The organism is Vogesella mureinivorans (assembly GCF_007644035.1).
GTDB lineage: Bacteria > Pseudomonadota > Gammaproteobacteria > Burkholderiales > Chromobacteriaceae > Vogesella > Vogesella mureinivorans.
In genome coordinates this window covers 57672-173014 of sequence record NZ_VMTV02000471.1, presented here as the reverse complement: position 1 = coordinate 173014, position 115343 = coordinate 57672, and the positions used below count along the sequence as shown (strand labels likewise).

The 115343-nt window shown below is 57.5% G+C and carries 100 protein-coding genes, 8 tRNA genes and 2 riboswitches (2 of these 110 cut by a window edge); of the genes, 61 read left to right on the top strand and 47 right to left on the bottom strand.

Going from position 1 to position 115343, the window contains the following annotated elements:
• The 5 genes from FLQ44_RS13170 to tgt form a co-directional block, all read right to left on the bottom strand.
• Positions 1 to 529: the 5' portion of a DedA family protein gene (locus tag FLQ44_RS13170; RefSeq protein ID WP_206208875.1), read on the bottom strand. The gene continues 110 nt to the left of window position 1, outside the view; 529 of the gene's 639 nt are visible here — the first part of the coding sequence; the start codon lies at positions 527 to 529; the stop codon falls past the left edge of the window.
• A gap of 126 nt (positions 530 to 655) precedes the next feature.
• The gene (secF, locus tag FLQ44_RS13165) at positions 656 to 1591 is read right to left on the bottom strand and encodes a protein translocase subunit SecF (RefSeq protein ID WP_147694749.1); all 936 of its coding nucleotides are present in this window, start codon (positions 1589 to 1591) and stop codon (positions 656 to 658) included.
• A gap of 11 nt (positions 1592 to 1602) precedes the next feature.
• Complete coding sequence (secD, locus tag FLQ44_RS13160) at positions 1603 to 3450, bottom strand: protein translocase subunit SecD (RefSeq protein ID WP_147694748.1); 1848 nt, start codon at positions 3448 to 3450, stop codon at positions 1603 to 1605.
• A 43-nt stretch (positions 3451 to 3493) separates the two neighbouring features.
• Positions 3494 to 3811, bottom strand: coding sequence for a preprotein translocase subunit YajC (gene yajC / locus FLQ44_RS13155; RefSeq protein ID WP_147694747.1), 318 nt, complete (start codon positions 3809 to 3811; stop codon positions 3494 to 3496).
• 146 nt (positions 3812 to 3957) lie between these two features.
• Positions 3958 to 5073 (bottom strand): tRNA guanosine(34) transglycosylase Tgt, encoded by a 1116-nt coding sequence (tgt, locus tag FLQ44_RS13150; protein WP_147684510.1) that lies wholly within the window; start codon positions 5071 to 5073, stop codon positions 3958 to 3960.
• A gap of 124 nt (positions 5074 to 5197) precedes the next feature.
• On the opposite strand from tgt, the gene FLQ44_RS13145 reads away from it, so the two are divergent.
• From FLQ44_RS13145 to FLQ44_RS13100, 10 genes are all read left to right on the top strand, one after another.
• Positions 5198 to 5274, top strand: a tRNA-Val gene (locus FLQ44_RS13145).
• A gap of 189 nt (positions 5275 to 5463) precedes the next feature.
• Positions 5464 to 7365, top strand: coding sequence for a threonine--tRNA ligase (thrS, locus tag FLQ44_RS13140; protein WP_147694746.1), 1902 nt, complete (start codon positions 5464 to 5466; stop codon positions 7363 to 7365).
• A gap of 16 nt (positions 7366 to 7381) precedes the next feature.
• Complete coding sequence (gene infC, locus FLQ44_RS13135) at positions 7382 to 7921, top strand: translation initiation factor IF-3 (protein ID WP_439144929.1); 540 nt, start codon at positions 7382 to 7384, stop codon at positions 7919 to 7921.
• Positions 7922 to 8073: 152 nt separating this feature from the next.
• Positions 8074 to 8271 (top strand): 50S ribosomal protein L35, encoded by a 198-nt coding sequence (gene rpmI / locus FLQ44_RS13130; RefSeq protein ID WP_017507004.1) that lies wholly within the window; start codon positions 8074 to 8076, stop codon positions 8269 to 8271.
• Positions 8272 to 8284: 13 nt separating this feature from the next.
• On the top strand, positions 8285 to 8641 hold the full coding sequence (gene rplT / locus FLQ44_RS13125) for a 50S ribosomal protein L20 (RefSeq protein WP_017507005.1): 357 nt from the start codon (positions 8285 to 8287) through the stop codon (positions 8639 to 8641).
• 120 nt (positions 8642 to 8761) lie between these two features.
• On the top strand, positions 8762 to 9748 hold the full coding sequence (gene pheS / locus FLQ44_RS13120) for a phenylalanine--tRNA ligase subunit alpha (protein ID WP_147694744.1): 987 nt from the start codon (positions 8762 to 8764) through the stop codon (positions 9746 to 9748).
• 18 nt (positions 9749 to 9766) lie between these two features.
• A complete protein-coding gene (gene pheT, locus FLQ44_RS13115; protein WP_147694743.1) occupies positions 9767 to 12127 on the top strand; it encodes a phenylalanine--tRNA ligase subunit beta in 2361 nt (786 codons plus the stop codon).
• A gap of 65 nt (positions 12128 to 12192) precedes the next feature.
• A complete protein-coding gene (locus FLQ44_RS13110; RefSeq protein ID WP_017507008.1) occupies positions 12193 to 12495 on the top strand; it encodes an integration host factor subunit alpha in 303 nt (100 codons plus the stop codon).
• The gene (locus tag FLQ44_RS13105; RefSeq protein ID WP_147684291.1) at positions 12476 to 12829 is read left to right on the top strand and encodes a MerR family transcriptional regulator; all 354 of its coding nucleotides are present in this window, start codon (positions 12476 to 12478) and stop codon (positions 12827 to 12829) included. The genes FLQ44_RS13110 and FLQ44_RS13105 overlap by 20 nt, the downstream gene beginning before the upstream one ends.
• 30 nt (positions 12830 to 12859) lie before the next feature.
• A tRNA-Pro gene (locus tag FLQ44_RS13100) sits at positions 12860 to 12936 on the top strand.
• Between the two features lie 53 nt (positions 12937 to 12989).
• Here FLQ44_RS13100 and FLQ44_RS13095 read toward each other — a convergent pair.
• On the bottom strand, positions 12990 to 13883 hold the full coding sequence (locus tag FLQ44_RS13095) for a LysR substrate-binding domain-containing protein (protein ID WP_147694742.1): 894 nt from the start codon (positions 13881 to 13883) through the stop codon (positions 12990 to 12992).
• 120 nt (positions 13884 to 14003) lie between these two features.
• On the opposite strand from FLQ44_RS13095, the gene yfcF reads away from it, so the two are divergent.
• Together yfcF and FLQ44_RS13085 are read left to right on the top strand one after the other, a co-directional pair.
• Complete coding sequence (yfcF, locus tag FLQ44_RS13090) at positions 14004 to 14633, top strand: glutathione transferase (RefSeq protein WP_147694741.1); 630 nt, start codon at positions 14004 to 14006, stop codon at positions 14631 to 14633.
• Complete coding sequence (locus tag FLQ44_RS13085) at positions 14633 to 15244, top strand: LysE family translocator (RefSeq protein WP_147694740.1); 612 nt, start codon at positions 14633 to 14635, stop codon at positions 15242 to 15244. Before yfcF ends, FLQ44_RS13085 begins: the two co-directional genes overlap by 1 nt.
• A 90-nt stretch (positions 15245 to 15334) precedes the next feature.
• Here FLQ44_RS13085 and FLQ44_RS13080 read toward each other — a convergent pair whose 3' ends face one another.
• Positions 15335 to 15541: a hypothetical protein gene (locus tag FLQ44_RS13080; protein WP_147694739.1), complete on the bottom strand. Its 207-nt coding sequence runs from the start codon at positions 15539 to 15541 to the stop codon at positions 15335 to 15337.
• A 120-nt stretch (positions 15542 to 15661) separates the two neighbouring features.
• Here FLQ44_RS13080 and FLQ44_RS13075 point away from each other — a divergent pair, with 120 nt between their 5' ends.
• The 4 genes from FLQ44_RS13075 (at position 15662) to FLQ44_RS13060 (ending at position 19677) form a co-directional block, all read left to right on the top strand.
• Complete coding sequence (locus tag FLQ44_RS13075; protein ID WP_147694738.1) at positions 15662 to 16063, top strand: DUF1289 domain-containing protein; 402 nt, start codon at positions 15662 to 15664, stop codon at positions 16061 to 16063.
• A gap of 80 nt (positions 16064 to 16143) precedes the next feature.
• A complete protein-coding gene (locus FLQ44_RS13070) occupies positions 16144 to 16740 on the top strand; it encodes a class I SAM-dependent methyltransferase (RefSeq protein ID WP_170252973.1) in 597 nt (198 codons plus the stop codon).
• A gap of 118 nt (positions 16741 to 16858) precedes the next feature.
• Complete coding sequence (locus tag FLQ44_RS13065) at positions 16859 to 18655, top strand: methyl-accepting chemotaxis protein (protein ID WP_147694736.1); 1797 nt, start codon at positions 16859 to 16861, stop codon at positions 18653 to 18655.
• Between the two features lie 269 nt (positions 18656 to 18924).
• Complete coding sequence (locus tag FLQ44_RS13060) at positions 18925 to 19677, top strand: substrate-binding periplasmic protein (protein ID WP_170252972.1); 753 nt, start codon at positions 18925 to 18927, stop codon at positions 19675 to 19677.
• Here FLQ44_RS13060 and FLQ44_RS13055 read toward each other — a convergent pair.
• Entirely contained in the window at positions 19674 to 20930 is a 1257-nt protein-coding gene (locus FLQ44_RS13055) for a TIGR03862 family flavoprotein (protein ID WP_147694734.1), read from the bottom strand. The two genes, FLQ44_RS13060 and FLQ44_RS13055, sit on opposite strands and share 4 nt — an antisense overlap.
• Positions 20931 to 21113: 183 nt before the next feature.
• On the opposite strand from FLQ44_RS13055, the gene FLQ44_RS13050 reads away from it, so the two are divergent.
• Both FLQ44_RS13050 and FLQ44_RS13045 read left to right on the top strand, forming a co-directional pair.
• Positions 21114 to 21587 carry an NUDIX domain-containing protein gene (locus FLQ44_RS13050; protein WP_026107622.1) on the top strand — a complete coding sequence of 158 codons (474 nt, stop codon included), beginning with the start codon at positions 21114 to 21116 and terminating at the stop codon, positions 21585 to 21587.
• Between the two features lie 2 nt (positions 21588 to 21589).
• A complete protein-coding gene (locus tag FLQ44_RS13045; protein ID WP_147694733.1) occupies positions 21590 to 21928 on the top strand; it encodes a thioredoxin domain-containing protein in 339 nt (112 codons plus the stop codon).
• Between the two features lie 66 nt (positions 21929 to 21994).
• On the opposite strand, the gene FLQ44_RS13040 is transcribed toward FLQ44_RS13045, so the two are convergent.
• The 3 genes from FLQ44_RS13040 to folD all read right to left on the bottom strand — a co-directional run bounded on the left by FLQ44_RS13040 (position 21995) and on the right by folD (position 24388).
• Positions 21995 to 22576 (bottom strand): hypothetical protein, encoded by a 582-nt coding sequence (locus tag FLQ44_RS13040; protein WP_147694732.1) that lies wholly within the window; start codon positions 22574 to 22576, stop codon positions 21995 to 21997.
• Positions 22577 to 22579: 3 nt separating this feature from the next.
• Positions 22580 to 23440, bottom strand: a complete 861-nt coding sequence (gene purU / locus FLQ44_RS13035) for a formyltetrahydrofolate deformylase (RefSeq protein WP_147694731.1) — start codon at positions 23438 to 23440, stop codon at positions 22580 to 22582.
• A gap of 96 nt (positions 23441 to 23536) precedes the next feature.
• Positions 23537 to 24388: a bifunctional methylenetetrahydrofolate dehydrogenase/methenyltetrahydrofolate cyclohydrolase FolD gene (gene folD, locus FLQ44_RS13030; protein ID WP_026107623.1), complete on the bottom strand. Its 852-nt coding sequence runs from the start codon at positions 24386 to 24388 to the stop codon at positions 23537 to 23539.
• Between the two features lie 231 nt (positions 24389 to 24619).
• On the opposite strand from folD, the gene FLQ44_RS13025 reads away from it, so the two are divergent.
• The 5 genes from FLQ44_RS13025 (at position 24620) to FLQ44_RS13005 (ending at position 25907) form a co-directional block, all read left to right on the top strand.
• Positions 24620 to 24696, top strand: a tRNA-Pro gene (locus FLQ44_RS13025).
• A gap of 17 nt (positions 24697 to 24713) precedes the next feature.
• A tRNA-Arg gene (locus FLQ44_RS13020) sits at positions 24714 to 24790 on the top strand.
• 35 nt (positions 24791 to 24825) lie between these two features.
• Positions 24826 to 24901: transfer RNA gene (locus FLQ44_RS13015), tRNA-His, on the top strand.
• 44 nt (positions 24902 to 24945) lie between these two features.
• Positions 24946 to 25021, top strand: a tRNA-His gene (locus FLQ44_RS13010).
• 214 nt (positions 25022 to 25235) lie between these two features.
• Positions 25236 to 25907 carry a GntR family transcriptional regulator gene (locus tag FLQ44_RS13005; RefSeq protein ID WP_017507024.1) on the top strand — a complete coding sequence of 224 codons (672 nt, stop codon included), beginning with the start codon at positions 25236 to 25238 and terminating at the stop codon, positions 25905 to 25907.
• Between the two features lie 62 nt (positions 25908 to 25969).
• Here FLQ44_RS13005 and FLQ44_RS13000 read toward each other — a convergent pair whose 3' ends face one another.
• Entirely contained in the window at positions 25970 to 27133 is a 1164-nt protein-coding gene (locus FLQ44_RS13000; RefSeq protein WP_240801273.1) for an ABC transporter substrate-binding protein, read from the bottom strand.
• Between the two features lie 80 nt (positions 27134 to 27213).
• On the opposite strand from FLQ44_RS13000, the gene FLQ44_RS12995 reads away from it, so the two are divergent.
• Both FLQ44_RS12995 and FLQ44_RS12990 read left to right on the top strand, forming a co-directional pair.
• Positions 27214 to 29853 (top strand): PAS domain S-box protein, encoded by a 2640-nt coding sequence (locus FLQ44_RS12995; protein WP_147694730.1) that lies wholly within the window; start codon positions 27214 to 27216, stop codon positions 29851 to 29853.
• On the top strand, positions 29850 to 30485 hold the full coding sequence (locus tag FLQ44_RS12990) for a response regulator transcription factor (protein WP_147694729.1): 636 nt from the start codon (positions 29850 to 29852) through the stop codon (positions 30483 to 30485). The genes FLQ44_RS12995 and FLQ44_RS12990 overlap by 4 nt, the downstream gene beginning before the upstream one ends.
• Before the next feature lie 144 nt (positions 30486 to 30629).
• Here the strand turns inward: FLQ44_RS12990 and FLQ44_RS12985 are convergent, their stop codons facing one another.
• The 3 genes from FLQ44_RS12985 to FLQ44_RS12975 are packed head-to-tail and all read right to left on the bottom strand — an operon-like array spanning position 30630 to position 33271.
• Positions 30630 to 31220 (bottom strand): IMPACT family protein, encoded by a 591-nt coding sequence (locus FLQ44_RS12985; protein ID WP_147694728.1) that lies wholly within the window; start codon positions 31218 to 31220, stop codon positions 30630 to 30632.
• A 53-nt stretch (positions 31221 to 31273) separates the two neighbouring features.
• Entirely contained in the window at positions 31274 to 32950 is a 1677-nt protein-coding gene (locus FLQ44_RS12980) for a SpoIIE family protein phosphatase (protein ID WP_147694727.1), read from the bottom strand.
• Between the two features lie 12 nt (positions 32951 to 32962).
• Positions 32963 to 33271, bottom strand: coding sequence for an STAS domain-containing protein (locus tag FLQ44_RS12975; protein WP_170252971.1), 309 nt, complete (start codon positions 33269 to 33271; stop codon positions 32963 to 32965).
• A gap of 237 nt (positions 33272 to 33508) precedes the next feature.
• Between FLQ44_RS12975 and FLQ44_RS12970 the strand changes: the two genes are divergently transcribed.
• Both FLQ44_RS12970 and FLQ44_RS12965 read left to right on the top strand, forming a co-directional pair.
• Complete coding sequence (locus FLQ44_RS12970) at positions 33509 to 34687, top strand: methyl-accepting chemotaxis protein (protein ID WP_147694725.1); 1179 nt, start codon at positions 33509 to 33511, stop codon at positions 34685 to 34687.
• 9 nt (positions 34688 to 34696) lie between these two features.
• Complete coding sequence (locus FLQ44_RS12965; protein ID WP_206208868.1) at positions 34697 to 35050, top strand: Hpt domain-containing protein; 354 nt, start codon at positions 34697 to 34699, stop codon at positions 35048 to 35050.
• On the opposite strand, the gene FLQ44_RS12960 is transcribed toward FLQ44_RS12965, so the two are convergent.
• The 10 genes from FLQ44_RS12960 to FLQ44_RS12915 all read right to left on the bottom strand — a co-directional run bounded on the left by FLQ44_RS12960 (position 35035) and on the right by FLQ44_RS12915 (position 46127).
• A complete protein-coding gene (locus FLQ44_RS12960) occupies positions 35035 to 37818 on the bottom strand; it encodes a response regulator (RefSeq protein ID WP_147694724.1) in 2784 nt (927 codons plus the stop codon). The genes FLQ44_RS12965 and FLQ44_RS12960 overlap by 16 nt on opposite strands.
• A gap of 89 nt (positions 37819 to 37907) precedes the next feature.
• On the bottom strand, positions 37908 to 38699 hold the full coding sequence (locus FLQ44_RS12955; RefSeq protein ID WP_147694723.1) for a uracil-DNA glycosylase: 792 nt from the start codon (positions 38697 to 38699) through the stop codon (positions 37908 to 37910).
• Positions 38696 to 39142, bottom strand: a complete 447-nt coding sequence (gene rimI, locus FLQ44_RS12950; RefSeq protein WP_147694722.1) for a ribosomal protein S18-alanine N-acetyltransferase — start codon at positions 39140 to 39142, stop codon at positions 38696 to 38698. The genes FLQ44_RS12955 and rimI overlap by 4 nt, the downstream gene beginning before the upstream one ends.
• Positions 39135 to 39773 carry a tRNA (adenosine(37)-N6)-threonylcarbamoyltransferase complex dimerization subunit type 1 TsaB gene (gene tsaB, locus FLQ44_RS12945; protein WP_147694721.1) on the bottom strand — a complete coding sequence of 213 codons (639 nt, stop codon included), beginning with the start codon at positions 39771 to 39773 and terminating at the stop codon, positions 39135 to 39137. Before tsaB ends, rimI begins: the two co-directional genes overlap by 8 nt.
• Positions 39774 to 39782: 9 nt before the next feature.
• Positions 39783 to 41000: an EAL and HDOD domain-containing protein gene (locus tag FLQ44_RS12940; RefSeq protein ID WP_147694720.1), complete on the bottom strand. Its 1218-nt coding sequence runs from the start codon at positions 40998 to 41000 to the stop codon at positions 39783 to 39785.
• 10 nt (positions 41001 to 41010) lie between these two features.
• The gene (locus tag FLQ44_RS12935) at positions 41011 to 42945 is read right to left on the bottom strand and encodes a chemotaxis protein CheA (protein WP_147694719.1); all 1935 of its coding nucleotides are present in this window, start codon (positions 42943 to 42945) and stop codon (positions 41011 to 41013) included.
• A gap of 48 nt (positions 42946 to 42993) precedes the next feature.
• Positions 42994 to 43740, bottom strand: coding sequence for a protein phosphatase CheZ (gene cheZ, locus FLQ44_RS12930; RefSeq protein WP_147694718.1), 747 nt, complete (start codon positions 43738 to 43740; stop codon positions 42994 to 42996).
• A 41-nt stretch (positions 43741 to 43781) separates the two neighbouring features.
• Positions 43782 to 44171, bottom strand: coding sequence for a chemotaxis response regulator CheY (gene cheY, locus FLQ44_RS12925; protein ID WP_147682375.1), 390 nt, complete (start codon positions 44169 to 44171; stop codon positions 43782 to 43784).
• Between the two features lie 41 nt (positions 44172 to 44212).
• Entirely contained in the window at positions 44213 to 45148 is a 936-nt protein-coding gene (locus FLQ44_RS12920) for a chemotaxis protein (protein WP_147682374.1), read from the bottom strand.
• A 37-nt stretch (positions 45149 to 45185) separates the two neighbouring features.
• Positions 45186 to 46127, bottom strand: coding sequence for a chemotaxis protein (locus tag FLQ44_RS12915; protein ID WP_147694717.1), 942 nt, complete (start codon positions 46125 to 46127; stop codon positions 45186 to 45188).
• Here FLQ44_RS12915 and FLQ44_RS12910 point away from each other — a divergent pair.
• From FLQ44_RS12910 to cheD, 9 genes are all read left to right on the top strand, one after another.
• Positions 46078 to 47472: a sensor histidine kinase gene (locus FLQ44_RS12910; RefSeq protein ID WP_240801280.1), complete on the top strand. Its 1395-nt coding sequence runs from the start codon at positions 46078 to 46080 to the stop codon at positions 47470 to 47472. The genes FLQ44_RS12915 and FLQ44_RS12910 overlap by 50 nt on opposite strands.
• A 10-nt stretch (positions 47473 to 47482) precedes the next feature.
• On the top strand, positions 47483 to 47788 hold the full coding sequence (locus tag FLQ44_RS12905; protein WP_147694715.1) for an STAS domain-containing protein: 306 nt from the start codon (positions 47483 to 47485) through the stop codon (positions 47786 to 47788).
• A 238-nt stretch (positions 47789 to 48026) separates the two neighbouring features.
• Positions 48027 to 48371: a response regulator gene (locus FLQ44_RS12900; RefSeq protein WP_240801272.1), complete on the top strand. Its 345-nt coding sequence runs from the start codon at positions 48027 to 48029 to the stop codon at positions 48369 to 48371.
• 30 nt (positions 48372 to 48401) lie between these two features.
• Complete coding sequence (locus FLQ44_RS12895; protein ID WP_147694714.1) at positions 48402 to 50618, top strand: chemotaxis protein CheW; 2217 nt, start codon at positions 48402 to 48404, stop codon at positions 50616 to 50618.
• A gap of 12 nt (positions 50619 to 50630) precedes the next feature.
• Positions 50631 to 51140, top strand: coding sequence for a chemotaxis protein CheW (locus FLQ44_RS12890; protein WP_147694713.1), 510 nt, complete (start codon positions 50631 to 50633; stop codon positions 51138 to 51140).
• Between the two features lie 15 nt (positions 51141 to 51155).
• Entirely contained in the window at positions 51156 to 53900 is a 2745-nt protein-coding gene (locus tag FLQ44_RS24695; RefSeq protein ID WP_147694712.1) for a methyl-accepting chemotaxis protein, read from the top strand.
• Positions 53885 to 54754 (top strand): CheR family methyltransferase, encoded by an 870-nt coding sequence (locus FLQ44_RS12880; protein WP_240801271.1) that lies wholly within the window; start codon positions 53885 to 53887, stop codon positions 54752 to 54754. The genes FLQ44_RS24695 and FLQ44_RS12880 overlap by 16 nt, the downstream gene beginning before the upstream one ends.
• Positions 54751 to 55824, top strand: a complete 1074-nt coding sequence (locus tag FLQ44_RS12875) for a protein-glutamate methylesterase/protein-glutamine glutaminase (protein ID WP_147694711.1) — start codon at positions 54751 to 54753, stop codon at positions 55822 to 55824. The genes FLQ44_RS12880 and FLQ44_RS12875 overlap by 4 nt, the downstream gene beginning before the upstream one ends.
• The gene (gene cheD, locus FLQ44_RS12870; RefSeq protein WP_147694710.1) at positions 55824 to 56426 is read left to right on the top strand and encodes a chemoreceptor glutamine deamidase CheD; all 603 of its coding nucleotides are present in this window, start codon (positions 55824 to 55826) and stop codon (positions 56424 to 56426) included. Before FLQ44_RS12875 ends, cheD begins: the two co-directional genes overlap by 1 nt.
• A gap of 55 nt (positions 56427 to 56481) precedes the next feature.
• Here the strand turns inward: cheD and fdxA are convergent, their stop codons facing one another.
• Complete coding sequence (gene fdxA, locus FLQ44_RS12865) at positions 56482 to 56805, bottom strand: ferredoxin FdxA (RefSeq protein WP_147694709.1); 324 nt, start codon at positions 56803 to 56805, stop codon at positions 56482 to 56484.
• Positions 56806 to 56866: 61 nt separating this feature from the next.
• Between fdxA and gluQRS the strand changes: the two genes are divergently transcribed.
• Together gluQRS and FLQ44_RS12855 are read left to right on the top strand one after the other, a co-directional pair.
• Entirely contained in the window at positions 56867 to 57775 is a 909-nt protein-coding gene (gene gluQRS, locus FLQ44_RS12860; RefSeq protein WP_147694708.1) for a tRNA glutamyl-Q(34) synthetase GluQRS, read from the top strand.
• Between the two features lie 239 nt (positions 57776 to 58014).
• On the top strand, positions 58015 to 59337 hold the full coding sequence (locus FLQ44_RS12855) for an amino acid permease (protein WP_147694707.1): 1323 nt from the start codon (positions 58015 to 58017) through the stop codon (positions 59335 to 59337).
• Positions 59338 to 59489: 152 nt separating this feature from the next.
• On the opposite strand, the gene FLQ44_RS12850 is transcribed toward FLQ44_RS12855, so the two are convergent.
• Together FLQ44_RS12850 and FLQ44_RS12845 are read right to left on the bottom strand one after the other, a co-directional pair.
• Positions 59490 to 59828, bottom strand: a complete 339-nt coding sequence (locus FLQ44_RS12850; protein WP_147694706.1) for a hypothetical protein — start codon at positions 59826 to 59828, stop codon at positions 59490 to 59492.
• 90 nt (positions 59829 to 59918) lie between these two features.
• Positions 59919 to 60482, bottom strand: coding sequence for a DUF4339 domain-containing protein (locus FLQ44_RS12845; RefSeq protein ID WP_147694705.1), 564 nt, complete (start codon positions 60480 to 60482; stop codon positions 59919 to 59921).
• 422 nt (positions 60483 to 60904) lie between these two features.
• Positions 60905 to 61005, top strand: a riboswitch (glycine riboswitch).
• A 7-nt stretch (positions 61006 to 61012) separates the two neighbouring features.
• Positions 61013 to 61109, top strand: a riboswitch (glycine riboswitch).
• A 32-nt stretch (positions 61110 to 61141) separates the two neighbouring features.
• Here FLQ44_RS12845 and gcvT point away from each other — a divergent pair.
• The 3 genes from gcvT (at position 61142) to gcvP (ending at position 65752) form a co-directional block, all read left to right on the top strand.
• The gene (gcvT, locus tag FLQ44_RS12840) at positions 61142 to 62227 is read left to right on the top strand and encodes a glycine cleavage system aminomethyltransferase GcvT (protein WP_147694704.1); all 1086 of its coding nucleotides are present in this window, start codon (positions 61142 to 61144) and stop codon (positions 62225 to 62227) included.
• Between the two features lie 75 nt (positions 62228 to 62302).
• Positions 62303 to 62689, top strand: coding sequence for a glycine cleavage system protein GcvH (gene gcvH, locus FLQ44_RS12835; protein WP_147694703.1), 387 nt, complete (start codon positions 62303 to 62305; stop codon positions 62687 to 62689).
• A gap of 207 nt (positions 62690 to 62896) precedes the next feature.
• On the top strand, positions 62897 to 65752 hold the full coding sequence (gcvP, locus tag FLQ44_RS12830) for an aminomethyl-transferring glycine dehydrogenase (RefSeq protein WP_147694702.1): 2856 nt from the start codon (positions 62897 to 62899) through the stop codon (positions 65750 to 65752).
• Between the two features lie 115 nt (positions 65753 to 65867).
• Here the strand turns inward: gcvP and FLQ44_RS12825 are convergent, their stop codons facing one another.
• Positions 65868 to 67493, bottom strand: coding sequence for a methyl-accepting chemotaxis protein (locus FLQ44_RS12825; RefSeq protein ID WP_170252969.1), 1626 nt, complete (start codon positions 67491 to 67493; stop codon positions 65868 to 65870).
• A gap of 182 nt (positions 67494 to 67675) precedes the next feature.
• Between FLQ44_RS12825 and FLQ44_RS12820 the strand changes: the two genes are divergently transcribed.
• Positions 67676 to 68977: a hemolysin family protein gene (locus tag FLQ44_RS12820; RefSeq protein WP_147694700.1), complete on the top strand. Its 1302-nt coding sequence runs from the start codon at positions 67676 to 67678 to the stop codon at positions 68975 to 68977.
• A 131-nt stretch (positions 68978 to 69108) separates the two neighbouring features.
• Here FLQ44_RS12820 and FLQ44_RS12815 read toward each other — a convergent pair whose 3' ends face one another.
• Complete coding sequence (locus FLQ44_RS12815; protein WP_170252968.1) at positions 69109 to 71724, bottom strand: putative bifunctional diguanylate cyclase/phosphodiesterase; 2616 nt, start codon at positions 71722 to 71724, stop codon at positions 69109 to 69111.
• Between the two features lie 190 nt (positions 71725 to 71914).
• Between FLQ44_RS12815 and FLQ44_RS12810 the strand changes: the two genes are divergently transcribed.
• On the top strand, positions 71915 to 73198 hold the full coding sequence (locus FLQ44_RS12810) for an O-acetylhomoserine aminocarboxypropyltransferase/cysteine synthase family protein (protein WP_147694698.1): 1284 nt from the start codon (positions 71915 to 71917) through the stop codon (positions 73196 to 73198).
• A gap of 154 nt (positions 73199 to 73352) precedes the next feature.
• A complete protein-coding gene (locus tag FLQ44_RS12805) occupies positions 73353 to 74132 on the top strand; it encodes a CPBP family intramembrane glutamic endopeptidase (RefSeq protein ID WP_206208867.1) in 780 nt (259 codons plus the stop codon).
• Positions 74133 to 74221: 89 nt separating this feature from the next.
• Here the strand turns inward: FLQ44_RS12805 and FLQ44_RS12800 are convergent, their stop codons facing one another.
• The 3 genes from FLQ44_RS12800 to apbC form a co-directional block, all read right to left on the bottom strand.
• The gene (locus tag FLQ44_RS12800) at positions 74222 to 74446 is read right to left on the bottom strand and encodes a hypothetical protein (protein WP_147694696.1); all 225 of its coding nucleotides are present in this window, start codon (positions 74444 to 74446) and stop codon (positions 74222 to 74224) included.
• A 199-nt stretch (positions 74447 to 74645) separates the two neighbouring features.
• The gene (murI, locus tag FLQ44_RS12795; protein WP_147694695.1) at positions 74646 to 75434 is read right to left on the bottom strand and encodes a glutamate racemase; all 789 of its coding nucleotides are present in this window, start codon (positions 75432 to 75434) and stop codon (positions 74646 to 74648) included.
• 9 nt (positions 75435 to 75443) lie between these two features.
• The gene (gene apbC / locus FLQ44_RS12790; protein ID WP_240801269.1) at positions 75444 to 76526 is read right to left on the bottom strand and encodes an iron-sulfur cluster carrier protein ApbC; all 1083 of its coding nucleotides are present in this window, start codon (positions 76524 to 76526) and stop codon (positions 75444 to 75446) included.
• 304 nt (positions 76527 to 76830) lie between these two features.
• Between apbC and FLQ44_RS12785 the strand changes: the two genes are divergently transcribed.
• The 5 genes from FLQ44_RS12785 (at position 76831) to FLQ44_RS12765 (ending at position 81058) form a co-directional block, all read left to right on the top strand.
• On the top strand, positions 76831 to 78078 hold the full coding sequence (locus FLQ44_RS12785) for an MFS transporter (RefSeq protein ID WP_147694693.1): 1248 nt from the start codon (positions 76831 to 76833) through the stop codon (positions 78076 to 78078).
• 168 nt (positions 78079 to 78246) lie between these two features.
• Complete coding sequence (metG, locus tag FLQ44_RS12780) at positions 78247 to 80307, top strand: methionine--tRNA ligase (RefSeq protein ID WP_147694692.1); 2061 nt, start codon at positions 78247 to 78249, stop codon at positions 80305 to 80307.
• 220 nt (positions 80308 to 80527) lie between these two features.
• Positions 80528 to 80713 carry a hypothetical protein gene (locus FLQ44_RS12775; RefSeq protein ID WP_147682350.1) on the top strand — a complete coding sequence of 62 codons (186 nt, stop codon included), beginning with the start codon at positions 80528 to 80530 and terminating at the stop codon, positions 80711 to 80713.
• A gap of 60 nt (positions 80714 to 80773) precedes the next feature.
• Positions 80774 to 80850, top strand: a tRNA-Met gene (locus FLQ44_RS12770).
• A 131-nt stretch (positions 80851 to 80981) separates the two neighbouring features.
• Positions 80982 to 81058: transfer RNA gene (locus FLQ44_RS12765), tRNA-Met, on the top strand.
• Positions 81059 to 81428: 370 nt separating this feature from the next.
• Here FLQ44_RS12765 and FLQ44_RS24955 read toward each other — a convergent pair.
• Positions 81429 to 81638: a helix-turn-helix domain-containing protein gene (locus FLQ44_RS24955; protein ID WP_369126609.1), complete on the bottom strand. Its 210-nt coding sequence runs from the start codon at positions 81636 to 81638 to the stop codon at positions 81429 to 81431.
• A 398-nt stretch (positions 81639 to 82036) separates the two neighbouring features.
• Between FLQ44_RS24955 and FLQ44_RS12750 the strand changes: the two genes are divergently transcribed.
• From FLQ44_RS12750 to FLQ44_RS12730, 5 genes are all read left to right on the top strand, one after another.
• Positions 82037 to 83248, top strand: coding sequence for an Arm DNA-binding domain-containing protein (locus tag FLQ44_RS12750; RefSeq protein ID WP_147694689.1), 1212 nt, complete (start codon positions 82037 to 82039; stop codon positions 83246 to 83248).
• Positions 83235 to 83540: a hypothetical protein gene (locus FLQ44_RS12745; protein WP_147694688.1), complete on the top strand. Its 306-nt coding sequence runs from the start codon at positions 83235 to 83237 to the stop codon at positions 83538 to 83540. The genes FLQ44_RS12750 and FLQ44_RS12745 overlap by 14 nt, the downstream gene beginning before the upstream one ends.
• 194 nt (positions 83541 to 83734) lie before the next feature.
• On the top strand, positions 83735 to 83923 hold the full coding sequence (locus FLQ44_RS12740; RefSeq protein ID WP_147694687.1) for a hypothetical protein: 189 nt from the start codon (positions 83735 to 83737) through the stop codon (positions 83921 to 83923).
• Positions 83924 to 84178: 255 nt separating this feature from the next.
• Positions 84179 to 85435, top strand: a complete 1257-nt coding sequence (locus FLQ44_RS12735) for a Fic family protein (protein ID WP_147694686.1) — start codon at positions 84179 to 84181, stop codon at positions 85433 to 85435.
• Between the two features lie 23 nt (positions 85436 to 85458).
• Positions 85459 to 85791, top strand: a complete 333-nt coding sequence (locus tag FLQ44_RS12730; protein WP_147694685.1) for a helix-turn-helix domain-containing protein — start codon at positions 85459 to 85461, stop codon at positions 85789 to 85791.
• 221 nt (positions 85792 to 86012) lie between these two features.
• On the opposite strand, the gene FLQ44_RS12725 is transcribed toward FLQ44_RS12730, so the two are convergent.
• The 3 genes from FLQ44_RS12725 to FLQ44_RS12715 all read right to left on the bottom strand — a co-directional run bounded on the left by FLQ44_RS12725 (position 86013) and on the right by FLQ44_RS12715 (position 90401).
• Complete coding sequence (locus tag FLQ44_RS12725; RefSeq protein ID WP_147694684.1) at positions 86013 to 87341, bottom strand: anti-phage deoxyguanosine triphosphatase; 1329 nt, start codon at positions 87339 to 87341, stop codon at positions 86013 to 86015.
• 174 nt (positions 87342 to 87515) lie between these two features.
• Complete coding sequence (locus tag FLQ44_RS12720) at positions 87516 to 89159, bottom strand: hypothetical protein (protein WP_206208866.1); 1644 nt, start codon at positions 89157 to 89159, stop codon at positions 87516 to 87518.
• Positions 89160 to 89255: 96 nt separating this feature from the next.
• Positions 89256 to 90401, bottom strand: a complete 1146-nt coding sequence (locus tag FLQ44_RS12715; protein ID WP_170252967.1) for a dsDNA nuclease domain-containing protein — start codon at positions 90399 to 90401, stop codon at positions 89256 to 89258.
• 1380 nt (positions 90402 to 91781) lie between these two features.
• On the opposite strand from FLQ44_RS12715, the gene FLQ44_RS24600 reads away from it, so the two are divergent.
• The 3 genes from FLQ44_RS24600 (at position 91782) to FLQ44_RS12690 (ending at position 96457) form a co-directional block, all read left to right on the top strand.
• Positions 91782 to 91871, top strand: coding sequence for a DUF4917 family protein (locus FLQ44_RS24600; protein WP_206208865.1), 90 nt, complete (start codon positions 91782 to 91784; stop codon positions 91869 to 91871).
• A 479-nt stretch (positions 91872 to 92350) separates the two neighbouring features.
• A complete protein-coding gene (locus tag FLQ44_RS12695; protein WP_147694681.1) occupies positions 92351 to 93880 on the top strand; it encodes a hypothetical protein in 1530 nt (509 codons plus the stop codon).
• A 9-nt stretch (positions 93881 to 93889) separates the two neighbouring features.
• On the top strand, positions 93890 to 96457 hold the full coding sequence (locus tag FLQ44_RS12690) for an AAA family ATPase (RefSeq protein WP_147694680.1): 2568 nt from the start codon (positions 93890 to 93892) through the stop codon (positions 96455 to 96457).
• Between the two features lie 32 nt (positions 96458 to 96489).
• Here FLQ44_RS12690 and FLQ44_RS12685 read toward each other — a convergent pair whose 3' ends face one another.
• The 7 genes from FLQ44_RS12685 to FLQ44_RS12655 form a co-directional block, all read right to left on the bottom strand.
• Entirely contained in the window at positions 96490 to 97389 is a 900-nt protein-coding gene (locus FLQ44_RS12685; RefSeq protein ID WP_147694679.1) for a helix-turn-helix transcriptional regulator, read from the bottom strand.
• Between the two features lie 232 nt (positions 97390 to 97621).
• Positions 97622 to 98722, bottom strand: a complete 1101-nt coding sequence (locus tag FLQ44_RS12680) for an IS3 family transposase (protein ID WP_147694678.1) — start codon at positions 98720 to 98722, stop codon at positions 97622 to 97624.
• Positions 98723 to 98906: 184 nt separating this feature from the next.
• Positions 98907 to 99980 (bottom strand): topoisomerase, encoded by a 1074-nt coding sequence (locus FLQ44_RS12675; RefSeq protein ID WP_147694677.1) that lies wholly within the window; start codon positions 99978 to 99980, stop codon positions 98907 to 98909.
• A 219-nt stretch (positions 99981 to 100199) separates the two neighbouring features.
• A complete protein-coding gene (locus FLQ44_RS12670) occupies positions 100200 to 100670 on the bottom strand; it encodes a hypothetical protein (protein ID WP_147694676.1) in 471 nt (156 codons plus the stop codon).
• A gap of 404 nt (positions 100671 to 101074) precedes the next feature.
• Positions 101075 to 101230 carry a DUF4113 domain-containing protein gene (locus tag FLQ44_RS24595; protein ID WP_276607856.1) on the bottom strand — a complete coding sequence of 52 codons (156 nt, stop codon included), beginning with the start codon at positions 101228 to 101230 and terminating at the stop codon, positions 101075 to 101077.
• Complete coding sequence (locus FLQ44_RS12660) at positions 101194 to 102270, bottom strand: tyrosine-type recombinase/integrase (RefSeq protein WP_206208864.1); 1077 nt, start codon at positions 102268 to 102270, stop codon at positions 101194 to 101196. Before FLQ44_RS12660 ends, FLQ44_RS24595 begins: the two co-directional genes overlap by 37 nt.
• A 78-nt stretch (positions 102271 to 102348) precedes the next feature.
• Positions 102349 to 102642 (bottom strand): hypothetical protein, encoded by a 294-nt coding sequence (locus FLQ44_RS12655; protein WP_147694675.1) that lies wholly within the window; start codon positions 102640 to 102642, stop codon positions 102349 to 102351.
• A gap of 523 nt (positions 102643 to 103165) precedes the next feature.
• Here FLQ44_RS12655 and FLQ44_RS12650 point away from each other — a divergent pair.
• Both FLQ44_RS12650 and FLQ44_RS12645 read left to right on the top strand, forming a co-directional pair.
• Positions 103166 to 105070, top strand: a complete 1905-nt coding sequence (locus tag FLQ44_RS12650; protein WP_147694674.1) for an ATP-dependent nuclease — start codon at positions 103166 to 103168, stop codon at positions 105068 to 105070.
• Entirely contained in the window at positions 105067 to 106764 is a 1698-nt protein-coding gene (locus tag FLQ44_RS12645) for a UvrD-helicase domain-containing protein (protein WP_147694673.1), read from the top strand. The genes FLQ44_RS12650 and FLQ44_RS12645 overlap by 4 nt, the downstream gene beginning before the upstream one ends.
• Positions 106765 to 106953: 189 nt before the next feature.
• On the opposite strand, the gene FLQ44_RS12640 is transcribed toward FLQ44_RS12645, so the two are convergent.
• From FLQ44_RS12640 to FLQ44_RS12630, 3 genes are read right to left on the bottom strand one after another with little or no spacing between them, the layout of a single operon-like run.
• Entirely contained in the window at positions 106954 to 110079 is a 3126-nt protein-coding gene (locus FLQ44_RS12640; RefSeq protein ID WP_147694672.1) for a tyrosine-type recombinase/integrase, read from the bottom strand.
• 21 nt (positions 110080 to 110100) lie between these two features.
• Complete coding sequence (locus FLQ44_RS12635; protein WP_147694671.1) at positions 110101 to 112650, bottom strand: hypothetical protein; 2550 nt, start codon at positions 112648 to 112650, stop codon at positions 110101 to 110103.
• A 12-nt stretch (positions 112651 to 112662) separates the two neighbouring features.
• Positions 112663 to 113220 carry a hypothetical protein gene (locus tag FLQ44_RS12630; protein WP_147694670.1) on the bottom strand — a complete coding sequence of 186 codons (558 nt, stop codon included), beginning with the start codon at positions 113218 to 113220 and terminating at the stop codon, positions 112663 to 112665.
• Between the two features lie 852 nt (positions 113221 to 114072).
• On the opposite strand from FLQ44_RS12630, the gene FLQ44_RS12625 reads away from it, so the two are divergent.
• Together FLQ44_RS12625 and FLQ44_RS12620 are read left to right on the top strand one after the other, a co-directional pair.
• Positions 114073 to 115005, top strand: a complete 933-nt coding sequence (locus FLQ44_RS12625; protein ID WP_147694669.1) for an IS5 family transposase — start codon at positions 114073 to 114075, stop codon at positions 115003 to 115005.
• Between the two features lie 173 nt (positions 115006 to 115178).
• On the top strand, positions 115179 to 115343 hold the 5' portion of the coding sequence (locus tag FLQ44_RS12620) for an AAA domain-containing protein (RefSeq protein WP_147694668.1). It continues 4737 nt past the right edge of the window; the window shows 165 of its 4902 coding nt (coding positions 1–165); its start codon is at positions 115179 to 115181; its stop codon lies off the right edge, out of view.

The following is a 115343-nucleotide window of genomic DNA, read 5'->3' as shown; positions in this document are numbered from 1 at the left end:
GCAGGTTGCCAAAGAAGAAGCCGGCATAGGTAAAGCCGATCACCCACAGCAGCGCGCCGATCACGTTGTAGCTCAGGAACTGGCGGTATTCCATGCGGCCGATACCGGCCACAAACGGCGCAAAGGTGCGCACGATGGGTACAAAGCGGGCAAAGATGATGGTTTTGCCGCCGTGTTTTTCGTAAAAAGCGTGCGTTTTGTCCAGGTAAGACTGCTTGAGCAGGCGCGGAAAGCGCGCAAACAGTGTCATGCCGGCGTGGCGGCCAATGGTGTAATTGACGCCATCGCCCAGAATGGCGGCCACGATCAGCAGGGCCACCAGCAGGTGGACGTTCATCTGGCCCATGGCAGCCAGGGCACCTGCCACGAACAGCAGCGAGTCGCCGGGTAGAAAAGGTGTTACCACCAGGCCGGTTTCGCAGAACACGATCAGGAACAGGATGAAATAAATCCATGGCCCATAGTTGGCCGCCAGGGTGGCCAGATGGGTATCGATGTGCAGGATGAAGTCGATCAGGAAAGTAATCAGTTCCATGGTCTTGTTTCGCAGTGGCTGGCAGGGCAGGGCTGTGATGGCAACCCGGCTTTGTCAGGCACCGTAACAAGGTTGGCCGCATAGTGCGGCCAACCTTTTATTGCGTTGTGCAGCAGGGCTTTACACCACCGCTTCTTCTTTCGGCTTCACGATTTTCACCATATGCTCGCGCTTGGTGCCCAGCGCCAGCGCCAGCGGGCTGGCGACCAGTACCGACGAGTAAATACCGAACACGATGCCGATGGTCAGCGCCATGGCAAAGCCGTGCAGTGCCGGGCCGCCGAACAGCAGCATGGACAGCACCATGGTTTCGGTCGAGCCGTGGGTGATGAAGGTACGGCTCATGGTAGCGGTAATGGCGTTGTCGATCACCGCTGCGGTGCTCTTGCCACGCATGGCCGGGCGGCGGAAGTTTTCACGGATACGGTCGAATACCACCACCGATTCGTTCACCGAGTAGCCCAGTACCGCCAGCACGCCGGCCAGCACGGTCAGGCTGAACTCCCACTGGAACAGCGCAAAGCAGCCCAGGATGATCACCACGTCGTGCATGTTGGCAATAATGGCCGACAGCGCCAGGCGCCATTCAAAGCGGATGGCCAGGTAGATCACGATACCCACGCACACCAGCAGGATGGCGGTGAGGCCGCTACTGACCAGCTCTTCACCTACGCTGGGGCCGACAAACTCCACCTTGCGCAGCTGCACGCTGGCATCGCCAGCTTTCAGCAGGCCCATTACCTGCTCGGACAGCTTGGCCGAGCTGGTACCTGCCTTGCTAGGCAGGCGGATCAGCACGTCGCGGCTGGTGCCCAGGCTTTGTACCTGTACCTCGCCGACCTTCAGGGTTTCCACGCGGTGGCGGATATCCCCTAGGTTGGCCGCTTGCTGGTACTGCACTTCCATGACGGTACCGCCGGTGAACTCCACCGACAGGTTCAGGCCCTTGGTAAACAGGAACACCACGGCCAAGATAAACGTCACCAGCGAAATGGTGGTGGTGAGCTTGCCGTAGCTCATGAACGGGATATCCCGTTTGATGCGGAAAAACTCCATCTCTCAGATCCTTATTTGTTGTCCGGCTTCCATACCTGGCCGATGGAGATCGACGTCAGGCGACGGCGGCGGCCGTACCACAGGTTAACCACGGCACGCGATACCAGTACCGCAGAGAACATGGAGGTCATGATGCCCAGGCAGTGCACCACGGCAAAGCCGCGTACCGGGCCGGAGCCGAAGATCAGCAGCGCCAGGCCGGCGATCAGCGTGGTGACGTTCGAATCCAGAATGGTGGCCCAGGCGTGGCCATAGCCTGCCTGAATGGCCGACTGCGGCGGCACGCCGTTACGCAGCTCTTCGCGGATACGCTCGTTGATCAGCACGTTGGCGTCGATGGCCATACCCAGTGTCAGCGCGATCGCGGCAATACCCGGCAGGGTCAGCGTGGCCTGCAGCATGGACAGCAGTGCCACCAGCATGAACAGGTTGGCCGCCAGCGAAATCACCGAGATCACCCCGAATACACCGTAGTAGATCGCCATGAACACGGCGATGGCAGCAAAGCCCCACAGGGTGGAGTGGAAGCCTTTTTCGATGTTTTCCTTACCCAGGCTCGGGCCGATGGTGCGTTCTTCGATGATGTTCATCGGTGCCGCCAGCGAGCCGGCGCGCAGCAGCAGGGCCACGTCGTTGGCTTCGGCCGGGTTCATGCTGCCGGAGATCTGTACGCGGCCACCGCCGATTTCACTGCGGATCACCGGTGCCGTTACCACTTCGCTGCGGTTTTTCTCTACCAGCACCATGGCCATGCGCTTGCCGATGCTTTCGGCTGTCAGCGTGCGGAAGATTTCGGCGCCGGTGCTGTCCAGGCCGATATCGACCGAGGCGCCACCGTTCTGGTCAAAGCCTGGCTGGGCGGAGTTGATGTTGTCGCCGGTGAGCTCGACATCTTTTTTCAGCAGGATCTTGCCGGTGCCGCGCGAGGTCACTTCGTCCAGCAGCTCGTAGCCGGCCGGGGTATTGCCAGCCAGGGCTTCGGCCACTTTGCCCGGGTCGTCTTCCACCATGCGTACTTGCAGCGTGGCGGTACGGCCCAGAATGTCCTTGGCTTTGGCGGTGTCCTGCACGCCTGGCAGCTGCACCACAATGCGGCTAGGGCCGGCTTGCTGGATCACCGGCTCGGCCACGCCTAGCTCGTTCACCCGGTTGTGCAGGGTGGTGATGTTCTGCTTCACGGCATCGCTCTGGATGCGGGTGATTTCTTCCGGCTTCAGTTTCAGCGTCAGGCGGAAGTTGGTGTCATCGCTATCAAAGCTGACCGAAGGCAGGGTGCGCGCCAGCTTGTCGGCGGCGGCTTTCAGCGTGTCGGCATCACGCAGCTGTACTTCTAGTGTGGTATCGCCCTGGCGCTTGATCGTGCCGTAGCGGATCTTGGCAGCCTTCAGCTCGCGGCGTACATCGCCGGCGTAGCGTTCCATGGTTTTTTCCACGGCGGCTTGCATGTCCACTTCCAGCAGGAAGTGCACGCCACCACGCAAGTCCAGGCCCAGGAACATCGGGTTGGCGTGCAGGCGGGTCAGCCATTCGGGCGAGGCGGGTAGCAGGTTCAGGGCAATGATGTAGGTGTCACCCAGCGCCTGCTGGATGGCATCGCGTGCCTTGATTTGGGTGTCCGGGTCCTTGAAGCGCACTTTCAGGCTGGTGCCGTCCAGGAAGATGCCTTGCGGGGCAATGCCTTGCTGCTTCAGGGTGGTTTCGATGCGGGCCATCAGCGCGGTGTCTACCGGGGTGGACTGGCGCGTGCTGGAAATCTGGACCGCTGGCGTTTCGCCAAAGAAATTGGGCAGGGTGTAGATCGTGGCGGTGATCAGCACCAGCGCAATCAGTAGGTATTTCCAGATCGGGAAGCGGTTCATGGAAGGCTTGACAGGAAAAGGGCCGCCAGGGCGGCCCGGGGGGTTACAGGGACTTGAGCGTGCCTTTTTCCAGCTTGGCACCGACGGCACCGCGCTGTACGTTGATTTCCACGCCGGTGGCGATTTCCACGGTCAGGTACTGGTCACCGCATTTTGTTACGCGGCCGATAATGCCACCCTGGGTCACGACTTCGTCGCCTTTCACGATTTCGGACAGCATCTTCTGGTGTTCTTTCATTTTCTTTTGCTGCGGGCGAACCAGCAGGAACCAGAACAGGATGAAGATCACGACCATCGGCAGGAACTGCATGAAGTCAAACGCTGCGCTGCCGGTGTTGGCGAAAGCCTGGGGGATAAACATTCGGGACTCCCTATTTATCGAGTTGCGAGTGGGTTGATGATTGTGGCAAGTGGGGCATTGTAGCCACGGCCGGGCTACTTTCCAACCGTGCTAAAGGTTGGCCGCAAACAGCCTATGACTGCGGCCAACCCGGTCGGTTCTCCAGCTTAGTTCACGCCACGTGCGCGGCGTTCGTGGAAGCTGGCTTTCCAGTCTTCGAAACGGTCGGCGTCGATGGCGTCGCGCATCTCCTGCATCAGCACCTGGTAGTAATGCAGGTTGTGGATGGTATTAAGGCGTGCGCCCAGGATTTCGCCGGTGCGGTGCAGGTGGTGCAGGTAGGCACGGCTGAAGTGGCGGCAGGCGTAGCATTCGCATTGCTCGTCCAGCGGCTTCTTGTCGTCCTTGTAGCGTGCGTTCTTGATCTTGATGTCGCCCCACTGGGTAAAGATCCAGCCATTGCGCGCGTTACGGGTAGGCATCACGCAGTCGAACATGTCGATACCGTTGGCCACGCCGTGCACCAGGTCTTCCGGTGTGCCCACACCCATCAGGTAGTGCGGCTTTTCGGCCGGCAGCATGTCTTTCAGCTCGGTCAGCATGCGGTACATCTCGGGCTTGGGCTCGCCCACCGACAGGCCGCCAATGGCGATGCCATCAAAGCCGATATTCATCAGGCCTTCCAGCGACTCTTGGCGCAGGTCGCGGTACAGGTTGCCTTGTACGATGCCGAACAGCGCGTTAGGGTTGTTCAGGTCGTCGAAGGCGCGGCGCGAGCGCTCGGCCCAGCGCAGGCTCATGCGCATGGATTTGGCGGCAGTGGCGTGGTCTACCTGGCCTGGTGTGCATTCGTCGAAAATCATCACGATGTCCGAGTTCAGCACTTTCTGGATTTCCATGGATTTTTCCGGCGACAGGAACAGCTTGTCGCCGTTGACCGGGCTCTGGAAGGTAACGCCTTCTTCGGTAATCTTGTTCAGCGCGCCCAGGCTGAAAACCTGAAAGCCGCCGGAGTCGGTAAGAATGGGTTTGTCCCAGCCAATGAACTCGTGCAGGCCGCCAAACTTTTCAATGATGTCCAGGCCCGGGCGCAGCCACAGGTGGAAGGTATTGCCCAGAATGATCTGGGCTTTGATGTCCAGCAGCTCGTGCGGGCTCATGGCCTTCACCGAGCCGTAGGTACCTACGGGCTGGAATACCGGCGTTTCTACCGTACCGTGGTTGAGCTCCAGCGTGCCGCGGCGTGCGCCGCCCGAGGTTTTGTGCAGGGTAAACTTCAGCATGTGCTTGATATCATTCATCTGAATCTGAAAATTAGCCCGCCAGTATACACCCCGCTGCCAGCGATTGCCCGCTGTTTGCTTGCCAGCGCGGGCTTTAGCCGCTAATATCTTTATTCCTGACAACAGGCACGTAGCTCAGTTGGTTAGAGCACCACCTTGACATGGTGGGGGTCGTTGGTTCGAATCCGATCGTGCCTACCAGAATATCTGTATTGGAGTATCACCATGTTCAAACGAACTACCACCACCCGTACCTCGAGATAATTCCGAGCCAGTACGGGGGCCTTTTACACAGTAAAGGGATACTCCATGCAAACGAAAAAGTGCGGCTCGAGCCGCACTTTTTTTTTGGTTTTCGTCTGTCCACCTTCTGATTAAGCTGGAGTTGCTATGCCTGACATTCGCCTGCCCGACGGTTCCATCCGTTCCTTCGACCAGCCGGTAACGGTGTACGAAGTGGCTGCGTCCATCGGTACCGGTCTTGCGCGTGCGGCGCTGGCTGGTCGCGTGGACGGCCAACTGGTTGATACCTCCTACCGTATGGCGGCCAACGCTGATCTGGCCATCATTACCGAGAAAGACGCGGACGGCCTGTCCATCATCCGCCACTCCACCGCCCACTTGCTGGCTTATGCGGTAAAAGAGCTGTTCCCGGAAGCCCAGGTCACCATCGGCCCGGAAATCGAAAACGGCTTCTACTACGATTTTGCCTATAAGCGCCCGTTTACCCCGGAAGATCTGGTGGCCATCGAGAAAAAGATGCAGGAGCTGGCCAAGAAAGACATTCCGGTAGAGCGCTACGAGCTGTCGCGTGACGACGCCGTGGCTTACTTCAAGGGTATCGGCGAGGACTACAAGGCCGAGATCATTGCGTCCATTCCGGCCGATCAGGTACTGAGCCTGTATCGTGAAGGCGAGTTCACCGACCTGTGCCGTGGCCCGCACGTGCCGTCTACCGGCAAGCTGAAAGTATTCAAGCTGATGAAGGTAGCCGGTGCCTACTGGCGCGGCGACAGCAATAACGAAATGCTGCAGCGTATCTACGGCACGGCCTGGACCAAGAAAGAAGACCTGGAACAGTACCTGCACATGCTGGAAGAGGCGGAAAAGCGCGACCACCGCAAGCTGGGCAAGCAGCTGGACCTGTTCCACCTGCAGGACGAAGCGCCGGGCATGGTGTTCTGGCACCCCAAAGGCTGGGCGCTGTGGCAGAGCATCGAACAGTACATGCGTAAAACGTTGGCCGCAGCCGGCTATCAGGAAATCCGCACCCCGATGGTGATGGACCGCGTGATGTGGGAAAAATCCGGACACTGGGAAAACTACCGCGAAGGCATGTTCACCACCGAGTCGGAAAAGCGCGACTACGCCGTGAAGCCGATGAACTGCCCGGGCCACGTGCAGGTGTTCAACAGCGGCCTGCGTTCTTACCGCGACCTGCCGATGCGCCTGGCCGAGTTTGGCGCCTGCCACCGCAACGAGCCGTCCGGCGCGCTGCACGGCATCATGCGCGTACGCGGCTTTGTACAGGACGATGCGCACATTTTCTGTACCGAAGACCAGATCATCAGCGAAGCCAAGGCTTTCAACGAACTGACCATGTCGGTGTACCAGCGCTTCGGTTTTGACAAGGTGTCGGTCAAGCTGTCGCTGCGCCCGGAAAAATACGCCGGCGATCTGGAAACCTGGAACCGCGCCGAGGAAGGCCTGCGCGAAGCGCTGCGCGCCTGCGGTATCGAGTGGGAAGAGCTGCCAGGCGAGGGCGCGTTCTATGGCCCGAAAATCGAATACCACATCAAGGATGCGCTGGGTCGCTCCTGGCAGTGTGGTACCCTGCAGCTCGATTATGTGCTGCCAGAGCGCCTGGACGCCGAATACGTGTCCGACGACAACAGCCGCAAACGTCCGGTGATGCTGCATCGTGCGGTGCTGGGTTCGCTGGAGCGCTTTATCGGCATCCTGATCGAAAACCATGCTGGCGCCTTCCCGCTGTGGTTGGCACCGGTGCAGATGGTGGTGATGAATATCACCGGTTCGCAGGCCGAATACGCCACGAATGTTGCCGCGACATTGCGTAAACATGGCTACCGCGTTGATCTTGACTTGAGAAACGAAAAGATCGGCTATAAAATCCGCGAGCACAGCCTGCAAAAGCTTCCGTATCAGATCGTTATCGGCGATAAAGAAATGGAAGGCGGGCTGGTTGCCGTGCGCGCCCGGGGCGAAGACCTGGGCCAGATGCCACTCGACGCGTTCATCCAGCAGCTAGATGCTGCCATGGCGCAGGTGTAACGCACGGATACGATGAATTTCTTTAGGAGTAATTGCTATAGCTCAGGAACGTGAACCACGGATCAACGGTGAAATTACCGGCCGTGAAATCCGCTTGGTAGGTGAAGAAGGCGAACAACTCGGTATCGTGACCGTGCGTGATGCACTGGCGATGGCCGAAGAGCGCGAAGTTGATCTGGTCGAGATTTCCCCGACAGCCCAGCCGCCTGTGTGCAAACTGATGGACTACGGTAAGTTCAAATACCAGCAGTCCAAAAAGAAGCATGAAGCCAAGCTGAAGCAGAAACAGATCCAGGTTAAGGAAATCAAGTTCCGCCCTGGTACGGACGATGGCGACTACAACGTCAAGCTGCGTAGCCTGATCCGCTTCCTGACTGAAGGCGACAAGGCCAAGATCACGCTGCGTTTCCGCGGTCGTGAAATGGCTCACCAGGATATCGGCCTGGCACTGCTCAAGCGTGTCGAGGCGGATCTGGCAGAAGTAGGGACTGTCGAGCAGTTCCCGAAACTGGAAGGTCGCCAGATGGTAATGATGATTGCCCCGAAAAAGAAATAATCGGTTATAATCATCGACTTCAACACGGCAGGTTCGCCTGCCGTGTTGATTTTGTAAGCCGGAAACGGCTTGCACCAAAAGCGTGACGCAGTGGTTTCAAGTGCCGGTGGCCACCCTGTGTCTAATCTAATGAAATTCAGCAGGAGATTTCCATGCCGAAGATGAAAACCAAATCGAGCGCGAAAAAGCGTCTCAAAGTGCTGGGCAATGGTGGCGTTAAACGCTCCATGGCTTTCAAACGTCACATCCTGACCAAGAAAACCACCAAGAGCAAACGTCAACTGCGTGGTACCACTATGGTTCACGCTACCAACATGGCGTCTGTACGCGCCATGATGCCTTACGCTTAAGGAGACCTGAAGAATGCCACGCGTAAAACGCGGTGTAACCGCACGTGCTCGTCACAAGAAAATCCTCGCCCTGGCGAAAGGCTATCGCGGCCGTCGCAAGAACGTCTATCGCATCGCCAAACAGGCGGTGATGAAAGCCGGTCAATATGCATACCGCGACCGTCGTCAGAAAAAGCGTCAGTTCCGTCAACTGTGGATTGCCCGTATCAACGCAGCTGCTCGTGAAAACGGCCTGCCATACAGCAAATTCATGAACGGCCTGAAGAAAGCGCTGATCGAAATCGACCGTAAGGTTCTGGCCGATCTGGCCGTGTTCGATAAGCCGGCATTTGCGCTGATCGTTGAAAAAGCGAAAGCCGCCCTCGCTTAATCGCAGGACACTAAAAAGGGAGGCTTATGCCTCCCTTTTTTTTCGGTTTACTCCCCATGAAGAATGCTGATTCGAGCGGCTGCGTTCCGGTCAGTTTTCTTACGCATACTGGTGCGACCCATGAGCAATGTTGACGTGATTCTCAAGGAAGGTCTGGCAGCACTCGATGCTGTTACCGATCTCGTTGAACTGGAACAGGTCAAGGCCCGCTTTCTAGGTAAAAGTGGTGCGCTGACCGAGCTTCTGAAACAGCTGGGCAAACTGTCGCCTGACGAGCGCAAGACCGCCGGCGCCACCATCAACGCCGCCAAGCAGGCTTTTGAAGCCCGCCACAACGAAGTGCGCGATGGTTTTAACGCCGCCAAACTGGCGGCACAGTTGGCCGCAGAGTCGCTGGATGTCACCCTGCCAGGCCGTGGCGCCACGCCGGCAGGCCTGCACCCGGTTACCCTCACGCTGGAACGCATTACCAGCCTGTTTGCCACCATGGGTTTTGAAGTGGCCGATGGCCCGGAAATCGAAACCGATTTCCACAACTTCCAGGCGCTGAACATCCCGGAAAACCACCCCGCACGTGCCATGCAGGACACCTTCTATGTAGAAGGTGGCGACGTACTGCGCACGCATACCAGCCCGATCCAGGTGCGCTACATGCTGGACCACCAGCCGCCCATCAAGATCGTGGCGCCTGGCCGTGTGTACCGTGTGGACTCCGACGCCACCCACTCGCCGATGTTCCATCAGATGGAAGGCCTGTGGATCGACCAGAACGTGAGCTTTGCCGACCTGAAAGCCACCATTACCGAGTTTCTGCGCCGCTTCTTCGAGCGTGACGACATGCAGGTGCGCTTCCGCCCCTCGTTCTTCCCGTTTACCGAGACATCGGCCGAGATCGACGTGCTGGACGAACAAGGCCGCTGGCTGGAAGTGGGCGGTAGTGGCATGGTGCACCCCAATGTGCTGCGCAATGTCGGTATCGACCCGGAAAAATACACCGGCTTTGCCTTCGGTATCGGCCTGGACCGCTTTGCCATGCTGCGCTATGGCGTGAACGACCTGCGTTTGTTCTTCGAGAACGATCTGACGTTCCTGAAACAATTCAACTGATCGCGACGGAGAGACCTCATGCAATTTTCCGAACAATGGCTGCGCAGCCGCGTCAACCCGTCGCTGAGCACCGATGAGCTGTCCTACCTGCTGACCATGGCAGGCCTGGAAGTAGAAGACGTGACCGCCGCCGCCCCGGCCTTTACCGGTGTGGTAGTGGGCGAAGTAAAAGAATGTGAAAAGCACGAAAACGCCGACCGCTTGCGCGTGACCAAGGTCGACGTGGGCACCGGCGAGCTGGTGCAGATCGTGTGCGGCGCGCCGAACGTGGCCGTGGGCGTTAAGGTGCCATGCGCCTTGCCAGGCGCCATCCTGCCGGGCGATTTCAAGATCAAGCCCACCAAGATGCGTGGCGTGGAATCCGGCGGCATGCTGTGCTCCGGTAAAGAGCTGGGCGTACCGGACGAAGTAGACGGCCTGATGCTGCTGCCGGCCGATGCGCCGGTAGGCCAGACTATCCGCGACTACCTGGGCCTGGACGATAGCCTGTTCACGCTGAAAATCACGCCGAACCGTGCTGATTGCCTGTCTATTCGCGGTATTGCTCGCGAAGTCGCCGCGCTGACCGGCAGCCCGCTGGCCGCCTGGGATATCGCCGCCGTTGCGCCGCAAACCGACAGCAAACTGGCCGTCGCCATTGCCGACAACGCACCGTGTGGCCGCTATGTTGGCCGCGTGGTGAAAAACGTGAACGCCGCAGCGCCGACGCCAGACTGGATGAAGCGCCGTCTGGAGCGTTCCGGCCTGCGTTCCATTTCCGCTATCGTGGACATCACCAACTACATCCTGCTGGAGCAGGGCCAGCCGATGCACGCCTTTGATCTGGGCAAGATCAATGGTGGCATCACCGTGCGCATGGCCGCTGCCGGCGAAAAGCTGGTGTGCCTCAATGAAAAAGAAGTGGCGCTGACACCCGACCTGATGGTGATTGCCGACGACCAGCAGCCGCTGGCCATCGCCGGCATCATGGGTGGCCTGGACAGTGGCGTGACCACCGCCAGCCGCGACATCTTCCTGGAAAGCGCCTTCTTCCAGCCCGAAGCCATCGCCGGCAAGGCGCGTGCCCTGGGCTTTGGTTCCGACTCCAGCTACCGCTACGAACGCGGCGTGGATTTTGCCCTGCAGACCGAAGCCATCGAGCGCGCTACCGCGCTGGTGCAGGAAATCTGCGGTGGCGAAGCCGGCCCGCTGACCGAAACCGTGGGCCAGCTGCCGCAGCGTAGCAGCGTAACGGTGCGTACCGCCCGCGTGGCCCGTGTACTGGGCGTGGCGCTGGCGGCCGAGCAGATTGCCGCCATCTTTACCCGCCTGGGCCTGGCTTTCGAGCAGAACGACGCAGGTTTTGTGGTGTCTGCACCGAGCTTCCGTTTCGATATCGAGATCGAAGAAGACCTGATCGAAGAAATTGCCCGCGTGTACGGCTACGACAATATTCCGGCCGATGCACCGGTGGCCGCACAAACCATGCTGCCGCAGCCGGAAGGCCTGCGCGTACGCAGCGAAGTGCGCCGCCTGCTGGCTGGCCGCGATTTCCAGGAAATCGTTAGCTACGCGTTTGTGGAAGAAAAATGGGAGCGCGACTTTGCCGGTAACGCCAACCCGGTACGCCTGATCAACCCGATTGCCAGCCAGATGAGCGTAATGCGCTCCAGTCTGATTGGCGGCCTGGTGGATACCTTGGCGGCCAACCTGAACCGCAAACACAGCCGTGTGCGCGTATTCGAGATCGCCCGCGTGTTCCACAAGCAGGCCGACGGCAGCGTACAGCAGCCCGAAGTGGTGGCTGGCCTGGCACACGGCGGCCGCGTGGAAGAGCAATGGGGCAGCAAGGCAGAGCGTGTCGATTTTTATGACATCAAGGCCGATGTAGAAGCCCTGCTGTACCCGCGTGTGGCGGAATACCGCAAGGCCGCGCACCCGGCCTTCCACCCGGGCCGCTGCGCCGAGGTGCTGCTTGGTGGCGCCGTGGTCGGCGTGCTGGGCGAGCTACACCCGCAGTGGGTACAAGCCTATGGCCTGACCAATGCGCCGGTACTGTTCGAGCTGGCAGTCGAGGCGGTAGAGCAGGTTGGCCGCGTACAGCTGGCCGCGGTCAGTAAGTTCCAGCCGGTACGCCGTGACCTGGCGCTGGTGGTGGCCGAGGACGTGAACGCCGCCGCCATCCAGCTGGCCATGAAAGCCGCCGCCAGCGCCTTTGTGCGCGAGCTGGCGCTGTTTGACGTGTACCGCGGCAAGGGCGTGGACGAGGGCAAGAAGAGCCTGGCGTTCCGCATCGTGCTGCAAGCGGCCGACCGTACCTTGGTCGATGACGAAGTCGAGCAGGCCGTGGCCGCCATGTTGGCCGCTGCCGAGGCTGCCGGTGCCGCGTTGCGCGCCTGATTTATCCCTGTTGGCCACCCGCAGGGCGGGTGGCGTTTTATCTGATGTTGTAGTGAGGAATTGTCATGACTTTGACCAAAGCCGAGTTGGCCGATCTGCTGTTTGACAAGGTGGGCCTGAACAAGCGCGAAGCCAAGGACATGGTGGAGTCTTTTTTTGAAGAGATCCGCGCCACCCTGGAAACCGGTACCAGCGTCAAGCTATCCGGTTTCGGTAATTTCCAGCTGCGCGACAAGCCGCAGCGCCCCGGCCGTAACCCGAAAACCGGGGAAGAGATTCCCATCACCGCCCGACGCGTGGTAACTTTCCATGCAAGTCAGAAACTCAAGGGAATGGTTGAACAACATCATGCCGACAAACAAGGCTGAGCTGCCGGCGATTCCGGCCAAGCGCTATTTCACCATCGGTGAGGTCAGCGAGCTGACAGGTGTAAAACAGCACGTGCTGCGTTACTGGGAGCAGGAGTTTTCCGAGCTGCGTAACGTCAAGCGCCGTGGTAACCGCCGCTATTACCAGCATGGTGAAGTACTGCTGGTGCGCAAGATACGCGACCTGCTGTACGACGATGGTTTTACCCTGCAGGGCGCACGCCAGCGCTTGCAAGGCGGCAGTGCCGAGCAGGCACCGCTGACTGCCCAGCAAGTACGCAAAGAGCTGCAATCGATTGTAGACTGGCTGGATATTTCGCTTGGCAAAGAGTGAAAATGACTCTATAATTTTCACCTCTTTAGTCGGGGCGTAGCGCAGCCTGGTAGCGCACCTGCATGGGGTGCAGGGGGTCGGAAGTTCGAATCTTCTCGCCCCGACCAAAGAACCAATTCAGCAAAAAAGCCATCCGCAGCGCGGGTGGCTTTTTTGTTTTCTAGCCCGCCGGCAGGCCTTGCCGGTAGGCGGCGATTTCGCCGTGCAGCCAGTGGCGAAAGTCGGCCTGCTTCTGGCTGAGCTGCGGGTGCTGTGGCCAGACCAGCCAGAGTGCCGACGGGTGCGGCACGGTGAGCGGGCTAAGCTGGCACAGCCGCCCATCCGCCAGGTGGCGTGCTACCAGGCTGTGGCGCATCAGCGCCAAGCCTTCCCCTTGCAGGACGGCGGCCAACAGCAGGTTGCTGTCGTTGATCCACAGCGCACCCGGTGGCGGCTCGGCCACCTGCGCCTGTTGGCACCAGCCATGCCATGATTCCACGGTATGCACGATAGGGCTGGCGACGATGTCTTCGGCGCTGGCGGGCAACTGACCGTGGCGGAAATGCGGTGCGGCTACCACGACCAGATGGTCCTGCATCAGCGCCTCCTGTTGCAGCCCTTGCCAGCCACCGCGCCCCATGCGTATGCCCATATCGATCTGGCCGTACGCCAGTGGCTGGATATCCAGGCTGGCGTGCAGGGTGAGGCTGTATTGCGGGTAGCGTTGCCGAAAGCCGGGCAGGCGCGGCAGCAGCCACTGCTGGGCAAAAGACGGCAGTACCGCCAGCACCAGTTGCTGTTGTGGTGTTTGCTGCTGCAGCTGGCGGGTGGCGTCGGCCAGCTCGGCTAGCGTTACCCGTACCTTCAGCGCATAGGTGCGCCCGGCCTCGCTCAGCTGCAGCTTGCGGCCAACCTTGCTGAATAGCGGTGTGGCCAGCTGGCTTTCCAGCAATTTCAGCTGCTGGCTGACGGCAGAGTGGGTAATACACAGCTCGGTGGCGGCACGGCTGACACTGCCCAGGCGTGCCACGGCTTCGAAGCTGCGTAGTGCGGAAAGCGGCGGGAGGGTATTCATGTAAGCCATACTAACGGAACTGGCCAGAAATGATCGATTTTCACGGCCACTTGCGTCATTTAGACTGCTTTGGTGCTGGTTTGCTTAGTCTTTCTTACAAAACTGTTTGCCGGAGGTCCGATGAGTAACCTGGAACTGTACGTTGATAGCCGCTTTCTTAGCCCCTACGCCCTGTCTGCCTTCGTGGTCTTGCAGGAGAAAGGGCTGCCGTTTGCGTGGCATGGTGTCGATCTGGATGGCGGTGCCAACCTGCTGCCCGATTACGCGGCCGCATCGCTCACCGCCCGCGTACCTTTGCTGGTGGAGGGGGACTTCCGGTTATCGGAATCCTCGGCCATTGCCGAATACCTGGAGGCGCGTTACCCGGCGCCGGCGGTGTATCCGCAAGACCCGCAGCAGCGTGCCCGCGCCCGCCAGCTGCAAGCCTGGCTGCGCAGTGACCTGCTGCCGCTACGCCAGCAGCGCACGACCGAGGTAGTGTTCCTGCAGCCGTCCCCCGAGCCGCTGGATGCCGCAGGCCAGCAAGCGGCGGCCAAGCTGATTCGTGTGGCAGAGGCCTGCCTGGCACCGGGTGCGGCCAACCTGTTTGGCGACTGGTGCATTGCCGATACCGACCTGGCGCTGATGCTGCTGCGCCTGGTCAATAATGGCGACCCGGTGCCGCCGGCGCTGGCCGACTATGCACGCCAGCAGTGGCAGCGCCCGTCGGTGCAAGCCTGGCTAGCGCAGCAGCATCAGGCTACGAACTGATGGACTGGGGCGCGCTGGCCGCACTGGGTGGCGTGTTGCTGCTGGGGGCGATGAGCCCCGGCCCCAGCTTCTGGTTGGTGGTGCAGCTGGCGCTGGGGCAGCCACGCAGGGTGGCGGTGGGGGCGGCCTTGGGTATGGGCGTGGGGGCCGTCTGTTTTGCCATGTTGGCCGCATCGGGCTGGCAGCGCCAGATCGCACCGGAATGGCTGCAAGCTGTGCGCTTGGCCGGCGCAGCCTTCCTGTGCTGGCTGGGCTATCGCATGTGGCGTGGCGCGGGTGTGGCGGTGCCGGCTAGTGCTCGCACTGCGGGCGTATTGACGCTGTGGCAGGGCGTGCTGGCGGGGTGCCTGGCCCAGTTATCCAACCCCAAGACGCTGCTGGTGTATGCCGCAGTCTTTGCCGCGCTCTTGCCCGCGGCGCTGCCGCTGTCTGCGTATTGGCCGGTCGTGCTGCTGGTTTGGCTGGTGGAAGCAGGCTGGTATGCCCTGGTAGCGTGCGCGTTTTCTTCTGCCAGGGTGCGGCAGAGGTATCTGCGCCAGCAGGCTATCATCGACCGCTTGGCTGCCTTGGCCATGTTGTGCCTGGGGCTGTGGCTGGCGTTCACGGCCTAAGCGGCGTAGGGTTTCGGGCTGGTGCGCCCTGGCTGCTTTCTGCTATGTTGCCGACGGCAGCTTTTTTGCGTTCAGGTTCAGGATTCGGGCTCAGGCGCCGTCCAGGTAGTCGTAGCCTGGCCAGTCCAGCTGGTAGGCAGTGCGGTTCTTGGCGACCAGAATGCGCTTGAGCATGCCGGTGCTGTGCAGGTACTGCAGCTGCTCGCGGATGTGTGCGATGCGCCCGGGGGAAGCTTGCCCCAGGGTGCTCACGATGCGGTTTTCTTCCAGGCTGCCGGGGGCACGGCTGCGCAGCATTCTGAGGATGCTGTAGATCAGTGATTCATCTCGTTGCATGTGTTGGCGTGTGTATTATTAGTTACATTTATTTATCAATCATATGGCGTTATCCGTCAAGAAACATGAATTTATTATTACATGTCATCGTTAAACCAGCAGCCTGATACGCCTTGCGTTGGCATTTGTTCTACCGCCATCGGCGACGATGTCTGCCGCGGCTGTGCGCGCACCTTTGACGAGATCAGTTTTTGGGGCGAGCTGAGCCAGGCCGAGAAAGACCACTGCTGGGCTTGCCTGTCGGTGCGCAAGGTATGGTTGGCCGTGGTGCGCCCGCTACACGGCCATCTGGAGGTGCTGTCACAGGCGGGCAGCGAATCCGCCAGGTTTACCCTGCGCGAGGGCGGTGTGCTGCTGCTGGGCCAGCCTTATGTGGATGGCGGGCGGCGCTGGCTGCCTTTGACCTATGGCGAGCGCGAGCTGGCGCTGGAGGTGTCGCTGGATAGTTGGTCGCAGCAGCTATCTGCTTGGCTTGCGCAGTAACAAGCCTTATGTGACAGATTTATATTGAGGCATCGGTTTATCGAATGCTATGTTCATGGCAGTCAATGATGGAGTACAGCATGGCACAAGACAGCAGCAAGGCCGATTTCTGGGAAACGCGCTATCAGAAAGACGTGACCCCGTGGGACAGTGCCGGCTTGCCTGCCGGCTTTGTCGAGCATGCCAGCGCCTTGCTGGCTAGTGGCCATGTGCGCCGTGTGTTGATACCCGGCTGTGGTAGTGCCTACGAGCTGCAGCAGCTGGCAGGGCAGGGCTGCGATGCGCTGGCATTCGATTTCAGCCCTGCTGCCGTAGCGCGTGCCCGTGCGGCGTGCCCGGCGCTGACATCCCGTATCATCGAGGCCGATTTTTTTGGCGATGCCATTGCGGGTGCCTGGGACTGGGTATACGAGCGGGCGTTCCTCTGTGCCTTGCCACCGGCGCTAGCCGACCGCTACGCGCAGCGCATGGCCGAGCTGATACCCGCTGGCGGTGTGCTGGCGGGCTACTTCTTCTTGCGCGATCAGGCCAAAGGCCCGCCGTTTGGTACCTCGTTGTTCAATTTGCAGCAGTCTCTTGGGCCCTACTTTATGCTGCAAAAGCAGGTGCCGATCGCGGGTTCATTGCCGGTATTTCACCCGGATGAGCATTGGCTGGAGTGGGTAAGGTTGCCATAGGCTTGACTACTATCAACAGCTACTGAATAGTCAGTACAATAATTTATAGATAACATGTATAGATTAGTGGTGTCGCAAGCTATAAAGCCTAAATAAAAACGCAAGAGGAGAGCATGTGATGGAGTGGTTCTGGAAGACATATTTCCTGATAGAGAAAACCTTCTGGAATTCTCTTACCAAAAAGCTTTGCAGCTTCTTCTTCATCAGCTTGTTCCAGCTGGTGCTTATTGCCTATGTCTATAATTCTCTTGAGGAAATCCGCAGCCTGGTGAGCACGCAGCAGCTGGGGCCGGATAGCCTGCAGCAGATACACGCCTTGCTCGACCGTACCATTTACTGGTCGGTGGCAATCTGGGCGGTGTCGCTGGTGTTTATTGCCTTCATGGTGTGGTACCTGCGCTATCTCATCGTGCGCCCGCTGAAGATGATCATTTCGATTTTTCGCGAAATTGGCGCCGGCGAGGGCGATTTGTCGCGCGAGATTCCTACCATCACCTACGACGAAATCCGCGATTTGTCGCTGTCTTACAACGATTTTCTGCAGAAAATGCGCGAAATCATCAGCAATGTCCGCACCATGACCATGCGCATTGCCATGGATTCGGCCCGCACCCGCAAGCACATTAGCGCCTCGGTAGCCCATGCCACACAGCAGGCCGCTCTGGCAGGGCAGGTAAGCGATGCCAGTGACCGCTCTACCCAGGGCGTTATCCAGGTGTCGGCGGATACACAGCAGATTTCCGCCACCACCCTGCATAACCTGGACGTGGCCAAGGCGTCCTACGCCGAGCTGCAGGACGCCGCGCAAAAGATTGGTGGTGTGAGTCAGCGGGTGAATACCTTTAACGGCACGGTGGACGAGCTGAACAGCCGTTCTGCCAGCATCAAGACCATCGCCGACCTGATCAAGGATGTGTCCGAACAAACCAACCTGCTGGCCTTGAACGCCGCTATCGAGGCGGCGCGCGCGGGCGAGGCTGGCCGCGGTTTTGCCGTGGTGGCCGATGAGGTACGCAAGCTGGCCGAGCGCGTGAAAGTGGCCACCGACGAAATCAGCGGCAATATCGACGGCATGCTGAGCCTGGTACAAAACACCAAAGACGAAACCGCCGTGATCACGCGTGATACCGCGCAGGCACGCGAGGTAGTAGACCGCTCTTCACACCACTTTGGCCGCATGATGGGTGATTTCGAAAGCACCGCCAGCCGCATGGGGCAGATCGCCACCACCATGGGGGAGTTTGCCAGCTCGAACCAGCAGATTGCGGCCAACGTTGGCGAGATCAGTACCTTGAGCGACTCGGTTTCCACTAGCCTGAAGCAGTCCGAGCAGGATTCTGTCACCCTGTCGCGTGCGGCGGAGGAAGTGCAGGAGCTGGTGGCGCGCTTTGTATTGGGCGAAGGCATTCTGGATGACACCATCAGCCAGGCGCGCCATGCCTGTGGCGAGCTGGTAGCACTGCTGGAGAAGGCGCAGCAGGACGGCTGTGATATTTTCGACCAGCGTTATCAGCCAATCGCGGGCACCAGCCCAGCCAAGTATCACACCCAGTACGACACCAAGCTGGAGCTGCCGCTGCAGAAAGTGTACGACCGTGTGGTGCAGAATGTGACCGGCGGGCGCTTCTGTCTGTTGGTGGATAACAATGGCTACGCGCCCACGCATAACAGTTTTTATTCCAAGCCGCAGACAGGCGACCCGCAGCTGGATCTGGTCGGTAGCCGCGACAAACGCATTTTCAACGACCCTACCGGCTTGAAGTCGGCGCGCAGCAAGCAGCCTTTCCTGCTACAGACCTATATGCGTGATACGGGGGAAATTCTGTCCGAGATTGCTCTGCCGGTGATGATTGGCGGCAGGCATTGGGGCGCCATCCGGGTTGGCTTTGACCCTGGCTCTTTGTTTCAGACATAGCTCACAGCCGTGTTGTCATGCACGGCTAACGTTGCTTGGTTTCCAAAATCGCTGCGGCCAACCTTGTCGGGTTGGCCGTTTTTTTGCCAATGATTTTATTGATATGGCAAATACTGTGCACACTGCATATTGCGGTGCACAGTATTGAAGTGTGTAATGCAAACAATAGATCTGGCTTATCTGTTCGCAACCGCACCTGCGCAGGCTGCCGGTGGCGAGCTTCCTGGATCCGGCACCACCGTGTGCCTGCAAAGCAGAAAAGGGCAGGTATGTTGTTGCATAGACTGATCATCACGGCTTTGCTCTTGCCGGCAGCTGCCCATGCTGCTGTGGTGAAAGTGTGTGCCGAGGCCTGGCCGCCATTCTTGTACCGTGACGATGCCGGCCGCGTAGCCGGCATGGCGGCTAGCTGGATAGAGCAAGCAGCCAACAAGCAGCACTTGCGCGTGCAATACCAGTTTTTGTCATTGCAAGCCTGCCGCAAGCTGGCGGCGTCTGGTGGGGCGGATGCGCTGGCTTTTACGCCGAATAAAGAACAGCTGGAAGGCTGGTTGCTGACAAAGCGGCCCATGGTGTTCTGGGTTTTGAGTGCCATGGTGCCTTATCACTCGCCGCATAAGGCATTCACCGGCCTGAGCCAGTTTTCGGGTCTACGCGTAGGGTGGGGGCAGCATTATCGCTACCCGGACCGGTTGGCTTTACAGCGAGACTGGTCCCGGGTGGAGGCTTACGACGCCGACGGGCTGTTTACCCTGCTGATGCGCAATAAAATCGATGTGGTGTTTGATGATGAACGCTACGTTGCGTCCAGCTTGCCGCTGCAAAGCCGCCGGCAGATGCGAGTGCTACGCCCGGTGGCCGCCAGTATGCAGCAGCCGGTGGCCGTGCGCCCTGGCTTGGCCAACTTCGCGCAGGCGCTGGATAAGGAGGCGCTGCGCTGGCAGCGTAGCGGTCAGCTAGACCGCTTTTATCGTCAACAGTACGGCTCGTCGCTGGCGGCCATCCAGGCGGTAGGCGATTAGGGCTTGTTGCTACTTAGCCATTGCAAGGCGCCTGTTGCAGCCGCGCGGCCGCTGGCAAAGCAGGCGGTTAGCAAGTAGCCGCCCGTTGGTGCTTCCCAGTCCAGCATTTCTCCCGCGCAGAATACCCCAGGCAGGGCTTTGAGCATGCCGTGTTCGTCCATGGCCTCGAACCGTACCCCGCCTGCCGTGCTGATGGCTTCGTCGATGGGGCGTGCTGCGTGCAGGGTAAGCGGTAATGCCTTGATGGCTTGGGCCAGGCTAGCCATATCGTTAAAGCTGTCTTTATCCAGCAGCTCGCGCAGCAGCCCGGCTTTCACGCCATCCAGGGCGCATTGTTTGCGCAGGTGGTTGGCCAGCGAGGCGGCACCACGGCCGCGTTGCAGCTCGGCCAGCAAGCGCGCCGGGCTGCGGTCTGGCAGCAGGTCCAGCGTGATGGTGGCCTGGCCATCGCGTGCAATGGCGTCGCGGATGGCCGCGCTGTAGGCGTAGATCAGGTTGCCTTCGACCCCGGTGGCGGTGATGACAAACTCGCCGCGTCGCTGGCTAGGTTGGCCGCAGGCATCGGCAAAATGCACAGTCACCCCTTTTAGCGCATGGCCGGCAAACTTACTGGCAAAGTGTTCGCTCCACGGGCGCTCGAAGCCGCAGTTCGACGGTGCCAGTGGTAGCGTGTCCACCCCTTTTTCACTGAGCAAGGGCAGCCAGCGGCCATCCGAGCCCAGCTTGGCCCAGCTACCGCCGCCCAGTGCCAGGATGACCGCATCGGCCGCTTGCAGCACCTCGCCATCCGGTGTGCCAAAGCGCAAGCGGCCATCGGGCAGCCAGCCTTGCCAGCGGTGGCGCACATGCAGCTGCATGCCCGCCTCGCGCAGGCGCGCCAGCCAGGCACGCAACAGCGGGGCGGCTTTCATTTCACGCGGGAATACCTTGCCCGAGCTACCCACAAAGGTGTCGATACCCAGGCCGTGTACCCAGCTACGCAGCGCGTCGGCATTGAACGCGTCCAGCATGGGGGCCAGCTGCGCTTCGCGCGGGCCGTAGCGGCGGTAAAAGTCGGCTTGTGGTTCGCTGTGGGTAATATTCATGCCGCCTACGCCGGCCAGCAGGAATTTGCGCCCAGGCGAGGGCATGGCGTCAAACACCTCTACCTGCACGCCTGCCGCCAGTAGCGTTTCGGCAGCCATCAGGCCGGCCGGGCCACCGCCAATCACGGCGATGCGGTGCTGCTGGGGTGGGGAAACGGGTGAGGTCATGGCGTAATCCATCTTGTTTTAGGCTGGGCGCGCGATTGTTACCGAAAGCGGCGTAAAAACCAACTGTTGGCCGCACTTTGATGCGCACGGTATTTGCCGCGTGCCAAGTGCTTGATTAAAATGAGCCTGCATTATTTTATGGTTTGTTCTGTTCTTTCATCTATTGGGTTGTACCTGCATATTATGAGTTTCACGCGTGAAAACCGTTTTGAATCCCGCCTGTCCCCTACCTTGCCCCGCCGTGCCACGGCGATTATCGAGCTGCCCGATGGCGTGTTGATGACGGCTTCTGCCGGTGGGCGTTTCAGCTTGCCTGGCGGCGTATCGCAGCGTGGCGAGCTGCGTTCGCAGGCGCTACTGCGCCAGGTGCGCGACCAGACTGGCTTGCGCATCAATTCCATGTTGTACCTGTACGACCACATTACCCAGCACAACGCCCACAAGGTTTACCTGTGCATTGCCCAGGGCCAGCCGCGCATGCAGGAGGGCGGGGCGCGCATGACGCTGATTACCTCGCCCGACAGCGAGATGGATGTGCATGTGGAATCCCGCGCCATCCTGCGCCGCTACGCCAAGCTGCGTGGCGAGGAAGGCCCGAAGAGCGATGCCGTGCGCGCCATTTTGCAGCTGGCGCGCTATATCGCCAAAATGGACTAGCCATGCCCTGGCAAGCACTGGACGAGTTCGGTTTTGATGCCAGCCTGGCCGCCGCCCCGGGTGTGAGCCTGGTGATGTTCGGCCAACCGCATTGTGGTGCCTGCCGTGGCTGGCAGGCGCAGCTGCCCGGGTGGCTGGCAGAGCAGGGTGTGCAGCTGTGGTATGCCGACGTCGCCCGCGCGCAGGCTTTGGCGCACCGCTTCGAGCTGTTTCAGCTGCCTGCTTTTGCGCTTTATCGTGATGGCCAGTTTCATGCCATGTGGCAGAGTGCTTTCAGTGCGCAGGCAGTGCGGCAAGCGCTGGCCGCAGCGTTGGCCGCCAGCCCGCAAGAAGAGCCCTGAGCCGGGCCTGCCAAAACAAAACGCTGCCCACGGGCAGCGTTTTGTTTTGTGGGTAGGTGAACGGACTCAAGGGGCGTTATCGTCTGCCTTCAGCGTGGCAGATTGCATCAGCTCGGGCGGGAACACTTCCACGCCCATGCTGGCCGCTACCGTCACCATATTCACCATCAGGATGATGGCAATAGGCGAAAACAGCAGGGTGCCGCCCAGTACGCGCAGCACGCTGGCGCCGGTGGTCAGCGCTTGTGCCTTCACCACGATATACAGCGCCACCGCGCCCAGTACCAGCGATAGCCCCTGCGCTACGTCGTCTGGTAGCCAGCTCACTAGCGGGTCCAGCAGCTTGATCAGGCTGGCCGCTGCAATCAGCCCTATCAAGGGGAATTCGATATGGCAGCCTGCTCGCCGTAGCCACCAGCGCATGAAGGTGGCGTACAGCGAGGTTTCCATCAGCGTATACAGCGTAAAGAACAGCGTCAGTGCCAGCGGGTCGCCACTAGCGCCATCGGCATGGGCGGCCGCCGCCGACATGATGCCCAGTGCGGCAAATACTGCCATGAGCTGGCCCAGCGGGTACTGGTATTGTTCCAGGCGGCCAACGCGCAGGCGCAGCAGGTCGATGGCGTCGTGGATCAGGGGCAGGTTCATGGTTTAGTCAAAAATCACGGTCTTGTTGTTGTAGGCCAGGATGCGGTTTTCCAGGTGCCAGCGTACGGCGCGTGACAGGACGATGCGTTCCAGGTCGCGGCCTTTCTGGATCAGGTCTTCCACGTCGTCGCGGTGCGAGATGCGTGTCACTTCCTGCTCGATGATCGGGCCGTCGTCCAGGATTTCGGTCACATAGTGGCTGGTGGCGCCAATCAGCTTCACGCCACGGGCAAAGGCGCGGTGGTAGGGCTTGGCGCCGTCAAAGGCCGGCAGGAAGCTGTGGTGGATGTTGATGACGCGGTGCGGGTAGCGCTCGACAAACTTTTGCGACAGCACCTGCATATAGCGCGCCAGCACGATCAGGTCCACATCGGCTTCTTCCAGCAGTGCCCACTGGCGAGCTTCGGCTTCGGCCTTGTTGTCTTTGGTGACGGCAATCACGTGGTAGGGGATGCCGTGGAATTCGGCCAGGCGGCGGCAATCTTCGTGGTTGGAGATAATCACCGGGATATCGCAGTCCAGCTCGCCGATGCTGTAGCGGTGCAGCAGGTCGACCAGGCAGTGTTCGTACTTGGACACAAAAATCGCCATGCGCGGCTTGCGTACCGACAGCGACACCTGCCATTGCATATTGTGCTTTTCAGCGATGGGGGCAAAGGCGGCGGCAAAGCTGTCCATCGGCAGGCTGAAACCGTTCAGGTCCCACTGTACGCGCATCAGGAACAGGTTTTCTACCGGGTCCTGGTGCTGGTCGGCGTGCAGGATGTTGGCGTTATAGGTCAGCAGGAAATTGGCAATGGCTGCAACCAAGCCGTGGCTGTCCGGGCAGCTGATCAGCAGGGTGGCAGAGTGGCGGTTACTCATGGTTTGACTCTTTGTCTGTAGGTTTTGTCTTGAAGGCAGATAAAAAACGCCGCCGGCTGCAGCGGCAGACGGCGGCGTGCGTGTACGGTGTCTGCGTCAGGCGTTGAGATTGGCCGAATCCAGCGTGTTCTGCAACAGGGTGGCAATGGTCATCGGGCCTACACCGCCGGGTACCGGGGTGATGTAGCTGGCCACTTCGCGTGCGGCGTCAAATTCTACGTCGCCACAAATCTTGCCGCTGTCCAGGCGGTTGATACCCACATCGATCACTACCGCACCCGGTTTCAGCCAGGCAGCTTTCACGAAGTTGGGAATGCCCACGGCCGCCACCACGATGTCGGCGCGGCCAACTTCACCGGCCAGGTCGGCGGTAGCGCTGTGGCACACGGTAACGGTGGCGCGGGCCAGCAGCATTTCCAGCGCTTGCGGGCGGCCAACGATATTGGATGCGCCCACAATCACCACATTCTTGCCTTTCGGGTCGATGTTGTACTCTTCCAGCAGCGTCATCACGCCGCGCGGGGTGCACGGGCGCAGCTGCGGCATCTTGATGGCCAGGCGGCCCATATTGTAGGGGTGGAAGCCGTCTACGTCTTTTTTGGGGTTGATGCGCTCGATCACCAGCTGCGGGTCGATCTGCTTGGGCAGCGGCAGCTGTACCAGAATGCCGTCTACGCTGTCGTCGGCGTTCAGCTGGTCGATGATGGCCAGCAGTTCTTCCTGGCTGGTGCTACCTGGCAGCTCGTAAGACAGCGAGCGCACGCCCGCCTTTTCGCAGGAGCGCTTCTTGTTGTTCACGTAAATGCCGGAAGCCGGGTCGTCGCCGACCAGAATCACTGCCAGGGCCGGGGCGCGTTTGCCGGCGGCCAGGCGGGCGTCTACGCCCACGCGTACGCGGTTGATCAGGGTTTCGGCAACGGCCTTGCCGTCGATGAGTTGTGCCGCCATGCTGCTATCCACCATTAAGGTTAGAAGTGAACGAAAGCGGGATTTTCTCATTTTTTGGGGTATCTGCTCAATCGCTTCAAGGGCTTGTGATGCATTCTTTTTTGCATTGCAGCAGCCGGGGCTGTCGTGTTTTACCGGCACCTGCATGGGGTGGGGCGCAGGTACATGCAATTTTTTAGCATCGGGTGTTGACAGCAATAAAACAGCCCTGTATATTTCGCCTCCTGTCGTCGGGGCGTAGCGCAGTCTGGTAGCGCATCTGCTTTGGGAGCAGAGGGTCGTGAGTTCGAATCCCACCGCCCCGACCACAGCCACACCCGATAGAGCGCCCGTAGCTCAACCGGATAGAGCACCGGCCTTCTAAGCCGGGGGTTACGGGTTCGATTCCTGTCGGGCGCGCCAGTGGCGATGTGGTAGTAAGAAATGCAGTATCTGTGGTGGATGTAGCTCAGTTGGTAGAGTCCAGGATTGTGATTCCTGTTGTCGTGGGTTCGAGCCCCATCATCCACCCCAAAATTCGGTTTGCCGCATTCATGCGTCAGACACACCGCTCAGTGGTGGATGTAGCTCAGTCGGTAGAGTCCAGGATTGTGATTCCTGTTGTCGTGGGTTCGAGCCCCATCATCCACCCCAGAATAAACCCGGCCCGTGTGGCCGGGTTTTTCTTTGCCTTCGTGATTGGCAAGTTTTGTCTGGCAGGCTTTTATCGCGCATCAACGCCGCGTTTGTGCCGTTTTGCTATGCACTTCTGCTAATTCGATGTCCCTTTTCTGTAATCTCTTGTCGCACGCGTATTTAACCGTATAATCGAATACATTTGCATGTATCCGATAGCCAGAGCGTGACCATGACCACTATGCAGCCCATCAAGCGACAAACCCTTACCAGCGCCGTGACCGAGTCTTTGCGTCAGCGCATTCTTTCGGGCGAGTTTGCCGACGGACAGCAGCTGCGTCAGGAGGCACTCTCAAATGAATATGGCGTTAGCCGCGTGCCGGTGCGTGAAGCGCTGCGCCAGCTGGAGGCCGAAGGCCTGATCCAGATCATCGACCACAAAGGCGCGCTGGTGTCCAAGCTGTCGCTGGATGACGTGCTGGAGCTGCTGGAAATCCGCGCCATGCTGGAAAGCGAAGTGCTGCGCGCCGCCATTCCCTGTCAGGTGGCTGCCGACCACGATGCAGCCGAAGCCACGCTGAACGAATTCGAACAGGCGCTGGCCACCAACGATATCCGCCACTGGGGCGAGCTGAACTCGCGCTTTCACCTGGCGCTGTACCGTGCCGCCAAACGGCCCAATACCATGGCGCTGATCGAGCAGCTGCATAACAAAACCGACCGCTATACCCGCATGCAGATTCTGTTTACCCGTACCATGGAGCGCGCCCACGAAGAGCACAGCAAGCTGCTGGACTTGTGCCGCAAGGGCGCGGCGGATGAGGCGGCCGAGTTTCTGCGCTTTCATATCCTGTCTGCCGGCCACGCACTGGAATCCTACCTGCTCACGCAGGAGCGCCGCTGAGCTGCGGCCAACCGGGCAATAAAAAAGCACCGCACTGGCGGTGCTTTTTTATTGCCCGCGCGTCAGGGCTGGCGCTGGCGATCTTCCGGGTAGGCGTACATCACATGCTGTTGCCGCACCTCGCCAATCACCGGTACGTCCAGCTCGATCGCCTCGTGGTCTGTACTGGAAAACGGTTTGCGATAGGTGGTAATCAGGCCGGCAACCGGCTGTTTCAGGTTTTCCAGCGCTTGGTGAATGGCCGGGCCATCGGTATGGCCAGCCTGCCGGATGGCTGCGGCCAACAGCAGCATGCTGTCGTAGCCCTGGGCGGCAGAAGGGGGCGACGGGATGCGCAGGCCGCCGTTCGCCTTCAGGTAGCGGTTGATGAACTGCAGGCGCAGCGGGGTGTTGCCGTCCTGAATAAAGGTTTGCACCATGCGCGCCCCTATGGCATTGGGCCCGGCATTATCGATGAAGTTGGACATAGACAGCGTCCAGCTGCCAATGATGGGAACGCGCCACTCCATCTGCGCCAGCGTATTGGCGATTTGCGCCAGCTCGGGCCCGATGGTGTAGGTCAGAATGCACTGCGCGCCGGCTGCTCGGGCCTGTTTCAGGTAAACGCTCATGTCCAGCTCGCCATTATTGAACTGGTTGACGCTGACGGGCTTCATGCCTTTTTGTGCCAGGGCTTTCAGTAAGTCCTGTTTACCCAGCCGGCCATAGTTGCTGTTGTCGCTCAGTACCGCCACACGGCTAAAACCACGGCGTAGCGCTTCGCGCACGATCAGCGGCGCCTGCAGGCTGTCGGATGCCGCCACGCGGAATACATAGTTGGCCGCATGGCGCGGCGGGGTGAATTGCTGGGTAATGATGCGGGCCGTGGCGACGGCGGTGATGGCGGGGATGCGCGCCTGCTGATAGCGTATTTGCGAGGCCAGCGCCACGCCGCTATTGGCAAAGCCTACGCTGGCTACCACGCGCTGTTTGTCTATCAGCTCGCTGGCAATGCGCAGCCCCAGCTCCGGGCGGCCACGGTCGTCACGCTCTATCAGCAGTATTGGCCGCCCCAGCAGGCCACCTTGGCGGTTGATGTCTTCTGCCGCCAGGCGTATGCCGTTGCGCATGGAGAGGCCCATGGGGGATGAGCCGCCGCTGAACGGGCCGGACAGGCCGATGCGGATAGGCTCCGCCGCGTGGGCACTGGCCAGCGTCAACAGGCAAAGGCTTAACAGACGGCGCACGGGCTGCTCCTGATGGCATTATCGCTAGGGGGCGCTTATTATCGCATTCCATCGACCCCTGCGGCCAACCCGTCTTGCCCATGCGCACTTCCCGCTTCTATACCTCGCTGCGGCGCAGCCCGGTTTACCGGCTGATGCCCAACAGTACCATCGTGCTGTTTTTCCTCACCATGGCGGTGATGCTGTGGACGCTGGACGCGCGCGAGAGCGAGCAGCAGCGTACCGACCTGGCCAAGGACACGCTGTGGGCCGAGCAGACCATGCGCTTGCGCATGGATGGCCACCAGGCCGAGCTGGCCCAAATCGCGCGCGATATCGGCCGCGAAGAGCTGGATGAAGAGAGCTTTCTGGTGCAGGCCTCGCAGTTTCTGGGCAATACGCCAGAGATGGCGGCCGTGGTGCTGGCCGATGCCAGCTATATCGTGCGCTGGGTGGCACCGTATGAGGAATCCGGCCTGTCGGCCGGTGCCGGTATTTCCGGGCAGCGTGTCAGCGCCTATCTGGCGGCGCGCAACGACGGCCACCCGCGTTTTAGCGAGCCCTACCAGAGCGAGGGCGGCGACTGGCGCTTTGACCTGATGGTGCCGGTATACCGCGACACGCAGTTTCGCGGCATGGTGATCGGCATTTATCAGGCGGGGGCGTTTGTACGGCGCGTGCCGCCGTCCTGGTTTGCCGAAAAATACCATCTGGCACTGCAATCCGGCCGCCTGACGCTGGCGCGTAATGCGCAGAGCCAGCCGCCGCTGGGGGTAACGCAAAGCATTCGCCTGGGCGGCACATCGCTGGCGCTGGTGGCCCGCCCGGTGCGTGGCGATGTCAATAAAAACCGCTTGATCCAGCTTGGGCTGATTACCGGTTTGTCCGTGCTGACCCTGCTGTCACTGTTTAGCCTGTCACGGCATATCCGCCGCCGTATCGAAGCCGAGCGCGAGCGCGACAGGGTGTACAAGCTGTCCAGCGAGTGGCTGGGGGTGATGCGAGAAGATACTACCCTGCTGCACATCAACCCGGCGTTTTTGCAGGGCTTGGGCTATAGCGCCGAGCAGCTGCAGGGCACCTCGTTTTTGAATTATGTCGACCCGCAGCAGCGCGAGCCCACCCGCCAGCTGATTCGCCAGCTGCTGGAAGCCGGCAGCGTAGACCGCTACGTGGAAACGCGCATGTTCAGCCGCGATGGCCGCGTGTTGTCGCTGGCCTGGGCCATGAGCCCGCTGCTGGATGCCGGCGTGCTGTATTTGTCCGGCCGTGACATTACCGCCGAAAAGCAGGCCGAGCAGGCGCTGCGCCACGAGTATATGTTCCGCAAGGCCATGGAAGACTCGCTGGTCGTCGGCATCCGTGCCATCGATCTGGATGGCCGGATCAGCTATGTGAACCCGGCGTTTTGCCGCATTACCGGCTTTAGCGAAGACGAGCTGATTGGCCTGCGCCCACCGTACCCGTACTGGTCGCCCGATGTGGCGCAGCTGAACTACGATGCGCTGCGCCAGACGCTGTCGGGCGATAACAGCCACCAGCTGTTCGAGTCGGTAATGCAGCGTAAGAATGGTGAAAAATTCTACGGCCAGATGCTGATTTCGCCGCTGATCGACGCCGACGGCGTGCATACCGGCTGGATGGCAGCCCTCACCGATATGACCGACAAGCGCGAGGCGCAGCAGCAGCTGGAGGCGGCCAACGAGCGCTTTATTGCGGTGATCGAGGGCCTGGATGCTGCGGTGGCCGTGGTGCGGCCCGACACCCAGCAGCTGCTGTTCTGCAATAAACGCTACCGCCAATGGTTGGCCGCAGCCAGCGAGGAGCACGAGTACGAATACTGCGACCTGCGCCTGCGCCAGATGCTGCAGCACGCCAATACCGACCAGGAGCTATGGCTGGACGACCCGGGGCGCTGGTTCCTGCTGCGTAGCCGCCCGGTGCGCTGGGTGGATGGCCATAATGTGCAGATGCTGATCCTGACCGATATCACCGAGCAGCACGACGCCGAGCAGCGCTACGCCGAGCAGATGCAGAAGCTGCAGGCCACCTCGCGCCTGATTACCATGGGCGAAATGGCGTCCACGCTGGCGCACGAGCTGAACCAGCCGCTGTCTGCCATTGCCAACTACCAGGCCGGCTGTGTCGAGCGGCTGCGCCAGGGCAAGGCCACGCCGGAATCGCTTATCCCCGTGATGGAAAAAATCACGGCCCAGGCCGAGCGCGCCGGCAAGATCGTGCGCCGCGTGCGCGAGTTCGTGAAGCAAAGCGAGCCGGTACGCAAAGAGGCCGAGGTGGGCGACATTATCGAGGCGGCGCTGGCGATTGCTGAAATAGAAGCGCGGCGGCTGGGCAGCACCATCAATGTGCATCTTGCGGCCAACTTGCCGTCGGTGCACGTGGACCCCATCCTGATCGAGCAGGTGTTGCTAAACCTGGTAAAGAACGGCATGGAAGCCATGCAGCAGCTACCGGCCGACGAGCGCGAGCTGGAAATCAGCGTGCAGCGCCAGCACAGCAAGCGTATCGAGGTGGCCATTGTGGACCGCGGCCATGGCGTGCCGGACGCGCTGAAGTCGCAGCTGTTCGATGCCTTCTTTACCACCAAGCGCGACGGCATGGGCATGGGCTTGAATATCTGCCGCTCGATTGTGGAGTTTCATCAGGGTCAACTCTCAGTGGAAGATCATCCGTTGGGTGGTACTATTTTCCGTTTCACATTGCCGGTGTTTGAGCCATGACCGTAGCCAAGAACATACGCATCCATATCGTGGACGACGACGAGGCCTTTCGCGATTCCTTGCTGTGGCTACTGGAAAGCCACGATTACAGTATTGATTGCCACGATAGCGCCGAAGGCTTTCTGCACAGCTACCGCCCGGCTCAGGGTACGGGCTGCCTGATTCTGGATATCCGCATGCCGGGCATGAGCGGGCTGGAGCTCTATGACGAGCTGCAGGCGCGCGGCAATACCTGGCCGGTGATCTTTATTACCGGCCACGGCGACGTGCCCATGGCGGTGCAGGCAGTCAAGCGGGGCGCGCATGATTTCCTGGAAAAACCGTTCAATCAGGAAGCCCTGCTGGCAGCGGTAGACAGTGCGCTGGCCAGTGCGGCCAACCAGGCACAAAGCGCGCAGGAGGCCGGCCAGTGCGAGGCGCGCCTGGCTACGCTGACCACGCGCGAGCGCGAGGTGCTGGAGCGGGTGATTGAAGGCAAGATGAACAAGATCATTGCCGACGACCTGGGCATCAGCATCAAAACGGTGGAGGCGCACCGTGGCAAGATGATGGACAAAATGGGGGTACGCTCGATTGCCGATCTGGTGCAGACGGTGGTGGCTTATCGCCAGCAAAAAGGGCGCGGCATCTAGGTTTTCCCCAATAGTGGGGCGCGGCCGCTTGCCGCACAATGCTCCGGCATCCCCTTGATGCGTTGCGTTTTGTCGCTATACCGGCCCGTGGGCGGGTAAGGACATTTGAAGTTCACCCGCCTGCTGGCGGGTTTTTTTTGGCCGCTACGGGCGGTCTTGCCAGACCAGCTGGCCATGGCAGGCTTCGTTCAGATCGTGCTGCAGCGCGTCTGCGGCCTGCGCCGGCAGGCTGAATTGCAGGGTGACGTTGGCCGCATGCTGTACCGCCAGCAGCGTGGCATCGTGCTTTTGCAGCAGGCGCCGAGCCGTACCTTCCAGCGCATAGGGCAGGCTGCAACCTAAGGTCAGCATGGCGACTTGTTCTTCGCGCGCGCAGTGTGACAGTGCCTGGGCCACGGCGTCGGTATACGCCCGTACCAGCCCGCCGGCCCCCAGTTTTACCCCGCCGTAGTAGCGCACCACCGTGGCCAGTACGCCTTCCAGCTGCTGGTGTCGTAGCACATCCAGCATGGGGCGGCCTGCCGTGCCGGAGGGTTCACCGTCATCGTTGGCCGCAGAGTGCCCACCTGCCAGCATTGCCCAGCACACGTGTGCCGCACCGGGGTGGGCAGCTTTGAGCTCGGCCACCCGCTGCAGGGCGGCGGCGCGGCTGGGTACCGCCTCGACGCAGGCAATAAAGCGGCTTTTCTTGATATCCAGCTCGGCATGGCCAGGCTGTGGCAGGGTAAACGGCATGGTGTGGGGTGGGGTAGGAGGGCTATCGGGGCGGCATGATAACAAGCCGCGCCCTAGCGTAGTACGTATTCCACTTCTACGCGGCTACCGTTTTCCAGATAGCGCACGCTGCGGCACAGCCGGTTTACCAGTGTGATGCCGCGGCCGTGCAGGGCGGTGTTGTCTGGCTCGCTGTGCAGGAAACGCGCGGCATCAAACCCCTGGCCACTGTCGTGAATGCAGAGTTTCAGGATGGGGAAGTCTTCGCCGGTAACGTGCGACATGGCCACTTGTATCCAGCCGTGCTGTAGCCCGAACAGCTTGCCTGCGCGCTTCATCAGGTAGCTGGTGAAGCCGGTGCTGGAATGCTTTTCGCTGGAATCCAGCGCCAGTACGCCGTGGTCCAGCGCATTGTTGAACAGCTCGGTAACGATGAGCAGCAGGTCGCTGAGCTGGGCTTCGGATAGCCCGATCTGGTTGAGCCAGCCTAGCAAGGTGGCCATGCCCAGCTCCTCGCGCAGCTCTTTGGGGCCAAAGTCCAGGCGCAGCTCCCAGTTGCTTAGCTGGGTAAACACGGTGCCTTGTGCTGCCGGGGTGGCCGGGCCGATGCTGGCGGTGCAGGGGGCCAGTACCAGCGAGATGTCGTCGGCGTTTTCATGGCCGCCCAGGTGCGCCAGCACCCGTTCGCGCAGCGGGGCAAGGGCGGGCTGGCCAGGCGGGCTGGCCAGCATGCTGCACAGGGCTTCCAGTGACAGGGTGTCGTCCTGGGTGCCTTTGGCTTCGGTCAGGCCGTCAGAGCAGATCATCAGCCGGCCTGGCTCGGACCAGCGGTAGACATCCACGCTGGCATCAAAGTCCATATTGCGCAAAATGCCCAGTGGCGGGTTGCTGGACTGGAACTGTTTTTCGATCTGGCCTTGCTCGTTCACAAAAGCAGCAAACGGGATGCCACCATTCCACACGGTAACGGTTTTTTCCTGCGGGTTGATGGCGGCCAGGGTGGCGGCGACAAAGCGGCCAACCGGCAGGTGCTGCTTGAGTTTTTTATTGATCTCGCGCGCGATGGCATTAATGCCGAAGCCTTTTTGCGTCATGGCGTAAAACACCGTGGCAGCGGGCAAGCAGGCGATGGCAGCCGATAATCCGTGGCCGGTACTGTCGGCCAGCATGATGTGCAAGGTATCGGTCGGGGAGCGTGCGGCGGTAATGATGTCGCCGCTAAACTGTACGGCAGGCTGTATCCATTGTTCTATGCCGGTCTGGCTGCGGTCGCCGTACAGGTTGTGCAGCACGTGCTCGGCCAGCTGCTGTTCCATTTCATTGCTGTGGTAGTAGGCTTCCAGGCGCTGCGCATCGTGGCTGATACGCTGCTGCATGTCGGCTATGCGCGACATCACGCGGATCTTGGCGGTGAGCAGCTTGATGTCTACCGGCTTGGTCAGGTAATCGTCGCCGCCGGCACCCAGGCCGGCCAGCATGTCTTCCTGTTCGATCTTGCCGGTCAGGAAAATAATGGGAATCCAGCGCTTGTTGAAACGCTCGCGAATGCGGCGGGTGGCTTCCAGGCCATCCATCTGCGGCATGATGACATCCATCAGGATCAGGTCGGGCAGCATGGTTTCGCAGCAGGCCAGCGCCTGGGCGCCGTCTTCAGCGGTAACAACATGGTGACCCAGTGCCTGAATCAGGCGGCTGACTACCAGGCGGTTGACATGACTGTCATCGACTACCAGCACGTTCAGGGTTTGCATTGCGGCTGGCTTTCAGTCTATTTCAAAAAACTTGTCGAACTTGGCGATGGCGAAAATCTGGCGAACCACAGGTTTGGCGTTACTGATCAGCAGGCGCTGAATATGGCGTTCTTCTACCTGGTCGCGCAATACCAGCAACATGCCCAGTGCCGAGCTATCCAGATGGTCTACTTCCATCAGGTTGATTTCTACCGATTTTACCCCCGGCTGCGCCAGCACGGCTTTGCAGGCATCACGGAATGCGCCATGCTGAGCAAAATTGAAGTGCCCGTGCACCTGGATGGTGGCTTCTTGCTCCCGGATATGAAACGTGACAGACATGGTTGGCCTTTGCTTGGTTGGTCGTGGCGGCTGGCAAGGGTAAGGGGTATGCGGTATGGTTATTGTATGCATTCGCCCGTGTATTAACCAGCCTTATCGTTACAACGTGCTGCCTCTTGCTACGGGCTCGGTGAGGCATACAATGTTATCTATACAATAAGCTGCGTTGCGCAGGGTGCATGGTCTAATACTAGAGAGGATCATCGCGCTGTGTGGCAAATAATTCGAGGGGAGACTATGTCTCACAAAAAGCAGGCCTTTTTGCTGGGCCTTGCCCTGTTTGCCGTATTGATATGGCACATATCGGCGGCTTTGCTGGCACAGCAAGGGTGGTTGGCCGCATTACTGCATAGCGGGTTTACTTGCCTGTTGCTGTTGGTTGTCGGCGTGTGCATGCGGTCGGGGCAGGCGCAGCAGCGTGACGAACGGGCAGGGGAGCAGGGGGCTGCGTGGCAAGAGACCGAGCCGCTGTGGCAGCAGCTACAGCAAGCGTATGTCGAGCAGTGCCAGCAGCTGGATGGGCAGCTACAGGAAGCCAACCGCTTGCTGCAAGATGCCATCGGGGGGCTGCTGGATAGCTTCAGCAGCATTACGCGCCATGCCAAGGCGCAGCAGGATATCGCCATCAGCATGATTGGTGCCGGGGAGGGCGGTAATAACCAGCATACCGCCAGTTTCGAGCGCTTTGCCCATGACACCAATGCCACGCTGGAAATCTTTGTGGAAAATACCTTGCGTACCAGCCAGGTGAGCATTGTGCAGGTCAACCACATGACCGAGATCGATGAAAAAATCCGCAGTGTGCATGCCTTTCTGGCGGATATCGACGGTATTTCCAAGCAGACCAATATGCTGGCACTGAATGCCGCCATCGAGGCGGCACGGGCGGGGGAGGCCGGGCGCGGGTTTGCCGTGGTGGCTGACGAAGTCCGTGCGCTGTCACTGCGTACGCATGATTTTAACGAGCAGATCAGCCAGACCATTTTATCGGTGCAGAAAATGGTGGAGGAGGCGCATGCCAGTATTGCGGACCTGGCGTCGCATGATATGAGCTATGTGCTGGAGGCCAAAATGCGTGTGCAACACACGATGGGCCAGATCAACGAGCTAAGCCAGGGGATGGCGGGGGCGGTTACCCAGCTTAACGGCATTGCCGGGCAGGTGGAGCACAGTACCAATGTGGCTATTACCTCCTTGCAGTTCCAGGACCGCCTGAGCCAGCTGCTGGGCCGTGCCGGGCAGTGCGTGTCTACGCTGCAAGCTTTGCAGCAGCTGGCGCCGCAGCTACTGTCGGCATCGGGTAGTGGCGAGACTTTGGCCGCAACGCGCGAGCAATGCCGGCTGCAATTGCAAGCCCTGCGCCAGCCGCCGCCGGCCGAGCAGCCTGCCAGGCATCATGATATCGAATTGTTTTAGGGTGTTTGTGTGAGTACGTTGCCTGATCTGGACTACCACGCCGCGCTGGCCAATATGGCGGGCATGGTAGAGCTTTACTGCGAGGCGCTTGCGGCTTTTTTGCAAGAAGCGCCGCTGCTGATGCAGCAATACCGCGAGCACTGGCTGGCGGGCGACTGGCCGGTGGCGCGGCGCGCGGCGCATTCACTCAAGAGCTCCGCTGCCGTCATGGGTGCGCTGGCTTTATCGCAAGCGGCCAGGTATCTGGAGCAACTTGCTACCGCAGAGGACGGCAGCCAGCCCGTGCTGGAGGCGGCATGGCTGGCGTGCATGCAGGCCTGGCAGCGTTTCACCCAGGCGGTTGCGGTTTATTTGCCGGCCTGAGTGGCGGCGATGTGCCGCAGCAGCATGTCGCGCAGGTCGGCTATGGCGAAGGGTTTGCCGATATGGTCGTTCATGCCGGCTGCCAGGCAGTTGGCGCGGTCGTCGTGCATGGCATTGGCCGTCATGGCAATAATCGGTAGCTGTGTTTCACCCAGGGTTTGCCGGATTTCCCGCGTGGCAGTCAGCCCATCCATCACCGGCATTTGCAGGTCCATCAGTACCGCATCGTAGCGCGGGTTCATGTTGGCTACGGCATGCACGGCCAGCTCACCGTTTTCTGCAATATCAATCTCGGCCCCTTCTTTGCTGAGCAAGCCCTTGGCTACCAGCCGGTTGGTGGCATTGTCTTCCACCAGCAGCAGCCGCAGCCCGGCTAAGGGGGCGATCTGTGGCTGTGCGTGATGGGTGGCCGGCGCCGTATCGTCGGGGGTGGCCAGCTGTGCGAACTGCAGCTGATCGACGGTTTCTTTCAGCATGCTCTGGGTGAGCGGCTTCACCAGAAAGCCGGCCAGCAAGCTGCGTTCGCGGTCTGATTTTGCGGCCAACATATCTCGCCCGTGGGCAGTGACCATCACCATTTTTACCTGGCTGTCGTAGCGGCGCAGCTCGCGGCAGCTGGCCCAGCCGTCCAGGCCCGGCATTTGCCAGTCAATCAATACCAGCTGGTACGGTAGCGGTTTGCCTGCCAGGCTGGCCAGCATGCTCACCAGTTGTTCGCCACTTTCCAGGCAGCTGGCGTGCCAGCCTAGCTGGGCCACCATGGCGGCGGTGGCTTCGCGGGCGACGGGGTTGTCGTCCACGATCAGTACTGACAGGGCTTTGCCGGCGGGGATGACGGGCTGCTCGTTCAGGGTGGGGGGCACGGCCAGGGTAAGCTCAAAGCTGAAGCAACTGCCTTTGCCGGTCTGGCTGTCTACGCTGATATCGCCACCCATGAGTTGTACCATGCGCTGGCTGATGGCCAGCCCTAGCCCTGTGCCGCCAAAACGGCGGGTGGTGGAGGTTTCGGCCTGGCTAAAGCTGTGGAACAGCTTGCCCAGCTGCTCGCTGCTGATGCCGATACCGGTGTCGTGCACGCTGAACAGCAGGGTGGCGCTTTCCCGGGTGCGGGCTTGCAGCGTGATACGGACCAGCACTTCGCCGGCCTCGGTAAACTTGATGGCATTGCCGGCCAGGTTGAGCAGTACCTGCTGCAGCCGCATGGCATCGCCGGTAAGCCAGGGGGGAATTTTGGCATCCACATTGAAAATCAGCTCGAGCGGCTTGTTCAGGCTGGTGACCGACAGGATGACCGACAAGTTGTGCATGAGCTGGTCCAGGCGGAAGGGCTGCAGGTCCAGGGTCATTTTGCCGGCTTCTACCTTGGAAAAATCCAGGATGTCATTCAGTAAGCCCAGCAGCGAGCGTGCGGCGGCTTCGGTCTTGTCCACATAGTCTTGCTGCTCTACGGCCAACGGTGTGTGTTGCAACAGCTGCAGCAGGCCCAGTATGGCGTTCATCGGGGTGCGGATTTCGTGGCTCATATTGGCCAGAAAGCGGCTCTTGGCCTGGCTGGCTTGTTCGGCCTGATGCTTGGCTTCTTGCAGCGATGCTTCGTGTACCTTGCTGGCGGTGATATCACGGCGAATGGAGACGTAGCGTTCTATTTCGCCCTGGGTAGTCATGAAGGGGGCGATGATGCTGTCTACCCAGTACAGGCTGCCGTCTTTGTGGCGGTTGCATACGTCGCCACGCCAAGGTTGGCCGCGTGCCAGCGTTTGCCACATGTGCTGCCAGAAGGCCGGCTCGTGCACACCGGCATTCAGTAGCTTGTGGTCCTGGTTCAGTAGCTCGGGCAGGGTGTAGCCGCTGATGTCGGTAAATGCCTGGTTGGCACTGATGATATGGCCGCCTGGGTCGGCAATGGACACAATAAAGTGCTGCTGGATGATGTCGTGTACGGTTTGGGTTTCCAGCAGCGCATTGTGCAGGTCGTCCTGGATGGCCTCTTGCAGGGTGATATCACTTTCAATCGCCATGAAACCTTCCAGGCGCTGGTGTTCGTCGTGCAGTGGCTGGATCTCCAAGGCTACCCAGTAGTCGCGGCCAGATTTGTCCCGGTTCAGCAGTTTGCCTTGATAGGGCTGCTCTTGTGCCAGCGCCTGGCGGATGCGGGCAATGGCGGCCTGGTCGCTATCTGGCGATTGCAGCAGTGTGCCGGGCCGTTGCCCCAGCACTTCTTCCAGGGTGTAGCCGGTTAGCCGGGTAAACCCCTCGTTTACCCAGGTAATACGCCTGTCGGTATCGGTAATCACAATGGCGTTGGTGGTATGCCGGGCTACCTTGGCGAGCAGGGCCAGGTCTTTGGTCATGCTGGCTGCCAGCTGCTCGGCCCGCTGTTTGTTATGCAGTAGCAGCCAGCTGGCCAAGCCTGCCAGCACGCTCATGATAAAGCCGGCGATGGCAACGATGGCGAGTGTGTCACGGTTGATGCTGGCAGCGGCAAGCAGCAGACCAAACAGCGTGACGCCAATACTGATGGCCTGGATGTGTGGCGCATGCGGGGCGGTGGGGCTGGCGGGCTGCTGGCGCAGGCGAGTGTCTATACGCCATATCAGCAGCGGGCTGGCTAGCAGGGTAAGCAGCAGGCCATCGAGCAGGGTAGCGGGTATCTGGCCCAGCACTGCGGGTAGCGCTGGCTGCAGCAGCATGGTTGCCAGCTTGGCAATGCTGATGATCAGCAGCACTTCCATCAGCACCAGCAGATAGAAGGTGGTTTTCTTCTGCATGGTAGCAGGCCCCGCTAGCAGTATGGATATATCGATATACTAGCGTATGCCAAGTCGGTGTTGCACGGTGCCGGCAGTATTTTGCTGGTTTAGCTGGCTAGCTGGCATTTGACCTGGTGCCAGTCTTGCCAGGCTTTGGCTTTTTCGCCCGGGCTGCGCAGCAGGTAGGCCGGGTGGAAGGTCACCAGTAAAGGGCGGCCATGTGCATGGTGTAGCTGCTTGCGCAGGGTGCTGATCGGTGCCTGGCTGTTGAGCAGGGTGTGGGCGGCAAAGCGGCCGAGTGCCACAATCAGGTCGGGCTGTATGGTATCGATTTGCCACTGCAGATAGCTAGCGCAGCTGGCGATTTCGGCCGGGGCCGGGTTGCGGTTACCCGGTGGGCGGCATTTCACCACATTGCAGATATAAACATCTTCCGTGCTGTGGATACCGGCTGCGGCCAACATGTTTTCCAGCAGCTGGCCGGCTTTGCCGACAAAGGGCAGCCCTTGGCGGTCTTCCTGTTCGCCGGGGGCCTCGCCAATAATCAGCAGGCGTGCCGTGGGGTTGCCACGGCCAACCACGACATTGTGCCGCGTCTTGGCTAGCTCGCAGCGCTGGCAGGCCGCCACGTGCGCATGCAGGCTATCCCAGTCTTGTATCGGCAGGGCATCCGGCAGTTTGGCCGGCCGGGTGGCTTCTTTTATTTCAAACGGTATTTCAACCGGGGCAGGGGTGGCCATGGCGGCTGGGCTTGGTGGCGTGGCTACCGTGACGATGGCTGCCGTTTCTGCTATAGGGGCGGCCAGGTTTGCAGGGCTGTCGTGTATATCGGGTTCGCCACGGGGCCGCCATAGCGGGCTAAGGCCCATTTCCTGCAGGACAAATGCACTGCGGCTCATAGGGTAGCTTTCATCAGGATGGCGTCTTCGCGGCTGCCATCGGCGTGGCGGTAGTAAGCTTTACGCGTGCTGTACTGGATAAAGCCGGCACGCTGATAAAGCTGCACGGCAATACGGTTGCTGGCGCGTACTTCCAGAAACAGACAGCTGGCGCCGTGTTGCCTGGCCTGCTGCTGTATGTAGCGCAGTAGTTGGCCGCCCAGGCCTTGCCCTTGGTGGCTGGCGTGGATAAAGAAGTTCTGCACATGCGCTTCGTCCAGCACCTGCATCAGCACCGCGGCACCTAGCAGTACATTATCCTCCTGCATGAGCCAGACGGTGTCGTGCTCGCTCTCCAGTGAGCCGGCATACAGGGTGCTGCTCCACGCGTGGGGCGTGCTGTCTGCCTCGGCACGGGCTAGCCGGTGGGCATCTGCCGGCTGGGCGCGGGTAAAGTCAGCCACGTTTCTGCTCGCGTTGCTCGCTGGCGGTCAGGGCAATCTTGTTACGCACGTAGAGTAGCTCTGCACTCATGCTGGCCGGGTAGCGGGCAGGGTTTTCGCGGTACAGGGCGATATAGTCACTGGCTTGTGGCACCACATGGCAGGCAGGCAGGTCGTGCGGGGGGAGCAGGTTGACGGCATCTCCTGCAACAGCAGTGATGCCATCCAGCTGCACTTGTTCTGCTTTTACCACGCTGATTTCGCCATGGCACTGGCCATGCAGGTAGTGCGCAGCATAGACCTCGCCCATACGGGCATCGATGACGGCCAGGCCGCTACCTTGTGGCAAGCTGCGCGCGATGGCGTCTAGTGTGGGTATGCCGATGACCGGCAGGCCGGCGGCCGTTGCCAAACCCATGGCGATGCCGGCGGCAATGCGCAGGCCGGTAAAGGCCCCTGGCCCTTGGCCGAACAGGATGGCATCCAGCTGTGCCAGGCTGACGCCGTTATCGCTTAACAGCTGGTGGATGGCTGCCAATGCATGGTCGGAATGGCCTTGTTTGACGCTATGGTGCTGGCTGTGTATGCCCTGCGGCGTGGCGAGTGCTACTGACAGGTTCTGGTTCGAGCAATCGATGGCAAGTAAATTCATCAGGGTAAGTCAAAGTCCGAGTTCTTCTACCCAGGCCAGGGCAGAGGTGTGAAGCTGGTTCAGCTGGTCCGGTGATAAGGATAGCTGGTAGGCCAGGTTAGGCAGGGATGGGTCACCTACCTCCAGTGCCATGGTCAGGCGGAATAGCAGGCTCAGGCCGCCAGTCTGGTCGGCCAGCACCTGGTGGATTTCTGCCGGCAGGCTGATGTGCTCCAGAATGGTGGGCATGGGCATGTCAAAAATCACATCCAGCAGCGAGAACATGCCGGCGATAAAGGCATTATCGCAGTGTTCGGTCGTAAAACCGGTTTCTTGCGCCAGTATTTCCATCAGGCGTGCGCGGATCACGGCGGTTTTTTGCAGTGCCGGTGCCAGGTGGTTGCTTTCGTTGCTGGTTACCAGCAGCAGGGTTAGCCAGCGGTATAGCTTCTGGTAGCCCAGCACGGTCACAGCATGGCTAAACGAGCTGATGGTGGTGTTCAGGCCAGCGGCAGCAGAGTTGACATAGCGCAGCAGTTTGAACGACAGGGCCACGTCGGTTTTCAGTACGGCTTCGATCTCGCGCACGGGCGCGTCGGCGCGTAGCAAGTTCAGCAGCTTCAGCGTATTGCTAAACGACGGGTGGATGACTTTGGCCGACAGGGTTTCCGGCCGCGCAAAATAATAGCCCTGGTAACCATCCATGCCCAGATCCCGGCACAGGTGGTAGTGCTGGTAAGACTCGATGCGTTCGCCAATGCGAATAACCGGGTAGCTGCGCAGCCGTGCAGCCTGCGTCTGGAACTGGTGCTGTGTCTGGCTTTGTACGTCCAGCTTCACATAGTTGGCCAGCTCCAGCAGGGCGGCAGACGGGGCATCAAAGGAAAAGTCGTCCAGTGCTATGCCAAAACCCAGCGAGCGCAGGTAGCGTACGCGTGATACCACCTCGTTGGTGGGCTGAATGTTGGCCGCCAGGTCCAGTACCACGCGGCGTGGGGGCAGCAGCTCCAGAAAATCACTGGTCAGCATGGCTTCGCCCACATTGATGAAGGCCAGCTTGTTACCGATCAGCCAGTTGGTACCCATATTGTTCAGGGCGTTTACCAGCACCTGGGTGTCTGCTTCCAGAGGGGCATGAGGGGTTGCGCTAGCGGCATCGTCGGCACGACGAAAAAGCAGCTCATAACCTATGAGCTGCTGATTCCTGTTCAGTACAGGCTGACGTCCCAGAAAGGCGGATGTCGACATGGTAATTTTCTTAGTAAGAGAAGTTGTCTGCGTTTCTCAGCATGATGCTGCCGTTGGCAGAGGAGTCCATCTGGCCTGCCAGCAGGTCTTCCATGTCCAGAACCAGTACCACAGAGCCATCACCAGACAGGGTGGCACCCGCCACGCCTTTCGGGCGGATATTCTGCAGTGGCTTGATCACCACATCGTCGCGGCCAACAAATGAATCGACCGCCAGGATGAACGACTTCTCCGCAGACTGCATCAATACGCCGAAGTTCGGCTTTTGTGTAGGCTGCCAGTTCAGCAGGCCGGACAGGGTTTTCAGCGGCAGGATTTCGTCGCGCACCACGATAGTGGGGCGGCCGGATACTTCCTGAATGGCAGTGGTGTCGATCGGAATGATCTCGCGCACCATGGCCAGCGGTACCGCAAAAGGCTGGTTGCAGGCACGAACAACCAGTACCGGCAGAATCGCCAGGGTCAGCGGCAGCGAAATGCTGATGCGTGTACCTTCACCCTGGATGGAGTTGATGTCGATGCGGCCGTTCAGCTTCTGGATGTTGGTACGTACCACATCCATGCCCACACCGCGGCCGGATACGCTGGAAATCTGGTCTTTGGTAGAGAAGCCCGGCAGGAAAATCAGCTGCAGGCATTGCTTCTCGTCCAAGGCGTTGGCCGTTTCCGCATCGATCAGGCCCTTGGCAATAGCCTTGCGGCGCAGTACCTCAGGGTTCATGCCCTTGCCGTCATCGGTAATCTCGATAACGATATGGTCGCCCACCTGCTCCGCCGTCAGCTCGATCAGCGACTGCGGCTTTTTGCCCATGGCAATACGTTCTTCGGCCGACTCCACACCGTGGTCAACCGCATTACGCACCAAGTGCACCAGTGGGTCGTTCAGATCCTCGATCATGGTCTTGTCGAGTTCTGTTTCTTCACCGGTAATCACCAGCTCGACTTCTTTACCCAGTTGGCGGGCCAGGTCTCGTGCCAGGCGCGGGTACTTCTGGAACAGGCGGCCGATAGGCTGCATGCGCGTTTTCATTACCGCGTTTTGCAGGTCGCTTACCAGCAAGTCCAGCTGACTGATGGCTTCGTCCAGCGAGCGCAGCGTATTGGTCTCCATATTGCCCTGGAGAATCTCGGTACGCAGCGTGGTGAGGCGGTTTTTGGTGAGGCCGATTTCACCCGACAGGTTCAGCACTTGATCCAGACGAACGGTGTCGATGCGGATGGTGTTTTCCTGGCCGGAAATCGGGCCGCCAGTAGACGGTGCCGGTTTGTTTTGCGGCTTGGGCGCAGCAGGTACCACAGCGGCAGGAACATGGGCTGCCGGGATCAGCTCAGCCGGGGCGCTTTCCACCACCATGGTGGCGGCAGCGGCCATATCCACCGGGGCGGCGGCTGGTGCATTGACGGCAGCAACATGCTGCTCTGTGCCGGTCACAGCCTGATGCAGCGCTTCCCAGTTAGGTTCATTGCTGTTTGCTGCCGGTGTTGGCGCTGGAGCTTGAACCTGTACCACCGGCGCAGCTGGCGCGGCGGCAGGTGCTTTCACGGCGGCCAGATTGCCGGCGAGTGCAGCATCCAGTGCGGCCAACATGGCTGGGTCCGGGTTTGGCGGAGGCAGGCCTTGGGACAGTACGGTGAACATGTCACGTACCGCGCCGGTGGCATCCAGAATCACGTCCATCAGCTCGGAGGATAGGCCCAGCTCGGAGTTGCGCAGCTTGTCGAACAGGTTTTCTGTCCGGTGGCAGATCGTCACCATTGGTGCGACATTCAGGAAGCCCGCACCACCCTTGATGGTATGGAAACCGCGGAAGATATCATTGAGCAAGGCGCGGTCATTCGGCCTTTTTTCAAGTTCTACCAGCTTGTTATCCACATCGGAGAGTAGCTCGGTCGACTCGAGTAAGAAATCCTGCAGAAGTTCTTCCATTCCGGCGAAGTCGCTCATTTTTGCTTCCTTTGTATGTCGACTTAATGCGTGTTCTTGGAGTATGACCTAGAAACCAAGACTATCCAGCAAATCATCTACCTGTTGCTGGTTGGTTACTACATCGGTGCGGCCATCGGGGTTGACTACCGGGCCATTCAGCAATTCTGTGTTCAGCTCCAGCTTGCGCTCGGCAGGCAGGTACTCTATCAGCACGGTCAGCAGCTCGGACTCCAGCGTTTTGACCATTTCCATGACTTTTTTGATGACCTGGCCGGTCAAGTCCTGGAAGTCTTGCGCCATCACGATTTCCAGCAACTGGTTGCTGGTAGCGTCGGTTTGTTTCGGTACCAGTGCCAGGTAAGCCCGGGTGTCCTGTGCGAGGGTTTTGAATTCCTCGGTGGATAGCTTGTTGGCGTAGAGTAGTTCCCAGCGCTGGTTCAGCTGGTCTGCGCGTGCTTGCAGGTCGTCCTGAATAGGCTTGGCAATGTCGGTGGCGTTCAGTACGCGCTCTGCCGCATTGGCGGTCAGGGTGGCAATGTAGCCCAGACGATCTTTTGCATCCGGAATGGCATCCGCTACACGCTCCAGCGATTTGTCGTAGCCAAGCTCGCGCAGGGTGTCGTGCAGTTTGCGAGTCATCTGGCCGATCTGCGCATACATGCCCATGACTTGCTCTTGTGACATTTCGGCTGGTGCACCTGCAGCAGGTGCACTGGCTACCGCATCATCACTGCGTTGCTGGGTAGCTGCAATGCTGTCAAAAAGTGCTTCCAGTTCTGGAGAGTCGCCACTTTCAAGAAGGTGATCAGACACGATTACTCCTCCTCAACCGCTCTATGTTCGCGATGTAGATGTTATTTGTTTAGGTTCTGGAAGATTTTGTTCATCTTTTCTTCCAGAGTGGCGGCAGTAAACGGTTTGACGATATAGCCGCTAGCGCCTGCAGTGGCTGCCTCAATGATGTTTTCGCGCTTGGCTTCTGCGGTAATCATCAGGAAGGGCAGGTGTTTCAGTTGCGCATCGGCACGAACGGCACGCAGCAGCTCGATGCCCGTCATGTTGGGCATGTTCCAGTCGGATACGATGAAATCGAAATGCTGTGTTTTCAGCTTGTGTAGCGCAACCTGGCCATCTTCGGCTTCATCCACGTTGGTGAAGCCGAGTTCTTTCAACAGGTTGCGTACGATACGTCTCATGGTGGAGAAGTCGTCCACCACGAGGAAACGGAGGTTTTTATCTGCCATTGGCGTTGTCCTGACCAAGTATTGGTGTTTAACCCGCTATTTTAGCGTTGCAGGAACGGAATTAAAGTATCTGCGAGGATTGCGGGGTCAAATTTTGCAACATAGGCATCTACGCCGACGCTGGTGCCCATGGCGCGGTTGGCGTTGGACGATAGTGAAGAGTGCATGACAACCGGGATGCCGTTAAAGCGATGGTCGGATTTGATCAGCTTGGTCAGTACATAACCGTCCATCTCGGGCATTTCAGCGTCTACCAGAATCAGTTTCAGCGTGTCGTGCAGGTTTTCGTTGTCAGACCAGTTACGGTTGGCCAGCACCTGCAGCTTGTCCCAGGCTTCTTTGCCGTTGTTTGCCTGATGGTATTTCAGGCCCATTTTGTCCAGTACGCTGCTGATTTCCTTACGGGCAACAACCGAGTCATCCACAAAGAAAACGTACTGGTCTTGTTCCAGTGCAGCGGTCGGAATATCTGGCACACGGGTTTCGCCCACCACGCTAGCCAGAATCTGTTCTACGTCCAGAATGGATACCAGCTTGCCGTCTTCCAGCTCGGTCACTGCCGTGATCAGCGTTTGCTGCGTGGTGCTCATCACGTTTTCCGGCGCGCGTACCTTGTCCCAGTCTACGCGGATGATGCGGTCAACCGAGTCCACCAGGAAGGCCTGGGTGCTCTTGTTGAACTCGGTCACGATCATGGTGCCGTAGGTGGTGGTGTCGGTTTCACAGCCGATAAACTTGGCCAGCGAGATGACCGGAATGATGTTGCCGCGCAGCGACAGCACACCTTCCACGCCGAATGGCATGTTAGGGGTGCGGGTAATGAACGGGGTTTGCGATACTTCGCGCACCTTGAACACGTTGATGCCGAACGTTTCCCGTGTTCCCAGCGAGAACAGCAGGATTTCCATTTTGTTTGACCCCGCCAGCTTGGTGCGGGCGTCGACACTGGCCAGAAGGGATGCGTCAGATGCTGCCATGGCTATTCCTTGTTTTTCCAGAGATTATTCAGGTAGCTCAGATTTTCAGCATCTCGCGAATTTTCATCGAGAGCTTCTGCGGTTCAAACTTGGATACATAGGCGTCTACGCCTACCGATTCGCCCAGTTTCTGGTTGGACTGGCCCGACAGCGACGAGTGCATCAGTACCGGGATACCGGCAAAGCGCGGGTCGGACTTGATCATCTTGGTCAGCATGTAGCCGTCCATTTCCGGCATTTCCACGTCGGTCAGTACCAGGTGCACGATGTCGCAGAGTTTGCGGCCTGCCAGGTCTGCCTGGCTGGCCATGCGCTGCAGGTCGTCCCAGGCGCGCATGCCATTGATGGAGTAGGCGTATTTGACTTGCATGGCCTGGAAGGTGCGCTCGATCTGCTTGCGTGCTACGGCAGAATCGTCGGCAAAGTACACCATGCGCTCTTCTTTTAGTGGCTCGATATTCACAAACTGATGTTCGTCGCCGTACATGGCGGTTTCGGCCAGTACTTTTTCCACGTCCATCATCATCACCAGGGTGCCCGCATCCAGCTCGGTTACCGCTGTTACCAAGCCGCCCATGCGGTTGGTAATCATGTCTGGCGGTACGCGCATGGCGGCCCAGTCCAGGCGCAGGATGGTGTCTACCGCTTCTACCAGGAAGCCCTGAGTGTGGCCGTTGTATTCGGTCACGATCATGATTTCAGGGCGTTTGTCCGAAATGATGCCGGCGTACTTGGCCAGGTCAATGACAGGGACCAGGCTGCCGCGCAGACTTACCATGCCTTCCACCGAGGCCGGCATTTCCGGTGCCGAGGTAATCTCCGGCGTGCGCATCACTTCCCGAACCTTGAACACGTTAATGCCAAAGGTCTCCTTGCGGCCTGTGCGCTGGTCTACGCCTAGGGAGAAGAGAAGGATCTCCAGTTTGTTAGTGCCGGCCAGCTTGGTGCGGGCATCAATTTTTTTAAGTAGTTCAGACACGGAAACCTCCGGAGGTTGGCTGTCGTTCAACGTGGTCACTGACAATACTATTCATACGCTGTCCGCGGAAAAAGGCCAGGGTAAGTTTGCTTGCCCCTGTACATCGGCAAGATGCCGCGGATGTCACTTGTCCATTATCATACTGTTCAAGCATGTTTTACAAATGGATGTGTCGCAATTGCATGGGGTTTTACGAATGAAAGCAGACGAAGGTCAACTTCGCAGTGCGCTGGAGCACTTCAATAGTGTGACGGATGACCTGATTCAAGCCTATCAGTTGCTGGAGGCCCAGGTGGCCGAGCTCAACGTAAAACTGCAGCTGGCCAATGATGAGCTGGTCGCCAAGTCTGCGGCCAACGAGCAATTGGCCGCACGCCTGTCCACCTTGCTGCAAGTCATGCCGGCCGGGGTGGTGGAGCTGGATGATGCCGGGCATGTAGTGGCGATGAATGCTGCGGTTCATGGCTGGCTGCCGGATGTGCAATGCGGCCAACCCTGGCAGCTGAGCGACCACTTTCACGAGAGCGAGCGCGATGGTGTGTATGTGCGCCGCGAAGATGCCATGCGGTTTTTTACGGTGGTGGCCTGCCCACTCCCCGGCGCGGGGTCGTTTTTGTTGCTGGTGGATGTCAGCAATCTTCACCAGCTGCACCAGCAGCTGGCACAGCAGGAGCGGCTGGCGGTAATGGGCCGCATGGCAGCCTCGCTGGCACATCAGATCCGTACGCCGCTGGCCACCGCCTTGTTGTATGCGGCCAACTTGCAGCGCGATGATTTGCCGGTAGAGGGCCGCAGCCGCTTTGCCGGCAAGGTCATGAACCGCCTGCAGGCGCTGGAGGTACTGGTACAGGATATGCTGCGCTTCGTGCGCGTTGGCCCGGTACGGGATGGGGCCGAATCCATACAGCTATCATCGGTGCTGTCCGAGGTAGAAGCCATTGTGCAAGCCCAGCTTGCCAGCAAGCAGCTACAGTGGCAGCCAAAAGTCGGGGCTGATGCCGTGGTGTCCGGTGGGCGTTCAGACCTGCTGGGCGCCCTGGTGAATTTGCTGGAAAACGCCTGCGAACATGCGCCAGCAGGTTCTGCGGTGGGGCTGGAGGCTGAACTGCAGGGTAATTTTTACGTCATTCGGGTAATTGATCAGGGCGCTGGCGTGCCCGAGCAGGTAGAATCCCAAATCTTTGACCCTTTCTTTACCACAAGAGCAAATGGTACCGGTCTTGGCCTTGCCATTGTCAAGCGCGTGGTCGAGGATATGAAAGGGTCAATTACGTACAAGCGTGATGACCGGGGCACGGTTTTTGAACTGCGGCTACCGGTTGTGCAATCAATACAAACAACTTGATGAGGAATGTATGAAGCCCATCGTAAAGGTAGAAGGCAAGACCGGGATTATCTTGCTGATTGGCCAGTTTGATTTCAATGTTCACAAAGACTTTCGTGCCGCCAGCCAGGAGCTGCTGGAAAATCCGGAAGTAAGCAGCATTGATGTCAACTTCGAGCAGGTGCCCTATCTGGATAGCTCTGCATTGGGCATGCTGCTATTACTCAAAGAGCGTGCCGGTGCTGCCGGCAAAGACCTGGCGCTGGTGAACTGCAAAGACACCGTGCGCCAAGTGCTGGAGATTGCCTGCTTTACCAAGCTGTTCACCATTCGTTGACCCTGGCTAGCCCGCTTTTGCCTGCGTCGCAGGTTTAGTAGCAAACAGCGTGCTATTGTCAGACAGCTTGCGAAGAAATCTGTTGAATGCGCTTGGTTTCATGCATGACATTGACTAAAGTGGCGTGCATGGGCTAATACGTATAGAAACATGGTGGCTTTGCAGGCTTTTTCGTTTAAATTGTGTGCATACTTAATCTAGATGGATTGCTGAGTCTATGGCTAAAAGAATTCTAACGGTGGACGACTCCGCCTCGATTCGCCAAATGGTCGCCTTTACCCTGAAAAGCGCCGGCTACGAAGTTGTCGAGGCTTCTGATGGCAATGCCGGGCTTTCCAAGGCGCAAGCAGGGCAGGTTGATCTGGTGCTCACCGACCAGAACATGCCTGGCATGGACGGCCTGACGCTCATCCGCTCGCTGCGCCGCCTGCCTAACTACGCTTCTGTTCCCATTCTGATGCTGACGACCGAGTCCAGCGACCAAATGAAGGCCCAAGGCCGTGCCGCCGGTGCCACCGGCTGGCTGGTCAAGCCCTTCGACCCCCAGAAGCTGGTAGACGTTGTACGCCGCCTTGTTGGCTAACCATCAGAAAATCACTTTCAGGGGGCGTCCATGACTTTTGACATGTCGCAGTTTCATCAGGTGTTCTTCGATGAGACTGCTGAGCACTTAGTCAATATGGAATCGCTTCTACTGGCGATCAACGTACAGCAGCCAGAGTCCGAAGACCTCAATGCCATCTTCCGTGCAGCCCACTCCATAAAAGGCGGCGCGGCCACATTCGGGTTTAGCGACCTGGCCGAGCTCACCCACGTGCTGGAAAACCTGCTCGACAAAGTGCGCAAGAACGAGCTGCCGCTGAGCCGTGACATTGTTGACGCCTCCTTGCTGTCCGGTGACCTGCTCAAGGAAATGCTGGCATTTCACCGTGGTGACGAGCCGGTAGACGAAGCGCGCATTGCCGTACTCAAGCAAAAGCTGGAGCAGTTGTCGGTCCCCGGTGCGGTTGCTGTGCCATCACCGCAGGTGGCCCAGCCGGCTGCGGCTGTGCCTGGCCGTTTGCATATTGAAATCTACCCCCCCGTTGCCATGGCGGTTGATGAGCTATGGCAGCGTTTGGCTGCTCTGGGTAGTCTGCAGATCATGCAGGCGCTGGACGAACAAGCCGACCCGGTGATCCCCGCCCTGGCTTTGCTGAGCACAGAATCGCCTTGCGATGATGTGGTGGAAATGCTCGCTTTTCTGCTGCCACCCGAGTCATTCAAGGTGGTGGACGATGTCACGCTGGAAGATGACGGCGTGGGCTTCTTCTCGCTGCCTGTCATGGCACCCAGTGGTGATATTGCGTTTGAAGAAGACGGTTTCGGCCTGTTTGCCCCCTTGCCAGCCAGCACGGCCAGTCATAACGCTGACATTGCTTTTGAAGAGGACGGCTTTGGCTTGTTTGCCCCGTTGCCGGTAGCGCCAGCCAGCGGTAAGCCCGATGTCGCTTTCGAAGAAGACGGTTTTGGCCTGTTCGAGCCATTGGCCACTGCGCCGGCTGTTGCCCCGGCGCCGAGCGCACCCATGCCTGTTAAAGAGGTGGTACGGCCAGAGGTGCGAGCCGCTACCGCCGTGGCGCCGGGCGCGGGTGAGAACTCCATTCGTGTCAGTACCGACAAAGTTGACCTGCTGCTTAACCTGGTGGGTGAGCTGGTCATTACCCAGTCCATGCTGATGCAGTATGGCTCGGCGCTGGATTCGGTAGAGCATGAAAACCTGCTGAACAGTATCTCGCTGCTGCAACGCAATTCGCGCGAGCTGCAAGAAGCCGTGATGTCTATCCGCATGATGCCGATAGCGTTTGTATTCAACCGCTTCCCGCGTGTGGTACGAGACCTGGCTGGCAAGCTGGACAAGCAAGTCGAGCTGAAAATGGTGGGTGAAAACACCGAGCTGGATAAAGGCTTTATCGAGAAGCTGTCCGACCCGCTGACCCACCTGGTGCGTAATAGCCTGGACCACGGCATCGAGTCGCCCGAGCAGCGCCGTGCCAAGGGCAAGAAAGAAACCGGCCTGCTGACCCTGCGAGCCTTTCACGAAGGCGGCAGCATCGTGATCGAAGTCACCGACGACGGCGCAGGCCTGCGCCGCGACAAGATCTTGTCCAAGGCACGTGAAAGTGGCCTGCCGGTATCCGACACCATGAGCGACACCGAGGTGTGGGCGCTGATTTTCGAGCCGGGTTTTTCTACCGCCGCCGAGGTCACCGACGTATCCGGCCGCGGCGTAGGCATGGACGTGGTGCGCAAGAATATTGTGGCCATGGGCGGGCGTATCGATATCAGCAGCATGGTGGACATTGGTACCACCATGACTATCCGCCTGCCGCTTACCCTGGCCATCATGGACGGCATGTCCATCAAGATTGCTGACGAAACCTATGTTTTGCCGCTGAACTACATTCTGGAGTCGCTGCAGCCCAAGCCCAGCGAGATCAAGACCATCGCCGGGCGTGGCCAGGTGGTGAGTGTGCGCGGCGAGTATCTGCCTATTATCAGCGTAGCGGAGTACTTCACTATCGATGCCCCGCCTACGCAGCCGGACAAGTCCATTCTGATCATTGTGGAATCCAGCAGCCAGAAAGTAGCACTGATGGTGGACGAGCTGCTGGGGCAGCAACAGTTTGTGGTGAAAAACCTGGAGGCCAACTACCGCAAGGTAGAAGGGCTGTCCGGTGCCACCATCATGGGGGATGGCCGCGTCGCGCTGATTCTGGACGTGGCGGCGATTGTCCGCATGAATTTACAAAAGGCGCACGGTGAGTTACTCACGGCGCAGCTTCATTAACAGGTGCTAGTAATGGGTGTGGCCACCATGGACGCTAACAATAGCAGTGATACCGACAAAGCCCGGCGTGAATACCTGGTGTTTGCGCTGGGTAAGGAAGAGTACGGTATTGATATTCTGAAGGTACAGGAAATCCGCGGCTATGACGCGGTGACACGCCTGGCCAAATCACCCAGTTTTATCAAAGGCGTGATCAATCTGCGCGGGCACATCGTGCCCATTGTGGATATGCGTATCAAGTTTGATGTAGGCAACGTTATCTATAATGACTTCACTGTGGTCATTATCCTGAACGTGCTCAACCGCACCGTCGGCATGGTGGTGGATGGTGTGTCGGATGTGATCGAGCTGTCCGGTGATGATATTCGCCCGGCGCCGGAGTTTGGTGCGGTGATGAATACCAACTACATCCAGGGCCTGGGTGTGGTAGGGGAGCGCATGATCATCATGGTGGATATCGAGAAGCTGATGAGCAGTGACGAGATGGCGTTGATGGATGCGGCTGTTGCGGCCAACGTTTAACACAGGGGAAAAGGCATGAAAGTCAAACAGTTACTGGTTATCGGGTTCGGCGTGCTGCTGGCCCTGATTGCCGCATCGTCTATCCTGTCGGTACTTCGGCTGCAGACCATTATCGATAGTGGTGCGGAAATTACCGAGAACCACATGCCGCGTGCCAACGCGGTGAACAAGATCGTGGACAACGTCAACGGTACGGCGCGTGGCGTGCGTACCGCGCTGCTGGCTGATGACCCGCAAATTGCCGCATCGCAAGTGAAAGAGCTGGATGACCAGCTTAAAAACATTGATGCAGCCATGGAGGTGTTGAAACAGCGCCCGCCCGAAGAACAGTCGGTTGCTTTGCAGGCCAGCCTGATGAAAGCAGACCAGGAATACCGTGCCAAGCTGCGTCAGTTTACTGTCCTGTTCAATGCCGGCCAGCTGCCCGAAGCTAAGGTTTTCCTGTTCACCCAGCTGCGTGATGTACAAAAAAACTATCTGACCGCGGTTGAAGCACTGGTCGCTTACGAAGAAGGCATGGCACAAGAGCACGGCGTCAGCCTGCAGCAGGATGCCAATGCCTCTTTGCTCATCACAAAGGGCTTTTTGATTGCCTCGCTGGTCATCGGCCTGCTGGCGGCCTACCTGATTGGCCGTTCGCTGTTCCGCGTGATCGGTGGCGAGCCCTCTGATGCCACCAAACTCATGCAAGAGCTGGCCAGCGGCGAGGTAAGCAGTACCTTGCAGGTAAACGATAAAGACACCAGCAGCCTGTTCTACTACATCAAGCAGGCTGCTGATAAAGCCATCGAGAACATCCGTATCCGCAACGCACTGGACGCTGCTGCTACCAATGTGATGATTGCCAATGCCGATAATATTGTGGTGTACGCCAACCGTGCCGTAGGCGACATGCTGCAAAACGCCGAAGCCGACATCAAGAAAGAACTGCCAGGTTTTAGCGCCCGCGACGTGGTAGGCAGCAATATCGACGGTTTCCACAAACGCCCCGAGCACCAGCGCACCATGCTGGCTAGCATGCGTTCGCCCCATAAAGCCACCATCCAGGTAGGCGTGCGTACCTTTGTGTTGCTGGTAACGCCTATCCTGAACAAGCAGGGCACCGCCTTGGGTACGGTGGTGGAGTGGCAAGACATTACCGAGCAACTGAAGCGCGAAGCCGTAGAGCAGCAAAAACGCGAAGCAGACCTGCGCCTGCTGGAAGAAAACACCCGTATCCGCAAGGCGCTGGACAATGTGTCGTCCAACGTGATGATTGCCGACAACGACCGCAACATCATCTACCTGAACCGAAGCGTGCTGGACATGCTGCAAGTGGCCGAGCACGACATCAAGCGTGTACTGCCAAACTTTGACGCCCGCCGTCTGCAGGGTGCCAATATGGATGTCTTCCACCGTAACCCTGCGCACCAGCGCGGCCTGCTGGAAGCCCTGAAAACCACCCATACCAGCCAGATCGGCGTGGGCGGCCGTACCTTCCGCCTGATTGCCAACCCGGTGTTCAGTGATAGTGGTGAGCGCATTGGTTCGGTCGTGGAGTGGTCGGACCGTACCGAAGAAGTACGCGTGGAAAAAGAAGTGTCCGAAGTGGTGGGCGCTGCGGCCAACGGTGACTTTAGCCAGCGTATCCCGCTGGATGGCAAAACCGGCTTCTTTGCCACTTTGTCCAGCCAGGTCAACCAGCTGCTGGACGTGTCCAGCCGTGGCCTGAGCGATATTGCCCAGGTGTTGTCCGGCCTGGCTGCCGGCGACCTGACCCGCACGATAGAAGCCGAGTACGAAGGCATGTTCGGCCAGCTGCGCAACGATACCAACCTGACCGTAGCGCGCCTGAAAGACATTGTTGGCAACATCAAGGAAGCCACCGATGCCATCAACACCGCCGCACAGGAAATCTCTGCCGGTAACGTGAACCTGTCCAGCCGCACCGAGCAGCAAGCCGCCAGCCTGGAGGAAACCGCCTCCAGCATGGAAGAAATCACCAGCACCGTGAAGCAGAACGCCGAGAACTCGCGCAAGGCCAATAGCCTGGCCGTGGGTGCCTCCGACATTGCCTCGCGTGGTGGTGTGGTAGTGGGCAAAGTGGTTTCCACCATGAACGAGATCAACGAGAGTGCCACCAAGATCGTGGACATCATCAGCGTGATCGACGGCATTGCCTTCCAGACCAATATCCTGGCGCTGAACGCGGCGGTAGAAGCCGCCCGTGCCGGCGAACAGGGCCGTGGCTTTGCCGTGGTGGCCAGCGAGGTGCGCAACCTGGCACAGCGCTCGGCTGCTGCCGCCAAGGAAATCAAGGGCCTGATTGGCGACTCGGTAGAAAAAGTGGAATCGGGCACCCGTCTGGTAGACGAAGCGGGCCGCACCATGGAAGAAATCGTATCGTCCATCCGCCGCGTGACCGACATCATGAGCGAAATCTCGGCGGCCTCCATCGAGCAGAGTTCGGGTATCGAGCAAGTGAACCTGGCCGTGAGCCAGATGGACGAAAACACGCAGAAAAACGCCGCCCTGGTGGAAGAGGCCGCAGCCGCAGCCGAATCGCTGGAAGAGCAGGCGTCCAATCTGCGCGATGCCGTGGCCATCTTCAAGCTGGACCAGCTCGGCGCAGCAGCCAGCCTGCGCAAACCGGAGCGCAAGCCGCAAGCCAGCGTGCTGGTGCACCAGCCGGCAGCGCCGGTGCGCAAGGCCCTGCCTGCCATGAACCACCAGGCGGTGCGCCCGGCGGCCACGGATGAAGGCGAGTGGGAGGAGTTCTGAGCACAGCCAGCGATAAGGAAAGCATCTTTGCGCGGGATCTTCATTTTTCCGATGAAGATTTCCGCATCATCCGCGAGCTGCTTTACGACAAAACCGGTATTGCCCTGAGTGCGGTAAAGAACCATATGGCGTACGCCAGGCTGGCCAAGCATGTGCGCCGGCTGGGCGTGGCCAACTTTACCGACTATCTGGCTCTGTTGCGCTCGCCGGAAGGGGCGCATGAGTGGGAGCATTTCATCAATGCGCTTACCACCAACCTGACATCGTTTTTCCGCGAGCAACACCACTTCGATATCCTGCGCCAGCACGCCCAGCAGCACGCCGACCGTGGCGACGCCTACCGCGTGTGGAGCTCGGCCTCGTCTACCGGTGAAGAACCCTATTCGATCGCCATGACACTGGACCCGGCGGTAAGGTCGGGTAACTATCATATTGTCGCGTCAGATATCGATACCAATGTCTTGAAAAAGGCTGCCGGCGGGGTGTACGCTCTGGACAGGATCGCCAAGCTGAGTGACCAGCAGCTCAAGCAGTTCTTTCTGCGCGGGCGCGGCCAGAACGAAGGCATGGTCAAGATCAAGTCTGGCTTGATGCGCAATATGGAGTTTCGCCAGATCAACCTGGTAGACCGCAGCTGGCCGCAGCTGGGCATGTTTGATGTCATCTTCTGCCGCAATGTGCTGATCTATTTCGACAAGCCCACGCAAGCCGGGATCCTGGAGCACTTTGCCCAGTACCTGAAACCGCACGGCCTGTTATTGCTGGGGCATTCCGAGAATATCCAGCATATCACTGATACCTTTTCGCCCTGCGGCAAGACTGCTTACCGCCTGGCGGGTGGAAAAACACCATGAGCACGGAGCGCAAGATACGCGTGGTAGTGGTTGATGATTCGGCGCTGATACGCGAGCTGCTAGGCAAGATCATCAATGAACAAAGCGATATGGAAGTGGTGGCCTTTGCCCCCGACCCGGTTGCCGCGCGTGAACGTATCCGTGAAACCAACCCGGATGTGATTACCCTGGATGTGGAAATGCCCAAGATGGACGGCCTGGAGTTCCTGCGCCGCCTGATGAGCCTGCGGCCAACCCCTGTGCTGATGATTTCCTCCCTCACCGCCAGTGGCTCGGAAACCGCCTTGCGGGCGCTGGAGCTGGGCGCGGTGGACTGTATTGCCAAGCCGCAGCTGGATATCAGCCGCGGCATGCTGGATTACGCCGAGAAGATTTGCGAAAAAATCCGCATGGCCGCCGGGGCGCATGTGCGCCTGCCGCCGCGCTTTATCCAGCGCGATAGCCAGCCGGCCGCGCCGCGCACGCCAACCGCTATCCTGCGCCGCGATGCCATCATTGTGGTGGGGGCATCCACCGGCGGTACCGAGGCCCTGCGCGAGTTTTTGTCGGCGCTGCCGGCCGATGCACCGCCCGTGCTGGTGGTGCAGCATATGCCGGAAAACTTCACCCTGTCGTTTGCGCGCCGGCTGGACCAGAGCTGTGCCATGTCGGTGTGCGAAGCCACCGACGGCCAGCCGATACTGCCTGGCCATGTGTATATCGCACCCGGGCATTCGCACCTTAGCCTGCGTAAGGTGGCCAGCGGTTTCGTCACCGAGCTGGGGCAGGGCGAGCCGGTAAACCGCCACCGCCCGTCGGTAGATGTGCTGTTTGATTCTGCGGCCAACCTGCTGGGCAAACGTGCCGTGGGCGTGATTCTGACCGGTATGGGGCGCGATGGCGCGGCAGGCATGCTGCGCATGCGCGAAGCCGGGGCGTTCAATATTGGCCAGGATCAGGCGTCTTGCGTGGTGTACGGCATGCCGCGTGCCGCGTTTGAAGCCGGTGCGGTACACGAAGTGGCCCCGCTGGACCGGGTGGCCGAGCGCGTGCTGGCCTACCTGGCTGGCAAAACCATGCGGGAGGCCTGATGACGATTGCCGGTACCGCACATCATCGATATTTCGATAAAAACTTCAACCGCGCTGCGGCCAAGCTGCTGCCAGGCGAATACGAAGCCTCCGGCGACGGGCTGCTGCTGGTCACCGTGTTGGGCTCCTGTGTGTCTGCCTGCCTGCGCGACCGCAAAACCGGCATCGCCGGCATGAACCATTTCATGCTGCCAGACCAGGGCAGCAGCAATAGCGACCGCCTGATGCCGGCGCGCTTTGGCACCCACGCCATGGAGCTGTTGATCAACGACATGCTCAAACTGGGCGCCAACCGCAGCACGCTGGAAGCCAAGGTGTTTGGCGGCGGCAACGTGATTGCCGGCATGACCACGGTGAATATCGGCCAGCGTAACGCCGGCTTTGTGCGCGCCTTTCTGGCGCAGGAAAACATCCCTATCGTGGCCGAAGACCTGGGGCTGGATGTGGCGCGCAAGATCTACTTTTTTACCGATACCGGCAAGGTGATGGTGAAAAAGATCAACCCGCAGCAAACCCTGGTGCAGGAAGAAGAAAGCTACCGCCGCCGTATCGACCGCGATACCGAGCAAAAGCATGGTGGCGATATCGACCTGTTCATCTAGCCGTTGTGTCTGGCAGCACAAGCAAAAGGTTGGCCGCGGCCAACCTTTTTTGCGTCTAGCGTTCCAGTAGCGGCAGCTTGCCCGTTTGCGTCGCCCAGTGTTCGTGGTCGGCCAGCGGGGGCTGCTGCGTGGTGATCACCGGCCACTGCGCCGCCAGCTCGGCGTTCAGCGCCAGCATGTGCGCCTGATCTGCCGGCAGGTCGGTATCGGTGGTAATGGCATCAATCGGGCACTCGGCAATGCACAGCGTGCAATCGATGCACTCGTCCGGGTCGATGGCCAGAAAGTTTGGCCCCTCGTGAAAGCAGTCCACCGGGCACACGGTTACGCAGTCGGTGTATTTGCATTTGATACAGGCTTCGGTTACAACGTGCGTCACGATCATCTCCTGCTGGCCGGGCATAGCGCCCATCTAGTCATTGTTGCCCTGTTTGCCCGCCATGTCTGCCTCTACTTTGCCTACCGCCCCCGCTTACCGTGGCCGTTTTGCCCCCAGCCCTACCGGCCTGTTGCATGCCGGCTCGCTGACCACGGCCGTGGGCAGCTATCTGGAAGCCTGGCGCCAGGGCGGCCAGTGGTGGCTGCGCATGGAAGACCTGGACCCGCCACGCGAAATGCCCGGCGCCGCCAGCGCCATCCTGCACACGCTGGAAGCCTTCGGCTTTGAGTGGCAGGGCGAGCTGGCCTGGCAGCACGACCGTTACGACTTATACCGTGCGGCACTGGATCAACTGATCGACGCAGGCTACGCCTACGGCTGCGCCTGCACGCGCAAGGAGATTGCCGAGCAGGGCCAGCGCGGCGTGGATGGCACGGTCTACCCCGGTATCTGCCGCCACGGCGTGGCTGCTGGGCGGCAGGCACGCGCCTGGCGCCTGCGCGTGCCCGACGCCGAGCTGGCGTTTACCGACCGCCTGCAGGGGCGCTACGCCCAGCAGCTGCAGCGCGATATCGGCGACGTGGTGCTGCTGCGGGCTGACGGCTTCTGGGCCTACCAGCTGGCGGTGGTGGTGGACGACATGGCGCAGGGGATGACCGACATCGTGCGCGGTGCCGATCTGCTGGTGTCTACCCCGCGCCAGCTGTGGCTGCGCCAGTGTCTGGGCGGTGCGGCGGTAACGCATTGCCACCTGCCGGTCATGGTGAATGCGGCGGGCGAGAAGCTATCCAAGCAAACGCTGGCCCCGGCGATTGATGCGGCCAACGTGGCGCAGCAGCTGCGCGATGCGCTGGCGCGGCTGGGCCACCCGGTGCCGCCATACGTACAGACACGCGACGAGATATGGCAGTGGGCGCGACAAAACTGGCACCTGGCGCGGGTGCCGGCCGGGCCTATCGTCCTGGCATAGCCAAAAAACGCTATAATTTTGTGCACAGCAGCAGGGCCTCCTCGTCGAGGCCCTGTTTGTTTTGTGATGCCGTGCAGCCAGCCTGCACGGTATAGCCACGCCCCGAGACAGGGGCGGGCCTGTGGACACCAGCAAAACCCAAGAACAATCAGGACTTTCCATGCAATACCTTATTCCCCGTGCGGCCTGGCCGTGCGCAGCTATTCCCCCCGTTTACCCCGCTTGCCAGGGAGGCCGCCATGACTAAGGCCGCACCGGGCAAGCTCGGCTTCTGGATGTGTACCGCCCTGGTGGTGGGCAATATGATCGGCTCCGGCGTGTTTTTGCTGCCGGCTTCGCTGGCGCAGTATGGCGGCTCGTCGCTGATCGGCTGGACCATTACCTCGCTGGGCGCCATCTGCCTGGCGCTGGTGTTTGCCAAGCTGGCTACCCTGCTGCCGCACAAGGCAGGCGGCCCGTATGCCTATATTCACGAAGGCTTTGGCGACTTTGCCGGTTTCCTGATTGCCTGGGGTTACTGGATTGCCCTGTGGGCCGGTAATGCGGCACTGACCGTGGCCGGTGTCAGCTACCTGGGGGTGTTCTTCCCCGTGCTGAACCAGAGCAACCTGGCCGCCGGTGCCACCGCCATCGGCCTGATCTGGCTGGTAACGTGGATCAACAGCCGCGGCCCGCAAAGCTCCGGCCGTGTGGCGATTGTTACCACGCTGATCAAGCTGCTGCCGCTGGCTGGCGTCACCATTGCCGGCCTGCTGTACCTGAACCCCGACTTTGTGCAGTTCAACCCGCAGCACAAGCCGCTGGGCGAGGCCATCCCCGCTACCATGGCGCTGACGCTGTGGGCGTTTCTGGGGCTGGAGTCGGCCTCGGTACCGGCTGGGGATGTGGACCAGCCAGAGCGCACCATCCCGCGTGCCACCGTACTGGGCACGCTGATTGCCGCCGGTCTGTACATCCTTAGTACCATTGCGCTGCAGGGCCTGATGCCAGCCAGCCAGTTGGCCGCATCCAGCGCACCGTTTGCCGACGCCGCTCGCCAGCTGTGGGGCAACTGGGCCTACTACGCGGTAGGGCTGGGTGCCGTGGTGTCGTGCTTTGGCGCACTGAACGGCTGGTGCCTGATGCAGGGGCATATCCCGGCCGCTGCCGCCCGCGATAAGCTGTTTCCGCGCTTTTTCGTGCGCGAAAACAAAGCCGGTGTGCCCATCGTTGGCCTGGTGCTGTCTACCATGCTGGTCACCATTTTGCTGGCCAGCAAGTACGCAGGTGGCGACAGTGGCGTGCAGATTTTCGAATTTGTCATCCTGCTGGCCACGGCCACCACGTTGCTGCCTTACGCCTTCTGCGCCATGGCGCTGCTGGCGGTGATGCTGAAGCGCCACCAGCAGTTCAGCCGCCGTGACTGGTACGCGCCGCTGGCGTTCTCTTTTGGCGGCTTCATCTTTGCCATGTGGACCATCTATGGCTCCGGTGCCGAGGTGGTGATGTGGGGCATCCTGCTGCTGCTGGCCGGCCTGCCGGTCTACCTGTGGCAGCTGCGCGAGCGCCTGGTGAAAGGCTAAGCACGGCGCTGCAGGGTAGCTTGCGGCCACTATGATGCAAGGCCCAGCGTGGTTAACACGCTGGGCCTTGTTATTTACTATCTATAATTACTTAATATACTAGCCGGATATTGATTTTATAATGGCTATTAGATTAATTATATTTGATAATTCTATATGGTGTCGGTTGTTGGTGACGAAATATCAAGGATGGAAGCTGCCTCTCTGTTTAGCTCTGGAGTGTCATTGAGTTGGTAGCCTTTTTCAATCAATTTTCGAGTGTAATATTTATTATACATGAATGCCCAAATGATGCCGATGAAAAATGCACCTATGCCTGCGGTGACAAGTGCGATAATGATAGAAATGATGAAGCCGCCAATGAAGGTAATAAAATCGCCACGAAATAGTGCAGGGAAAAAACCGAAGAAGAAGGTTGTCCATGAAAACCCTATGTAGCCCGTTTTTGTCAAGCCTGTGTGTGGGTTTTTTAGTTTGATTGCTTTAGCCATTATAAGCTCCGTGGAAAGTTGGAATGTGTCTTTGAGGATATGTTTATAAAATAATTGAAAATCAATGTGGTTGATTTTTTATCTAGTACTTTAGCCTAGGCATATGAGAATAAAGCAAACAATCCACGTAATGAAATATGCCAAACTCTGTTTTGTTGCTTGCGCTCGCTGGTATAGGTATACAGGGACAAGCCAAACCCATCCTTTGAATTTTTCTGTGTTGTGGCCTGCATTTTTTAGATGCTTTTCGTCTGCGAGGGATAATATAATGTTCAGCGCTAGTGTAATGAACCAGTATTTCCCATTGGCCATTGCTATTTCAGCAGCAAATTGATTTTCACTGTAAATGACCCCTGCGACAAACCATTCAATAAAATATCCAATCAGTGGAGCGAATGCCAATATCCAAACGATAGTGTTGCTTATGTGTTCTCCTGAAAGTGGTGGCGGCGTAGTACTATCGAGATGAGTTCGAAGATCAGTATTTTCAATTTTCTTCCAGTCAGGGAAACCTTGTTTCCATACTGGAGTGCCCCGATATACTGTGGATGATTTTATGAATGAAATCATCTCACTTTCGGTGACGGGGCCCTTCCGCTGGCCATTTTCTTCGTAGTACCAACAGCCTTCTGCTGCTGCCTGTGCATCGTTCATTTGAAGTCTCCACTATCTTATCGGGCTGTACGCGTGAATTCATGCATGCAAGTTGTCATTTGGCATATTGATTGTCATTTTGCACATTTTTTATCTAAAAGCAATAGTTGATATGGATTTTTTCAAGCGATTGCCACTGTTCCACCTCGAAGGTTTGAGTCTTGTCAAATCCAGAACCTCAGGCTGCAAGTTGTGATTCTTATTGTTTAATGCAAATCTAACGATGTGCTTCCTCAGAGTGTTGTTTGTTGAGTTTTCGGTCTGGAAACCAATCTGAAGATGCTATTGGATGGCGTTTCCAGTGGTGTGGTGGTTTTGCATCCAATCTTGAGCTTGGTATCTATTGCGAAAGTCACATCTTTGTACTTTGCCGTTTCAAGCCAAATCCAGCTTGCCAAGCCACGCCGTGGCAACGATAATGCGCGCATTCCGCAGGAGAGAGCGGTTTGCCCACCGGGCAGAACCGCCGCCGAAGGCGCAAGTGCACCCGCAATCGCTCAGGCAAAAGGACTGCAAGAATCGGGGTTTTCCCCGCAGAATCTGGAGAGCGGCGCACAAGATGCGTCCACCGAAGGGGCTAACGGCGCAATGCCGGAAAATCTCAGGTGCAGGGACAGAGGGGTGTGAGGCAGGGATAATCTCACTCCTAAGGACTTGCAATGACGGCCCCGAAACGTACCCCCCTATTTGATGCCCACGTGGCTTCCGGCGCGAAAATGGTTGATTTCGCTGGCTGGGAAATGCCTATTCACTATGGCTCCCAGCTGAAAGAGCACGAGATCGTGCGCAGCGACGCCGGCATGTTCGACGTATCCCACATGACCGTGGTGGACATCACCGGTAGCGACGCCAAGGCCTGGCTGCAAAAGCTGATTGCCAACGATGTAGCCAAGCTGGGTTTCGAGGGCAAGGCACTGTACTCCGGCATGCTGAACGAACAAGGCGGTGTGGTAGACGATCTGATCGTATACCTCACCGCTTTTGGTTATCGCATGGTGGTGAACGCCGGCACCACCGACAAAGACCTGGCCTGGATGGCCAAGCAGTCCGCCGGTTTCGACGTGACCCTGCAAGTACGCCGCGACCTGGCCATGCTGGCCGTGCAAGGCCCCACCGCCATCGACAAAGTCTGCAGCGTAAAGCCGGCGCTGGCCGACGCCATCCGCGCGCTGAAAGTCTTCCAGGGCCTGCCGTCCGGCGAATGGTTCTTTGCCCGCACCGGCTACACCGGTGAAGACGGCCTGGAAATCATGATCCCCGCTACCGAAGCCATTACCTTCTTTAACGAGCTGAAAGACGCCGGTGTCGCGCCTATCGGCCTGGGCGCCCGCGACACGCTGCGCCTGGAAGCCGGCATGAACCTGTACGGCCACGATATGGACGACGGCGTTTCCCCGCTGGAAGCCGGCATGGGCTGGACTATTGCCATGACCGAAGGCCGCGACTTTATCGGCCGCAGCGCACTGGAAGCCCAGAAAGCCGCTGGCGTGGCCATGAAGCAGGTAGGCCTGGTGCTGGAAGGCCGCGGCGTGCTGCGCGAAGGCCAGAAAGTGGTGGTAGACGGCATCGGCGAAGGCATCATCACCAGCGGTACCTTCTCGCCCACCCTCAAGCATTCCATCGCCATCGCCCGCGTACCGGCTGCCACTGCGGCTACCGCCCAGGTAGACCTGCGCGGCACGCTGACCGACGTGCGTGTGGTGAAAATGCCGTTCGTACGTAACGGCAAGAAAGTTTTTGAATAAGCTGGTGTATAACGACGGGGCGAGCAAGAGCCTGCCCTGCTACACCATCACGACACATTTTTCTGGAGAGAAACGATGAGCAACATTCCTGCCGAACTGAAATACGTATCCAGCCACGAATGGCTGCGCCTGGAAGCCGACGGCTCCGTGACCGTGGGTATTACCGAGCACGCGCAAGAGCTGCTGGGTGACATCGTATTTGTCGAGCTGCCTGCCGTAGGCGCCAACCTGGCTGCCGAAGAGCAAGCCGGCGTAGTGGAATCGGTAAAAGCCGCTTCCGACGTGTACGCCCCGATCGCAGGCGAAATCCTGGCAGTAAACGCCGAACTGGAAGCCAACCCGGAGCTGGCCAACAGCGAGCCGTACGCCGCAGGCTGGTTCTTCAAGATCAAGCCGGCCAACGCCGCTGATCTGGATGGCCTGCTGGACGCCGCTGCCTACGCAGCCGAAATCGGCGCCTGATAAAACGGCCCTGCCATCGCAAGATGGTGGGGCATTTTTTTTGCCACGAATTTTTTGCCACGAAACCCACGAAACAACACGAACGCTTCCATTGCTGACGTGTACTAGGCAAGCCATGACTTTGCCTGGATCATTTTTGTGTCTTTTGTGGTTTTCGTGGCCAAGCAGTAAGCCATTCGTGGCCGATATACAGACGGAATCGCAGACATGTCTCTCTCGCAACTCTTCAATCATCAAGAATTCATCGCCCGCCACATCGGCCCGTGCGATGCCGAACAACAGCAGATGCTGGCCGAAATCGGCGCCAGCTCGCTGGAAGACCTGGTGGCACAAACCGTGCCGGCCGGTATCCGCTTTAACCGTGCGCTGGATCTGCCTGCAGCACAGCGCGAAGTAGACGCCCTGGCCGACCTGAAAGCCGTGGCCAGCAAGAACGTGATCAACAAGTCGTTTATCGGCATGGGTTACTACCCGGTGATTACCCCCGGCGTGATCCTGCGTAACGTGCTGGAAAACCCGGGCTGGTACACCGCCTACACCCCGTACCAGGCCGAAATCGCCCAGGGCCGCCTGGAAGCGCTGCTGAACTACCAGCAAATGGTGATCGACCTCACCGGCTTGGACATTGCCAACGCCTCGCTGCTGGACGAAGCCACCGCCGCCGCCGAAGGCATGGCGCTGGCTCGCCGTGCTTCCAAGGTAAAAGGCGACCGTTTCTTTGTGGATAGCCGCGTGCTGCCGCAAACCCTGGACGTGCTGAAAACCCGTGCCGAGTACTTCGGTTTCGAGCTGGTACTGGGCCACCCGGAAGAAGCCGGCAATGGCGACTACTTTGGCGCGCTGTTCCAGTACCCGGGCGAAGCCGGCGACGTGCTGGATCTGACCCCGTACATTGCTGCCGTCAAAGCCAAAGGTGGCGTGGCCATCGTGGCGGCCGACGTGATGGCGCTGGTGGCGTTGAAGTCGCCAGCCGAGATGGGCGCCGACGTAGCACTGGGTAACACCCAGCGCTTTGGCGTGCCGATGGGCTTTGGCGGCCCGCACGCTGCCTACTTTGCCTTCCGCGACGACATGAAGCGCTCGGCCCCTGGCCGCATCATTGGCGTGTCCATCGATGCCAAAGGCAAGACCGCGCTACGCATGGCGCTGCAAACCCGCGAACAGCACATCCGCCGCGAAAAAGCCAACTCCAACATCTGCACCAGCCAGGTACTGCTGGCCAATATGGCCGGCATGTACGCCGTGTACCACGGCCCGGCCGGCGTGAAGCGCATTGCCCAGCGTATCCACCGCCTGGCTGCCATCTTCGCCCACGCGGTGAAAGCGGCGGGCGGCAAGCTGAAATTCGAACAGTTCTACGACACCGTACAGGTCGAGCTGGGTGCCGATGCGGCCAACGTGTACGCCGCTGCGCTGGCTGCCGGCATCAACGTGCGCGACGCGGGTAACGGCGTACTGGGTGTGGCCTTCCACGAAGCCGCTACCGAAGCCGACCTGGCCCAGCTGATTGAAATCTTCACTGGCAAGGCTGCCGACATTGCCGCGCTGGACGCTGCCGCTGCCGACGCGATCCCGGCCAGCCTGAAGCGCGAATCCGCCATCCTCAGCCACCCGGTGTTCAACGAGCACCACAGCGAGCACGAGATGCTGCGCTACCTGAAGAAGCTGGAAAACCGCGACCTGGCCATGAACCACAGCATGATCAGCCTGGGCAGTTGCACCATGAAGCTGAACGCCACCAGCGAGATGATTCCGGTGACCTGGCCAGAGTTTGCCAACATGCACCCGTTCGCCCCGCGCGAGCAGGCCGCCGGCTACCTGGAAATGATAGCCGGCCTGCAACAGCAGCTGCTGGCCATTACCGGCTTTGACGCCATCTCCATGCAGCCTAACTCCGGCGCGCAGGGCGAGTACGCCGGCCTGCTGGCTATCCGCCGCTACCACACCAGCCGTGGCGACGCGCACCGCACCATCTGCCTGATTCCGCAATCGGCGCACGGTACCAACCCGGCTACCGCGCAGATGCTGGGCATGCAAGTGGTGGTGGTGAAAACCGACGACAACGGCAACGTGGACATGGCCGACATGCAGGCCAAGGCCGAGCAGCATGCGGCCAACCTGGGCGCGCTGATGATTACCTACCCGTCCACCCACGGCGTGTTCGAAGAGTCCATCAAGGAAATCTGCGAACTGGTGCACGCCAACGGCGGCCAGGTGTACATGGACGGTGCCAACATGAACGCGCAGGTGGGCCTGACCCGCCCGGCCGACATTGGCGCCGACGTGCTGCACATGAACCTGCACAAAACCTTCTGCATTCCGCACGGCGGTGGCGGCCCGGGCATGGGCCCGATCGGCATGAAAGCGCACCTGGCGCCGTTCATGGCCAACCACGTGGTAGCCGAAGTACCGGGTGCGGTAGCGGGCCAGAGCGCGGTTTCCGCTGCGCCGTTCGGCTCGGCATCCATCCTGCCGATCTCCTACATGTATATCCGCATGATGGGGGCCGAGGGCGCCAAGCGTTCTACCGAGATCGCGCTGCTGAACGCCAACTACCTGAAAGACAAGCTGGCAGCCCATTACCCGGTGCTGTACACCGGCAAGAATGGCCGTGTAGCGCACGAGTGCATCATCGACCTGCGCCCGCTGAAGGCTGCCTCCGGCGTGACCGAGGTAGACGTGGCCAAGCGTCTGATGGACTACGGCTTCCACGCCCCGACCATGAGCTTCCCGGTAGCGGGTACGCTGATGATCGAGCCGACCGAGTCCGAGTCCAAGGCCGAGCTGGACCGTTTCATTGCCGCCATGGTGTCTATCCGCCAGGAAATCGACGCGGTACAGAACGGTGTATGGCCAAAAGACAACAACCCGCTGTGCCACGCACCGCACAGCAAGGCCGATATCGCCGGCGAGTGGACCCGCCCGTACACCCGCGAGCAGGCGTTCTTCCCGCTGCCGTACGTGCTGGAAAACAAGTTCTGGCCTAGCGTGAACCGTATCGACGACGTATACGGCGACCGCAACCTGGTGTGCAGCTGCCCGTCTATCGACAACTACGAGTAAGCGCCACCGTGCGGCCAACCTGCCAGGTTGGCCGCAGGCAAAGCAAAACCCCGCCAGCGCAAGCCGGCGGGGTTTTTATTTGTGTCTTGGCGTATGCCCGTCAGGGCAGGGCAGCCTAGCCGCTAAAGCTGGCCAGGGTTTTATTGAGGCTTTGCGCCAGCTGCTGCAGGCGGCGGGTTTCTGTTTCTACTTCCAGTGCGCTGCCCAAGGTGCGTTTGGCCATCTCGGATACCCGGTCGGCATTGCCGGCTATGTCCTGGCTGGCGCTGGCTTGCTCTTGCAGCTCCTGGTGAATCTGCCCCATGGTGCTGACGCTCAAGCGGGTACGTTCTTCAATCAGCTCGATGGCATTACCGGCTTTTTGTGCGTCTTCCGAGCTCTGCGCTACCTGGCGTATGCCACCTTCCATGGCGTGAACCGCTTGCTGCGCTGACGTCTGTATGCCCGACACCATGGTCTGGATTTCTTTGGTAGCCGTGCTGGTGCGCTCAGCCAGGTTACGCACTTCGTCTGCTACCACGGCAAAACCGCGGCCGCTTTCGCCGGCACGGGCCGCCTCGATGGCGGCATTCAGCGCCAGCAGGTTGGTTTGCTCGGCAATGCCACTGATGGCCTCTACCACCTGGCCAATCTGCATAGCGCTGCTTTCCAGCGAGTGAATCACGTTGGAAACATGCTGTACCGATTCTGTTGCGGCCAGGATGGCGTTGGCCGACTGCGTGACTGTCTGGCTGCTGTTGCGTGCCTGCTCGCCCGCCGCCTGGCTGCATTCCAGCGCGCTGCGTGTGCTCTGGCTAACGTTGGCCACGCTATGGCTCATCTGGCTGATGGCGCTGCTGATGTGCTCGGCCGAGCTGCTTTGTGCTTCGGCATCACTGCGCACCCGCGACGTTAGCTCGCCGATGCTGCCGCTGGTACTTTCCAGCGAGCCGGCGACGTCTTGCAGCTGGGCTACCAGCTTTTGCTGGGACTTCAGCATGCGGTTGAAGGCTTGTATCGATACCGCCAGCTCCAGCCCGGCATGGTCATCTACACGCAGGCTCAGGTTGCCGGTTTTGATCACCTGGTTGGCGGTATTGGTGAGCGCCCGCAGGGGGCGCAGCAGCAGCCGGCTGAGTACCGCTGCGTAGGCCGCCAGCAGCAGGGCAGCAACCAGCGCCAGCGTGCCGCTGATGATGGACTGCTTGCTGATGCCGGCATCTACCGTGTGTTGTGCGCTGTCGGAAGACTGCTCGATGGCATCGGTCACTTTTTCCATGCCGCCTTCCAGCGCGTCAAAGTCCTGTTCGAAAGCGGGCAGGGTAGCCAGTGCTTTGTCCGGCTGGCTTTCCAGGCTGCCGATGATGACGCTGGCCGACTGCAGATAGCGCTCTACTTGCGGTATCACTTCACCATACAGTGCTGTCAGCTGGGCGTTGCCGCTGGCGCGCTGGGTGTTATCGGCCATCAATTCGCGAAAATGTTTGGCATGCTCGGCCAGGTCTGCCGCAATACCCTTGAGCTTGTCCTTTTCACCCAGCTTGTCGCGGTACAGCGCCGACAGCACGTCCGAGCGCACCGCGTCGTGCATCATGTCGGCTTCGGTTTGCTGGCGGATCATTTTCTGGGTATTCAGCAAGTCGTTTACTTCGCTGGCGATGATGCGGGAGCCTAGCAAACCGCTCGTACCCAGCGCCACGCAAAAAAGAATGGCGATACTCACCATCAGGATGAGGTGGGTGCGCAACGATATGTGCTTCATGGTATTTCCTTGAAAATGGTGCGGTATCGACCCAGCGTTTTTATTTATAGTGCTTGGGATATGGCTTGCCAATGATTGATGCATCATTTTCATGGCATACAGACAGGTGGGGCGGGAGTGGCGAAAAAACTGGCAGCATGTAGAATGGTGACGTCTTCTTTATATGGTGTTCACCCTGTCCAATGGACGTGCTTATATTAGTTGTACTTTTCCTCCTTAATGGCATCTTTGCCATGACCGAAATCGCTATCGTCTCCTCGCGCAAGGTTCGCTTGCAGCAGTGGGCAGACGAAGGCAACCGTGGCGCCGCTGCCGCGCTCAAGCTGGCAGAAGAGCCTACCCGCTTCCTGTCTACCATCCAGATCGGCATTACCCTGATCGGCATTCTGTCCGGTGCCTTTGGTGAAGCCGCCATTGCCGACCGGCTGCAAGCGTATCTGGAAACCAACCCGCTACTGGCCGAGTTTGCCCGCCCCATTGCGCTTATCGTCACGGTGATGCTGATTACCTATTTCTCGCTGATCATCGGCGAGCTGGTACCCAAGCGCGTGGGTATGCAAAACCCCGAGGTGCTGGCGTCCGTGCTGGCGCGCCCCATGCTGCTGCTGGCCCGCGTGACCTCGCCGGTGGTACGCCTGCTGAGCCTGTCTACCGAGGCAGTGCTGCGTGTGCTGGGGGTAAAAAAGAACAAAGACCCGTCCATTACCGAAGAAGAAATCAAGGTACTGATGGAGCAGGGTGCCGACGAAGGTATCTTCGACCGCGCCGAGCAGGAGCTGGTGGAAAACATCTTCAGCCTGGACGAAAAGAAGGTGGTCTCCATCATGACGCCGCGCAAGGACATCATTGCGCTGGATGTAGAAGACCCGCTGGAAGAAAACCTCAAGATCATTCGTGGCAGCGTATTTACCCGCTACCCGGTGGTAAAAGGCGGTTTCGAGAACGTACTGGGCATGGTGCAGGCCAAAGACCTGCTGCACCGCCTGCTGGACGACAAGTCGGTAAAACTGGCCGAGTCGGTGCGCCCGCCGCTGTACGTGCCGGAAGCCATCAGCCCGATGCAGCTTTTGGAGCAGTTCAAGCGCACGCGTAACCATACTGCGCTGGTGGTGGACGAATACGGCGAAATCGAAGGCCTGGTCACCATTAACGACGTGATGGAAGCCATTGTGGGCGACCTGCCGACCGAGGCCGGTGACGGCGACGACGAAATCGTGCAGCGCGAAGACGGCAGCTGGCTGGTGGACGGCATGATGTCGCTGGAAGACTTCAAAGAGCACTTCGAGCTGGACAGCATCGAGGGTGAAGAGTCGGGTAATTTCCAGACCCTGGGCGGCTTTGTCATGTTCATGCTGGGCCGCGTACCCACCGCCGCCGACAAGGTGGTGTGGAACGGTTTCAGCTTTGAGGTGATGGATATGGACCGCACCCGGGTAGACAAGGTGCTGGTGATCGCCCCGCCGCCGGCGCCTGTAGCAGACTAGCCCCCGGCCAAGGCACTGGCTCGCCAGTACTGCCACATCCGGAACCCCCTGCCGCTTACCCGGCAGGGGGTTTTGTTTTCAGGCCTGCTCGGTGGCGTAGCGCTGGCGGTGCGCTAGGGGTTGGCCGCAGCTTAGCCCGCAGGCGTCATGCTGGCAGGGCCTAGCTGCTGGAAGGCCAGAAAGTCTTGCTGGCCCATGGGCCTGGCCAGGTAATAGCCCTGCACATAGTGGCAACCATGCGCTTGCAGGAACGCCAGCTGTTCGGCGGTTTCCACGCCTTCTGCCACGGTCTGGATGCCGATGGTCCGTGCCAGCGACAGAATCGCTTTCACCACGGCCTGGTTGCGCGGGCTGTTGAACAGGCTCCAGATAAAGCGCTGGTCGATTTTGACCTTGTCTACCGGCAGCTCCACCAGATAGTTCAGCGAGGAGTAGCCGGCGCCAAAGTCATCAATGGCAATGCGAAAGCCCGCCTGGCGCAGCCGGGTCAGCGTGACCGAAATGGCCTCCAGGTTCTGGATCAGCGACGATTCGGTCAGCTCCAGCTCGATGGCAGACGCGGGTATGCCATGCTGTGATACCGCTTGCACCAGCCGCTCGGGCAGGTTGCTCATGGCCAGCTGGCGTGCCGACAGGTTAATGCTGATGCTCTGCGGCTGGCCTTGTTCTACGCTGAGCGCGACAAAGCGGCAGGCGGCCTCCAGTACGAAATCCCCTATGCCTTCTATCAGGCCGTGCTGTTCGGCAAACGGGATAAACACCCCCGGCGAGGCCTGGCTGCCACCACCAGGCCAGCGCAATAGCGCCTCGCCATAGCTGCCCAGCCCCGCTGCCAGCGGCACGACGGGCTGGTAGTGCAGCACAAACTGCTGCGCTTCGATGGCGTGGCGCAGCTGGGTGAACAGCTCCATCTCGTCACGCAGCCGAGCCTCGATGGCAGGCTCGAAAAAACAATAGCGGTTACGCCCCAGCGCCTTGGCCTGATACATGGCGGCGTCGGCATTTTTCATCAGGTGTTCGGTGCTTTCGCCATCGCCGGGGAACATGGCAATGCCGATGCTGGCGCCCACCTCGGCGTCGCGTGCCTCCAGGCGGAAGGGCAGGTTTAGCACGCTGACGATGGCCTCGGCGGTGCGCGCCACGTGCGAGGGGCTGCAGTCACGCACGATAATGCAAAACTCGTCCCCGGATAGCCGCGCTACCGTGTCTTCCAGCCGCACTGTGCCGCGCAGGCGTTCGGCCACGTCCATCAGCAGCTCGTCGCCGGCTTTGTGCCCCAGCGTGTCGTTCACGTATTTGAAGCGGTCCAGATCCAGCAGCATGGTGGCAAAGCTGCGCTTTTCTTCGCGGGCAATGTCGATCTCGTGCGCCAGGCGGTCTTTCAGCAGCACGCGGTTGGGCAGGGCGGTGAGCGGGTCGTAGTAGGCCAGCCGGCGTAGCTGGGTTTCCGCCAGCTTGAGCTGGGTAATGTCGGACAGAATGCCCACATAGTGTGTGACCGAGCCATCGGGCTCGGTGGCGGCATTGATGGTGAGCAGGGCGTGCACCAGGCTGCCGTCGGTGTGGCGGTTCACCACTTCGCCTTGCCAGCGCCCGGCGCTGGAGAGCTGGGCCCAGAGCTGCTGGTAAAACTGGCGGTCGTGGTGGCCGGAGCGGGTGATGGGCGGGCGCTTGCCGTACAGCTCGTCCGGTGTCATGCCGGTCATCATCTGATAGGCAGGGTTGGCCGCCACGATATGGGTATCGGGCGTGGTGATGATTACGGCATCTTCGGTGTGCTCGAACACCATTTCGTACAGGCGGCGGCGCTTTTCTGCCTGCTGGCGCTGGCGGATTTCGTCTTCCAGCTGGCGGTTGGCTTGCTGCAGGTGGGCGGTGCGCTCGTTCACCATGTGTTCCAGCTTTTGCTGCTGGGCTTCACTGCTGGCCAGCAGCGCTTGCTGGCTCAGCAGCAAGGTGCGAAAGCGCCGCAGTGCATCAAACACCGGGCGAAACAGGGCATCGCCTGGCGGGGGTTCTATGCGGGTATCGCCGTTGCCCAGTGCCATCAATAAGGCTTCGGTGCGTTGCAGCTGGCTGCCAATGCGGTGCATGCGCCAGCCTATCAAGCCCAGGGCGGCGAATAGCAGGCCCAGCAGAATGTTTTGCATGCGCTGGCCAGTGTGCAGGGTGTCTTGCAGGCCGGCCTCGAAGTGCCGGATGGACAGTTCGCGCTGCTGGCGTGCCAGCTTGCGCAGTTTTTCCATGTCATGGGTTACCTGGCGGCTGATGATCAGGGCCTGTTCTTCTGCGGCCTCGGTTTCGCTGGGTAGCAGTTGCAGCAGCTTGCCCGCCTGGGTGTGGTAGCGCATCAGGTCGGCCTGGATATCGCGTACCAGACTAGCCAGGCCTGGGCTTTGCCAGCTTTGCTCACCCAGCGCCAGGGTGTTCCGCGTAAGCCGGTTCAGCGCTTGTTGCAGACTAAGCTTGCGCCGCATGATATCGGTGGCGCCAAGCTGCCCGGCCTCTTGTTCTTCTACCAGCAGGATCAGCCGGTTATGCAGATCGCCCAGGTGTGACACGGTGTCTGCCAGCTGTTGTTGTTCGCGCGCGTGGCTGCGGCTTTCTTCTGCCAGCTGCCACGTTTGTTCGTCGCTGTAGTAGTGCAGGAACGTCATGGCACTGAGCAGCAGGATGACCAGCAATGCCTGCAGCCAGAACATCTGGCGGCTGATGGTGCGTGCTAGCGGGAAGTGTCGTTGCAACATGGGTAACCCGTTATCTTGTTTTATTGAATCATAGCTGCTGGCGGGCAGCTTGCCTGGACGCTGCATGTCCAGCTGGCTTGCAAAGCTTTGCAAAAAACAGGCTTTATCTTGTGGCGGCATGACGCTAAGGTATGGCCTGCGGCCTGCCATGATGCCGGCCGGTGATAATCACCCATTGGGATCGACAAAGATGAAACTGGAAACGCTTGCCGTACACGGGGGCTACAGCCCCGACCCGACCACCAAAGCCGTAGCGGTACCGCTGTACCAGACCACCAGCTACGCTTTTGACAGCACCCAGCACGGTGCCGACCTGTTCGACCTGAAGGTGCAGGGCAATATCTACACCCGCATCATGAACCCCACCACCGACGTGCTGGAAAAGCGCGTGGCCGCGCTGGAAGGCGGTATTGGCGCGCTGGCGGTCGCGTCCGGCATGGCGGCCATCAGCTATGCGATCCAGACCATTGCCGAGGCCGGCGACAACATTATTGCTACCAGCACGCTGTACGGCGGCACCTATAACCTGTTTGCCCACACCTTCCCGCAGCTGGGCATTACCGTGCGCTTTATCGACCCGGCGCGCCCGCAGGATATTGCGGCCAACGTGGACGACAAGACCAAGGCGGTATTCTGCGAATCCATCGGCAACCCGCTGGGCAATGTGGTGGACTTTGGCGCCTTTGCTGCCGAGGCACACAAGCACGGCCTGCCGCTGATTGTGGATAACACCGTGCCGTCGCCTTACCTGTGCCGCCCGTTCGAGCACGGTGCCGACATCGTGGTGCACAGCCTGACCAAATACCTGGGCGGCCACGGTACCAGCATTGGCGGCATCATCGTGGATGGCGGCAAGTTCCCGTGGGGCGAGCACAAAGAGCGCTTTGTGCGCCTGAACACGCCAGACGTGAGCTACCACGGCGTGAACTACGTAGAAGTGCTGGGCGCGGCGGCTTACATTGCCCGCGCCCGCGTGGTGCCGCTGCGCAATATGGGCGCGGCGATCTCGCCATTTAACGCGCACCAGATCCTGCTGGGTATCGAAACGCTGGCATTGCGCCTGGACCGCATCTGCGACAACACGCTGAAAGTGGCGCAGTACCTGCAGCAGCACCCGGCCGTGGAATGGGTGGAGTACGCCGCGCTGGAAGGCCACCCCAGCCGCCCGCTGGTGGACAAATACATGGGCGGCCGCGCGTCGGGTATCCTGTCGTTTGGTATCAAGGGCGGGGTAGAGGCCGGTGGCCGCTTTATCGATGCGCTGCAGCTGGTGACGCGCTTGGTGAATATTGGCGACGCCAAGAGCCTGGCGTGCCACCCGGCATCCACCACGCACCGTCAGCTGTCGCCGCAAGAGCAGCTGCGTGCCGGCGTGAAGCCGGAGCTGATCCGCCTGTCCATCGGTATCGAGCACGTGGACGATATCCTGGCCGACGTGGTGCAGGCGCTGGACGCCGCTGTGCGCCAGGCGTAACTCGCCACCCTGACTGCAGTACCGTTGCGGCCAACCTGCCCAAGGTTGGCCGCAGTGCTTTTGCCTTGCGCTACACTGGCGCGCTTTACCGTTTTCTTACCCCGCCATGCCTTATACCGTCCCCGATTGGCCCGTGCTGGCTGCCTTTACGCTTTTGGCGATCTCCCTGTTGGCGGCCCTGGCCGGGCGCCGCCGGCTAGCGCTGGGCATGGCGCTGCCAGCCTCCGCCATGGCGCTGTGGGCGGGTGTGTTAGGGGTGCAGGCGTGCCTGGCCTACCTGCTGCTGGGGTTGGCCGCCTGGCTGTGCCAGCGTTGGCCGCAGGCGCGCTGGCCGTGGCTGGCAGCGGTGGTGCTGATACTGGCTTTGGCGCTGCACGCCTTGCCCGGCTTTTACCCGCCGCGCTGGTGGCAGGGCGCGCTGGCTGACAACAGCAAGCCCTACACCCTGTACTGGCACTGGGATAAGGGCCTAGCCGGCTTGTGGCTGCTGCTGTGCCTGCCGCGCGTGGCTTTGCCAGGGGTGGCAAAGCGGGGTCAATGGCTGCTTGCGTGCGCAGCCTGCCTGTTGGCCGCGCTGGGGCTGGCAATGGCGAGTGGGCTGCTGACGTGGCAGCCCAAATGGCCGGCCTGGTGGCTACCGTGGCTGGCGGCCAACCTGCTGCTGGTGTCTTTGCCGGAAGAGGCGCTGTTTCGGCAGGGCGTGTTTGCGGCGGCGGCACGCTGGCCGCTGTGGCAGCGCTGCCTGTTATCCGCTGCGCTGTTTGGCCTGGTGCATGTGCCCGGTGGCGTGCTGTGGGCGCTGGTGGCCACGCTGGCTGGCGCCGCGTACGCGCTGCTGTATGCCGCTACCGGCCGGCTGGCTTACGCTGTCTTGCTGCATACGGGGTTTAATGTGCTGCACCTGGCCTGGCTGAGCTACCCGCAGCTGCGCTAGCGGGTAACCACAAAGAAGAGCGGCCAACCCTGTTGCCAGGGCTGGCCGTTATAGTTGGCACCTTGCGGTATCAGACTATGGTAGGCGGTTTAACCGCTCTGTTTGTGGTCGCTTATTGATAGGCGCTCTTCTACCAGTAGCTGGGCGGCCATGCGGTCTACGCGTGCCAAATCCACGATGTCACCCAGTGTTGCCAGGCTGGTTTCCAGCCTGGCTATAGCCTGTTTATGTTCTTCAATTGCTTTGAGCATGGCAGTGGCCTGGTGATAAGCGTCCTGCCCGCGCACTGCGGCGCACCAGCTGAGATTACCCATGATGTAAGCCTCCTGCCTTGCCCCGGGGCCTTGCATTCACTGGCGTTGCCGTGTGCTGCCCCATGTTTGCTTATCGGCGGTGGCGGATAAAACCTTAGTTTTTTTCTGTCAATCCAGCTGCATGACATCAGTTGTAAGCGGTGCTGAAAAGCCAAAGGCCCGGGGTGTGCCCGGGCCTGCTGTTGGGGGAGTGCCGGGGTTAGCCGGGCAGATCGAGGTATTCCACCTGCGCCGGGGTACCCAGGGTGTGCTGCAGAAAGTGCGCCATATTGCCGGGCTGGCCGGTGCTGGCAAAACGGTAGTGCGCTGCCGGGCCGCTGGCGGCGGGCAGGCCGTGTTGCTGCATCAGCCGCAGCGTCTGGCGGATGACCGCGTCGGTGGGGTCGATGATGTCGATATGCGGCGGCAGCAGCTGGCGGATCAGCGGTGCCAGAAACGGGTAGTGGGTACAGCCCAGTACCACGTGGTCTACGCCTTGCTCCAGTAGCGGGGCCAGCGCGCGGCCAACTACGGCGCGGCTGCGCTCGCTGTCCAGCTCGCCGGCTTCTACCAGCTCGACAAAGCCTTTGCCCGCCTGCGGCACCACCAAGGTATCGCCGGCAAACTGTGCCACCAGCTGGCGGAACTTGTCACCCTGCAGCGTGGCGTGGGTGGCCAGTACGCCCACGCGGCCGCTCTGGCTGGCCTGTACGGCGGGCTTGATGGCGGGTTCCATGCCGACAATGGGCAGCTGCGGGTAGCGTTCGCGCAGGTGGCGGGCGGCGGCGCTGGTGGCGGTATTGCAGGCGATCAGCAGCAGCTGCGCGCCCTGTGCCAGCAGCCAGGCAGTAATGGCCTCGGCGCGGGCAATCAGCTCGGCCTGGCTGCGCTCGCCGTAGGGGCAGTAGCCCTGGTCGGCCAGGTACACCACATCCTGCTGTGGCAGGGCGTGGCGTAGCTGGCGCCATACCGACAGGCCGCCCAGGCCGGAATCGAACATGCCGATCATGCGTGTGCCCTAGCTGTTCTGGATGACGATTTTCGGCATCTTGCTGGAGAAATCACGCGCCTTGTCGCCTACCTTCACCGCCACGCGGCGGGCGATTTGCTGGTAGCGGGCGGCCAGCTTGCCGCCCGGCTCGGCTACCACGGTGGGTTTGCCTTCGTCGGTAGACAGGCGGATGGACAGGTCCAGCGGCAGCGAGCCCAGTACGTCCACGCCGTATTGCGCGCTCATCTTGTCGGCACCGCCGTGGCCGAAGATGTGTTCTTCGTGGCCGCACTGGCTGCACACGTGCATGGCCATGTTTTCCACAATGCCGAGAATGGGTACGCCCACCTTCTCGAACATCTTCAGGCCTTTCTTGGCGTCGATCAGTGCGATGTCTTGCGGCGTGGTCACCACGATGGCGCCGGTCACCGGTACCTTTTGCGATAGCGTCAGCTGGATGTCGCCGGTGCCCGGTGGCATGTCGATCACCAGATAATCCAGCTCATCCCACAGTGTGTCGTTGAGCAGCTGCTGCAGCGCCTGGCTCACCATGGGGCCGCGCCATACCATGGCCTGGTCGTCGTCTACCAGGTAGCCGATGGACATGGTTTGCACGCCGTGTGCTTCCAGCGGCTTGAGCTTGCCTTCCACCACCTCGGGCTTCTGGCCCTGCAGGCCCATCATCAGCGGCTGCGACGGGCCGTAGATGTCGGCGTCCAGTATGCCCACGCGCGCGCCTTCGGCTGCCAGCGCCAGTGCCAGGTTGGCCGCGGTGGTGGATTTACCCACGCCGCCCTTGCCGGACGACACCGCAATCACGTTTTTCACGCCAGGCAGCAGTGGTACACCGCGCTGGGCGGCGTGGCTGGTGATCTGGCTGCTGACGTCTACTTCTACCGGGCGGCCGTCGGCAAACGGGGCCAGCGCTTCGGTAAATAGCGCGCCGATCTCGGCAAAGCGGCTTTTGGCCGGGTAGGGCAGTTTGACGCTGAGCGCCAGGCGGCTGCTGTCGTTACAGGCAATGGCCAGGCCTTTGCGGTAGGGCTTGCCGGTGTCCGGGTCGATAAGGGTGGCGAGGGATGCCAGGATATCTGCGTCGCTGTGAGCCATGTCGGGTGTCCGTGGGGTGTCGGTGTTGGCAGGGCTGCCAAACAGTTTGCCTAGTCGGGAGAACATATCGTGCGCCAAGTCGGGATTACCCGACTATTTTAATCAGGTTTTGCGCCCGCCGACAGGCGCCGGGGGCACGGGGAATGCCGCAAATGATAGCCCAAAGCGCCGCTAGCCGCCCGCGCCGGCAGCGCGGTGGCAATAAGCGCTGGCCTAAGTGGCTGATTTCACGTAGAATCCTCGGCCTTTTTGTCAACGTGACGCGGCGGTTTGCTGCCGCGTCATGGTTTTTTGAGGTGTTCTTTTGTCTGCCAATAATAAAATTGCCCGCCTGTCTGTTGCTACCCTGTTGTTCCCGCTAGCCCTGGTGTTGTTCGAGTTTGCTGTGTATATCGCCAACGACATGGCGCAGCCGGCCATGCTGCAAGTCACCCGCGAGTTCGGCGTAGATGCCGGCTGGGTACCGCTGTCGATGACCTTCTTTTTGCTGGGCGGCGCGGCGCTGTCGTGGCTTACCGGCCCGCTGTCCGACCGCTACGGCCGCCGCCCGGTGCTGTTGTCCGGCGTGGTGTTCTTTATCGTGAGCTGCCTGGCCACCTATCTGGTGCACAGCATCGAAGCCTATATGGCGCTGCGCGTACTGCAGGGCATGGGCTTGTGCTTCATTAATGCCGTGGGCTATGCCGCGGTGCAGGAAGCCTACGCCGAAAAAACCGCCGTACGCGTTACCGCGCTGATGGCCAATGTGGCGCTGATTGCGCCCATGGTGGGCCCGCTGGCCGGTGCCGCGCTGATCGAGCTGGCACCGTGGCGTAGCTGCTTCCTGTTTATTGCCGCCTGCGCGCTGCTGGCGCTGCTGGGCCTGTGGTGGAAAATGCCGGAAACCGTGCAGCCTGCGGCCAACCCGCGCCCGCTGTCGCGCATGGGTGGCGACTACCTGCAGCTGCTGCGCGACCGCCGCTTTGTACTGTCGGTATTGTGCATCCCCATGCTGGCGCTGCCGCTGATGGGCTGGATTGCGCTGTCGCCAGTGCTGCTGGTCGAAGACCTGGGCATGAGCACGCTGGAATACGGCTTGTGGCAGCTGCCGGTATTCGGTGGCCTGATCGCCGGTAACCTGCTGTTGGCCGCCCGCGCCGAAGCCTGGCCGCTGGGCCGCTCCGTGCTGCTGGGCATGTGGCCGGTAGTGGGCGGGCTGGTGCTGATGCTGGCCGGCGTACTGTATGGCCATTACCAGCACATCTTCCTGGTGCTGGGCATGAGCCTGATGGCGGTGGGCGAGGGCTTGTCCTTTGGCGTGCTGTACCGCTTTGCCCTGATGAGCAGCAGCCTGCCCAAGGGCGTGGTATCGGCTGGCATGAGCATGCTGTGCATGGCCGGCTACGGTCTCGGCATCGAGCTGTTCCGCTGGGCCTATATTGCCGCTGGCATCACCGGCTTTGCCCTGCTGTCGGTGGTGACGGCGCTGCTGTTTGTGTGGCTGGCGCGCCCGCAAGTGGCCGTGGCCATGGCCGAGCGCGACGACCCGGACATGCTGCCTCAATCGGCCTGACCGGCACGGCCTCTGGCCCTGCCTGCCTGGCCGTAGCACCAAGCTGAACCCGCAGCTAGCGTAGGCGGGGCAGCGTAAATGCAGAAGGTTGGCCGCGATGACTGTCGCGGCCAACCTTTGTCGTTATAATCGACGGTTTACCGAATACCTTTCACCGGACGCTTCTCCATGACCACACGCAAGATTCTGGTGACCAGTGCACTGCCTTACGCCAACGCGGGGCTGCACCTTGGCCACATGCTCGAACAGATCCAAACCGATATCTGGGTGCGTTTCCAGAAGATGCGCGGCCACGAGTGCTACTACGTGTGCGCCGACGATACCCACGGCGCACCCATCATGCTGGCAGCCGAGAAGCGCGGCATCACCCCCGAGCAGCTGATTGCCGAGGTAGAAGCGCTGCACGTGGCCGACTCGCAGGGTTTCCTGATTGGCCACGACAGCTACTACAGCACCAACAGCCCGGAAAACAAGGAGCTGGCGCAGCAGATGTACCGCGCGCTGCGTGCCGATGACAAGATTACCTCGCGCACCATCGAGCAGCTGTTCGACCCGGAAAAGCAGATGTTCCTGCCAGACCGCTTCGTGAAGGGCGAATGCCCGAAATGCAGCGCCAAAGACCAGTACGGCGACAACTGTGAAGTGTGCGGTGCCACCTACAACCCGACCGAGCTGAAAAACCCGTACTCGGCCGTGTCCGGCGCCACCCCGGTGCTGAAAACCTCCGAGCACTACTTCTTCCGCCTGGGCGAGTGCGCCGATTTCCTGCGCGACTGGACCAGCGGCCAGACCACCCGTGCCGATGGCGTGGTACAGCCGCACCTGCAGCCGGAGTCGCTGAACAAAATGAACGAGTGGATCGGCGGCGGCCTGCAGGACTGGGACATCAGCCGCGACGCGCCGTACTTCGGCTTCGAGATCCCCGATGCACCCGGCAAATACTTCTATGTGTGGCTGGACGCGCCTATCGGTTACATGGCCAGCTTCAAAAAGCTGTGCCAGCGCCTGAACCTGGACTTCGACACCTGGTTTAAGCCCGATACCGACACCGAGATGTACCACTTCATCGGCAAGGACATCCTGTACTTCCACGCACTGTTCTGGCCCGCCACGCTGAAGTTCTCCGGCATGCGCGCGCCTACTGGCGTGTTTGCCCACGGCTTCCTTACCGTGGACGGCCAGAAAATGTCCAAGTCGCGCGGCACCTTCATCACCGCCAAGAGCTACCTGGAATGCGGCCTGAACCCGGAATGGATGCGCTACTACATTGCCGGCAAACTCAATGGCCGCATTGAAGACATCGACCTGAACCTGAACGACTTTGTGGCCCGCGTGAACTCGGACGTGGTCGGCAAGTTCGTCAATATCGCCAGCCGCGCCGCCGGCTTCATCACCAAGCGCTTTGGCGGCAAACTGGCCGACAGCGTGCAGGATGAAACCCGCCTGCTGGGCAATATCGCCCACGAGGCCGACAACATCGCCGCCGCTTTCGAAGCGCGCGAATACGCCAAGGCGCTGCGCGAAATCATGGGCATTGCCGACGTGGTTAACAGCTACGTCGACGCCAACAAGCCGTGGGAGCTGGCCAAACAGGAAGGCCAGGAAGCCCGCCTGCACGAAGTGTGCACCGTGCTGATCAACGCCTTCCGCCTGCTGACCATCTACCTGAAACCTGTGCTGCCAAAAGTCGCCCAGGACGTAGAGGCTTTCCTGGACGTAGCACCGCTGCAGTGGGCCGACGCCCAGCAGCAGCTGCTGGGTCACACCATCAAGCCGTACCAGCACCTGATGCAACGCGTCGACCCGGTGCTGGTGGACAAACTCATCGAAGCGAACAAACAGACCATGGAAGCACAAGCACCGGCCGCTGCGGCCAACTACGAGCCGCTGGCCGACACCATCAAGATCGACGACTTTGCGAAGCTGGACCTGCGCGTGGGCAAGGTACTGGCCTGCAACTTTGTAGAAGGCTCCGACAAGCTGCTGCAGTTCACCGTCGACCTGGGCTTTGAACAGCGCAACATCTTCTCCGGTATCCGTTCCGCCTACCAGGAGCCGGAAAAGCTGGTTGGCCGCAAGGTGATCGTGGTGGCCAACCTGGCCGAACGCAAAATGCGCTTTGGCGTATCGCAAGGCATGATCGTGTGCGCCTCCGGCAACGACGACAACAGCGGTCTGTTCCTGCTGGATACCGACGACGGCGCCCAGCCAGGCATGCGCGTAGGCTAAGCCGTACTGGCCGCCTCACCACAGCGCCCCGCATTGCGGGGCGTTTTTTTTGCTTGTCATCCGGCGTTCATTTGCCGCTGCTAAGCTGTCTGACAATACACGGGAACCACGTAGTCCTACGTATGGTCAATGTCTTTGACACTGTGTATGGTGTCCTGTAGCGTCAAGCTGTTTTACCAATAGTTCATAACAAGAATGAAAACTGAAAAGGAAATGTACAATGCGTATCAACCAACTGGAGCCAGGTCATAGCATCCTGGAAGTCACCGATAGCGGTGAAGAGCTGCGTTTCGAAGTCATGGACGTGCGCGCAGTAGGCCGCCGTTACGAAGTTACCATGCGCACCCCCGCGGGTGTGGAAAGCGTAATTTACCCGGCCAACGCCTACGTACAGACGGCAGCGTAAGTTATTTTTGTAAAAAGCTTGACGCGGTAGTGCTCTACAGATATAGTTGCTCCTCTCTGTCGCGGGATGGAGCAGTCTGGTAGCTCGTCGGGCTCATAACCCGAAGGTCGTAGGTTCAAATCCTGCTCCCGCAACCAAGTTTTCGAAAAAGCCAATCAAAAGATTGGCTTTTTCATTTCCGGCAAAACAGACCGGAAAACAAATTGATAATTACAGTAAATAAGTCTTGACGTAGCAATAGTTACTGTATATTATTCAACACATCAGACGCGGGATGGAGCAGTCTGGTAGCTCGTCGGGCTCATAACCCGAAGGTCGTAGGTTCAAATCCTGCTCCCGCAACCAAACACAAACCCCTGATTCAATTGAAAAATTGGATCAGGGGTTTTGCGTTTTCTCTTCTCCGTTTTGGGCACAGACCGGCTTCTGTGCCCATTTCTGTGCCTAAACCGTGCCCACAGCACATCCCTGATGAGGTTTTTTTGACCTTTGGGCTGAATGGGCACGCTGTTTTGTCGTGACCTTTGGGATTTCGGCACGTTTTGTGCCCACTGGGCACAGGGTGGGCACAAAGATCAAGTGCCTGAAATCTCCCTCAAATACCAATAGATCACCTTTGTGTCGTGCTAGAGCCTTGAAGTGGTAGGTAGTCCTTAGGCTGGCCGGCGATCCATTGGCAGGACTTGCACTGTGTTTGCTCAGCATCCCAGCGTAGTCAGGGAGCCATATTTTCACCTTTGGGCACAGGATTGGGATTGAACTCGAAGATATCGCTTACTTGGCAGTGAAAGTATGTGCATAAGGCATCAAGAACATCTAGCTCAACTCTTTCAGCTGTCTCGTGGTAGAGCCTGGTTAGCGTACCTCGGTTTAGACCAGTCTCTCTTGCTACATCACTGATCTTGAGGCGACGCTCTCCCATCATGCGAGACAGGTGGCATTTAATCATGTCTTTCTCCAGGAAATAATGATCTTCTGCAGGTCAAAAAGTGTTGCAAAAGGTCTTTTTGCGTGCATAATGATCTCTAGAAGGTCAAATTCTCCGCGTGAGGAGAAAAATGACCTTCTGAGTTTACATGCACCTAAGGAATGAGACTATGAGTTCTACTTACATTACGACCGAAGAGTTGGCTTCTCGTATCCACTACGACCCTCGTACCATCCGTAACAAGCTTGTTGACCACTGCTTGCTTGAGGGTAAGCACTATGTTCGACCCTTTGGTAGAAGGAAGTACCTTTTCATCTGGGAGGCAATTGAAGCAGATCTGCTTCGGAATCACTCAGACTCGATTGCCATGCCGATGGCAGAGTAGGGAGGTGGTTATGGGCGTTGTACGAGCACGTAAAGAAACAGGTTTACTGTTTTTGGATTTCAGGTGGAATGGGAAACGGTGCCGAGAGCAAACAGAACTGAAAGATACTGCAGCAAACAGGAGAAAGCTTGAGCGCATGTTGCTGCAGATAGAGTCCGAGATCCAGCTGGGCCGATTTCGCTATGAAGCCTTTTTCCCCGAGAGGCATGCTACTGAAGAGCCTGTATCTAAACCACTTATCGAGCAACAGCCGATCTTGGATCCCAAGATACTGCGAACACCATTGTTGAAAGACTTCCTTGAGGAATGGCTGGCAGAGACCAGCATAGGTTGGCGTCGCTCTTATCTGGTAACGATCAGGGGAAATGTTGACAAGTATTATCTGCCAGCGTTCGGAAATGTCAGGGTCGGGGCTATCACCCGAGCAGATTTGCTTAAATTCCGGTCTTCACTCGCCAAAGTATCCGGCCGGAATGGTAACGCAACGCTATCTGCCAACCGTATCAACAAGATCATGGATCCGTTGAGACGCATTTTCGAGGAAGCCGCCGACCGTTACGACTTTACCACGCCTTATGTACGCATCAAACCGTTGAAGGTGCCAAAGTCTGATGTGCAGCCGTTCACTCTGCAGGAGGTCAAGCTGATCATTGACAGCGTGCGGCCTGATTTTCGCAACTACTACACTGTGAGGTTCTTTACGGGGATGCGAACAGGGGAGATCGATGGCCTGAAGTGGAAGTATGTGGATTTTGATCGCCGCCAGATATTGGTGAGAGAAACGGTCGTCTACGGTGAAGATGACTACACCAAAACCGATGCTTCCCAGCGTGATATTGCAATGAGTCAGCCTGTTTACGATGCGCTCCAGAAGCAGTATCTAGCAACTGGTGCCATGTCAGAATACGTATTCTGCAACCTGCAAGGGTTGCCTATCGAGCATAACAACGTTACCAAGCGTGTCTGGTACCCGTTGCTCAGCGTCTTGGGCTTGGAGCGCCGGCGCCCATACCAGACCAGGCATACGGCAGCTACGCTCTGGTTGGCGGCAGGCGAGGCCCCTGAGTGGATTGCAAGACAGATGGGGCACGCGAACACAGAGATGCTGTTCAAGGTTTACTCGCGATACGTACCAAACCTGACACGCCGTGACGGGTCCGCATTCGAGCAGCTGCTGAAAACAGCTCAAATCCAGAAGGGGGACGAGCATGCAACGGTTTAACTCGGAGCAGGCTTTGCGGCATACGTGGGCCATGCTGGAAATTGGCTTGTATCTGCGCGAGCTTGGTGCCAATAAGGAGATTCCGCATGATGTACGTCAGCACGCATTGAGGCTTGCCCAAGATTATCCACGAGTTACTGAGATTCTCATCCTGGCAAAGCGTGATCATGGCTATAAGGGGGAGCGAAGCCTGTTGTCCAATGTGGAGAAAGATTTGCTCGTTGGCGAGCGATACCGCTTATTGGTTCGGGCATTGAAAGCTGAGGCGCAATCCAAGCCAGTGGAGTGCTGAGTGCACATCTTGTCAATCGCGACAGGGCCACGACTGATTGCAGCCTTCTTGGGGACTTAGAGCTGGGTGTTAATCAAAATCAATGTAATGCTAACGGTCAGCCCTAATTAGTGTTCGTGGGCGAGTTTGAAGGCGCGCCCTGCTTGAGACTTTTCACTAATCATCTTTGGGATAACAACGGTAAGGGGTACACCATGCACAATGATAGCTTTGACTTGGAAATTGCCTTGCGCAGGCTACAGCAGCATGCGAATGAAGAGGGGGACTTGGGATATGCCTACTGGAGCAAGGTGCGCGATCTGCTCATTGACGCGGAAAGGATGAAGAGCGAGATAGCTCGGCTGAAACGTGAGCTCGAAGCTTGCCGTTCTGGTAAGGATTGATCCTCCTGCGTTTGCTAGATGCATTGATGGCCGCCTCTAAGTCCATGGCGGCCATTTTTGCTTGTTGTCTGCGTCAATCCTGCCAGAAGGGTAGGCAAGGAGCCCCTGCTGGATGGGTACTCCCTGACTTGTGTAGTCATATCAATCATCGGCACAGAGATCGGCAAAATTCTGTCAGTTCAATCGGTATGATTTTTGTAAATAATTGTTTTTAAATGGTAATTTCCATAATCATATCGGCGGAAAGATCGGCAAATGAAGAAGCAGATGCTTGAGTGCGACGACCGGTTATCACAAATGGAACCCATGGTGATTGACGGGTCTTGTCCGCTGTTTGCTGATCTGTTGGGGTTGGCACATGAGCTGTGCCTTGCCTCTGCACGACTTGACTCGCAGATACACAAGCAAACAGCCCGAGGCTTTGCCGAGCTGATTTCAGGTGTGAACTGCTATTACAGCAACCTGATCGAGGGGCAAAGAGCATCGCTCACAGATATCAACGACGTCATGCGAGATATTGCGCATCTCGGTTCAGACAGAAAGCACCGGAACCTGGCATTTGCCCACATCAGTGCGGATCGTTGGGCGAATAGCCAGCGACTGACGCAAGCCAATCTCATCTTCTTCCTGCAAGAAACGCACCGGTTATTTTGTGAGTACCTGCCTGTAGATATGCTCACCTTGGAAGATTGTTCGGTGATGGTGCCGGGCGAGTTTCGCAGAAAGGAAGTGCGAGTCGGGCGCCATCTGCCTCCCAGGAGCGAGCACTTGAGCATATTTTTGAACCACTACAGTGAGGTATATGGTCAAAGGCTTGAAAGTGCAGACAAGGGTGGCATCACTCGGCTGACTAGCATTGTTGCCGCATTTGCGGCACACCATCGCCTAATGTGGATTCACCCATTTGCTGATGGTAATGGTCGCGTTGGCCGTATCACATTGGATGCTATGCTCAGAGCCTGTGGTGTGACGGGCACTGCACTATGGTCAATGTCACGCGGCTTGGCTAAGAGCGCGGATACCTACAACGCCCTGTTGGCTCAGGCAGACAAACCGCGCTATGGAGATCGTGATGGTTGTGGCAACCTGACAGAGCGTGGATTGGCCGAGTTTTGTCGCTTTGGTCTGCAGGCGGGGATTGATCAGGCTAGATTCATGGCTAGCATGATCGATCTAGATAGCTTCGGGGAGAGAGTACACAATTACTTTCGGTGCGTTCGACAAACCACCCTTCGGCCAGAATCAGCCTATTTGTATATGCATGCTTGGACGATGGGTAAGTTTGAGCGCGGGGATGCGGCACGATTAACCGGTTTGAGTGAGCGCACTGCTCGTACCATCCTGAGCAAGCTATTAGCAGAAGGTTTTTTGGTTTCAGACACACCCAAAGGCAGGGTACGGATCGGGCTTCCGGTTCATGCCATGTCATTCCTGCTGCCAAACGTTTACCCGCATGGTGATATCAAGATACCGGACCAGGATTTGAGAGCGCTGCATGCCAACAAAGACTAATCCTGCCTAACAAGGAGTGAGAAGTGAGCTTCGAAACCAAATCAATGCACATTACCTCTATCCATGACAACGTGTTCGTGGATTTAGGATTCGAACCGGAAGAGGCCGCCGTGCTGAAGGCCAGATCGCAACGAGTAATCGCGGTGAAGCTAGCGATCAAGGACTCCTTGATTACCGAGCTGGCTGCATGGATTGAAGCCAATAAGTTCAAACAAACTGAAGCTGCTGAAATTCTCGGGGTGACACGTCAGCGTGTGGCTGATGTAGTCAACAAGAAGACTACCAAATTCACCATAGATGCATTAGTAGGCATGTTGGCCAGGGTTGGCAAGCATATTAAGTTGTCTGTTCACTGAGCCTCACCATCTTCTCGCCACGCAGTTCTGCTGCTCTAAGAGAGCTACATCTGTGACGCCATAGGGGCTTCAGCATCTCATCTATGGTGAGTGGCCGAATATCGGCCTAAGCAGACAGCTATCAGCCCGTAGAAAATGGCCGCTTTCCGGTTGGAAGCGGCCATAAATGAATCTACCAAACGATGGGCGATTCAAAATTATTTTTTATAAAAAAATTTAATTTACAGCCTATCAAAGATTGAGCCTTTGTGAGGGTAATAAAGCTTTTCGTACATACGAGTAGCGTATTCATCAGTCATGCCAGCAATGAAGTCACAGATAATCCGCATCTTCTTTTGCTGGGTACTTTCATCCGTGTAGCGCTTCCGGGTATTGCCAGGTAGTAGCCTCTCAGGATCAGAACTCAATGCTTCAAAAAGCTCTACGACCAGCCTCTGGCCTTTGAACTCAAGCTGCTGAACATTGCTACTCTTGATCACTTTTTTCATTACCAAGTCAAATATATGCTCCAGCATTCTTTCGTGAGCCTCGTCCATATAAGCATTCAACCTAATCAGGCTTGTGGTTGCCAATGGGAATACGGACTCTCTAACCGTGGTGCTGATGATAAATTTATGAACCAAATTGCCAATTGCTTTTTTTCGCTGGTAGCTTTCATCAGAAAATAAATTTTCAGCTAGGCTGTTGCTATTATCCCCACAATCGCGGAACAATTCTTCTTTTCCTTCGTTATGAGCTACCCAGTCCTTTTTGGTAATCATGCCAAGAGAAATTGCATCTTCTAGATCATGCAGGCTATACGAAATATCATCAGCCAGCTCCATGATAGAAGTGTCCAGTCCCTTGTAAATTGGTTTCAGATGACCTGACTTATGAGGCTGTAACTTCGTGAAGGCCAGTTTTTCCTCTATTGCTAGAGGCTCAAGAATCCAGTTCACCACGTCTTGCTCATCATCCATATAGCACTTGGGCGGATGCTGTTTTTCCGCCTTGCTTAGCCAGCTCGGAGTCGCAACGTCTCCGTATGCGTCTGACTGTACCGTTGCACCATAAGATGCTGGATACTTCAGCACACCCAGCAGCAGGCGACGGGTCGGGTTTAATCCATGCTCGGCAGTGTACTTGTCCAGGCGAGACAAAATTCGTAGGGTCTGACCATTGCCTTCAAACCCTCCAAAGCCACGCATACAGAGGTTCAATGCCACTTCACCGCCATGACCAAATGGTGGGTGCCCAATGTCATGTGCCAAACAGATAGAGTTCATCAGAGCGGATGGTGGCAGTGCATTAACGATATCTGTTTGGTCCTTATGCAGGGACTTTAGCCACCGTACGATGCCCACCCCAATCTGTGCTACCTCCATGGAGTGTGTCAGCCGGGTACGATAAAAATCACTCTCGCCTAAACCCAATACTTGAGTTTTTGATTGCAAACGGCGGAACGCAGATGAGTGAATCAAGCGAGCGTAGTCACGCTCCCATTCAGAACGAACATCGCTACTCCGGCGTGGATCATGAAGTCTGCGTGAGTCCCAAATGTTATCAGTCATATAGAGTTTCTCTTTCAGTTAATCTGAACCAATGCGTTTCTCTGTCGGCAGTGGCTGAGTCAGGAATTTTTCTCCTGAGTCAGCCGTTGAGTTTGGCTCTCAGGGTTGCGATTTTCACGGACATTTACAATGCGTGCAGATGAGGTCTTGGTTTGCTCGGCTACCTATCAAACATTAGCTTTGACTCTGCGCAAGGGTCGCGTCGTACATCTTTTTCAGAAGAGGCTCCACCAGTGCCAGAGTAGGCCCCCACTCGCTTTCAGTGAGCATTCCGAACTTCTCCATGAGAGTCACTTCGCGGTCGAAAGCGAAGTCGGTTGGCGTCTCCAGACCAACGATGAGCTGCATGCCGGCGGGTAGGTCCTCGGCGATAAAGCTCAGGACAGCTGGAAGGTTGAAATCGTCTTGAGCCTGCTGATTGGGGGAGTCGATGACTACTGGAATGTCGTAAGTTCCCGTCTTGCCCTGCACGGTGCGCCAGATAGCAGCGTAGTAGGCTAGGATGGAGCGTGGGCCGCCGCTGCCCGAAAGGGAAGGGCGGGACGCCAGCTGCATTGTCTTGGTCGGCACGGAGTGCAACTGCAGTGCAACACGGCTAGCGGCATAGTGCTCGCGAAAATCCGTCAGGATTGCCTTCGTACGCTTGGGCGAGCGGAGCTCGTTCATCTTTGTCTCAAGTGTATCGATAGCGAGAACCACGGTGTCGATGGCAACTTGGATCTGTTTGCGCTCCTCTTCGAAGGCCGCGAATGCGGATTCGGCGCCAAGGCTTTCGACAACATCCTTGAACTTCAACTGCCCCTTGCGCGAGTCCAGCAGTTGGGAGATGCGCAAGTAATTCTCGTTGAGTGAATTCAGCTCAGAGAATGCCTTGTATGTTCGCATGCGGACCTCCGCGGCATCCTCTCGGAGTCGTGCAGCGAGCTCCCGAAGGACCCGGGCATCCTCGGCGAACTCCAGCAGATCAAGGAAGGGCTTCTCATGCTCAGCGTGGCACGTCGGGCAGATGAGTGGCGTGGCACCTTCTTTGAGTAGGTACTTAGCATCGCTGTCGTATGCCGTTAGGGCTCCTTCAGCGAGGTGAATCTGATGGTCCAGACTCTTCAGGAGCTCTTGTTCACGGACAGCAACGCTCCGAAGCCCCTCCTGCCGAGCGTTGAGAACACTAACCTCTTTGGTGAGCTGCTCAATCTCGGCGGCAAAGTTGTCAGCGTTGATTTTGGGGCCTACCAGCGGCAAAGACTTGCTAAAACGCTCGATGGCGCGCTCCAGCAGCTTGTATTCCCGACGGTGGTCTTCAAGTGCCTTAGCGTGCTGGGACTTTTTTGCGCTCGCAGTGTAGTACTCAGGTGGGCAGACGCCGGTGAAGTACTCGAGGATTGACTTAAACGGAGCGGTGAAGCGCTTCATGCCGCCGAACGTGTTCCATTCTGCCTGCCAACTTCCGTCCTGGTTTACGTAGAACGGCGCGAAGAAGCATGACGGATCGGCGGGGACAACCTCTGCCTGCTTCTTGTCAGAGAAGACCAGGTTGAAGTTAGTTATCTGGCAGAAGCTCTTAGACCATTCACCGAACTTCGCCGTGGAGATGAGTAGGTTGAAAGTCGCGTCAAAGAGTGCTCGCCGACCATCCTGATGGAGTGCGAAATAGCACTTCTCATCAACAGAGAACTCCAGCAGTGAGACAGCGTTCTCATCCCATTGTTCGAGCTTTCCTTGCGGGGTGGCTCCGAGCGTATCAAACAGGCTCCGAATCAGCGTCGTCTTCCCGGTGTGGTTCCTTCCCACCAGTAGGTTCTTGCTCGGATGGAACTCCACATGGCGAGCCTTGTGCTCCTGATGTGAGAGCAGCCAGATGTTTTTGAATCGGAAGCGATGCATAGTCTTTAGTTCTCAGGCTTCGGACGAGGAGTCTCAGTTCGGGTCCACGCATTTTGTTATGGCTCTCATGACAAACCGGGCTATTAGGTCGTAGTCGCGATGTGCACTGAACTGGACCTTGAGCTCGGTTAGCGCAGCCTCGACGTACGGCCGCAACTTTGATGTGGGCGGGTTGCTAGCAATCCAGGCATCGCTGAAGTCGTCGATTGCTTTGGAGACGGTAGTTCCTCCAATTAGCCGGTCTTGCTGGGCGCGCGTGGCTGCGACGCGCACAGACGTGATGGTTATGATGTCCACCCCTTCTAACTGAAGCTGGGTCATCCAGTCGTTGAACAACGCATTCCGGTCAGGCACGGTTTCCAGAGCTGCTAGAGCGGCCGTAAATGACCCCCTGGAAAAACCACGCTCTTTGACGAGCTCGACAAACGACAGACAGGTATCGGTGCGACGAGTCAGGGGCGAAACTTTCATCACAAGTGACTCGACGAAGGCCTTTGCTTGGCCTGCGTGCTCCGGGCTGCGCTCATTCAGCAGGTCCAACGCTGCTTCAATTGCAGGTGCATTAAGGTTGTCTGGGTGTATGGCAACCTTCTGCAGCTTCACGCGCGTCAGGTCCGGTGGCGGGCCGCCTGGTGAGAGCGAACCGAAGCTGTCGGTTAACAGCTTCACACGGTCAGCAGCCAAGTCTGCGAGCGAGCAGGACATCGTTGTGGCCGTTGAACCGCCGGCTTCGAGCGGGAAGTCGCAGCCTTGGTTAGAGATGAATACGCCCTGAACTGGAAGTGCTGTGAAAGCGTTCAAGCTTAGGTGCAGCTTGCCAAGAACGGACTCCGAGACCTTTTTTAAGTCAGGGGGCTTTGGAGATTTGGATGGCGCGGCTTTGGGTTCGACGGTGCCGGTAAGTACGGACCACGTCCAAGTGCCGGAGTCTTTCTTCTTGACCTGATAGACCTTCGCGCGCGTCGGTGCTGTCACGGAGTCAAGTTCGGCGACGTCCTGAACTGACTCGAAGAGGATAAGGAAGTCGGGCTCGTTGGCCTTCTCCAACTCAATCATCCGGAAGACGGCCCAGATGCGCGAAAAGTCGACACCCTTGGCCCCATGCCCACCACCGGATTCTGAGTACTTAGGGTTGTTCGCGACGGACAAAAACTCCGCCATGCCGTTGGCACCGCTCAAATCGCTCTCCCTATACGGACACGCAGGTCGGTATATCAAATGATATGGCTGACAGCCATTATTTGACCTAAATACCATGAACTCAAGCCATTTGTCATTAGCATTCTCGTGTAACAAGCTTCAATCAACGGTGCGATATGGGCGTTAAGGCTCTTCTGCAAAGAGAGGTTCTGAAAGCAGAAATCATGCACCAGCAGCTACGGAAACTAGGACTTACGGCTATCTAGCCGTGACGTTGAGCGGCGGCTTTGGGATGCGGATGTTTCTGTGATCGTCTGCTTTGGCGAAAGTGGGCGTTCCCCAAGTCAGAAAGTCGCCCTTCGGCTACGGTGCAAGGAAAAAGCCCGGTATGTTGCCCAGAACAGACACTCAGAGCTGATGGGGAGGAAGACAGCTTTGGCCGACCTGTAGCCGTCCGGAAGGGGTCAACGGCAGATTGTCGGCCAAAGCGGTCGTTGGATCAATGCAAAAAACAGGCAGCAACCGACTGCTTAGCTGCCGTTTAGTCTTGCGAGACGACAAACGGCAGCTTTCCGATCTAGCGAATACGTACTCCCGCCCCCTATGCGCATATCGCAACTATGCGCATGTTGGATGAGTAGGGATTGGCCGATTCAGTGCCGGCGTGGCATCAGGCCCGATTGGGCAGCGCGGATCTGGACATAGTTTCCGCCGTTTTGTGCAGTGGTGGTCCCACTTGAGGAGACCGCCATGGGAAAAACACGGTCTCTGTTGGGCTACCTCACGCGTGAGGGGATGGTCGCGGTGCTAGTGCAACCCGGAGAAAGCTGGTCTTCGCAGCGAGACCATCTACTTTCAGTCGGGCGTGCCCTTCAACGTGATCGCGCTATGGCTCGGGCACGAGAGCACGACGACTACCCATCGCTACGTCGAAGCCGACCTCGCAATGAAGGAAAAGGCGCTCGCCCGACTGGAAGCGCCCGATACACAGATACCTCGGTACCAAGCGCCGGACTCACTCATGCGTTTCCTGAAGACGCTGTAACTATGCATAGCAACACCGGCCTGAACAGCGGCCGGTGCTGCGATTCTCAGGGTGTGTGTGCATAGTTGGGATGTGCGCATAGTGGCCGCTATGCAAATCTCTCCATAGCGACCCGTTGCAGTCCTTCACGGCACCCCGGCCAACATCTGAGCTGTAATAAAAACGGACCGACTGGAGTAATGACGATCCGCTGAGGTATAGTTATGCAGAAGAAATAACGGAAAGGGTCTGATATGCCACACCCCATTATGCAGTGGGCTCAGATTGCTGCTAACTACCACCGAGGAACGATTCTGTTGGGCAATGGGGCGAGCATTGCCGTTTCTCGGAGGTTCGACTATCGCTCATTGCAGGCCCACGCCTAGCAAAATGGCTTGCTCGCAGATGACGTAAATGACCTATTCACCTTCTTTGAGACGTTTGATTTCGAGCTGATCCTTCGACTGGTATGGCAGGTGATCTGACGAAATAAAGTCTGTCGGAAAATCACACCTTAACTCATTGATTTTTAATGATCATGAATTTTAAGGAAATGCAAGTAAAGTCTGTCGGGCATGGCTGTTCTTAGCCTTGAGTATGTGTAGGTTTCAAATATAGTCTGTCGAAGACTCATACATTAAGACTCCTAGCATACCCATAGAGAGCATTGTTAGCTCTCAGCTGATCAGGACTCTCCCTTACCCGGCGATCCTGCTTTGATTATCCAAGAACGAAAGAATCCCACTAAGTGCCACCGAGGCATTGCAACTACGCATGAGCGCAGCAATGGAGACACAGGGTAACGGCCAACCTCTCACCATATGCCAACATACTTCAGCCTGCACAACAAATCCCTTACCTTCACTAGTGTCTTAACCAGACCAGCAATGACACATCCTGTCAGTCACGCCTGATACACTCCCAATTGGCATCAAAATGATGATCGACTTTTCGGAGAAATTTGATGAATCAGCTCGTGGAAGTGCCGGCCGACACAAGCGATGTTACCGAGCAGAACGAAACCCAAACAAAGCGTGCTTTGGCGGTTTTCGGAACAGATACCGATTACGAACAAGCAGCCCAAACGCAGCGAGAGTTCATCAACTCATATAACCAGGCAAAGCAAGATGTGCAACCAGAAGCCTGGCTTTTTCAGCAGTTGAACAAATACCCGCAACTGTTCCGTGATGAGCAAGAAATCCGCGACTCTGCTCGAGACATCGTATCTGCTATCGAGACGACGACGGCCAAGCAGGCTGATTTGCAAGACCACCTTGCCCGAGGCAATAGCCGCGAAAGTTGGATCGTCAAGCAGGTCGAGCAAGGCACAACAGCACACGGCGTGGCTCAGGTCGGGGAATATGCAGCCTCGCTGGATCAGGCCCTGCGCCAAGCGAACGAGAACATGCTGCAGACCATCACACGTAGCGATGGGCAGATCAGCCAAAGCCTCAACCTCGACGGTTTCATCGCTGAACGGCACCACGTCGAAACCTTCAACCTCGATGCCCAGCTCAAGGGCAGTAGCCTCCGGGCGGAAATGCGTGCATCTACCGAAGCCAACTCGGTAGACATCGTCGTCAGGGACGAAACCGGCAAAGTCGTCCGACGCTATCAGTCCAAGTACGGTCAGGATGCCGACGCCACGCAGAAGATGTTCGAGCGGGGTGACTACCGCGGGCAACGGAAGCTGGTTCCTGAGGGACAAGACGTTGCCAATAGCACTGACCATCTTGAATACGACGGCATCCAATCCGAACCGTTGTCCAAGCAGGAGGCCAAGGCCCAGCAGGAGCAGGCGCAGCAACAGAACGAAATCAATCCGTACGACTGGAACACACTGAACCGCACTACGATCGCCAAGCAACTCGGCAAGCAAGTGCTGGCTGGCGTCGCTATCTCTGGTGCCTTTCACGGCCTGCGGATATTGGGCCGGCGGCTCAACGGCAACACGCAGCAAACCGCAAGCGAAGAACTGCGAGAGTTCTTCGAGAGCACCGTCGATAGCGGCACCGACGTGGCGACTCAAGTCGCCGCGTCGGGAGCGTTGCTTGTCGCCGCGCGTTCTGGGTGGCTGGGGCAAGCGCTCAAGTACAGCCCTGCCGGGCGCCTTGCCAATATCGCGATGCTGGGCATCGAAAACGCCAAGGTTTTGTACCGTTACCGGCAAGGTCAATTGAGTGGCCAGGAAGCCCTCGATGCGATGGGTGCAACCACGACAGCCGTGCTGTTCAGTGTGGCCGCAGCGGCAGAAGGCGCCAGTTTGGGAGCTGCGATCGGCACAGTGCTGGGGCCACTGGGCACCGCTACGGGAGCGATTGTCGGCGGGATAGTCGCCGGCCTCGCAGGGAACAGCATCGGTCAAGCCGTCTACGAAGGTGGCAAGGCCATGGCACAGGTGGCAGTGGATATGGCAAAGGGGGTGGTGAGCGCAGCCGGCGCAGCTGTCGAATGGGTTAGCTCTGGAATTCGTTCATTAGCCTTTTGGAGATAAGGAATAAAAATGACACAATTGATCGAACAATTTGGTGCCCGTTTTGCCGCCGGCTCACCGGGCTTTTACGTCAACACCCCGGAAGAGGCACGCTTGGACACGTTGTTGGCCTACATCGCCCAAGCAAATGGGCTGCACATTCTGGAATGGAACTTGGGCCTGGGGCCGGTACGCTTCGACACCAAGCAACCGCTGGACAGTGCGACGGTGCGTCCCGAGTTAGCGGTCTTTCTGGAATGGCTGCGACTCGATAGTCAGTACGAAAGCCAACTCATCGTCATCAAGAACGCCCGCCTCGCGCTGGAAAACGACCGCCACGCCATCGCCAAGCTGCGCCAGCTACTCAACCTGATCGAACGCCATCACGCCGGTAAGGCCGCGGTGTTGCTGGTGGCCGAATCCTGGCAGCCGCCCCTGGAACTCGAAGCGCTGCTGACCCAGCTCAAGCTGCCGTTGCCCAGACTGGAAGAAATCCTGGAACAACTGGACCAACAGTCCTGCTATTTGGGTCTGGAAATTCCCGCCCAACTACGTGGCCAGGCAGCCGCCTTGTTATGCGGTCTGGACCTCAAGGAAATCGAACGCGTTCTCAAGCTGGTGCGCCATAGCCGCACCATGCTCGACGAGCAAGCCCTCCGCCTCATGCTGCAAGCCAAGGAGCAGCGCATTGCCCAAAGCGGCCTGCTGGAGATGATCCCGACCAGCGAATCGCTGGCCGACATCGGCGGCTTGCAAAACCTTAAGGCCTGGCTGGCGCGCAAAAGCCAAATCCTCAAGCGGCTGCCCGAAGCGCAACAGGCAAAAATTCAATTGCCCAAAGGCTGCCTGATCGCCGGCATTCCCGGCTGCGGCAAGTCGCTCAGCGCCAAGGTGGCAGCCCACGAGTTCGGCCAACCTTTATTGCGCCTCGATATCGGCGCCATGCTCGGCAAGTACGTCGGGGAGAGCGAGCACAACATGCGCCGCGCACTGGCATTGGCCGAGGCCGTCAGCCCCTGCGTACTGTGGGTGGACGAACTGGAAAAAGCCTTCGTCGGACTGAACAGCGGCGCGTCCGAAGTCAGCGCGCGCCTGCTCGGCAACTTCCTGACCTGGATGCAGGAGCGAACCAGCCCGGTTTTCGTGATCGCCACCGCCAACGACGTGACCATCACGCCGCCGGAACTACTGCGCAAGGGTCGCTTCGACGAGATTTTTTACGCGGGCTTCCCCAACGTGAAAGAGCGCCAGGAAATCCTGAGCATCCACCTGCGCAAACTCGGCCAAGATGACAAGAGTTTCGACTTGTCCACCCTGGCAAAGCGCTGCCGCGACTTCACCGGCGCAGACATCCAGAACGCGCTGAACGATGCGTTGGAAGCTGCATTCCTCGACAACAACCGTCCGCTAAACCAAACCGACCTGGAAACAGCCATCAAGCAGACCGTGCCGCTGCGTGTCACGCTACGCGACAAGATCGGTGAATACGAGGAACTGTTCGACCGCCTCAAGCTGACCCCGGCCTCGGAAGAGGACGAAATGAGCATCGCCAGGATGAGCAAGTGGGCGACCGACGAGAACCCGATACGGCGCAAGGCGGTAGCCGAGCATGCGGATTGTCCGGACGATCTGCTGGAAAAGCTGGCGGAAGACCAAGAGCTGCTGGTGCGCAAGGCAGTACTCAACAACCCATGCTGCCCGGAATCGGTACAGGCCAAACGGCTCGCAATCAAACAGCAAACGGCAGAGTACGATCACGCCCTATTTGAAATAGCCTGCATGCACCAGAATGCACCCTTGGACTTGCTGCACCATCTGAAAACCCAAGGAAGGTTGAACAAAAAGGCGAGGGAAATATTCGAAGCTCGAGCTGAAATTTCTAATTTTCACCCTGGCAATGCAGCAGACACTCATGCCGAAATTATAATTGATGTACCTGAAAAAATGCAGGCGGGTGATCTAATTAAGATTGTTAGGCAGGTCGAAGCCAAGATGACCCCAGACATGTTCCGACAGCTAGGAGAGCTTAGCCATGAGTACGATCCAACATGGTATGCAGTATCAACCGTCTGGAAGCGCAATGATGGGTCGATTCGCGACTGCAATCAAGACTGGAACTTGTCGGAATTAATACCGGGATATGATGAATCACTGGGAAATAATTCGACATACCTGAAGGGTGAGAAATACTTAACGAAAAAATTCGATATTATTAAAAACATTTCAAAACAATTCCAATGGTCCTACCCAAAGCCTCTGCCATCAAATTCAGATGCAGCTGCAGACATATCTCAAGAGTGTTTCTATCTATTCAGCAACGTTGATAATCACATCAGACCATCTGATCTCTCTTGGCTAGGGAAATATAGTTTCTGCGAGCAAATAAGAAGTTTTTCAAAAGAAAATCATGGAATTTTAATACATCGCCGAGACGACACAGATGCAAACTCAAGGCAATATACTGCCCCTTTCCGAGCAGACACTCAAGTTTGCAGAGACATACTTAAGTTTATTACCCCATCTATAATTGAGGGCATTCTATGCGTCATGCAAAAAGATCCGTATGCCTACCTTGAAAAAGGACGAGAAGTTGAATAACCAAACAGCAGTCACAATTTACGCATTAAGCATCATCTCTTTGATAAATAATTTTTGATATCATCTCTAAGCTGTTGGGCCAGTCCTACGGGCTGAATGACTCGTACATGTGTCAGCCAATTCCGTAGCAAAGGTATTATTTGTTTAGACGGTCCGATGGTTGACCGCAAATGCAGCCGACCATCGGGCCATTTCTTCACCAACTGCTGCCGCGGGAAGATTGGCCGCCGCTCGAAATAGTGTGCGGCTTCCGCGGCCACCTCGATGATGACAGTCTGCTTCTCGGTGCTATACCACACACCATCTTCCGCCTCAATCTCGGCAACAATCGCCGGATCAAGTTCGAAGGTCGTTTCGCTTTCGATCAGTTCACCGATCGAATCGACGATAAAAGCCTTGAGCGTTCCTTGCTCGACACCGGCCAAGTACCAGAAGCCCTGCCAGTTGACCAGGCGGTAAGGCGCAACCAGCCGCCGCTTTTGCTTGTAAAAGAAACTGCAGAGCTGCCTGTTGCGGATCGCGTGCTCAAGTCGGACAAACTGTGCGCTGCGCGGCACCATGCTTTCATAGTGCAGCTCCTTGATCAGCACGGTTTCGTTCAGCAAGGCATCGTACAGCATGTCAAAACTGGCCTTGCCTTCGCCCAGCGCCAGGCCATCCGCCCCCAGCAACTTGGCAAAGCGGCGCAGGCTTTCTTGGCGCATTTGTTGGCGGAGCGCACCACTGATTCGGTATTTTCCAAAATCATCCAGTTCGATCAAACCGGCCAACCGTTCCAGATCACGGAACACGGTTCGCTCGCTGACGCCAAACTCTTCCATCAACTGCTGTCGACTTAGGATGTCGCCGGCATACAGCCTCATCAAAATGGTGGCTAAGCGTTCGGCCAACCGTGTATTTCGATGCACACTCGATGTTTTGACGATATCCATAAGATCAAAATATTTAAAAGAAGTCGCTTACTGTAACATCTTGGACTGTCCCGTACTGCCACAGGACAGTCCGTCACACCGAAGGTGCCTTAGGGTCGTGCATAAGCTGAAAAAGCCTCCCTCCCTCAAGAAGCTCATCTGCCGTTACTGGCCCAGCCTTATGCAACTTCACCACTTTGGCCGGCTGCGTTTTCTTCTTCTGACCTCCTCCCAACTAACCGAGCGGTCTGACTTAGAGATCCCGGGCTTCAAGGTGGGCGAGCCGGAACTTGCAGGGAGTCCGGTCGCCCAGCGAGCTATGTGGCCTAAACTCATTGTAATCCTGTCGCCAACGTTCGATCTTGTCACGGGCGTCATCCAGTGACAGAAACCAATGTACGTTCAGGCACTCATCCCGCAAGCTGCCATTAAACGACTCGATAAAGGGATTATCCGTGGGTTTTCCTGGTCGCGAGAAGTCCAGCATCACACTTTGTTCATAGGCCCATTGATCCAGCGCCAGAGAAATAAATTCACTGCCGTTGTCCACCTGAATCCGCTGAGGCGTACCGCGTAAAGCTTGCACATGCCGCATCGTCGTCACGACATCCTCGGCCTTCAGGGCGAAATCTACCGTGATCGCCAAGCTTTCCCGACTAAAATTATCCACCACTGTTAAGGCTCGGATTCGCTGGCCATTAAACAGCTGATCGGCGACGAAATCCATGCTCCAGCACGCATTCAAACTAGAGACGGTCGGCCGTGCCACGCGATGGGCTGCGGCCACGCGCCGCCTTGGGCGCTTTCGTCGCAAGTTCAGCCCTTCCTCGCAATAGGTCCGGTAGGTCTTCTTGTGGTTGATCAGCCAGCCTTCACGTCGCAGCAGAACATGGATGCGGCGTGCCCCATAGCGAATGCGCGTGGCAGGAATTTCCCGAATGCGCTGCCGCTCGGCACGATCGTCACGAGGGTGGGGACGATAAAAGTACGTCGCTTGCCGCAGCTGAATGACGGCCGTGGCACGACGGATACTGACGCGATACGCGCCAATCAGGAAGTTAGCCAGCTCGCGTTTGCTAGCCGGCTTCACAGCTTTTTTTTGGATGACTTCCTGCAGCATCTGCTTATCCAGGCTCAGATCCGCAACCATGCGCTTGAGTCGGGCGTTTTCTTCTTCTAATTGCTTCAGGCGACGTAGTTCGCTGACGCCCAGGCCACCGTATTTCTTCTTCCAGTTGTAGAAAGTCGCCTCGGAGATACCCACCTTGCGGCAGACCTCCCCGACTGTCGTACCCGACTCCGCTTGGCGCAAGGCGAAAGCGATCTGTTCTTCCGTGAACTTCGATTTTTTCATGACAAATCTCCTACCCGGATAGGGTTAAATTTGCCAGAAATCTCTACCTCCCACCGCTACCATTTTTCGGGAGGAGGTCAATACGGAGCGCTTCCGGACGTCTTCAAGGCTGTGCATTTAGGCACCTAACGTCTGAGTTCACCGGCCTGCGCGGGCTTTTGCGCAGGTCCGGTGGAATGATGGGTTAGCCATTTGAGAATTCCTCAAGAATTTCAAACGACAACTGGACTTGGGGTTTCTCGGGTTGAAGATAGGGCACGATTTCTTCATTAAAGAGAGATTTAGTGTCTTTGAGAAGCTCGTCGGTGAAAATTAAGCAAAAGACACCGTGCTCCTTGAAATAGGCGCGATGCTTCCTCATTTCCTTTGCAAAGTTATCAGCGGCCAACTCATTGATTTTCTTTTGGGTAAGGCCACCAATCTTCGTGAGATAGCCGTGAGTGGACCAAGGAGACAACTCAAACCCGACTTTGTCTAATGAGTACGGATTAATAACCAAGAAATCGAGTCGATAGATGTGCTTTGCTGCCAGCCCGGCGTACCTGAACTCAGGGATTAGGAGAGGAATCGATTCAGGTGAAGGACTTGATGCAACGTAATCGCAGTAGTGCCCCGCGATTGCATATTCGTATTGGGAGCCGGAGTTGCGAACCAGTGTGTCTTGAAAGAAGAGCAAGTACTGGTCAATGTCATTGAACTTGAAGATCTTGTCCTTTCCCGGAATCACTAGCCCGGTTTGCATGACATGCCCGATCGTCCAGTAGCCTTTGGGGAAGGCACGAATTTCACTCTTGTCGTTCTCCCACTGGCCGTTCCGAAAGCGGGGAGTCACCAAGAGTCCGTAGTTAGCGTTTTCTTGGCCGATCCAGATTTCAGCTTCCTCAACGGGAGGCCTGTTCTTTGAAAGCTCATCGAAGTGCTTGAGATACGACCTTCTAAGGAAGAGTAGCGTGTAGTCCTGCAGTTGTTTATACGCTTTGATCTTCTTCCAAAGCCAAAGGTCCGAGGCTACGCCGTCCTCTAGTGCCGAGGTCTTCAACCCATGAAGCCACCGGGACACAAACTGATCTTGGCTTGTGATGACATCATGCTTTAGGTCGAAGAAGTCGTCGTTTCTGCTGCCGATAAGTGCGTTTAGCGAGGCTTCGCTTTCAATGCCTGTCGCAGCGAGAACATCTGGAAGTAGTTCGCGTAACTTTGTCTTGAATGCCTCGATAAGCCGATTGCGCGCGGTCTTGTTCGGGTCTCTTTTTGCCATGGGAGATTCCTGAAAATGGCTAACGTCTGAAATAACGAGCTGGGCGGCCAGTGGCGAAGCCACTGGTTGACCAGTTCCTGTTGATTGAAATGTTAGCCTTTCGATTTTGGTGGTTGAACCTTTGGCATGAGTGGTGTTTTTTGGGGTTCAGGTAATTTTCTCGCATTGGAAACAGAAGTCCAACTTCCAGACTTACCAGTTGGCTTATTTTGTGGTGGTTTAGTTGCCATTATTTTCCTCTGCGTCCATATACGTTTTCAGGTAGCTAATAGTTGTATCTTCCGCCTTGTTCATAAGCTTCGGATTGTCTGGAATTGAACTATCAGGAAAATGCTTCTGCGTAGCAGTTGTTGATTTGTTTAGCATGTCACTGAATAGCTTTCTCATTTCTCTTTCTGTCAACTCCCCTGAAGATATCTCAAGCCATTTAATTTCCATGTGATTGGAAATCTCATCTAGCTCCCTAGAGAGCGCTGCCAGTGATTTTTTTCTGTTTTTGTACGGCAGAAAGGGAAGAATAGCATTTAAAAATTGTGACGCGGCAATTAGGGAAGCCCACGCCCAATCTGCGCTCTTCCATACGACCCATCCAGCTATGCCACCACTAGACATAACGGCAAGGAATATTTTAATGGAACGGTCAATCGTTTCCGTGCGAGCGTGAAGCAATTCAGTGTAAATAGAGTGCACTTTTACCCTGTAAAAATGACTCCATAATCGTGCTTGTATCATGGCAGTAAGGCTAACGTGAAATATACACCTATGCAGGTGTATATTAAGTTAATGAATATTTATAACTCAGGTGTTAACTTTTTTCCTTTAATTTTCAATGGCATGGAATTGAGCGGACCGTATAATGCACAACCAAACGGGACTGCGGGCAGTTTCCTCTTTCGGCCACCTCATCAGCTGTCAATTTGCGGACATTAAAGTATGTCCATCTACTTTACGGATGCCCCAGTAAGACCACAAATAACGGTTAACGTGACCCATGCCCGCAAACCGGAAGAGTAAGGAACTTCTGCTTCCAGCCGGCAGCAGTAATACTAGCACAACAGCATTGTGTCCGCTTTGGCCGACAACCGGCCCATGCCTTACACCTCCAGCAACTCCCCCCAACAGGTCGTCCATCGTGGCGACCTTTTTTCTTGTCGCATCGCCCAGCCGCTATGCAGCTTCTCGCTGGCCAAGCGGCTGGTACGGATGTTAACCGCTACCAGCCCAGCATGGCTGTACTTGCGGCGCAGCATTTCGGCGGTGCGGCAGACGTGGTAGCTGATGCTAGGCGTGAAGGTGCATGTACTGTAGGGTCAGAACCATTCGTTGAGAGTCTAGCCGTTACCTCTGCCATCACAACAAACTCGGTATCTTCCGCTTTGCCACCGGCCTGATGTACCTGGCCAGCATCAGGTCGCTGGTATGCCCGGTTTGCTCTCGTATTTGCCACGGCTGCAGGCCGGCGATGGCTGCCTGAGTGCAGTAGCCGGTGGCCACTCACTTGGCTGGGGTCGCCACCAGCCTTCTTCACCGCCTCTTTCAGTATCAGCGCCACCGACTGGGCGCTGAGTGGCGTGGTGGATACGTTCTCGTGGCGGTCTACCGCCCGGAACAGCCAGCCGTCTTTAATCGCGGCCACTTCGCGGTAGTGCTTTAGGGCTAGCACCGGGCAACGGTTGCCGCCCGCGTATGGAATAAAGCACGTGCGGCCAACGCCTTCTTGGTCTGTTTTGGACCTTCTCAGCAGTATCTTCAGCCCGTCCGGGTACTCCGTCACATCCTCACACCGCAATGCCACCAGCTCCGAGCGCCGTAGTGCAGCGGCCCAGCCAACCAGTATCAAGGCCTGGTCTCGGGCTGCGCGTATTGGTCGTTGATCACCCATCGCGAATAAGACTTCCAGCAAGTCATCGCGCACCAAGGCTTTAACACGGCGCTGCCGTTTGCCAAAGGTACGCCGAATGCCCTGCATAGTGCGCTTCACCAAGGCGTGCTTTACCGGCGATGGATAGCCTTGGTCGATGTGCGCCTTATGGATGGCCACCAGCCTGCGCTCTAGCGTTGCCACGGCCTGTTTGCCGGAGACGGCTACCAAGTACTGCACCAATTGCTCAGGCGTGGCCGGGATGCTGCCACCGGCGCGGCAGAAGTAGCGCACATCGTTGGCATACTCCCGTTTCGTTGAAAGGGACTGCGCCGCCGCCATCAGCTCTTCGGCCGTATAGGCAGGCTGGGCAAAGGATTCATCTGTTGTATCCACCTGCTGTTCGGTGGTAAAAATCACGTTTTTCATGGCTTTGTCATCAGTTCGAATGTTATGTTTGCGTTAGTCAGCGCATCGCAATAAAGCGGCACGTTGGCCGCTGGCTGGCTAGTACTCGCAAGGGAACAGCAAAGTGGTGACGCAACGGTCGGCTTCGGTAATGACCCAGACGCGCTTGCCGGCCATCTGAAAGCTGGAAAAGATGCGCAAGCCGTTCTTCACGGCAAAGTCGTTTTCGGCGGCATCTTCGGATGGAACATCACCCCAGTCGCCGCGCTGGTGACGCTGCAGGAATGGCTGGGCGTCGAGCTGACTGGCCGTCAGGTGATCGAACACGGCGCGAGTGGCAACGACACTGCCGAGAGAGAAAAGTGGTGAGGTTTGGGGATGCTTGGCTGGCATGGCTGGCTCCTTGAAAGGTTGGCCGCCGTGCGGTACCGGCTGCAGAAATGCAAAAAGCCAAGACGCGTAAACGTCTTGGCTTGTGGTGATGCGGTAACCGCTTGGCGGCGCGGCAAATACTGCCGCAGTTTCAAGCTACTAGGCGGTGAGCCATAGCGCGATGGTGGTGTGACTTTGGCGAAGGTAAGCGAGAGTGCCCGCTCATCGACCATTGCGGTCATTCGACACTTGCGGTCCAAGTGGCCGGATAGTAATGAAAAGTAGGTTTCGTAATGGCTACAAAATCCAGGGGGATTCAAATTTTGGAGCTAGCAGTTGCATGGCATGCGATATTCTGGCCGCGCTAACACAAAAAAATGTTAGCCATTTTTGTTAAATCAGCGTTTGCATAGTTATTACCAAGTTTTGAAAATATCTTGGATGACAAGCTGATAAACCTTGACGGGATGAATGATCTGAAACAGAGCATCCGATTTAAGTATATGGGGTATTCCTGATTGCCTTATGCACCTCGAGGGCGCGTATGAAACTGCAGACTTTACGACTATCAAATTTTCAGTCTTTTGGTGCACCACCAACAGAACTCGGAATGGACGAGATTACTTATCTGATCGGCCCGAATGGCTCAGGTAAAACCGCAACGCTTCAAGCCCTGTGCCGTCTGTTTGCTTTTGATCCAGCCTTGCGCCGTGTCCTTCGCTCGGACTTTCATGTCCCCTTTAATGAGGAAACCCCACCTGCGGAGCGTCAGCTATGGATCGAGGCCGATTTTCTGTTCCCAGAACTCGGCGTAGAAGACAACAACAGCACTGTTGCTCCTCATTTCGGCCACATGCGCCTCGATGAAGTTACTGGCTTGCCTCGTGTTCGTTTTCGCCTCACCGCCACCATGGGGTTAGATGGGGACATAGAGGAAAGCTTGGTCTATGTGCTGGAGATCAATCCTGATGGCTCGCCATTGGAATCAGCACAGGTGCCCAGATCTGAGCGTAATTATATCCAAGTCCACTACCTGCCAGCCCGCCGAGACCCCGCTGATCACATTGCCTACGGCGCCAATGCTTTGCTGGGGCGCATGCTGCGTGCGGTGAACTGGGATGCAGAGCGAAGTGTCATCAAGAATCTGACCGATCAGATTAGCGGCCGCTTGGCATCCAACCCGTCAATCAATGCGTTTAGCACAAGCTTGAAAACGGCATGGGGCACTTTGCATAAGGGCAGCTTCTTTGCCGATCCGAAGCTCACTTTCGTAGCGTCTGAGATCAATGCCTTGTTAAGGCACATGTCGGTGTCTTTCACACCTGGCCACGATGAGCAGTTGGTTGACTTTTCACGACTGAGCGATGGCCAGAAATCGATGCTGTATCTGTCGCTCGTGTTGTCTTCACAGGCTATCGGTCGCGCTGTACTGGCTGGAGAAGACAAGTCATTCGATGCAGACAAGTTACGCCCCCCCGTATTCACGCTGGTAGCGGTCGAAGAACCAGAAAACAGCCTCTCGCCCCACTATCTTGGGCGGATCGTCAATGCGCTCAACGCGATGGCCAGCGGTGGCGACGCACAAGCGCTGATTGCCACACACGCTCCATCGATGCTGCGGCGCGTCGCACCAGAGCGTATCCGCTATCTTCGGCTGACCCAGGAGCGAACATCACGCGTAACTCATATCCAGCTGCCAGATGCCACGGATGATGCTCACAAGTATGTTCGCGAGGCGGTGCAGGCCTTTCCGGAAGTCTATTTCTCCCGCTTAGTGATTCTGGGTGAGGGTGACAGTGAAGAAATTGTGCTGCCACGTCTTCTTCAAGCGAAAGGAGCTCCGGTTGATGAGTCAGCAGTTTCGATAGCGCCCTTGGGTGGGCGTCACGTCAATCACTTTTGGCGGCTGCTCTCTGGACTTCAGATTCCTTATCTGACACTGCTTGATCTCGATGTGGCGCGTTATCAGGCCGGTTGGGGACGAATCAAGTACGTCAATGACCAACTGACCAAACACGAGCCAAGCAAGGTACTCCCTATAGGCCATAGCATTCCCAGGTGGAATGATCCAACACACAAAGTCCGACTAAATGGGAATTACACCAAGTTGCTTGAAGAGCGTGGAGTCTATTTCTCGTTCCCGATGGACCTAGACTTCTCAATGCTGCTCGCGTACCCGGAAGCGTACGGCGTCGAAAAAGCAAAGCCCGACGAGTCGACGATCGAGGCCGTCCTTGGCAAGAGCTATCACGACGCAAGCCAGTACAGCGAAGATGAACAGCAACTGTTCAGCACTTACCACCGTAGTTTTAAGCTGAGCAGCAAGCCAGCTGCACACATTGAGGCTCTCGCCAAACTCAGCGACATGGAGCTGCTCGCGAACATGCCAGAATCACTGGCACGCTTGGCTGATGCCGTCATTGCTAAGCTCGTGGAGTTGCCAGAGTGATCCGGGTCGATGCCTGGAAGCCTGCAGATGGGCTGACGCTTGAACCCAGTGCTCTGATGGCGGCCAAAGAACAGGTGCGCAGTCTTGCGCTCACTGCCGGCCCAGGCGCCGGGAAGACTGAAATGCTTGCGCAGCGGGCTGACTTCCTGCTGCGCACTGGCACCTGTCGCTATCCCAAGCGGATTCTGGCTATTTCATTCAAGGTCGATGCCAGCAGCAATCTGAAAGAGCGAGTCAAGCGGCGCTGCGGTTCAGAGCTTGCTACACGGTTTGACAGCTATACCTTCCACGCATTTGCCAAACGCATCATCGATCGTTTTCGTCCTGTGCTAACGGGCAAGTTTGCGCTGGATGCCGGATACAAAATCGTTGAGCGAAAAAATAAGCCGTCCCGCCAGGAGATCCATTATACCGACCTTGTTCCTTTGGCAATCCAGATCCTGCGAAAGTCAGCTATGGCTCGGAACGCTGTCCGCCAAACTTACAGCGACATTTTCCTCGATGAATTCCAGGACTGCACTAATGAGCAATACGAGCTAATCAAGCTCGCCTTTCTAGGTAGTAGCCTTCGTCTGACTGCCGTGGGCGACACCAAGCAGAAGATCATGGGGTGGGCGGGGGCCATGGAGGGCATCTTCCAAGCATTTATTACCGACTTTGCTGCCACACCGCTCAAGATGTACTGTAACTTTCGTTCGAAGCTGCGTTTACAGCGTTTGCAGAACGAGATCATTCATAGGCGTGCCCCCTCATCCGTCATGCTTGATGAGCAGCTTGCCGGCGATGATGGTGAGGTATTCACGTGGAGCTTCAAAGATAGCTACAGAGAGGCTGAATATCTCGCAACCATGATCGAAATTTGGATAAAGGTTCAGAAGCTGCCTCCTGCAGAGATTGCGGTAATTATTCGTAATCAGCTCGATTTGTATGCTGGGCATCTTATGGCGGCACTGGAGGCTCGCAACATTCCTTTTCGCAATGAGCAACAGATGCAGGACATCACGGTTGAGCCTGTAGCTCGCTTGATTGTGGATTATTTGTCCTGCCTATACGGCCATCGCAAGCCCAAGGCATGGATTCGTTTGATGAATCAGCTGATCCCGTATGCTGATGATGAGACTCAGTCAAATGCTCGCAAAGATATTAATCAGCTCATTAAGCAACAACGAAAAAAGGTCGCCATTGTCAAGTCAGTCACTGAGCCATTTCCACACTGGTCGAAATGTGTTTGTGCTTTTTTGAATCAGATCGGTATCGAAAAATTGGCATCGCTATCTCCGGACTACGAGTCGCGTGAACGGTTAGAAGCCGTCGTCATGAACACTAAGGCTAGAATTGAAGAATTGCTGAAACTAGAGCCTGACTTGCCAAAAGCTCTTGAGCGGTTTTCAGATGACCAGGCTGTGCGCATCCTGACTATCCATAAGAGTAAAGGCCTTGAGTTCGATTCGGTAATCATAATGGCCGTCGAAAATGAGACCTTCTTTTTCAAGAACAAAACTGAGCAAGAGGAAAATTTCTGCACTTATTTTGTTGGAGTTTCTAGAGCCAAAAGGCGACTGGTCCTTACTCATGCAGATCAACGGGAACGCCCAGCAGGATATACAAAACGCTGGGATGAGCAGCGCACAGTACAAACCGAATATTTTGGCTATGCCCTACCGTTTAGATATTTCCCATACCGTACCGATTAGACAAATGAATCTCCTGATCTTAGTGGACACCACGGAGGGCTGCTTTACTTGCCAAAGCAGTCGGGGTTTTCAGGCTAGTCGAATGTCCGCAAAGGCCGAAAACCGGTCATCATCGATAGGCCCTAGTCCTCATGGATGTTGCTACCCGAAATGAGGTGGAGGTTGGGTTGCTCTTGTTCAGAGTTGGCTTCATGCCTTTACTGTTTGGCTGATGCACGCAACAAGCAGTGCAAAGTAGAGCCCATGACTGGACTTTCCTGTTTGTGGGTTGGTCAGCGATATCTGGCCTGCGCTTCGCCGATACTGCACACCTGCTGGTGATGCGGGCAGTTGGATGTGCGGTGCCAGTTTACTGATCAAATGCTTTAACCCGTCATGGCGCCGCGGCTTGTCGTCCCGCTCTTCCCATCGGATCCTGTTATTCCAAGTCCGATACTGGGTGGCAAAGTACCGCAGGCCTTCGACGTACTCATTGCAATCTTCCGTCATCAACAGATACTGAATTGAATGGTAGTAGCGTTGCGCTGACGCTAGCTCTTTGCGACTACGTGGGACTACAGGGAGATGTTGTAGTTGGCCAGATGACGTAGGTTGTTGACGAACCAGAGTGTTGCCCCCCTTCTTGCCTTTGCGTCCCAAAAGCTTTTGAAGCTTGGCTAGCTGCTGAGCCAGGCTGTCATGTGGTAAATAGAAAATTTTCGCTAATTCGGAAACGGGAACGCCTTGGCGCCATAGCGATAGAAAGCTGCACCACTCGTCAAAATCAAAATTTTCTAGGGTGCGAGGTGCGCTGTGCACATTTTTCTTCTGCAAATCGACCTGGTCAGGTCTGCGCCACTTCTTTCTGCTCGAGTCTCGAGATTGATCTGGCAACCCAAGAAATGCAGGTACCCAGCCCATCAAATGTCCGTAGCGGCTATTGCGTTGGCGTAGATTCTCATCGCCGAGCCCAAGCAGGTTCGCTATATGGCGTGCGGGTTCGATGTGGTCAACGAACTGTCTGGCAAAACCGAGGCCATTGCGTTGGTGAGCAAAGCTGTGCGGCCACATCTGGTTTTTCAACAGATGATCCAGGTTATGCACGTAGTGACAGAGTGTTGTACTAGGACTGGCATGCCCCATCCACTCAGCGATGGCGAATAGCCCCTTCCTGCTTACCTCGCTTTGGGCAGAAATATGCCTAGACAGCCGTGGTATTGAGCTATCAATGTCTGCGGGTGCCAGCCAGTGAGATGGCAGTGTGAGCGGACTGGTCTGCTGTGAAAAGAGTTGTACCAAATGCGTAGCAAATGAATGCCGTAGATGGTGATAACGCATCTCGTGATCACCGGTGATCTGGCGCATGAGATGGTGTAGAGACGATTGCACCTGAGTTATGTCTGCCGGGCGGTCGTTGGTTGCCAGGTCGGCAAACAGGTAGCATCCGCGTTGTTTACCCGCGCGACTCCGTTGTTGCTGGTGGTAGCTCAGCAACTCCGCTAGCTCGTGATTTGCCAATAGCATGCTCAGCGGTAGTTGGCGTTTGGCGTTGTCCGTTTTTAGGCGGCTAAATGGGTTGCGTCTCACCAGCAGTGTGGCATTCAGTCGTCCGAGTTCATCCGCTGTTAGATTCAGTGCCGCGAGCGTTCCCCGGTACTGGATGTCTTCCAACCTTAGGCCTCTGGCCTCACTGATCCGAAGGCCACAGCGAAATCCCAGTATCAGCAGTATCAACTGCATGTGGTGATGCGGATCATTTTTTGCATCTAGCAGCGCAGAGTACAGGCCTTGATACGCCTCCTCAGTCAAAATGTTGGCATCAGCTTGGGGAATGCCGCGCTGTTCCCCTGGTGATAGATCCAAGCGAGGCCATCCTGCCAGTTGAATCATGTGTAAATGATAACGGCGTAATTGGTTCGTTTTTTGCGAGCGTGTTTGTGCGTTGGTAACCTGCGCCAGAATAGCTTCGTAAACAGCCTCGAAATCTGCAGCTTCCATATCATTGAGCATCGCCTCGTCCAGCTCGACTAACAGGCTGCTCCCGAGGCTTGTCAATTCTTGATATGCGGTAGTGCGTATGATCTCTTTTTGACTGAAGCGGGTCAAAATCCAATCGAGTAGCCCACCGATGATGACGCTGATTTCGAGCGCTTTATCGTGGAGTGATCGGAGCCGTTCATGAACGGTTTTCCAAGTCGGATCGGGCTCCTTGCTAGATTGATGCAGGGCCCTCTTGATGTCTTTGTAGAGCGATTGAATCTGAGCATCTGTCGGGTTGCGCGTTACCTTTTCAAGGCGCTGGATGACTATTGGAGCAAACGCTGATTCGGAGGACGTTGGTAGTGGTGGCGATTTTTTTTCAAGAATTCGCTGCCAGCATGCTGCTGTCCATGTGGTTGCCCCACTCCTGCCGAGGCTATGGTCGATCAGAAAAGGCGGCAGGATCAGTTGCCAGTATGTAGTGGCATCGCATAGCCATTGTTGGATATTTTGGTTCAGCTTACGCCGGGTAAGACTATGGGTGCTGGTTTGATCCTGCTGCTTATTGTTGAGGTAAATTAAAAAATCTTGCAGGCAGCCATATACCCACCGGCGAGTACTGTCCCTGTCGTGGCAGCGTTCAATGGGGAGTGGTGGCAGCTGTTTAAAAAGAACCAGACTGATCGGGTCGGGAAACCAGTGTCGACGTGCACGTTGAACCTGAACGTATGCAGGCATCTCGTCTGTAAAAAGTTCAAACCAGACCTTATCCTGCCATCGATTCACGTTGCCTTGGCAGAATGGCAGTTGTAGCAGGGCTGCACTATCCAAAAGGCCGCCGAGTGCGACACTACTAAAAAGGAAGCGGCCCCATTGCAGCTTGACAGAGATCTGCTCTCGCGCAGATCCACACCATGTTGGATGCAGCGTTGCCTGGAAACGCTCAATTTGTTGCCGGAAAACAGGCAGAGACGCTACCGCCTGAGGGGGGAGGGGATTGCTGATGGCGGGTAGGGTAATGATTGGAGGGGGAAGCGTCACGTCCCAGTTCAGCGTATTTTTCCCATTCAGCAGGCCTTGACGCAGAAAATTCCGCAAATGTCTGATGTGCCTTGTTTGTTCCTCATTTCCTGATTGCCACTGTTCAAGTCTTACGAGTAAATCATCGGTAAATTTCAGGTTATGTAGTCCTGATTTTGAACCGGGGCATAGATTATCTAGTTTTGTTAGCAATGCGATAGCGGCACGTCTCCTCGATTTGCTACGATTTTGCCATCGCTTGCTATGTCCATACTGGGCGAGATTACTTTCGACACTGCCCAATGGCCATCCCGCCCAAATATCATTTTCGATCATTTTGGATATTCCTTTTGAGAGCTAGCAGCCACGCAGGCCAAACTGGACTGACCATCCACAAGCTTTATTGATTTCTTCTAGGTATGGCTGTAATGTTTTTCCAATCTGTAGTGGACTAACCATCGAATATTTTTGATACGGCTCCTCGCCACGCTCCCAGTGCCCCATGAAATAATCAATATATTCCCCCGGTGCACCTAGTGCACTCAGTTTGCTACGCAAATAATGTCGGTCTATGTTGCCGGGCAAATCGGTTGGGTTGAACTCGGCGAGTGTGCTGGGGGAAATGTTGCGCACGCGAAGCTGCGGGCTAAGAAAAAACAAAAAAGGCAGTGTTTGGCTTTTATTGTCAGAGATGGTGCTTGCATGGCGATAACGTTGACAAAGCGCTCGAATTTTTTTGTGTAAATCAGATTTTCCGGTCAGTTTTGTTGCTAAACTTAATAAATGTTCAATATAAACATCCATCTGTTTAACGAAGCTGAGAGGCAGGCATACCACGCGTGTATGCCGATAGAAATCATCATCCTTATCACTGATAACTAGTATGCCAGTCTGCTGATCGAGCTCGAGAGGGTCGTGCAGAGGATCTCGTACTGCACGATAACCTGTGCAGAAACCTAGCCAGTGCACGATATATGCAACTAGGGCATTGTGTATGTTTATCCAGGTAGTAACTGATGGTGATTGACGAAGTTGCGATCGGAGAGCAATCTTGAAATGATTACATAGCTCGCGCACAAATGTGTCCGACACGGCTAATGGGCTACCAACTGCAGGTGCATTGGAGAGGAAATCGATAGGATTTTGCTGTGGTATCGTACCATCGCTAACGGTGGAGATAATCCATGCATGTGCGCGATGGAATACTGCAGCTAGATAATCTACATCAGTACACTGATAGTGTGCTACAACGACGGCGTGCCCAAGCTCCTGTTTAGTCAGCAGATAAACAAAAACTTGGTCGCCAGTGCTCTGGAAAATAGCCTGACGCATAACGAGAGAAATACGAACATCAGTCCAACGGGTAGCATGTTGGCGATTGAGATACGATAGGTATGCTCTGATTCCGGCTACAAAATCGATTGTACTGTGCAAAAATGGTTGGCGATGGGTTTTACGTTTCTTTGTCTGCTGCCATTTTTGAAAAAAAGTCTGCAGTATTGATGTAGCTGTTTTGGGCAGCTTTACCAAAATACTACCTCGCGACGACGTAGTTCGACCTGCTAATTCAGAGCTCTGTAGCAATGCCTGATCTATCGGGTTAATGCCGCGTTGGCGAGAGGGTGTGCTGATGGGGATCTGCAGCGTGGCTGTGTCCTCAATGAATATCAGGTCGCATTCACCAGTATCTTGAAAACTTGGCAGGAGCTGTAATGTCAGCAGCTCATCGAGTGGACGCCCTGTCCAAAGCCTAAGCAGCAGCATTGCCTGCAGTGCTGGCATGTCATCAGGGGAAATGGACTTTAGCGTAGGTTGTGGTTCGCTACTCAACTGACGAACCAGTTGCTCAATCTCATATGCAGTCGGTGTTCCCCAGCTATCAGGTAGCGCCTGACTGGCCTGTATCAGGCTGTTAAGTTTAACTCGGTTTTTGAGTCGGCTGAGTCTGGCATCATGCTGTGCCAGAGGTGGCATGTCTGGATCATTAAATGCGACAGCGGTTTTTGTTGCGTATTCGTCAGGAGAAAGCCCGAGTTTCATCAATGTACGACGGCTGGTCTCGTCTGGACGACTGATATAGGTGATCAAGCGGAAAGGTTTTGATGACGGATCTCTATTGCCCGTGTCACTAGCCCAGTCGGGCTCCTCCTGCACTGGGGAATGGTGTATCTCACCAATTTTATCTAGCTCCAGTTCATAGCGTTCCCGACCGCCCCGTGCCTCGCTATAGGCTCGGAGAAGTCCTCGAATTTTGTCTGCCCACTCCTGATCGGATTTGTCGGAGCTAACGTCATTCAATTTTTTAATTAAATGCTGGCATGCTTTCAGAGATATTGAAGTTCGAAGATCTGGAATTTCAAATGTCGGACGTTTTTTCGGACTTTCTAGATCCCTGATCTTACGCATCCCATCACCAATGCAATTAGTCGGTTGTGTAATCTCTCCAGATGCTACCTGCTGGCGATAGCCTGCTGCTGCACCTAACGCGATAAAATGTAAATAGCGAATTGCCGAGGAATCACTTTCTGAATAGCCTGGCTCACAAGCAACGAGAGATGCATATTCCGAGTAGTCTCCGATCAGTCCGTCAGGGCGCACATTTTTACGCGGTTTCAGTTGTTGCAGCTCGGGTGGTAAGTCGACATGTCGGATTGATCTAATTTTTTCTAGAGTTGATTTCCATGTGGCAATTTTTGCCTCATCTAGGTGAAATTCGTGTAATAGGGGTGAGCGCTGACCAACCTCAAATATCTCTATCAGGTTGTCGATTGCAGGTAAGAACTGTTGTAGATTCTGAGGGGCATTAATGAATTCTAGTACTGGCTGGATTTCTTCCTGTGTAATGCCAAAAAGCATGCAGAAATAACCAGTGCTGTCCTTTGTATAGAGTGATTCGATTTTAGTCATGATCTTTGAACCTTAATCGGTAGTTACTTGCAAGGCTTCAATGTTCTTTCTGAGTAAGGATATTTTGCTTTGGGTAATGCCTTTCTTTCTACCCGCATGTTCGCCAATATTCAGCCATTCACGCAATTTTACAGGCCTTGGGACTCTATTTTTATATGCGTCTGGTAACATTCTTCGAACATTTTTGCAAAATTCAATAAGCTGTAGATTGGCAGTTTTGCTGCAGCTCCATATGGAGATGTGTAAGATGATATCCATGATGGCAATATCTATTGCCTCAGTTTCATCAATCGAATTGTGCTCAATTACAGTGACTTTTTGCACGCCGGCTGCAAGCGCCAGGTTGTATGTGCGAAAGCCTGCAAGCAACTCCAGATCGCTATTTGGCTTTGGCTGCCACAGAATAATTTGCGGAAAGTTCAGAAAAGAAAAGTGCGCTGGATTTATGAATCCAATGGTGGGGGAGAAATTGATATGGTGAAATGCTTTCCAAATGATGGAAATTAATTCGTGCTGTGGGGGTTTGATGCGGTCAAGCGGGTGTACAGATTTTTGCGTTGTGTGCTGCATGGGTGGCGTTCCTAAAATGTGTGTTTGATCATGATTTTCCTTTGGGGTTGAATGAATTGGCGTGGCCAATAGATTAAATGAAGGCTTCAACGCGATTTGCGAAGTACTGCCTTCGGTGTGATGGTTTATTTTTGGCCAAGAAAATGGAGATAGTAGTTAAAAGCCAAATTTCTGGTTTTTAACATGGTTTGATGCTAATGGTATCTGGCGATGAGGCATGCTCGCAGAAAGCGATGATTGACAGTTTTCGTTTCTGGAGTGCTAAAAGTATTTAGCGCAATTGGCGAATAAGAGGCAGTACTCTGAAATCATTAAGCATCTGCGACAAGTATGCTTAGTAAAACTAAAAGATCAGTTTCGAAAGATCTGATAGTGATTTCTTATTCGGTGATTTGATATGTAACAGCTGTACAGCCAGTTGAAATTGACATCCAAAATGTGTATGGATTTCACTGCTGCGAACGAAGAGCACGGCGGCAAGCGCTGGCTGAGGTAGGGATCTTACATAGGTATATGACTGGATAACGCCAGCACGATTGGGTTAATGCTACACAGAATGGATGCGCAAAGCAAGCGCGCCATCCCAGTACGTTTCAGTCACTACGCTCAGAATTCCCAGTCTTGGTGGGGGAGGGGAATCGGAGTTGGCCAGCACCAAGCCACATAGCCCCGTTTCACCGGAGTTGGCAGCCGCAAGATCGCTTACTGGTTGAAGCGAGACCACAGCAACGAAAGCTGCCAGTTTGACGATGAAGGCCTGCGCAGTCCACCAACAGCTTCTTAGTGTCTAGCGAAATCGGAGCGATTCAGTTGCACAAATCAGGGCTTGCGTCCGTCCGGTAGAATGACCGCATGAGCAAGCCCCTTCCTCCCAAGTACCAAACCATCAACTGGCAGACCTACAACCACGCCCTCAAGCAACGAGGACAGCTCCTTCTCTGGCTCGACAAAGATATGAACTGGCAGGCTCCGGCCACCGGTAGACGCGGACGGCAGCCCACTTTCTCCGATGCTGCCATCCAGTTCTGTCTCACCATCAAATGCCTCTTTGGTCTGGCATTGCGCCAGGCCACAGGCATGGTCGAAAGCATGTTGCGCTTGGCTGGGCTTGACTGGGCCGTCCCCGACTTCAGTACGCTCTCCCGCCGCCAGAAGGACTTGCAAGTGCGCATCCCGATACAAAAAAAGCAAGGTTGTCTGCATCTCTTGGTGGATAGCACCGGCATCAAGATGATGGGTGAAGGCGAGTGGAAGGTGAAAAAGCATGGCGCTGACTACCGCCGCCAATGGCGCAAACTGCATCTGGGGATTGATGCGCAAACGCTGGAAATCCGCGCAATGGAAGTGACCGACAATCGCACCGGTGATGCCACGATGCTGCCAGAGCTGCTATCGCAAATTCCGGCGGCAGAGGAACTGGTGACGGTGACCACGGATCGCGCATACGACACGCGCTTGTGTCATGCCGCGATTGCGGATCGTGGTGCTGCGGCCATCATTCCTCCACGTCGAAACGGCCAGTTCTGGAAAGGGAATGCACCGGGGAATCAGGCTCGCAACGAGTCGCTACGTTCGGTGAAGTATCTGGGACGCACGCTCTGGAAAAAGTGGAGTGGCTACCATCGGCGTAGCCTAGTCGAAACGAAGATGCACTGCTTCAAGTTGCTGGCGGACCACGTCAAGTCACGAGACTTTGACCGACAGGTGGCGGAGCTTCAAATCTGTGCCGCGATTCTGAACCGCTTCACAGCACTGGGTACGCCGCAAACGGTCCGCATGGGATAAGTCCGTCTGGGGATTGGGGTGGTTCAACCTGCGGCTGATTTGTGCAACAAAGCCGCGGGGGGGGACTCATTCCCAAGCATGAGATCTAACATCACAGCATAGGCAAAACGCCACATCTTAGGACATAATCATGCATTGACTACTGTTCCGTGAAATATCGAGAAGATTAAAAAATGGAAATTCAAATACTCAAGAAGACGGGTGTTCCAAAGGCAGAAGTCGAAGCGCACCAACAGATTCAGACGGAGTTTAGCTCTTCCGAATTTAGTCAAAAGTGGAAAGGGTACGCGTCATTTGCCATCGCCCGCGGTGGCCGAGGTGCAGGGGACGACGATTTC

Excerpts from the sequence above, each read along its gene's own strand:
- secF (WP_147694749.1), bottom strand. The coding sequence starts at position 1,591 with ATGGAGTTTTTCCGCATCAAACGGGATATCCCGTTCATGAGCTACGGC.
- secD (WP_147694748.1), bottom strand. The coding sequence starts at position 3,450 with ATGAACCGCTTCCCGATCTGGAAATACCTACTGATTGCGCTGGTGCTG.
- yajC (WP_147694747.1), bottom strand. The coding sequence starts at position 3,811 with ATGTTTATCCCCCAGGCTTTCGCCAACACCGGCAGCGCAGCGTTTGAC.
- tgt (WP_147684510.1), bottom strand. The coding sequence starts at position 5,073 with ATGCTGAAGTTTACCCTGCACAAAACCTCGGGCGGCGCACGCCGCGGC.
- thrS (WP_147694746.1), top strand. The coding sequence starts at position 5,464 with ATGCCTGACATTCGCCTGCCCGACGGTTCCATCCGTTCCTTCGACCAG.
- rpmI (WP_017507004.1), top strand. The coding sequence starts at position 8,074 with ATGCCGAAGATGAAAACCAAATCGAGCGCGAAAAAGCGTCTCAAAGTG.
- rplT (WP_017507005.1), top strand. The coding sequence starts at position 8,285 with ATGCCACGCGTAAAACGCGGTGTAACCGCACGTGCTCGTCACAAGAAA.
- pheS (WP_147694744.1), top strand. The coding sequence starts at position 8,762 with ATGAGCAATGTTGACGTGATTCTCAAGGAAGGTCTGGCAGCACTCGAT.
- pheT (WP_147694743.1), top strand. The coding sequence starts at position 9,767 with ATGCAATTTTCCGAACAATGGCTGCGCAGCCGCGTCAACCCGTCGCTG.
- FLQ44_RS13110 (WP_017507008.1), top strand. The coding sequence starts at position 12,193 with ATGACTTTGACCAAAGCCGAGTTGGCCGATCTGCTGTTTGACAAGGTG.
- FLQ44_RS13105 (WP_147684291.1), top strand. The coding sequence starts at position 12,476 with ATGCCGACAAACAAGGCTGAGCTGCCGGCGATTCCGGCCAAGCGCTAT.
- FLQ44_RS13095 (WP_147694742.1), bottom strand. The coding sequence starts at position 13,883 with ATGAATACCCTCCCGCCGCTTTCCGCACTACGCAGCTTCGAAGCCGTG.
- yfcF (WP_147694741.1), top strand. The coding sequence starts at position 14,004 with ATGAGTAACCTGGAACTGTACGTTGATAGCCGCTTTCTTAGCCCCTAC.
- FLQ44_RS13085 (WP_147694740.1), top strand. The coding sequence starts at position 14,633 with ATGGACTGGGGCGCGCTGGCCGCACTGGGTGGCGTGTTGCTGCTGGGG.
- FLQ44_RS13080 (WP_147694739.1), bottom strand. The coding sequence starts at position 15,541 with ATGCTGCGCAGCCGTGCCCCCGGCAGCCTGGAAGAAAACCGCATCGTG.
- FLQ44_RS13075 (WP_147694738.1), top strand. The coding sequence starts at position 15,662 with ATGTCATCGTTAAACCAGCAGCCTGATACGCCTTGCGTTGGCATTTGT.
- FLQ44_RS13070 (WP_170252973.1), top strand. The coding sequence starts at position 16,144 with ATGGCACAAGACAGCAGCAAGGCCGATTTCTGGGAAACGCGCTATCAG.
- FLQ44_RS13065 (WP_147694736.1), top strand. The coding sequence starts at position 16,859 with ATGGAGTGGTTCTGGAAGACATATTTCCTGATAGAGAAAACCTTCTGG.
- FLQ44_RS13060 (WP_170252972.1), top strand. The coding sequence starts at position 18,925 with ATGTTGTTGCATAGACTGATCATCACGGCTTTGCTCTTGCCGGCAGCT.
- FLQ44_RS13055 (WP_147694734.1), bottom strand. The coding sequence starts at position 20,930 with ATGACCTCACCCGTTTCCCCACCCCAGCAGCACCGCATCGCCGTGATT.
- FLQ44_RS13050 (WP_026107622.1), top strand. The coding sequence starts at position 21,114 with ATGAGTTTCACGCGTGAAAACCGTTTTGAATCCCGCCTGTCCCCTACC.
- FLQ44_RS13045 (WP_147694733.1), top strand. The coding sequence starts at position 21,590 with ATGCCCTGGCAAGCACTGGACGAGTTCGGTTTTGATGCCAGCCTGGCC.
- FLQ44_RS13040 (WP_147694732.1), bottom strand. The coding sequence starts at position 22,576 with ATGAACCTGCCCCTGATCCACGACGCCATCGACCTGCTGCGCCTGCGC.
- purU (WP_147694731.1), bottom strand. The coding sequence starts at position 23,440 with ATGAGTAACCGCCACTCTGCCACCCTGCTGATCAGCTGCCCGGACAGC.
- folD (WP_026107623.1), bottom strand. The coding sequence starts at position 24,388 with ATGGCGGCACAACTCATCGACGGCAAGGCCGTTGCCGAAACCCTGATC.
- FLQ44_RS13005 (WP_017507024.1), top strand. The coding sequence starts at position 25,236 with ATGACCACTATGCAGCCCATCAAGCGACAAACCCTTACCAGCGCCGTG.
- FLQ44_RS12995 (WP_147694730.1), top strand. The coding sequence starts at position 27,214 with ATGCGCACTTCCCGCTTCTATACCTCGCTGCGGCGCAGCCCGGTTTAC.
- FLQ44_RS12990 (WP_147694729.1), top strand. The coding sequence starts at position 29,850 with ATGACCGTAGCCAAGAACATACGCATCCATATCGTGGACGACGACGAG.
- FLQ44_RS12985 (WP_147694728.1), bottom strand. The coding sequence starts at position 31,220 with ATGCCGTTTACCCTGCCACAGCCTGGCCATGCCGAGCTGGATATCAAG.
- FLQ44_RS12980 (WP_147694727.1), bottom strand. The coding sequence starts at position 32,950 with ATGCAAACCCTGAACGTGCTGGTAGTCGATGACAGTCATGTCAACCGC.
- FLQ44_RS12975 (WP_170252971.1), bottom strand. The coding sequence starts at position 33,271 with ATGTCTGTCACGTTTCATATCCGGGAGCAAGAAGCCACCATCCAGGTG.
- FLQ44_RS12970 (WP_147694725.1), top strand. The coding sequence starts at position 33,509 with ATGTCTCACAAAAAGCAGGCCTTTTTGCTGGGCCTTGCCCTGTTTGCC.
- FLQ44_RS12960 (WP_147694724.1), bottom strand. The coding sequence starts at position 37,818 with ATGCAGAAGAAAACCACCTTCTATCTGCTGGTGCTGATGGAAGTGCTG.
- FLQ44_RS12955 (WP_147694723.1), bottom strand. The coding sequence starts at position 38,699 with ATGAGCCGCAGTGCATTTGTCCTGCAGGAAATGGGCCTTAGCCCGCTA.
- tsaB (WP_147694721.1), bottom strand. The coding sequence starts at position 39,773 with ATGAATTTACTTGCCATCGATTGCTCGAACCAGAACCTGTCAGTAGCA.
- FLQ44_RS12940 (WP_147694720.1), bottom strand. The coding sequence starts at position 41,000 with ATGTCGACATCCGCCTTTCTGGGACGTCAGCCTGTACTGAACAGGAAT.
- FLQ44_RS12935 (WP_147694719.1), bottom strand. The coding sequence starts at position 42,945 with ATGAGCGACTTCGCCGGAATGGAAGAACTTCTGCAGGATTTCTTACTC.
- cheY (WP_147682375.1), bottom strand. The coding sequence starts at position 44,171 with ATGGCAGATAAAAACCTCCGTTTCCTCGTGGTGGACGACTTCTCCACC.
- FLQ44_RS12920 (WP_147682374.1), bottom strand. The coding sequence starts at position 45,148 with ATGGCAGCATCTGACGCATCCCTTCTGGCCAGTGTCGACGCCCGCACC.
- FLQ44_RS12905 (WP_147694715.1), top strand. The coding sequence starts at position 47,483 with ATGAAGCCCATCGTAAAGGTAGAAGGCAAGACCGGGATTATCTTGCTG.
- FLQ44_RS12895 (WP_147694714.1), top strand. The coding sequence starts at position 48,402 with ATGACTTTTGACATGTCGCAGTTTCATCAGGTGTTCTTCGATGAGACT.
- FLQ44_RS12890 (WP_147694713.1), top strand. The coding sequence starts at position 50,631 with ATGGGTGTGGCCACCATGGACGCTAACAATAGCAGTGATACCGACAAA.
- FLQ44_RS24695 (WP_147694712.1), top strand. The coding sequence starts at position 51,156 with ATGAAAGTCAAACAGTTACTGGTTATCGGGTTCGGCGTGCTGCTGGCC.
- FLQ44_RS12875 (WP_147694711.1), top strand. The coding sequence starts at position 54,751 with ATGAGCACGGAGCGCAAGATACGCGTGGTAGTGGTTGATGATTCGGCG.
- cheD (WP_147694710.1), top strand. The coding sequence starts at position 55,824 with ATGACGATTGCCGGTACCGCACATCATCGATATTTCGATAAAAACTTC.
- gluQRS (WP_147694708.1), top strand. The coding sequence starts at position 56,867 with ATGTCTGCCTCTACTTTGCCTACCGCCCCCGCTTACCGTGGCCGTTTT.
- FLQ44_RS12855 (WP_147694707.1), top strand. The coding sequence starts at position 58,015 with ATGACTAAGGCCGCACCGGGCAAGCTCGGCTTCTGGATGTGTACCGCC.
- FLQ44_RS12850 (WP_147694706.1), bottom strand. The coding sequence starts at position 59,828 with ATGGCTAAAGCAATCAAACTAAAAAACCCACACACAGGCTTGACAAAA.
- FLQ44_RS12845 (WP_147694705.1), bottom strand. The coding sequence starts at position 60,482 with ATGAACGATGCACAGGCAGCAGCAGAAGGCTGTTGGTACTACGAAGAA.
- gcvT (WP_147694704.1), top strand. The coding sequence starts at position 61,142 with ATGACGGCCCCGAAACGTACCCCCCTATTTGATGCCCACGTGGCTTCC.
- gcvH (WP_147694703.1), top strand. The coding sequence starts at position 62,303 with ATGAGCAACATTCCTGCCGAACTGAAATACGTATCCAGCCACGAATGG.
- gcvP (WP_147694702.1), top strand. The coding sequence starts at position 62,897 with ATGTCTCTCTCGCAACTCTTCAATCATCAAGAATTCATCGCCCGCCAC.
- FLQ44_RS12825 (WP_170252969.1), bottom strand. The coding sequence starts at position 67,493 with ATGAAGCACATATCGTTGCGCACCCACCTCATCCTGATGGTGAGTATC.
- FLQ44_RS12820 (WP_147694700.1), top strand. The coding sequence starts at position 67,676 with ATGGACGTGCTTATATTAGTTGTACTTTTCCTCCTTAATGGCATCTTT.
- FLQ44_RS12815 (WP_170252968.1), bottom strand. The coding sequence starts at position 71,724 with ATGTTGCAACGACACTTCCCGCTAGCACGCACCATCAGCCGCCAGATG.
- FLQ44_RS12810 (WP_147694698.1), top strand. The coding sequence starts at position 71,915 with ATGAAACTGGAAACGCTTGCCGTACACGGGGGCTACAGCCCCGACCCG.
- FLQ44_RS12800 (WP_147694696.1), bottom strand. The coding sequence starts at position 74,446 with ATGGGTAATCTCAGCTGGTGCGCCGCAGTGCGCGGGCAGGACGCTTAT.
- murI (WP_147694695.1), bottom strand. The coding sequence starts at position 75,434 with ATGATCGGCATGTTCGATTCCGGCCTGGGCGGCCTGTCGGTATGGCGC.
- apbC (WP_240801269.1), bottom strand. The coding sequence starts at position 76,526 with ATGGCTCACAGCGACGCAGATATCCTGGCATCCCTCGCCACCCTTATC.
- metG (WP_147694692.1), top strand. The coding sequence starts at position 78,247 with ATGACCACACGCAAGATTCTGGTGACCAGTGCACTGCCTTACGCCAAC.
- FLQ44_RS12775 (WP_147682350.1), top strand. The coding sequence starts at position 80,528 with ATGCGTATCAACCAACTGGAGCCAGGTCATAGCATCCTGGAAGTCACC.
- FLQ44_RS24955 (WP_369126609.1), bottom strand. The coding sequence starts at position 81,638 with ATGATGGGAGAGCGTCGCCTCAAGATCAGTGATGTAGCAAGAGAGACT.
- FLQ44_RS12750 (WP_147694689.1), top strand. The coding sequence starts at position 82,037 with ATGGGCGTTGTACGAGCACGTAAAGAAACAGGTTTACTGTTTTTGGAT.
- FLQ44_RS12745 (WP_147694688.1), top strand. The coding sequence starts at position 83,235 with ATGCAACGGTTTAACTCGGAGCAGGCTTTGCGGCATACGTGGGCCATG.
- FLQ44_RS12740 (WP_147694687.1), top strand. The coding sequence starts at position 83,735 with ATGCACAATGATAGCTTTGACTTGGAAATTGCCTTGCGCAGGCTACAG.
- FLQ44_RS12735 (WP_147694686.1), top strand. The coding sequence starts at position 84,179 with ATGAAGAAGCAGATGCTTGAGTGCGACGACCGGTTATCACAAATGGAA.
- FLQ44_RS12725 (WP_147694684.1), bottom strand. The coding sequence starts at position 87,341 with ATGACTGATAACATTTGGGACTCACGCAGACTTCATGATCCACGCCGG.
- FLQ44_RS12695 (WP_147694681.1), top strand. The coding sequence starts at position 92,351 with ATGAATCAGCTCGTGGAAGTGCCGGCCGACACAAGCGATGTTACCGAG.
- FLQ44_RS12690 (WP_147694680.1), top strand. The coding sequence starts at position 93,890 with ATGACACAATTGATCGAACAATTTGGTGCCCGTTTTGCCGCCGGCTCA.
- FLQ44_RS12685 (WP_147694679.1), bottom strand. The coding sequence starts at position 97,389 with ATGGATATCGTCAAAACATCGAGTGTGCATCGAAATACACGGTTGGCC.
- FLQ44_RS12680 (WP_147694678.1), bottom strand. The coding sequence starts at position 98,722 with ATGAAAAAATCGAAGTTCACGGAAGAACAGATCGCTTTCGCCTTGCGC.
- FLQ44_RS12675 (WP_147694677.1), bottom strand. The coding sequence starts at position 99,980 with ATGGCAAAAAGAGACCCGAACAAGACCGCGCGCAATCGGCTTATCGAG.
- FLQ44_RS24595 (WP_276607856.1), bottom strand. The coding sequence starts at position 101,230 with ATGCTGCGCCGCAAGTACAGCCATGCTGGGCTGGTAGCGGTTAACATC.
- FLQ44_RS12660 (WP_206208864.1), bottom strand. The coding sequence starts at position 102,270 with ATGAAAAACGTGATTTTTACCACCGAACAGCAGGTGGATACAACAGAT.
- FLQ44_RS12655 (WP_147694675.1), bottom strand. The coding sequence starts at position 102,642 with ATGCCAGCCAAGCATCCCCAAACCTCACCACTTTTCTCTCTCGGCAGT.
- FLQ44_RS12650 (WP_147694674.1), top strand. The coding sequence starts at position 103,166 with ATGAAACTGCAGACTTTACGACTATCAAATTTTCAGTCTTTTGGTGCA.
- FLQ44_RS12640 (WP_147694672.1), bottom strand. The coding sequence starts at position 110,079 with ATGATCGAAAATGATATTTGGGCGGGATGGCCATTGGGCAGTGTCGAA.
- FLQ44_RS12635 (WP_147694671.1), bottom strand. The coding sequence starts at position 112,650 with ATGACTAAAATCGAATCACTCTATACAAAGGACAGCACTGGTTATTTC.
- FLQ44_RS12630 (WP_147694670.1), bottom strand. The coding sequence starts at position 113,220 with ATGCAGCACACAACGCAAAAATCTGTACACCCGCTTGACCGCATCAAA.
- FLQ44_RS12625 (WP_147694669.1), top strand. The coding sequence starts at position 114,073 with ATGAGCAAGCCCCTTCCTCCCAAGTACCAAACCATCAACTGGCAGACC.